The sequence below is a fragment of the Actinomyces sp. oral taxon 175 str. F0384 genome, from assembly GCF_000223355.1.
Lineage (GTDB): Bacteria > Actinomycetota > Actinomycetes > Actinomycetales > Actinomycetaceae > Actinomyces > Actinomyces oris.
The window spans coordinates 56,421-151,281 of record NZ_AFUR01000002.1 but is presented as its reverse complement, the minus strand read 5'-3'; the positions used below and the strand labels follow the sequence as shown (position 1 = coordinate 151,281).

Sequence of the window (94,861 nt, the reverse complement as noted above, 5' to 3'; positions counted from 1 at the left end):
GGGATCGCGGCCGTGCCCGTCACGCAGGCCACGCCCACCCAGCTGGTCACGCCCGTCATACCGGTCTCCTCTCCCCCGCCCCGGGCAGTCCGTCAAGGCCGGTGCGGGCCAGGGCCTGTGGGCCGATCCGCTCCCGCAACGCTGATACGGCCGGGCCGGGTCTGAGTCGGCCGTCGCCCGTCACGTGCAGGGCCTCCTCGCAGATGAGCACCGCTCCGGCCGGGCTCGTCCCGCGCCGCAGCACTCCGATGGAGGCGACGTACCGGCGTGCCCCGGTGGTGCCGGCCTGCCGGCGCAGGTGGACGACGGCGTCGAGGGCGCTGGCCGCCTGGGCGGCGACAGCCGCCTCGTCGAGTCCCGCGAGGGCCCCCAGGGCGGTCAGGCGGGCGGGGACGTCGGCGGGCGAGTTGGCGTGGAGGGTGGCCCAGCCGCCCTCGTGGCCGGTGTTGAGGGCGGTGAGGACGTCGCGCACCTCGGGGCCGCGGCACTCTCCCAGCACGATCCGGTCGGGCCGCATGCGCAGGGCGGTACGCACCAGGGAGGTCATGGCGACCGCCCCGACGCCCTGGACGTTGGCGCCGCGCTCCTGGAGGTGGACGACGTGGGGGTGATCGGGGCGCAGCTCACTGGCCTCCTCGATGCACACGATGCGCTCGGTGGCCGGGACGAGTGAGAGCAGGGCGGCCAGGAGGGTGGTCTTGCCGGTACCGGTGGCGCCGGTGACCAGACAGCTGGCGCGGCCGGCCACCAGGGCGGCCAGGACCTCGTCCAGGCCGGGGGCGATCGTGCCGGCGGCGGTGAGCTCGTCCAAGGTGAAGCCGCGGCGGCGCTTGGTGCGCAGACTGATGAGAGTGCCATCGGCGCTCAGGGGCGGCAGCACCGCGTTGAGTCGGGTGCCGTCGGGCAGGGTGGCGTCGACGACGGGGCAGGCGTCGTCGAGGCGCTTATGCGCGGAGGCGGCCATGCGCACGGCCAGGGCCCGCACCTCGGGCTCATCCATGGCGGCTGCGGGGACCGCTTCGAGGCCGCGCCCCCGGTCGATCCAGGTGCGCCCGTCGCTGACGAGGACGTCGGTGACGCCCTCGGTCTCGATGAGGGGCTGGAGGATCGGCCCGGCGCCGTCGACGTCGGCGCGCACCCTCTGGCCCAGGCGCGCCATCCCCACCTGTCCGGTGGCGGGGGCGGCGGCATCGTTGAGGGCCTCCTCCAGACCCACGCCGCGAGCCAGGGCGCTGCGGACACGGGCGAGCTCGGGGCCGTCTGCCCCACCCCCGCCGGAGGCACCTGGCTGACCGGGACTTACCGGGACCATGACTGCCTCCTGGACTGATCGCCTGACTGATTCACTGACTGGCTCGTTGGCCGGCTCGCCGACTGATTCGCCAACTGGTTCGTTGTGCGGGTCTCCGACGCTGCGGCGTCGGCGAGCCGGGGCAGCAGCTCGCGGGCCAGGGCGCTCGCGGCGCGCCGGAGGGCCGAGCGGGACCGCACCGGGTCCTCCCCGAGGGCCAGCCGCTTGGCCAGGACCCGGTCGGTGGGCACCTGCCCCAGGACCGGGCAGCCGGTGATGAGCTCGAGGTCCTCGGCGAGGACGTCCTCACCCACCTGGCGCGCCACGAGCCAGACCGGCACCCCAGCAGCGGCGTCGGCGGCCGCGGCGGCTTCAGCATCGGCGGCCACGACAGCGGCGGGCGCCGTGCCCCGCAGTCGCGAGGCGATGCTCTCGGCGGCGACGGCCGAGCGCAGGTCGAGCCCGGTGACGATAAGGACCCCGGCGCCCGGCGGCGGGGACGCCCCGCGGGGCAGGTCCACCAGCACGACGTCGTGCTCGGCCCGCATGGCCTCCAGGACCGCCGCCGCGCACGGCAGGGGGCCTCCGCGCACATCCCCGGTGAGGACCGGCATGGCGTGCCACACGGGCAGTGCCCCGACGAGGTGGCCGGGCCGGAAGGCCGACTCCTCTGCCGGCAGGTCCGCCCAGCGCAGCCCGGTCAGGACGCTCTGCCCGCACAGGAGGTCCAGGCCGCCGGTGGGGTCGAGGTCCATCATCGCCACCCGTCTGCCCGCGCGGCCCAGCGCCCACGCCAGGTGCAGCAACAGGACGCTGGCCCCCTGGCCCCCGCGGGCGCCGGTGACGGCCAGGACCTGGGCAGGGCGCCCCGAGCGCGCCGCCCCCGGGATCCTTCCCCTCTCCCCCGGCTGTGCCTCAGCACCGGACTGCGCAGGCTCACCGGCGGAGGGCCTCAGGGGAGGGAAGGAGACGTCTCGGCCGTCCCACACCGGCCTGCGCCCCGTCGCCGGTCTGACCCGCGCCACCTGCCTCGCCCTGGCTCCTTCCGTGGCCTCCGACGTCGGGTCCTTCTCCTCCGGCTCTGGAGCCGCCGCGCCCCCGGACGCCGCCACTGCCGGGATGGTCAGCGTCTCCTCCGGCTGCGCCGATGTCCCAGGCAGCTGTGGCTGCCCCGGCTGCCATGCGCCGTCCCCTGCGGGAACGGGCGTCTGCCTCACAGGCATCTCCACCGGCATCGCCCTCTCCTTTCGGTTCCCTCACTGTCTCCCCGGTCGTGCCCACGGCCGGCCGTTGCCACAGCCGCCTCCCGGCTCCCCGGCCGGTACCCCGCACGAGTGGTACGGCGATACTGCGGCGCCGCCGCCGGCGGCTCTCCACCAGGGTGCGGGCCCGTCCGCGGCTGCGCCCAGCGACGTCGTCGGCCCTGTGGAGGAGGGGCGCAAAGGCACGCCTGTGGCCCCGCGCCCACCGCGTCCCACCGCGCCTCACCGTGGCCCGGGGCCGCCCAGCGCGGCAGCCTCGGCGACGACGCAGGCAACCGAGGGGCTCACACGCCTGACACCGGAGCTCCCCTCGTGATGAGATGGGTCCATGAGCGCGCAGGACCGCGCAAGCGCCCCCTCCCGACTGCTGGCGACGTCACCAGTGACGGCACCGACCGCCCCACCGGCTGCGCCGGAGCTCCCGCCTGCCGGGCCGGCCCCCACCGGGCACCGTGCGGCGGCCTACTTCGACCTGGACAAGACGATCCTGGCGACGTCGTCGACCTGGGCGCTGGGGACCCCGATGCGGCGCAGCGGCCTCATCTCCTCCCGCACCCTGGCTTACGGGCTCATCGCCCAGATCCCCTACCTCCTGGTGGGAGCCGGCACCCAGCGCTCCAGCAGCCTCATGGAGCATCTGGCCCTCATGTCGGCTGGCATCAGCCGTCGGGACCTGGTGGAGGTCGTCGAGGGCGCCCTGGCCACGGCGATCGAGCCGGCCGTCTACGCCGAGGCCCTCGACCTCATTGAGGGCCACCGCCGGGCCGGGCACGACGTCGTGGTGGTCTCGGCCTCCATCTCTGAGATGGTCGCCCCCATCGCCCGCCTCGTCGGGGCCGACCGGGCGGTGGCCACCCACATGGAGGTCGGCGAGGACGGTCTGTTCACCGGGCGCATCTCCCGCTCCATGCTGCACTCGGAGAAGGTGGTGGCGCTGCACGAGGACGCCGCCGCCCACGGCATCGATCCGGCCCGGTGCTGGGCCTACTCCGACTCCATCTCCGATGAGCCGATGCTCAGCGCCGTCGGCCATCCGGTCGCCGTCAACCCCGACCGGGACCTGCGGCGCCTGGCGCAGGAGCGGGACTGGCCGGTGCGCGACTTCGCCCGCCCGGTGCGGCTGCGGCCGCGCTGGGAGCCGCCGAGCCTGTCGACCCGGGCCTCGGTCATCGCCCACGTGGCCGGCGTGCTGGCCGTCGGGGGCACCGCCGCCTGGCTCATGGCCCGACGCCGCCCGCGCGGCGCCCGCGGCCTCTGAGTCCTCCGGCCGGGCTCAAGCAGGGGTGAGCCTGGCTCACCTGGACGGCCCAACTCACCCGGCCCGCCAGGTGCCGGCCTGCACCGCCCGGCACAGGCGCTGGGCCTCCTGAACCCCCGCGAGCACCGCCTCGGCCTGCCACACCACCCAGGCCACCACCCCGTCCATGGTGCCCGAGACGTAGGCTCCGGCGGCCTCGGCGTAGGCCGCCGGCACCCGCCCGGGGTAGAGGTCGGTGACGGCCGTTCCGGTCGGCTCGAGCCCGTCACGCACCAGGAGGTGACGCACCAGCAGGCGCCCCACGGCGGCGTTCCCGGCGGTGAAGGGGCGGGCGGCCAGCATCTCGGCGTGCACGATGGCCGCCCGCACCAGCGCCGGCGCCTGCGGCGCCTCAATGAGATCGACCAGTCCCGCCAGCCTCGCCACCAGTCCCTCGCCCTGCGGCGCGGCCCCAGGACCGCCCTCGCGGGCATGCACCTGCCGGGCCCGCGGCACTCCGACCTCCCCCAGGCCCAACCGGCCGCCGGCCGCCAGGGGGCCGACGACGTCGCGGTGCAGCGCCGCCAGCAGCGAGCGCGCCGGGGGCACCACCGGCCGTCCCCGGCCCACCAGGTCCGGCATCCAGCCCACCAGGCGGGTCCCGGCGCGCCACAGCCCGGCCACGGCGTCCAGGCCCGGGTCCCCGGTGGCGGCCTGGGTGAGGGAGCCGGCGACCACCTGCTCGCGCAGGACCTCAGCGGAGACCACCGCTCCCTCGACGCCGCCCGAGGCGATGGCGCCCCGGATCGCGGCCTCAGCGCGGGCCTCGCGCCACCGGCGTCGCAGGGCCTCGTTCCAGCGCAGCTCGGAGCAGGCCTCACGCACCGCAGCCTCGGCGGCGCGCACCCGCTCATCGGCGGCCACGGCCCTGAGCGCCTCCAGCGCCGGATCCTCGGGCGAGGAGGCGCCGTCGGTGGCCGCCCCGGCCCGCGCACCTGCGCCGGCCCCACCGATAATCAACCCGTCGGTCGGCGTTCCGGGGAGGCCCGTCACGCCCCGCGCCACGGGCCTCCCGGGCCCCCTGGGTCCCCTGGGCTCCGACGAACCGATCCCCACAGACATTCGCACCACGCCCCCACTGTGGCACACCACGGTCATCGCCGGCCACAGACGCCCTCAGGCGCCCCCTGGCCCCGTATCCCGAGGAAACCAGCACGAGACGAGCGCACCCCCTAGACTCGATCAGGTGAGTGACTCCCCCTCCCATGACGCACCGGGCTCCGGCCCGCCGCCCGCGACCCCTGGCGCATCGGGTCGGCCACCGCGCAGTCGCCGCCCCGACTACGTGCTCACCGCCGTCGTCGGAGTCCTCTTCTCCCTGGGCGCCTCCGCCCTGCTGGGCCTGGCCGCCGACCAGACCTCGATCCTGCGCACCGGCCTGCTGCTCGGCGCCCTCCTCATGCTGTCCGCCGCCGCCGCCGTGCTGTTCGCCAGCCGCTCCTCGCTGGGCGCACTCGTCACCGGACTGACCGCACTGACCGCCCAGTCGATGGTCTTCCTGGCCCCCATTCACGCGGCCTCCTTGACTGAGCCCTGGCTGCAGCAGCTCGTCAGCACCGGTTTCATGCTCACCCTGGCGGGCCTGTGGCTGGGTGGCTCCTGGGGGATGCGCCAGGCCCGCCGCGCCGGCCAGGCCCAGGGGCACGCCGCCTTCCGCCTCACCGAGGCCGACCGGACCGTGGGCTCCACTCCGACGCCACCGCCCTCGCGCCGCCGCGACCACCTCCTGTCCCTGCCCTGGGTCATCGCCGGGCTGGCGCTGGCGGCCTTTCTGCTGCCCCGTACCTACCTGCGGGCAGTCGCCCCCGGTGTCCAGACCGGGCCGCTGCTGATCGCAGCCGTCCTCGTCTCCCTCCTGGCCCTGGCCGCGGCCGGCGCCTCGACGGCCCGCTCCACTCTCGGCGCGCGCGTCATCGGCCCGGTTCTTGTGCTTGCGGCAGTGCCCACGCTCAGTAACGGTATGATCCCTGGCGGCCACCTGGTCTCCAGGCTCCTGCCGCACGGCCCGAACGCCGTCGTGCTCGCCGCCATCGGCATCGAGCTCATGGCGATCGGCTGGGGAGCACATGTGGCTCGCCGGCAGGGCCGTGCCAACGCACTGGCCAGGCTGCGTTCCGGCGTCTGAGGGGCCCATGCCCGAATTCGTGTCCTGGAGATGACCGGCCCCATCCGGCATCCCCCTCCTACTACCGTGTGCATGCGTAAGGAGACCTCGTGAGCACCGACAACACAGACCGCACCGCGCCGCAGGCGCCCCTCGCCTCCGACGACGCCGCCCCGTCCTCCCCAACGACGTCGACGCCCACCGCGCGGACACAGGCCACGGACCAGCGTTCAGAAGAGGTGACGGCCAACCCGACCGATCAGCCCGCCGCCTCGCCCTCCCTCGCGAGCTTCATCGGCAAGGCCAACCGGGTCTCCCAGTCCTCCTCCCCCGCGCCTCAGGCAACGGCCGCCCAGGCCGGCAAGGCCGCTGCGGCCGGTGCGGGCACCGACACCAACGACGCCGATACCGTCGATACGGTCGATGATGCAGTCCACGACGGGGCCGGAGAGAAGGGGGCCGAGGCCACTGACGACGGGGGCGACACCCTCAACCTCCGCGAGCAGGCGTCCTTCCCTGCGGCCGGGAACCAGGCCGCTGCGGGCGCTGAATCCGCTGAGACCACCAAGACCGCTGCCGCGGGCGCTCAGGCAGCTCCAACGCCGTCCGAGACCGTGACGCGCAGCGACGAGGCCGTCGCGCCGGCGGTCAGGACCGCTGAGGCCGCCGGGATGCCGCCGTCGATTCCGCCGCCGTCGGAGCCCGGCGAGGTGGACGATGAACAGACACCGGTCGCCGTCGAGGCCACAACGACCACGGCTCCTGAACCTGCGGCAGTCCTCACCGGTTCCACGGTCTCCGCCGGCTCGGCTGTTACTGCCCCGGAGGCGTCGTCGCCCGCCCCGGTGGACGATGTGGATGACGAGGCCGAGGCGCCGGCCCCGACGGTCAGCGCCGAGCCCCTCAGTCGGTCGGCCGACCGACCGACCACGGCAGCCGCCACCGCGCCTGCAACCACCGAGGCCGCGGTCGCGCAGGGACCCGCCTCCGTGACTGAGACCGCCGAGGCCGCCGAGACCACCTCAGTGTCGGAGGGCCGCATCGAGGTTGAGGACTTCGAGGCGTTCGACGACGTCGAGGACGTCGAGGACTCAGCCGAGGGCGATGACCTCGTCGGCCAGGACGTGGACGACGACCGCACCCCCGAGACCCCGGCGATCCCCACCCCCGTGACCGGCTCCCCGGCCGTGAGGGCCGTACCCGTCTCGGTGGCCACCGGTGCGGCCCGAGCCTCGAATGGGATCGCGGACGCCACCCCGCCGATCCCCTCCACCGCAACCAGCACCGCGGATGCCGCCGTCAGCCTGGACGACACTGACAACACCGACGTCGACGACATCGATGGCTTCGACGGCGAGCACGACGAGGAGACCGGCGAGGCCGGTGAGGTCAGCGAGGCCGACGAGGCGTCCGAGGACAGTGCCGAGAAGCCTACTGAGAACGTTGCCAAGGAGGCTGCGCAGCCGGCCGCCACCTCGGAGCCCGCCTCGGCTCCCTTCCCGACAGCCCCCACCGCACAGCCCTGGAGGCCGGTCCCGCCGGCCTCCGCCTCCCAGACGCCCGACACGACCGCAGCAGCCGACGCAGCCGCCGTCGAGGACGTTGAGGACGTCGACAACACCGATGACGGCTTCGCGCCCATCGAGGCCCCCGCCGTCTCGGCGGCCTTCGCGGCTCCCGCCGCGCCGTCGGCGACCGTGACGACACCGGCCGCCCCGTCAGCGGACTCGCCGGAGCCCGCCTCACCGAGCCGGCCCGGGGCCGAGCCGCAGGAGCCGGCGTCAGCGCCGTCAGCGACCTCGGCGCCATCGGTGCCCGCATCGACGTCACCGGCCGAGCCGGAGGCGGCAGCGCCGGTGAACGCCGCGGCGGACAACCGCCCCTCGGCCCCGTCCTGGCCGGCGACCCCCGCGGCTCAGCTGGCCCGGACGGGCTCCGCCGCCAGCGCCCCCTCGGCGCGTTCCACCGGGGCGGCGCCCTCCGCTCGCCCCGCCTTCTCCTCCGGTACCCCGTCCCCCACCGCCTCAACGGAAGGGATGGGCACGGGGCTGGGAGCAGCCCCCCGGGCCGCCGCCTCCCCGTACATCGAGCACTCCAGTGACCGCCCCGAGGTGCCTGCCAGCACACCGGCCCCCGCCGCCACGAGCGCCCGGGACTACCGCCCGATCCCGGCAGCCTCGCCGTCGGCCCCCTCCCCGCAGCAGACGCCCGACTGGTTCGCAGCCGCCCCCGCCGCCCGGGGCCTGTCCGCGAGCGCCGACGCCGGTCAGAGTGACGACCCGGAGGAGCGCGGCCGTTCGCGTGCCCGGCAGGCCGCCATGGCCATGACCGGTGCCGACGAGGACGACGCGATCCTCCTCAAGGGCGCCAGCGCACTGAGCGCCCCGAGCTCGCGAGTCGAGACCCACTGGGCCGGGGTGCTCGTCGCCATCGTCCTGTTCCCTCTGGCCTGGTTCCTCGTGCACGACGGCGCCGCCACCCTGACCGGCGGCAACCCCTCGGCCTGGCCCTCGGCCGCCTCCCCGATGGGCGCGCTGGAGATCCTGGGCGGGACCGCGGCCTGCGCCGCCGCCCTGTTCATGATCTCTCGCTCCTCACTGGGGGCCTTCGTCGTCGGCGCCCTCAGCACAGTCATCGGCCTGCCCTTCATCCTCATGCCGGGGGTCACCAAGTCGATCCTGGGGCCCACGGTCAATCGGCTTCAGGCCCACTCCGACCTGGGCAAGGCCCTGTCCACCTACGTCATGGACGACGGCCTCTCGGGCCGCTTCATCCTCATGGGCGTGCTCACGATCATGGTCGCCGTCGTCGGCCACGTGGCTCGCCGGTCCGGGCAGCGCACGCAGGACGAGGGCCGCGGCCCGCGTGACTGATCCCGACACCACCCCGCCGCCTTCCGGGGCCGACGAGGCAGGAGCGCCGTCGGCTCGGCGGATGCAGACCCTCGCCGATGCGGCCCGGGACGCAGTGCCCATCGTCGTCGGATACGTGACGCTGGGGCTGGCGGCCGGGATGCTTCTGGTCGCCGAGGGCCTGGCCTGGTGGTGGGCGCCGGTGTGGAGCCTGGTCATCTACTCCGGGACCATGCAGATGTTGCTGGTGCCACTGGCCGGTGCCGGCGAGCCGCTGGCGGCCATTGCCCTGTCCACCGGTTTCGTCTCGGGCCGGCACGTCTTCTACGGGCTGGGCTTCCCCCTGGAGCGGGTGCGGGGCAGGGCGGTCACGCGCCTCTACGCCGTCCACGCGATCACCGACGAGGTCTACGCGCTGCTGGCGGCGCGCGACCGGCGGGCCATGAGTGGGCGCTACCTGGTGGGCGTGGAGGCGATCAGCCACGCCTCCTGGGTGTCGGGCACGACCGTCGGGGCACTGGCCGGCACGGCGCTGGCCTCCGTGGTGGGTGAGCGCATCGAGCTGCTCGGCTTCGTGCTCACGTCCCTGTTCGTGGTCCTGGCCATTGAGAACTGGCGCAATCACCCCGATATCGGGGTGCTGTGCGTGGGGCTGGTGGCCGGCGGGGTCGGCCTGGCCATCGGTGGTTCGGCGGCACTGCTGACCGCGCTGGTGATCCTTGCCGTCGGCCTGGTGGGTCTGTACGCCTGGCGCGGCCGCCGCCCCGGGGCGAGCGCGCCGGCGCCCGGACGGAGGGACAGCTGATGCTCACCAACTCGCAGATCGCAGTCGCCGTCGTGGTCGTCGCCGTCATCACCTTCGTGTGCCGGATCGTGCCCTTCGTGCTGCTGCGCGGGCGTCAGGACAGTGCGGTGCTGGCCTTCCTGTCCCGGGCGATGCCGCTGGGGGTCATGATCGTCCTGGTGGCCTACACGCTGGGTGGGGTGAGCCTGTCGCCGTCGAGCTGGCTGCCGGCCGCCGCCGGGATCGGGGCGACGGCGGGCCTGCACCTGTGGCGGCGCTCCATCGGGCTGTCACTCATCGGCGGCACCGGCGTGTACGTCACCCTCAGCCTCCTGCTGGGCTGACCCGCCGCGGCCGGTGGCCGACCATGTAGAAGACGATGAGGGCCACGTAGGTGACCACGCTCAGCCAGGCGCTGACCATCCCCAGCAGCGCGGCCAGTGAGTAGAGCCATGGCCCCATCGCGAAGCGCCGGGTCATGGAGCGCACCTCCGCCTCGGAGACCCCTGCTCGCAGGCGGCTCCGGTCCCGGATGGAGGCCCGCCACAGGGCGTTGAAGAACAACCCGCCGACCACCATGACCATCCCGTAGAAGACGGCGCCGGTGCGCTCGTCGTGGCCGGACTCCAGGGACCGGGTGAGGACCGAGGTGGCGAAGGGAAGGAAGGCGACGTCGAGCAGGAGGAAGAGGTTGCAGATGAGCATCCACTGGTCGACGCTGCGCACCCGCACGAAGATGGCGTGATGGTTGAGCCAGACCTGCCCCACCAGGAGGAAGCTGAGGACGAAGCCCAGGTAGCTGGGCCACAAGGAGGCCAGGGAGTGCAGGAGGCTCCCGCCACCGTCGGGCAGCTTGATCTCCAGGCTCAGCAGGGTGATCGCGATGGCGATGACCCCGTCGCTGAAGGCCTCCAGGCGTCCGGGTGAGATCGGTGCCGACTCCTCCTCCCCTTGTGCGCCGCCGCCCCCAGCGGCCGCTCCCTCCTTGGGAGCCGCGTCAGTAACCGGGTCTGAGGCCACGACATCCACGTGCGCACAGCCACAGGAGTCAGTGCGGACGCCCTCGGCGAGGTCAGCGGCAGAACCATCACCCGAGTCATGGTGGCGCTGGGCAGTCATGCCTTCTCCTTCCCTCCGCGATCAGGAGCGATGTGGAACCCAATCGTCATCTCCGGCCCTGCTCCGGGAGCCGGTTCGCCCCGGCGCATGTCCATATCGGTGACAAAGAGGATATCCAGGCGCTCATAACGTCACCTGAACCGCGGAATCATTGCGCCGCCGGGGACATTCCAGTACCGGCGGGGACATTCCTGTACCGACGGGGACAATCGACGCCGTCGGGGACCGAATTCCTGTCCCCCAACGCGCATCTTGTCCCCGCCCAAGACAACACGCACCCAGCCGCGCAGAATGTCCCCGGCCACTCGAGGACGCCCCCACCAGGAGACACCCCGCACCAGCGGGGACACTCCAGTACCGACGGGGACACTCCAGTACCGCCGGGGACTATCGACGCCGCCGGGGACCGAATACCTGTCCCCCAACGCGCGTCCTGTCCCCGCCCGGGACGACACGCACCCGGCCACGTGAAATGTCCCCGGCGGGCGCCCCTGAGGCGGTGCAGGACGACGTGGGCGGTGCCCGGCGGCCCCATCGCCGGTACGGGGCGCCGACCAGTAGGCTGCGGGCGTGCCTGTTGACGTCAATCGCCCCGGCCCCTGGACCCACCGCAACCTCACCGCCCGCGGCACTCGTTTCCATGTCGCGCTGGCGGGCCCCGAGGCCCCGGCCGGAGCCGGCCCCCTCACCCTCCTGGTGCACGGCTTCCCCGAGTGCTGGTGGACCTGGCGTCACGTCATCCCGGCCCTGGCGCAGGCCGGGCACCGCGTGGCGGCCCTCGACCTGCGCGGCTTCGGCGGCTCGGACCGGCCGCCGTCGGGCTACGACCTGGTGACGCTCGCCCAGGACCTGGCCGCCGTGGTCCGCTCCCTGGGCACGAGCGCGCCGTGGTCGTCGGCGCGGGGCTCGGCGGTCAGGTCGCCTGGGCGCTGCCGAGCCTGGCCCCGGACCTGACGACGGCGATCGTCCCGGTCGGCGCCCCCCACCGCTCGCGCTGCGCTCGCTGCGGACCCGGGCCCTGTCCGGGCCGGCGCTGCAGTACGCGAGCCTGCGGATCCCGGGCCTGGCCGAGCGCCGCCTGCGCAGCCGCAGCGCCCTGGAGGGCCTGCTGCGTTCCTGGGCCGGGCCGCACACGCGCGAGGCACTGGCCGAGGAGGCCCCCTACTACGCCGAGCTCCTGTCCCGACCCGGCGCCGCCCGCAGCGCCCTGGAGCCGCTGCGCAACCTCGTGCTGTCCTGGGCGGAGACGGCGGCCCTGGACAAGCCGGTGACGGTGCCCGTCCTGTCGGTGCAGGGCGAGCTCGACCCGGTCCAGCCCGCCCAGGCCTACGCGCGCGACACCCATCACGTGGCCGGCAACCTGCGTCAGGTAACAGTCCACCGCTCCGGCCACTTCCCCCAGGAGGAGACCCCTGCGGGGTTCGTCCGGGCCCTGCTGCCCTTCCTGGCCGACGTCGCCCCGCCCGCTTCCGCCTGAGGCCGCGAGCCGGGCCTTATCGCGCAGCCCCGTTGTTCTTCGGTAGGTCTGCAGATGAAGTGCCCAACTCGACGGGTGCAGCACGGTCAACCCGGCGCCGCCACCCAGCTCGACGGGTGCAGCGCGGTCAACCCGGCGCCGGCTCACACCGTCTCACACCGGCTGGCGCAGGTTGTCCATGAGGGAGCGCCGGTCGAGCTGGGCGGGCAGCCAGGTGGTTGCCACCGCGAGCGCCAGCGAGATCCCACTGACGAGGGCCAGCAGCCCCACCGGAACCGAGGCGACCAGAACCGCCGTCCCGCCCCCGGAGTACAGCGCGGCGTAGACGGCGCTGACGGCGGTGGCCGCCAGCCCGAAGAGGATGCCGGTGACGGCGTAGATGACACCCTCCAGCGCCGTGGAGGCCAGAACCGTGCGGGTGCGCGCCCCGATGACCCCCAGCAGCGCCCCCTCCTGGCGTCGGGCCCGCCCCACCATGGCGATATTAGCGATCCCGCCGACGCCGGAAATGAAGAAGGTTGGAACCCCGACAGAGAGGAACCCGCTGACCGAGCCCTGCGCGCCCATGGCCTGCCCAGCCCCGACGGCGGCGTAGACGGTGCCGGTCAGGGCCACGGCGATGGCGAAGGGGACGATCGTCGTCATCGACAGGGAGGCGCGGTGGCGGGCGTTGGCGCGGGCAGCGAACCAGGCGGGGCTGCGGCCCGGGATGAGGGCGGTCCACCAGGTCAGCAGTGGCCGCAGCGTCCAGTTCGGCACGCTCAGGGCAGCGATCGCGGCGAGGAGCCCCATGGAGGCGCCGGCCATCGCGCGGTCCCCCGGGTCGTTGAGATTCATACCGGACGTGGCCATCTCCGCCCTCTCCGCGTCACTCATGGGTAGAGAGCTCTCGAAGGGGGTCATGACCAGCCCCAGGAGCATGATGCCGACGACCACCCACTGCCACCACCGGGTCCGGGTCTGCGGAGCCGTGGCCTCCCGCAGCGCCTGCATCTCGGGGACCGACGCCGCCCGCCGGGCCGGCCCCATCGCGCCCAGGACGCAGAACAGCATCGTCACGGCGATGGTCAACGGCACCCCGAAGCCCGGCATGATGATGGGCAGATTCTGGGGAAACACGTCGAACTCCCGCCAGGTGAGCAGGTAGACGCGGACCAGCGGCAGGCTGGTCACCGCCCCCATGACGCCTCCGAGCAGCCCGATCACCCCGACCTGCGCCAGGATGATGCGGCGGATGCGGCTACCGGGGATGCCCAGGACCTTCCACAGCGCGTGGGAGCGCTGCTGGGCCGAGACGGTCAGACCCAGCGTCGTGGACAGGATGACGGCGGTGGCCAGCCCCGCGTAGGAGACAAGGCTGGAGCCGATGATGTGGGCGGCGTTGATGAGCTCGGCCGAGCCCTGGGCATGGGCCCAGTTCAGGGCGCTGTACCAGGCGGTGATGATGACGCCGATGATGGCGCCGCCGACGGTGGCGACGAGCAGTGACCACAGCCACTGGCGGGCGTGGTGGCGCAGGTCGTTCCAGATGAGTGTGACCATGATCTTCTCCGATCCTTTCCTGATCCGGCCCCGGTCAGGCGGCGCGCGTGGCTCGCGCCGAGTGGACGAGCTCGGCGATCTGGCGGGCGTCACGGCAGTCGGTCCACTGCACCAGGTGCCCCTGGCTCATGACGGCGACCGCGTCGGCACGGGCGGCGGCCTCGACGTCGTGGGTCACCATGACCACGGTGGTGCCCTGCTCGGTGAGCCGGCGCAGCCAGTCCAGGACGAGGGCGGCGGAGTCCAGGTCGAGGGCGCCGGTGGGCTCGTCGGCGAAGACGATCCGGGGGCGGCTGGCCATGACGCGGGCGATGGCCACGCGCTGGCGCTCCCCTCCGGAGAGCTGGTGGGGCTTGAGGCCGGCGCGGTGAGCGAGCCCGACGGCGTCAAGGGCCTCCTGGGTCTGGGCGCTGTTCAGGGGACGCCCGGCCAGCCGCGAGGGCATGGAGACGTTGTCGGCGGCGCTCAGGGAGGCGATGAGGTTATACTCCTGGAAGACGAAGCCGACGTGGCGGGCGCGGAACCGGGCCCGCTCGGCGGCCCGCATCCCGGAGGTGAGGGCGCCGAGCATGGTCACCTGTCCGCTGGTGGGCTCATCGAGGCCGGCCATGCAGTGCAGCAGCGTGGACTTGCCCGACCCGGAGGCCCCGACGACGGCGGTGAAGCTGCCCTCGGGCAGGTCGGCGTCGACGTGGTCCAGGGCGGTGACGCGGGCGTCCTGGCGTCCGGGGACCTCGTAGACGCGGGTCAGGCCGCGCAGCCGGATGGCGACCGGCGACGTCGGGCCCGGCCCGGCAGGCGGCGTGGTCGGCGGCAGGGATGAGGCGGGGGCGGCGGTCGGGTCGGAGGAGGCCAGGGGCGAGTGAGCAGTCATGCCTCCAGCCTGACGGCGCCGTCTCTCCCAGCCCATCCGGCCATCTGGCGAATTGGAGGTGGGGCTAGCCCGACACCGGTCCCGGACACCTCCACCTGACGTCCCCGAGAAGCGCATTCTTCGCGTATCCCTGCAGAAACGGTAGGACGACGCAGCGTCCGCCCGGCTCGGCGTCAGCTCGTCGTCAGCTCAGCGCCGGCCTGCACGGGCTCGGCCCTCAGACCCCCGCCTGCGGGCACAGCCCGGCCTCGAGCAGTGTGCACTGGCCGCAGCGGGGCGAGCGGGCCGAGCACACCCGGCGCCCGTGCTCGATGAGCCGGTGGCAGCCGTCGGTCCAGCGCCACGGCTCCCACAGGGCCGCGATGTCCTTCTCCACGCGCAGCGGGTCCTTCGACGTCGTCCACCCCAGGCGGCGCGAGAGCCTGCCCACGTGGGTGTCCACGGTGATGGCGGGCTGCCCGAAGGCGTTGCCGAGTACGACATTGGCGGTCTTGCGCCCCACTCCCGGCAGGGCCACGAGCTCCTCGCGGCTGCCCGGCACCCGCCCCTCGAAGCGCTCGGTGAGGGCCTGACCGATGCCGAGCAGGTGGCCGGCCTTGGCGCGCTGGAAGCCGAGCGGCCGCAGGATCGCCTCCAGGTCCTCGCGCCGGGCGGCCCCCAGGGCGGCGGGGTCGGGGTAGCGCTCGAAGAGCTCGGGGGTGACCGTGTTGACGCGCGCGTCAGTGGTCTGGGCCGACAGGACGGTGGCCACGAGCAGCTGGAAGGGGCCGTCGTGGTCCAGGGCGCAGGCGGCGTCGGGGTAGAGGGTCATGAGCTCGTCGTCGACGGCGCCCGCACGCCGGGCCGGCTCGGTCGTCAGCGCCGTCTCGGCAACCCCGGGCGCAGCCCCGACCGCCCCCGCCACCTCGGCCTCAGCAGTCTCGCTACTCACTGCCCTGCGCACTGTGTCCTCTCTCCGCGATCTCATCGGCGGCACCACCAGCACCACCCGCGCCGGAGGGTTCCTCCTGCGAGCCCCGGTCCGCCTCTGACCGGGTCGTCCTCCGCAAACCGCCATTGCAGTCGATCCCGCCGCCTGCCCGCAACCTCACGGATGGGACCGTGTCGCACGACGCACCCGATCTTGCTCACTTCCCTTTGACCTGCAACACACGGGGGCTACAATGCTCGACGGCGTGCCACAGGTCACAAGCCGTGGCAGGATAGACCCGAGGGCTCCCGCATGCGGGATGCCAGCCCCCTAACCACCAGGAGGATCTCCGTGGAAGACAGCATTATCTCCAGGATCCCGCTCTTCGAGGGCCTGAGCCCGGAGGAGCAGGAGGAACTGCGCGCCATGATGACGCAGACGACTCTGCGCCGTGGCGAGACCCTCTTCAACGAGGGCGACTCAGGCGACCGCCTCTACATTCTCCTCTCCGGGAAGGTGAAGCTCGGCCACGCCAGCGCCGACGGCCGCGAGAACCTGCTCGCGGTGCTCGGCCCCGGCGAGATCGTCGGCGAGCTGACCCTGTTCGACCCGGGCCCGCGCTCCACCACCGCCACCGCCGTGGCCCCCACCGAGCTCCTGACGCTGGACCACAACCAGCTCATGACCTTCGTGGAGTCCCACCCGCAGCTGGCCAAGGACATGCTGCGCGCCCTGGCCCAGCGCCTGCGCCGCACGAACACCGCGCTGGCGGACCTCGTCTTCTCCGACGTGCCCGGCCGCGTGGCCAAGGCCCTGCTGGACCTGGCCGACCGCTTCGGCTCACCCACCGACGACGGCGTCCACGTCCCCCACGACCTCACCCAGGAGGAGCTCGCCCAGCTGGTGGGCGCCTCGCGTGAGACGGTCAACAAGTCGCTGGCCGAGTTCGTCTCCCGCGGCTGGATCCGCCTCGAGGGCCGGGCCGTCACGCTGCTCGACGTCGACCGCCTGCGCCGTCGCGCCCGCTGAGGTCCCGTCTCGGGTCGCGAGCCCTCAGCGCAGCGCACCGGAGAAGCCGCCGGGCGCTGACACCCGCATCAACCGCAGAGACGACGCCGCGCCTGCAGCCGGAAGGTACCGGACCGCAGGCGCGGCGTCGTGCGCACCGGCCTCGCCGGGCGGCCCGTCAGGACCGGGGGCGCTTGAGGTAGGCGATGAGGTTGTCCGTGCCGGAGGGGCCGGGCACGACCTGGACGAGCTCCCAGCCGTCAGCACCCCACTGGTCGAGGATCTGCTTGGTGGCGTGAGTGATGAGGGGGACGGTGACGTACTCCCAGGTGGTGGGCGCGGCGGATACGGGCTCAGATGATGCAGTCATGGGCCTCAGCCTAGAGCCCGCCGCCAGGCGCCGGAAGCTGGCAACGCGGGGGCGGCCCTCAGGAGGCGCAGCGCACCCGGGCCAGGATGCGAGGGGCACGGCGGGCGTGGATCTCGGCGACGAGCTCGTCATCCTCGCGCTCAAGCCACAGGCCCCAGTCGTCGACCTCGGGGAAGCGCCGCAGCAGGGCCCGCCTCTCCCGCTCGGTCAGCCCACCCCAGACGCCGAAGCTGGACTCGGAGTTGAGCGCCTCGGCCAGGCACTCCATACGAACCGGACATGCGAAGCACAGGGATCGTGCGTCGCGCTGCTCAGCGCCCTTGCCGAAGAGCTGGTCAGGCTCGACGGTGGCGCAGGCCGCTTGGGCCGCCCAGGTCTGGTCGTCTTGAATCATGCTCACTCCCGATCCATTCAACGGCCGACGCCGTTGTCGGTCACGTCACAGTCGTTACCGTATGGCAATCGAGTGTCTCTCACCAAATCCTCCCCTCGAGACCTGGGCAATCCGATCGGCGCAGATCCCCGACAGTGCGCCGAAGATCAGTACCGACGAGGAGAGTTCTCTGATAGCGAGCCGATTGCCGGACATCGGGCCCGCTGCGCCCCGAGCCTTTCCCACGGCTGAGGATTCCGGTTCTCACGGACGACAGCCCACCTCCGAACCACACCTCTCCTCAAAAGATCGTGACGTCACCGTGACTCCTACCTGGTGAATTACTAAGAATTATCTGTGTGCCGGAGCCGTCTCGCTATGTGATCGAGCCGCCCCGTCGTCGGGCGCCCGCCACGCCGTCGAGTCGCCCCCAGTCCCGCCGAACAGAGGGCGCAGAGCCGGTCTCCAAGGGTCTTCCCAGCCCGAAGAGGGTCTACGCCACTGCATCCTCCAAGCGATTCCACGTAGGCTGACGCCATGGCGAAATCCTCTGCGCGCGGGCGCTCCCTGACACCACCCCAGGTCGTCTCGATGCTCGTGGTCTTCCTGACTCTCTCGTGCGTCGGCGGGGTCTTGTCCGCGGGCTTCGCCGCCCCCTTCGTGGGCGCCACGGCAGCGCTGACCAAGGCATCCGCCGAGCTCTTCGAGGAGCTCCCCAGCGACTTCAACGTTCAGCCGCCCAGCCAGATCTCCACCCTCCTGGCCTCCGATGGCTCCGAGATCACCAAGTTCTACGCGGAGAACCGCATCGTGGTGCCCCTGAGCTCGATCTCGGTCAACATGCAGAACGCGATCGTCGCCGTCGAGGACCAGCGCTTCTACCAGCACCAGGGCGTCGACCCCACCGGCATGGTGCGGGCCTTGGTGTCCAACAACGCCGGCGGCTCGCGTCAGGGCGCCTCCACGCTGACCCAGCAGTACGTGCGCAATACCCTCATCGAGACCGGTCTGAAGAACGACGACCACAAGCTCATCCGGGACGCCACGGAGAGCACCGTGGCCCGCAAGCTGCGGGAGATGAAGTTCGCCCTCAGCCTGGAGCAGAAGTACTCCAAGCAGCAGATCCTCGAGGGCTACCTCAACATCGCCGCCTTCAGTCCCTCCACCTACGGGGTCGAGGCCTCCTCGCTGCACTACTTCAATAAGCATGCCAAGGATCTGACGGTGGCCGAGGCCGCCCTGCTGGCCGGAACCACCAACGCACCCAGCGCCTACGACCCCAAGTCCCAGCCGGAACTGGCCAAGAATCGTCGGGACTGGGTGCTGGCCAAGATGCTGGAAGAGAAGTTCATTACCAAGCAGCAGTACGACGAGGCGGTCAACTCCGAGATCAAGCTCGACATTCAGGACTCGCCCGCGGGCTGTGGGGCCGCAGGCAGCTACGCCTACTTCTGCACCTATGTGGTCAATGAGATTCTCGGCTCGGAGAACTTCGGACCCAATGTCGCCGCCCGCCGTCAGCTCCTGACGCGCGGTGGCCTGAAGATCACCACCACCTTAAACCTCGAGCGTCAGAGTGCCGCCGACTCCGTCATTCAGGCCAGAACTCCGATCGGGGGCTCCGACGGAGCCAACTCCACCATCGTCTCGATCGAGCCCGGCACTGGACGAATCCAGGCGCTGGCTCAGAACACCAACTATGAGGACTCCCAGCTCGTCTTCGCAGCGGACGCCAAGCACGGTGGAATCGAGCTCCCCGATGGAAACGTCGGCTTCCAGCCGGGGTCGACCTTCAAGGCGATCATCCTGGCCGAGTGGCTCAAAACCGGCCACACGCCCTACCAGATGCTGAACGCGTCCGCGCCGAAGAACTACGGGCCCAATACGTTCACAGTTTCCTGCGATCCCGACCGTGCGGCCGGCTCCTGGCCCGTCAACAACGTCGCCGGAACCAACGCCGGCATGATGACCGTCAGAGAAGCCACGAAGCAGTCCATCAACACGGGCTTCACCGAGATGCTCAGGGACCTCGATGTCTGTGAGGTCACGAAGCTCGCCGCCTCCCTGGGCATCACCAAGGCGGACGGTAGCCAGCTGGATCCTGACCCCTCCATCGCCTTGGGAAGCACACCCGTCCCACCGCTCAGCATGGCCAACGCCTACGCAACCTTCGCCTCCGGCGGTAAGTACTGCAAGCCCATCGCCATCGACCAGATCCTGGACGCCAGCGGCACCTCGATGGCCGTACCCAGCGCTGACTGCACCCAAGCCATGGACCAGGGTGCCGCGGACGAGACCGCAAAAACGCTCCGCGCCACATCCGAACCAGGAGGTACCGCTAAGGACGCCGTCTTCGGTCGACCGATCGCGGGCAAGACCGGAACCACGGATGAGGCTGAGAACACCTGGTTCGTGGGATTCACCCCGCAGCTGTCCACCGCGGTCTGGATCGGTGACGCCACGGAGAGCGGCAGGAGCCTTGTCGGCAGGACGATCGGAGGGGTGTACTTCCCGACGATTTACGGTAGTGACCTGGCCGCGCCGATGTGGCGCGACTACATGTCCCAGGCCGTGGCGAACGACCCGGTCCTGCCCATTCCCTCCCACGGGTGAGCGACTCTCCCCGCGAGAACGACAACTGCACAGAACAGGACCCGACTCCCCATGACGCCCTGCCCTGCCGGCCGCGCCGCCCTGTCCGTCATCGGCACCACCGCTGCCCTGGGGGCGGCCACGCTGGCCTACAGCCTCATTGAGGCCAGGTGCCCCGTGCTGCGGCGCATCGACGTGCCGGTGCTCGCCGCCGACGAGGAGCCCCTCACGGTGCTGCACCTGGCCGATCTTCACCTGACGGGCCACACCGAGGCGCGGGTCGCCTGGGTGCGGCAGCTGGCGCAGCTGCAGCCCGACGTCGTCGTCAACACCGGCGACAACCTCTCCCTGGCATCCGGGCTGGAGCCGCTGCGGCGGGCACTCGAGCCGCTGACGGGTCTGCCCGGGGCCTTCGTCATGGGCGACCACGACTACCGCTCCACCGTCTTCCGCCTGCCGACGCGCTACCTGCACCGGGACCCGCGCAAGGCCGCCAGTCGCGTGCGCGACGAGGACATCGAGGCCCTGCCCTGGGAGGAGGTCCGTGACCTGCAGGCCGCAGGCGGCTGGGTGGACCTGACCAACCGGCGTGGCTCGCTGACCGTGCGCGGGCGGCGCATCGAGCTGGTCGGCGTCGACGACCCGCACGCCAACCGCGATGTCCTGCCCGTCCCCGAGGCCGCCGGCTCAGCGGAGTCGGCCACCTCCCTGCCGGCGATCCGTGACCATGAGGGTCGGGCTCTGCGGCTGGGGCTCACGCACGCCCCCTACCGGCGGGTCCTGGAGGCGATGTCGGCCGACGACGTCGACCTGGTCCTGGCCGGGCACACCCACGGCGGGCAGCTGTGCGTGCCCGGGGTGGGGGCACTGGTGACCAACTGCGACCTGGACCGGGGGCGCGCCTCGGGGCTGTCGCAGTGGCCGGGCCGGCTCGGGGACCCGCGGGCCGCCGACCACATGTACCTGCACGTCTCCGCCGGACTCGGCACGAGCCCCTACACGCCCGTGCGCCTGGCCTGCCGGCCCGAGGCCACGCTGCTGCGCCTGCTGCCGGCCTGAGGCGCCGCGCCCCTGCAACACTTCGTCCAGCACGCCCCCACACGTCGTCCAAGGCACTCCCCCACCACCACCCCACCAACACTTCGACCCGCGCCCCGCCAACACTTCGACCAAAACTTCATAGAAGACCCGGAGCCGTGTCGTTTTTGAAGTTTCGGTCGAAGTGTGTGGGGGTCGCGGGGTGCGCGCAGTAGGACGGGGCAGGCAGAGCGCACAGGTACGCCGGCGCCTGGGTGCGGCAGTCAGCGGCGCCAGCGGGCGAAGCCGCCCTCGGAGTTGATGACCTGCCCGGTGATCCAGCGGGCCTCGTCGGTGAGCAGCCAGGTGATGAGGCGGGCGGCGTCGTCGGGCTCGCCCCAGCGCCCCTGGGGGAACATGACGGCGGTCGCCTCACGGTCCGCCTCGGTGACGTAGCCGGTGTCGACGGGGCCGGGGTTGACCGTGTTGACGGTGATGCCGGCGTCGATGAGCTCCTCGGAGATCGTCGGGGTGAGGCCGGCGATGGCGGCCTTGGCGGCGGCGTAGGCGATCTCCCCGGGCAGTGGGCCCAGACCCTGGCCCGAGGTGAGGAAGACGATGGCGCCGCGGCGGTGCGCGGAACCGGACGGAGCGGGCGAGGCGAAGCCCTCCTGGGCGGCGAAGGCCTGCGCCAGGAGGATGGAGGCGCGGGCGTCGACGGCCCAGTGGGCGTCCAGCACGGTCTCGATCATCTCGCTGAGCGACCCGTCGGGGCTGCTCATGGCCTGGTTGCACACGAGGGCGTCGAGGTGGCCTGCGGCGGCTGCGGCCTGCTCGACGACGCGGGCCGGCTCCCCGGAGGCGGCCAGGTCGGCGGGGATGTCGACGAGCCGGGCCGGGCCGACCAGGTGGCTGCGGATGGAGGCCATGACGGCGTCGATGTCGTCGGCGCCCCAGGACTGGGAGACGTCGTGCGGGCGGTAGTGGTGGGCGACGATGCTCGCCCCGTAGTCGGCGGCGCGGCAGGCGATGGCGTGGCCGATGCCGATGCGGCGGCTGACTCCCGTCACCAGGACGGTGCGCCCCGCCAAGGGCAGGGGGTCGCGGCCGACGGGGCCGATAGGACCGGCGGCGGCGCAGGGACCAGTGGGGCCGCCCGGAGCGGTGGAGACGTGTCCGTGGTGAGCGTCGGTGGTCATAGGGCCAAGCGTAAAGAGGTCTGCCACACATGTACGGGGACTTTTTCTTCCGGCCGGGGACACTGCGCGCGGGCGGGTGCGTTCGCCTCCGGGCGGGGACAGTCTGCGCGTACAGGGACGGGATTCCAGTCCCCCGACGCGCGAGATGTCCCCGGCCGCACTGAAATGTCCCCGCCGGCGTCGGCTGTCCCCGTCGGTTCGGGGAGAGGGTGCAGAGAAGAGGACAGAGGGGAGACGCAGACGGGTCGGCGCCTCAGTCCTCGAGGTCCGCGAGCTCGCGGGCGAAGGCCTCGTGGTTGACTTGCGAGGACAGGACGAAGCGGATGAGCCCCAGGCGTCCGACGGCGCCGGGATCGGTGTGGGAGAGCCGCTCGACGGCGCGGGCCCGGGCCACGGCGATCTCGGCGACCCGGGTGATCGGCCAGCCGTAGACGCCGGCGGAGACGGCCGGCAGCGCGATGCCGGTGCAGCCGAGCTGGATGGCGAGCGCCAGAGAGCTGTCGAAGCAGGCGCGCAGCAGGGCGGGGTCGTCCTCGCCGGCATGGAGGTTGGGGCCCACGGTGTGGATGACCCAGGCGGCGGGCAGGTCGAAGCCGGGGGTGGCCACGGCACGGCCGACCGGCAGTCCGTCGGGCAGCTCGGTGTCGCGCACCTTCTGGCAGGCATCGAGCAGGCCGGGGCCTGCGGCGCGGTGGATGGCGCCGTCGACGCCCCCTCCGCCCAGGAGGGTGCTGTTGGCGGCGTTGACGATGGCGTCGACCTTCTCGGTGGTGATATCGCCGACGACGGCCTCAATGCGCATGGGAGCTCCTTGTCTGCGACGGGTGCTCGGGGGTGTCCTCACGTCTTGTCAGTCCTTGCGCCTTTCGGGCGGAATGGGGCCCGACGACGAGGGCACGGGCCACTCAGGGCGCTCCTGGGCGCGGACCAGCAGGTGGACCCGCTGTGAGCAGCCTGGCACGGTGGGCACCTCGAACCAACCGGGTTCCCACAGGGAGCGAACACCGACGTGACGGAGGACTCAGCCGATCCGATTTCCTCCCCACGGTGGGTGGAGGCTATGCTGTCGCCTGCTGCACACGGGGTGTGGCGCAGTTTGGTAGCGCGCTTCGTTCGGGACGAAGAGGTCGTGGGTTCAAATCCCGCCACCCCGACGATGAGGAGACCCATGAGCTTGCTCATGAGGTCTTCGACGAGGAGGGGGTAGTAGGCCGCCAGGCCGAATACCCCGAACACGAAGTGGTTGCCGTCATTGACGGCAACCACTTCGTGTTGGAACCCCTATACGTTGTGGGTCATGAGGTTGCAGCCATGGAGTACTGGGACGACGGAGGTCGGGCTGCCAGGATGGGGGCGCTGAACCAGCCTCCCGATACAGGAAAGCCCCGCTCTGACATGGACCTCAACATCTAGCGGCCCAGTACCGAAGCGCGGACACATGCACGGATTTAAAGAGTGACCTATTCACCCACATGGAGACCGCCACCAACTGCCGCAACACCAGGCCGACCATGGTCTACGTGACCACACCCGACGATGCCTCCAACCAGCGTTCCTTCCATATGCATAGGACGGACGGGAGACGTTGGCTCAGCGACTGAGCAACATGCCACCCGCCAGGGCAACACACTCTGCTTGAGTCTCGGTCAGGCAGCGGCCAGAACCTTCGCGAAGCGGTCACTGGGCAGGTACTGGAAACTCTGCGGAGGGTGGGCCACACCAAGGTCGAGGGTCAGAGACAGGGGCGTGCGCAGACGCGTCACCGCCCCGACCCTGATACCGGTCGCACGATCCCTGCCAGCGTAGTAGGTGAAGAAGTCGCTCTCATCAATGACTCCTCGATCGTGGAACTGCCCCCACAGGGACGCGGGGGTGGAGGTTTCCTGCCCTTCGACGGCGAAGTAACCGACGACCGCTCGGTCGGGGAGTGTGGAATAGATGACAACATGGGTGACGTCGTCGGCCAGCCGGCGCTTGCGGAACTCGACAGTCTTGCGACCTTCGAGGATCGCCCGGGCGTACCTAGGGTGGATAGACATGAGTGCTACCCGCCCAGTTGCTGCTGCTTGAGCCACTCCAGGCCCTCCTTCCGCACTGCCGCGATCGACTGAGGGGTTCGACTTACGAACTTATCGTAGCCGGGAAGTCCGGGATGCCAGGGGTGCGTCAGGGTCCTGTCGTGCCGGAACTTCATCACGTGAACCTCACCTTTGGAGCACATCGCATCAACCTCCTGAGGCGTGTAGACCGTGCGGCTCCCGGCGAATCGGAGCACCTCAATGGGGTCGGCTGACACAAGTACATCCTCAACGACGCCGAGGTTGGAGACTCGCCGCCCAGACTTGGTCTCGACGAAGACGAGGACGTCACCTCGTGCTGGCTGCCTGGATCGGGTACGTGAGATATAGACCTTGGTGATGGCGTTCCCACACGGTTCTGTGGACTCGTCTGATTCACCAAAAAGAGACAGTTGGACCGGCCAGGGCACTGGGAACAGACGGTCGTGCCATCCGGGCTTGATGGGAACGAGGAACGCTCTCTGGACACGCAGGGCGCCAGGCCCGTAGGTCTTATGGTAGGTCCATGGGTCCAGATTCTTACGGCGCCCTCCGGCGGTTAGGTGCTTGACCATGACCCTGTCACCGTTGACGGCATGTTTACCCTTCAGAGTCTGGAACCCAAACGGTTGGAGCCACTTTACGAGCTCATTGTCAGCGGCGACCTCAAGGAAGGTGGTGCTGGAGGGGATGGCACGGATATGCTGCAAGGTGGCTTTCAGAAGAAGTTCCCCGTAGCGTCGACCACGAGCACCGGCTGAAACCTTGAAGGTACAGATCTTGGTCGTGTCTTGCGGGAGCCCATAGTCGACATCGTGTTCCTTAATGACGGCGAGCGCCTGCGGGTCGCTAGGGTCTCCGACAATAAAGGTCGTCCGTTCCTGCGGAACAACCTTCTTCTGCCACCAGTTGTGGAAATCGGAGTATCTGCCGATCAATGAGACAAAGAATGATGAGTGAACGTTGATTTGGTTAGCAGGCACCACGTTGACTTGTGGAGGAGGCTCGCTCGGGTGCCGGGCCGGCTCGAGGAACTCGAGGAACTGCCGAGCATCCAAGACGTGGGTGAGCCCGGCTTGCTCAGCATGGCCGATCATCTTCTTATCATTGGTAATGATCCACGCGGCGAGATTCTGGTCGAGCGCCGCGAGAATGCGCAGGTCGCAGTCGTCGTTGGCTCCCAGAAAGTCACCATATCCAGCACGCTGCCTCAGATCCCCAGGCGGGCCAGGGTCAATCCGAGCGTAACGTTCAGCCCCACGGAGCCGGAAGTTCTTGAGTTCCCCACCACGGTGCAGATCGTCAAGGACTGCCTCTGCGATCACCGGCGTGTAACCGAGCTCCCCAAGTGCCCGGAGAACTTCAGCTGCGACCTTGCCGTCCGCACTGTCCTGTTGGGCATAGTCTTGCGCATAGATGAAGACGTTGGTGTCCAGGACAACCGTCTTCTTCGGATCACGAGCCAAACCTCACCACTCCACTCCACACAACCCAGACTTTGATCTGGCACGGCTCTCTAACCCGCCCACGCCGTTGTTCAAGCCGACACACCAAGACTACCTGTACGCACTTTCCGGGAGGTGCACACCTCGAGCAATCGCCCCCCCCCCAAAGGCAAATAGTTACATAACCGTTACCGTAGGAAGTCGCGGACAGAGCTGTCACCATCCGAGCGAACTAGGACCCCAATCGGCACTCAAACCCACGTCGCACCCCACCATGACGAGCGACTACTACTACCCAACGACAGCAGTAGTTTTACCGCACGACGGCCAGGCGATATTGGCCGATACCCAAGCGCTCTCCACAACAATTAGAAGTTCATGCAGCACGACAGTTTGTCAACCCAGAAAGCACAACCTGAGTTTAGTGGGATACATTCTCTCCAACCCTAAAGAACCCCAAGATTGCAACTTTCTCATTAATTCAACCAAGAACTGACTCGACACTAGACGCTAAACTCTATCCGATTTCCTGAGCAAATTAACTGGATCCACAAGGAGGACTTACAGCACTCATGAAAGCCCCGACCGAGCGACGCAAGGCCCTACCCACTCACCAGAATGGACAGGACCCACTACAACGTCATGCCACACGTGGCAACCCGGCCGAAGACCGCTACTTCTCCTGTTTCTTAGCCTTGATCGTAAAGGGCTTCTTGTTGGAGTCGATTCCCGTAAGAGTCAAGGTCTGGGCCTTCTTGTCCCACGACAACGGGATATCCATCTCGTCAGCACTCTCATACCGCCACTTGAATGACTTCGGAATCTCCTCGGTATTCACCTCTTCCGGAATACCCACACCAACCCCCTGAGATCCCTCATTGAAGAACCACTCAGCATCGCCGGTCTCTTTGAGCGTCAAGGACGTACCCGACAAGCTCCAGGTCCCCTCCGTCTGACGATCCTGGTCTCCACTCTTGGGGACGAAAGTCCATTTTCCGTCCGCCACCGTCACCGTGACGTCAGGGGCCTTCTCCAGGCCGTCCATGGTGACCTCCCAGGTCCCGGTGGCGAACTTCTTGAAGGCCAAGGTGGATCCGGAGCAGCCGGTCAGCGGGGCGACAGCCGCACCGACGGCCGCGATCGACAGGTACTTGAGGGTCTCGCGACGACCAAGGGCGTGAGCGAGGAACCGAATCTGCTGTCGCATGACATGCGTCCTTCGAGGTGAGTCGGGGGAACGGGCACTATGAGGCACCCAGGACTGACCGGCTCAATGTACCCATTTCCCACCTCCCTCGCAGGCGATTAAGGCCGACGCCGCCATTCACGTGCACGCGCACGTCACCGAATTCATCAGACAACACGCGAAGCTGACGGAAACATTCTCGCTCCGCTCACATCGCACCACCTCTGCTTACCAAAATCAGGAATCCATGACGCATCCGCAACCCCCTTTCTCGTCCCTCACTCCTCCTGCCGTCAACACACCCCCGCCGCAGCCCCCAGGGCGCGACCACTCCACGCACCCCGCACAGCCGGCCGTCGTCCGGCTCCGCCGTCGGAACCGCCCCCTCACCCTCCACCACCCCAGCCACTTCGCCACCCACAGCCGGGACATATGCCGCCCACAGGCGCACCGGCTAGGCTGACTCCCGGATATTCACCCCGGGGAAAGGACGAGCGAGCGTGACCGAGCCTCCATGCGACTCCGCCACCCCCACCGCCGCCTCCCCCTCCCCCCGAGCCCCCCGACGCCTGAAGTACGTCGAGGCCGTCCTGTGCATCGGCTTCGCCCTGGCCTTCCTCGTGTGGACCTACCTGAGCGCCCCGGGACCGCTCACCCCCGGCGCCACACATCGCTCCCCCGCCATCGACGCCCTCCTGCCGACCCCCGACGCCCAGCTGCGGTCAGCCGCCGGCCAGCTCGCCGAGGCCTTCGCGACCCTCACCCACCCCTTCCTCATCCTCGGGCTCATCGTGGCCGGGGTCGCCTACGCCTACACGGCCCGCATGCGCCGCCTGAGCGTCTCGCTGGCCATCGCCGCCGCCGGCATCCCCACGCAGTACCTCATCGCCCTGTACCTGGCCCGCCCCGCCCCGGGCTCCACCTTCTCCGACTCCATCGCCGCCTTCGAGTACTCCTACCCCAACGGGCACATCACGGCGATGACCCTGGCCTCCTGGGTCCTGGTGACCCTCGCGCGCGCCCACCACCGCAGCACCATGGTCGCCGCCGGCACCGTCCTGGGCTACGCGGCCGTCGCCGTGACCGCCGTCAGCCAGTGGTACATGGGCCTGGCTGCGCTCAGCGACCTCGTCGGCGGCTTCCTCCTGGGTGCCGCCTTCGCGAACCTGGCCCTGCGGGTCGGCGGCATCGACGCGATCCTCACCAGCTGGGTCAATCGCCGCCTGTCGCGCGCCAGCAGCGAGAAGCGTGCCGCCGTCATCTACAACCCCACCAAGTTCGACGATCTCTCGCTCCTGCGCCGTCGGGTCGCCGCCGAGGTGCGCGCCGCCGGCTGGCTGCCCACCGTCTGGCTGGAGACCACCCCCGACGACCCCGGCCGCTCCATGGCCCGTCGCGCCCTGGAGGCCGGCGTCGACCTGGTCATGGTGGCCGGCGGCGACGGCACCGTGCGCGCCGTCTCCTCCGAGCTGGCCGGCACCGAGATGCCCATGGCTCTCATCCCCGCCGGCACCGGCAACCTGCTGGCCCGCAACCTCTCCGTCCCCCTGGACACCGACGCCGCCATCCGCCTGGCCCTGCACGGCCGCCTCCAGGCCATCGACATGGTCACCTGCGCCTTCGACGACGGCCAGGAGCGCTTCGTCGTCATGGCCGGCATGGGCCTGGACGCCCAGATCATGGAGTCCACCGACTCGGGCCTGAAGAAGGTCATCCGCTCGGGCGCCTACGCGGTGGCCGCCGTCCAGAACGCGGTCCCCGACCCCTTCACCGCCACCATCACCCTCGACGACGCACCCCCGGTGCGTCGCCGGATGGTCATGGCCCTCATGGGCAACGTCGGCACCATCACCGGCGGCATGACGCTCTTCCCGCGGGCCACCCCCTCCGACGGCCTGGTCGACCTGCTCCTGGCCAGCCCCGGCAAGGTCGTGGACTGGGCCCGCCTGGGGGCGCAGATCCTCACCCGCCAGGAGATGGAGGGCTTCACCCTCACCCGCGCCCGGAAGGTCCTCATCGAGGCCGACCGCCCCGTCCCCTTCGAGCTCGACGGCGACACGGTCGGCTCCACCCGCACCCTGCGCGCCGAGGTCGAGGACGGCGCCCTGCACGTCGTCGTCCCCCAGTAAGTCGCCCCGGCGAGCACTTCCGTCCCCCGCGAACCCGGCCGACCACGTGAGCATCGTGACGCATCCGTGACCGGCCCCGCTGCCCTAGACTGACGCCCAGCTGGTGCCCAATTGGGCACCAACAGCCGCCCATATGGGCACCCGCGCCCCGATCGCATCGTCGGCGCGCCCCTCTTCAGCCAGCAGGAGTTCCATGCGTTCTCGTCTTACGGTCGCCCTCGGCCGCACAGCGCGCCTGGCCGCCCGCGTGCGCGGCGGCGGCAGCGGCGGCACCGCCTTCCCCGGCCTGGTCATGGAGCGCACCGACCCCGGTTTCCTGGAGCGCACCCTCGGCCGTCTGCCCCGCGGCGTCATCGTGGTCTCGGGCACCAACGGTAAGACCACGACCACCAAGATGGTCGTCCAGCTCCTGCGCGAGCAGGGCCTGAAGGTCTTCACCAACCGGACCGGCTCGAACTTCGTGCGCGGCGTGCTCGCCTCCCTGCTCACCGAGGTCGACGCCGCCGGCAACCTGGACGCCGACATCGCCGTCCTCGAGCTCGACGAGGCTCACGCCGTGCACTTCGTGGCCCGGGTCCGCCCGCGCGCCTGCCTCCTGCTCAACGTCATGCGCGACCAGCTCGACCGCTTCGGCGAGATCGACTACACCGCCTCCCTGCTGCACTCGATCGCCCAGGCCACCAGCGACGTCGTCGTCCTCAACGGCGACGACCCGCGCCTGGCCGCCCCCGCCTTCCTGGAAGGTGTCAGCGCCCGCGTCGTCTCCTTCGGCGCCGGGGAGGATCTGCGCTCCCTGTTCCTGTCCGACGACGACCTGCGCACCGGCACCGTCAGTCCCCGTCAGGCCGGCCAGGCCCCCGGCCCGCGCGTCACCCTGGAGTCCATCGACGGCCAGCGCGCCACCGTGCGCGTGGACGGGGTCTCCCACGAGGTCGACTTCGCCATCCCCGGCGTCCACAACCTGCTCAACGCCTGCGCCGCCCTCGGGGTGGTCCTGGAGGTGCTGGGCGAGGACGCCGACCTGCCCGGACTGCTGACCACCCTGGGGAACGTTCAGGCCGCCTTCGGCCGCGGCGAGGTGCTCACCCTGGATGGCCGGCCCGTCCAGCTCTCCCTGGTCAAGAACCCGGCCGGCTTCCGCATGGGGCTGCTCTCGGCGGCCTCCCAGGCGCAGGACGGCGAGGTGGTGGTCGTGGCCATCAACGACGAGTACGCCGACGGCCGCGACATGTCCTGGCTGTGGGACGTGGACTTCTCGGCCCTGCGCGCCGGCGGGGTCGCCGTCGTCACCGGGGTGCGGGCCTGGGACATGGCCCTGCGACTGCGCTACGACGAGGTCGAGGTCGCCAAGGTCGAGCCCGACCTGCGCCGGGCCGTGGCCCTCATGCGCCGGGTGGCCGCCGACGCCGACCGTCCCATGCGGATCTTCACCACCTATACCGCGATGCTGGCCCTGCGCTCGATCCTGGGCGAGATGACGGACGTTGAGGAGGTCATGTCATGACCACGCGCTACGAGCACACCACTGACGGCCCCGCCCGCGGACATCTGCGCCTGCTCCAGCTCTACCCGAGGGACATGAACATCTACGGCGACTGGGGCAATACGCTCGTGCTGGCGCGGCGCGCCCAGTGGCAGGGCTACGACGTCGAGCTGCTCTCCTACGACCCGGGCGACGAGCTGCCCGGCGACATCGACATCCTCGTGGGCGGCGGCGGCCAGGACTCCGGTCAGGACCGCATCAAGGAGGACCTGGTCAAGGTCGGCCCCACCCTCAAGGCCTGGGCGGCCGACGGCGTCCCGATGCTGGCGATCTGCGGCCTCTACCAGCTCTTCGGGCACGGCTTCACCACTGCCAAGGGCCAGGAGATCCCCGGCATCAGTCTCATGGACGCCCATACGGTGGCCGGAGACACCCGCCTCATCGGCAACATCACCCTGGACACCGAGGACTTCGGCGCGGTGGTCGGCTACGAGAACCACTCCGGCCTGACCACCCTGGGGTCGGGCGCACGCCCCTTCGGCACCGTGAAGATGGGCGACGGCAACAACGGCAAGGACTCCACCGAGGGCGGGCGCGTCCACCACGTCATCGGTACCTACCTGCACGGCTCCCTGCTGCCCAAGAACCCGGCCGTGGCCGACTGGCTGCTGGCCCGCGCCGCCGAGCACGCCGGCACCACCTGGGAGCCCGAGCCGCTCGACGACTCCTGGGCCGAGCGCGCCCGAGCCGTGGCCATGAACCGGCCCCGCTGAGCGCTCAGCACCAAGGTGTGACGACGGGCCTGTGCCCGGGAAGTAGAAGCTCCCCGGGCACAGGCCCGTCGTCACACCTCCCTTATTTTCACAAGAGATATCGGACCAAATAAGAGAGGCTCGTGGAGAGATTCACGTCACTCTTATTGGACATCAAGTATTTTCCAAGGTTCGTCCCATGGAAGTGGGAGGAAACCTGCCCACATCTTGCCCCCTCAGTGCGCGCAAGCCTCACACCAGATATATTCACCGCCCGGTCACCCCCTGTTGGACACTCATTTATTCAGGCCGTGATCCCGGCGTGACATCAGTGCATCAGGCATTGCAGAATATGCGCCATGACAGCACAGAATTCTACTGGTTTCGATTGGCCCGCCCGTTCCGCTGACAAGATCTGGCTCGGCGTCTGCGGAGGCCTGGCCAACAAATGGAACGTCAATGCCTGGCTGGTCCGCATCACCTTCTTCCTCTTCGTGGTGCCGCTCGGCTACGTCTACTACCTGGGCGCCCAGAACATGCCCGCCCCTTCCGCCCGCTGACCCGCCCTCACCTCACCGGAAACCTCGATCCCACTCAATGATTCCCGAGGCCGCAGAGCGCAGGGAAACAGCTCTCGACTTCAGGTAGAAATATCCCCAACCAACCATCCCGGCATCTTATCGACCAACCACTTCCTGCTTCCGCAAGAATATCTATCTTCGGAGGCAGGAAGTGGTCTCAGCATATTTTTTAAGGGACGACCCCGCCGTCGGGCCCCACTCAGCTCAGGGCAACCTTAGTTTCCACTCCCAGGTTTCACTAAGAAATCGGATCTCCTTGTCACCATCCCTCCGCGCAGATGCGTCTCAACACAGCAGAAGGCCTCCTGACCTGCTGCGAGGTTGAGAAGCATTGCCTTAGACTCATATCGACGAAGCCCTCTTCATGTCGATCTGAGGACACCATGGATTTTGCTGTTCCACGACACCGTGCCACCGAAGGCACCTCATACCTTCCCGAACCGGGTGCGACCACTTTCGCACTATCGGACCTGAGCCCCGGCACCAGCGGACGTATCACCGGCCTGGCCGACGACGGCGTCGGCGGCGTCCTGGTCAAGCGCCTGCGCAACCTGGGCTTCGTCCCCGGCCGGATCGCCACGCCGCTGCGCCGTGCCCCGATGGGGGACCCGGTGGTCTACCGCGTCTCCGACTACGAGCTGTGCCTGCGCCGTCAGGAGGCCAGGCTCATCCAGGTCACCACTGTGGAGGCCGAGAACCGCATCATCCTCCAACCCCGGCCTGCCGGACGGCACGCGGCCGACGACCCCGAAGCACCGAACACGGGAGAGACTCTGTGAGCACCCACAACACCACGCGGCACGCCACCGGGCAGTCGCAGCACTGCGAGCAGCCCTATGACGGCGCCGACTGCCACTGCGGCTCAGGAAGCTCCAAGACCCTGGTGGCCGGCGCTCCCCGCATTGCCCTGGCCGGCGCCCCCAACGCCGGCAAGACCTCCATCTACAACGCCCTGACCGGCCTGCACGCCAAGACCGGCAACTACCCCGGCGTCACCGTCCAGCGATCGATGGGAACCTGCAAGGTCGGCGGCAAGACCCTGACCATCGAGGACCTGCCGGGCGCCTACTCCCTGGACCCGATCAGCCCCGACGAGCAGATCGTCCACGACGTCCTCACCGGGACCTCGACCACGGTCAGCGCCCCGGACGCCCTGGTCATCGTCGTCGACGCCACGACCCTGCAGCGCGGCATGAACTTCATCGCCGAGGCCCTCGCCCTGGAGCTGCCCACCTGCCTGGTGGTCACCATGACCGACGAGCTCAGCCGCCGCACGGGCCGGCTCAACGTTGCAGCCCTCGGACAGGCCCTGGGGATCCCGGCCGTGCGAGTCATCGGGCACCGTGGCGTCGGCATGCCCGACCTGCGCGCCCAGCTCGCCCAGGTCGAGAACTGGCAGCGCACCCCGCTGCCGCCGCCCACCGACCCCGACGAGATCACCTCCTGGGCCGACTCGGTGCTGGCCGCGGCCGACTACCAGGCGCCCCAGAACGACCAGATCACCTCCGCGGTCGACAAGGTCCTGCTGCGCCCCATCCCCGGCACCATCGTGTTCTTCACGATCATGTTCCTCTTCTTCCAGGCGATCTTCACCTGGGCGGCCCCCTTCCAGGACGCCGTCGAAGGAGGCTTCGGGGCCCTGGGCGGACTGGTGCACAACTGGCTCGATGAGTCCCATCCGCTCATCGCCGGACTCCTGGGCGACGGCATCATCGGGGGTGTGGGCGCCGTGCTCACCTTCATCCCCCAGATCATCATCATGTTCCTCATCATCTCCGTCCTGGAGGGCGTGGGGTACATGTCCCGAGCCGCCTTCCTCATGGACAAGGTCATGAGTATCGCCGGCCTGGAGGGGCGGGCCTTCGTGGCGCTGCTGTCCTCGCTGGCCTGCGCGATCCCCGGGATCATGGCAACTCGCACGCTGCCCTCCACGAAGGACCGGGTGGCCACGATGCTGGCCGCCCCCCTCATGACCTGCTCGGCCCGCCTGCCCGTCTACGTCATCATGATCTCCTTGACGGTCGACGGCGACGCCAAGGTCGGCCCCTTCGGGACACGCGGCGTGGTCATGTTCGCCCTCTACCTGCTGGGCGCGGTCTCCGCGATGGCGGCCGCCTGGGTGGTCAAGCAGCTCACCGACCGCGGCGGGGTGCTGCTGCCCTTCTACATGGAGATGCCGCCCTACCGCATGCCCCGCCTGCGCACCGTCCTCATCATGGTGTGGGACGCCTGCAAGGGCTTCTTGAAGAAGGCCGGCACGATCATCACCCTGACCACCGTCATCCTGTGGGTGCTGCTCAACGTTCCGATGCGCTCGGACGCCCAGTTCGAGGCCTTCTGCGCCTCCGACAAGCAGTGCGCCGCCATCGCGGCGGCCGTGGACAAGCCGGAGTCCTCCACCGTCAAGGGCGATGACGGGCAGGTCATCACTGACGCCGAGGAGCTCGGCAAGCTGCTGGATGCCCAGAAGACCTCCTACACGATGGACAACTCCTGGGCGGCCAAGGGAGGCAAGGCGGTCCAGCCGGTCTTCGAGCCCCTGGGCTTCGACTGGCGCATCAACGTCGCCACCCTGTCCTCACTGGCGGCCCGCGAGACCTTCGTGGCCACCCTCGGCCAGATCGCCGCCGCCGAGGACCCCGAGGACCCCGGCGCCCACCTGGCCACGATGACCTACCAGAAGGACACCCTGACCAACAAGGCCGGCGACCAGCTGTTCAACCCGGCCACCGTCATCGCGATCCTGGTGTTCTTCGTCTACGCCCTGCAGTGCATGGCCACGGCCGGTGCGATGCGCCGCGAGACCGGCACCTGGAAGTGGCCGATCATCGCCTTCACCTACATGTTCGTCATGGCCTGGGTCATGGCGGCCCTCAGCCGCGCACTCGTGGCAGCGTTCATGTAGCTGGAGCACAACGAAGCAGTGACCAGGACGGTGCCCCCGCGACGGCGGGGGCACCCCGAACATCAGGAGGAGTGAGGCAGCCGTGCCCGTCGTTCCCACGCACCCGACAACCACGCCGGACCCGGACGTGCTGCGGTGGGTCATTCCCGACGGCCTGCTGGCCTTCACCGGGGAGGTCGCCCACGCCCCGGCGCTTCTCCAGCAGCTCCTGGATGATGGCACCCTGCGCTCGGTGAGGGTCGACGGCGGCGGAGTGCTCACCCTCCTGGGCACCGGCCACGACTGGCGCACGGAGGGGGCCCGGGTGCGATCCGCCCTGGTGGACGCCCTGGGCGCCCCGAAGTCGTGGAAGGGCGCCGCCACCGCCCACGCCTCCGGCCCCGACGACGCCCTGGAGGCCGCCGCCCGGCAGATCGCCGGTGGCTCCCTGGGGACCTTCGTCAACAGCCACGGGGGCGCGCTCGTGGTGCACTCGGTGCGCGACGGCGTCGTCGAGATCGCCATGGAGGGCGCCTGCGACCACTGCCCGGCCGCGGAGATCACGATGCACGCGCGCTTCGAGCACCTGCTGCGGCGCCGCTGCCCCTGGCTGGTCGAGGTCCGCCGGATCGACGAGTAGACCCTCCCCCAAGCAGCCCGCCACCGAGCCGGGCATTTTTCGCAAGCCCCTCCGTTTTCCGCCCGGCTGCGCGAGAAGTGCCCGGCTCGACGTGTTGCGGGACGTGGGCCCACCCCTGATCTGTGTCGGTGCCGTCCCAAAGTCGTGACGATAGTTAAGCCTCACCTTAGAATGTCATGGTCGATGTGTACTCCCGCATCATGACCAATCACAGACTTAGGATCCGAGGAGCTCTGAGAGCAACATGGCGACTGCAGTCTCACCTCACAGCACAACGACACCGGCCGGCGCAGGAGCCGCCCCGCCGTCGACGCACACGTGCCTGTCCGATCTGCGTCTGGGGACCAGCGCCCGGGTCATCGCCCTGCAGGAGGACACGGCCGAGGACCCCATCTCCCAGCGACTGAGCAACCTGGGCTTCGTGCCCGGCCGAACCGTGACGCCCCTGCGCCGCGCCCCGCTGGGCGACCCAGTGGTCTACCGCGTCGCCGACTACGAACTGTGCCTGCGCCGCCACGAGGCCCGCATGGTTCACGTCGAGGTCCTCACCGAGGCCGACGTCGTCGAGCCCCTCACCGGGCAGCGGGCCGACACTACCGACCGTGAGGAGCAGCGCCCATGAGTGACCACTGCGCAGCCTCCGAGGTCCCCGGCGCCCCCGACTGCCACTGCGGGTCCTCCAGCTCCAAGACCCTGGTGTCCGGCGCCCTGAGGGTCGCCCTGGCCGGCGCCCCCAACGCCGGCAAGACCTCCATCTACAACGCCCTGACCGGTCTGCACGCCAAGACCGGCAACTACCCCGGCGTCACCGTGGCGCGGTCGCTGGGGACCTGCCGGATCGGCGAGACCAGCCTGACCATCGAGGACCTGCCGGGCGCCTACTCCCTGAACCCGATCAGCCCCGACGAGCAGGTGGTGCGTGACGTCCTCACCGACGCCTCACAGAGCATCACCGTGCCCGACGCCCTCGTGGTCGTCGTCGACGCCACGACGCTACGGCGCGGGCTGAACTTCGTCGCCGAGGCCCTGTCCCTGGAGCTGCCCACCTGCCTGGTGGTCACCATGACCGACGAGCTCACGCGGCGCGCCGGGCGCCTGGACGTGGCGGCCCTCGGGCAGGCCCTGGGGATCCCGGCGGTGCGAGTGGTCGGCAACCGCAGCATCGGCATCCCCGAGCTGCGCGAGCAGCTCACCAACATCCCCTCCTGGCAGCCCCCGCCGCTACCCGCGCCGACGGAGCCCACCGAGGTGGCCTCCTGGGCCGACTCCATCCTGGAGGCCGCCGACTACCAGGCGCCCCAGCAGGACCGCATCACGACCGCCGTCGATAAGGTCCTGCTCAACCCCGTCCTGGGCTCCCTGGTGTTCTTCGCCATCATGTACATCTTCTTCCAGGCGATCTTCACCTGGGCGGCTCCTTTCCAGGACGCCGTCGAGGGCGGGTTCAGCGCCCTGGGGGAGCTGGTGCACGGCTGGCTCGACGAGTCCCACCCGCTGCTGGCCGGGCTCCTGGGGGACGGTCTCATCGGGGGCGTGGGCGCGGTGCTCACCTTCGTCCCCCAGATCATCATCATGTTCCTCATCATCGCCTTCCTCGAAGGCGTGGGGTACATGTCGCGTGCCGCCTTCCTCATGGACCGGATCATGAGCCGGGCCGGACTGGAGGGGCGGGCCTTCGTGGCGCTGCTGTCCTCCTTCGCCTGCGCGATCCCCGGGATCATGGCCACCCGCACGCTGCCCAGCGCCAAGGACCGGGTGGCCACAATGCTGGCCGCCCCGCTCATGACCTGCTCGGCACGGTTGCCCGTCTACGTCCTGCTCACCTCCATCATGGTGCCCGCCGACGCGAAGATCGGGCCGCTGAGCGCGCGCGGCACCGTCATGTTCGCCCTCTACCTGCTGGGGGCGGTCTCCGCGATGGTGGCCGCCTGGGTGGTCAAGCGCCTCACCGACCGCGGCGGGGTGCTGCTGCCCTTCTACATGGAGATGCCGCCCTACCGGCTGCCGCGGCCGCGCACGGTTCTCATCATGGTGTGGGACGCCTGCAAGGGCTTCGTGAAGAAGGCCGGGACCGTCATCGCCCTGACCACGCTCATCCTGTGGGTGCTGCTCAACGTGCCCATGCGCTCTGATGAGCAGTTCAGCGCCCACTGCTCCGCTAGCGCCGAGTGCGCGGCCGTGTCCGCGGCGGTGGAGGACCCGGCGTCGTCGACCATCAAGGGCGATGACGGGCAGGTCATCACCGACCCCGAGGAGCTCGGCAAGCTGCTGGATGCGCAGAAGACCTCCTACACGATGGACAACTCCTGGGCGGCCGCCATCGGCAGGACGGTCCAGCCGGTGTTCGAGCCACTGGGCTTCGAGTGGCGCATCAACGTATCGATCCTGTCCTCGCTGGCGGCGCGCGAGACCTTCGTGGCCACCCTCGGGCAGATCGCCGCCGCCGAGGACCCCGAGGACCCGGGCGCCCACCTGGCCACGATGACGTACCAGAGGGACACGCTCACCAACAAGGCCGGCGACCAGCTGTTCAACCCAGCCACAATCGCGGCGATCCTGGTGTTCTTCGTCTACGCCCTGCAGTGCATGGCCACGGCGGCTGCGATGCGCCGCGAGACCGGCACCTGGAAGTGGCCGGTCATCGCCTACACCTACATGTTCGTCACGGCGTGGGTCATGGCGGCCCTCACGAGGGTCGTCGTCGCCATGCTCATGTAGGCGGGGTGCGGGGCGCTGGGCCCCGCCCATCCCGCCACTCACCCCTGCACACACCGCCAACCCCCACACACTTCGACCGAATCTTCATAATCGACGCGGCTCCGGGTCTTTTTTGAAGATTCGGTCGAAGTGTTGGGCGAGTGCCAACGCCTGGCGGCCACCTCCGCCTCTACGACCGCTACCGCTTCCCACCTCAGGCACCCACGCCCACCTCCGCCCCGGCGGCAAGTGATCGTCTAGGCTCGCGTCATGGCGACTCCGGAGTTCATCGTCTCCCTGCGACAGAAGATCGGGCACGACATGCTGTGGCTGCCGGGGGTGAGCATCGTCGTCGTCGACGAGGCCGGCCGGCTCCTGCTGGGTCGGCGCGCCGACAACGGGCGCTGGGCGGTGGTCTCCGGCATCCCCGAGCCCGGCGAGCAGCCGGCGGTGGCAATCCGGCGCGAGTGCCTGGAGGAGACCGGCGTGGACGTGGAGGTGCTGGCGCTCACGGGCGTGACCGCGGGCGAGCCCTTCGCCTTTCCCAACGGGGACAACTGCGTGTTCATGGACATCAATTTCGTGGGGCGGGCGAGGCCCGGCAGCGCGGATCGCGCCCACGTGGCCGACGACGAGTCCACGCAGGTGGGCTGGTTCGCGCCGGACGCGCTGCCCGAGCCGCTGCTGAGCTCGACCCCCGGACGCATTGAGGCGGCCCTGGCCTGGCTGGCCGACCCAACGTCGGGCGCACGCTTCCACCCGGCGTCCTGAGACCAGCTGCCGCCTTCGCCCGGCCGGCGACATCCGGGGACATCGACGGGGACATTCCGCGCGGCGGGGTGCCGTCTCTTCCGGCCGGGGACAGTGTGCGCGTACGGGGACGGGATTCCTGTCCCCGACGGCGTCGAATGCCCCCGGCGCACGAGGGCGCACAGCGGCTGCAGTCAGGCCTTGGGAACCTCGATGCCGATGCGCCGGAGGCCATCGGCCTGCGCGCTGTTCGGATCCAGGGGCCTGGCGGCGGTGAGGATGACGCGCACGCCCTCAGGGGTGGCGACTTCGACCTCGCGGGAGTTCCACGGCGTGATGCGCGGGCCGGTGACGCTGCCCGGTCGGCGCTGCTCGCAGGCCGCGGCGATCTCGTCGATCTGGGACAGGACGCAGGAGAAGCTGACGCTCATCGAGGGGCCATCGGCCGGGGCGGGTGCCTGCTGCGCCGGCACCAGGAGGACATCCTGGAAGGCCCAGCGGCGCAGGTGCACCAGCTGGCCGGGAATGCTGAACAAAGTGAAGAAGCCCAGCGCCTCAGTCCAGAAATCGACCGAGGCGTCCAGGTCCGGTGTCGGGACGGTGACGAACATCGGCATGCCGTAGATGCCGTGGAAGGGCTCGGGCGGTTGGGCGTCCTCACTGGGCGCGGGCACGGGGCTCATCTCGAATGCGTTGAAGGTGCTCATGCGGGGCAGCCTCATCCCTCACGCCACGTGAGGGTCAAGGTGATCCGCGTTGCTGTTGGCCCCGCAGTTGGGGACATTCCGCGCGGCGGGGTGCGGTCTCGTCCGGACGGGGACAACCTGCGCATACGGGGACGGGATTCCTGTCCCCGTAGGCGTCGATGGCACCCGCCGGCGGCAAAGTGTCCCCAACGGCGTCGAATGCCCCCGGCCGTGACGATATGCCCCCGTCATGGTCAACAACGCCGCCGTCAGAACGGAGCCATCGCGGAGACGACGAGGTTGCTGCGAGGCAGCGGCTCACGGCGAGCCAGCGCCCGGCACCAGTCGTCGGCGGTGGTCACCGCCGCCCAGTTGGAGTGCAGCAACGCCATGAGCGTGGTGTGAACCGTACGAGCATCGGCCTTGCCGGCGCGGTTGCGCAGGTTGATGGCGCCGACGGCGTCAGAGAGCACCTCTGTGGCCAGGCCGATCGTCTCTCCCCAGGCCGCCGAGGCCAGGACGCAGTTATTCACCATGAAGCCGACGAGCGTGACGGTATTGACGCCCTGCTCGTGCAGCCATGCGGCGAGGTCGGTTCCCGCGTAGATCGACCCGTGGTGCTTGACGACGCTTTTCCACTGCGGGGTCCGTCGGCACTCGATACGCGGGCAGAGCTCGAAGCCCTTCCCGCCGGGGGCGAAGATCGCGCCGCCGGGCGGACCGGCGTGCTGCACGCAGGCCACGGGGAGTCCGGCGCTCTCGGCGGCGTCGAGCGCCCGCTCGATCTGCTCCAGGCAGTCGCGCAGGCGCGGGTAGCGAATGCGCAGCGGAAGGCGGGCGTACTCATTCTGTACGTCGACGAGAACCAGAGCCCTGCTCGGGACGGTTCGTCCCGGTTCATCTCGATCAGTCACGGTGTCTCCAAACGTGTGCGCCGTGGCGCGGCGGTTGCGTAGTGACACTCAGGATGTGCGATCGGACTGGTGTCCACCAGTGGCGCATATGCTACGTATCGATGGTTTCACGCCAGGTGTTGAGGGACACCGGTTCGGCGCCAGGCGGGACGTACTCAGGGAGGTCGCATGCATATCGCCGTCTACGCCTTCGACGGCATCACCATGTTCCACCTGTCGATCCCCCAGATGGTCTTCGGGACCGTGAGCCGGCTGGGTCTTGCGAACTGGCAGGTCTCACTGTTCACCACCACCTCCGAGTCGGTGACGCCCCCACAGGAGGCCGCGGCTCCCGCGGAAGGTGCGGGCCCACCGCCGTCCACCGCACTATCGCGCACCGCCGCCATCCGCACCTCCGAGGGCTACATCCTTGACGGCCTGGGAGGTCCAGAGCTGGCGAGTGAGGCCGACGTCGTCGTGGTCCCCGCGTGGTTCGTCGACGGACGCCCCACTGGGGAGGAGCTGCGCTCCCTCCTGAAGACCGCACATGCGCGGGGCGCTTGCGTTGTCGGCCTGTGCCTGGGGGCGATCCCCTTGGCCGAGGCCGGTCTCATCGGCGGGCGCCGAGCGGTGACGCACTGGCGGGCCTTCGAGCCGATGGCGCGCGAGCACCCTGAGATCGCGCTGGACGAGTCGGTCCTCTACGTGGACCATGGCGATGTTCTGACCTCGGCGGGTGCGGCGTCGGGCCTGGACACCTGCCTCCACCTGGTACGCACGCACCTGGGGGCACAGGCCGCCAACGAGGTCGCACGCCAGCTCGTCATCGCACCGCATCGCGAAGGCGGGCAGGCACAGTACATCGAGCGGCCGGTGCCGCCGCGCGCCGACGACGACCCGATCGGCAGCACGGTGGCCTGGGCGCTGGAGCACCTGGGCGAGCCGCTACCCGTGGAACGGCTGGCGAGGACGGCACAGATGAGCACCCGTTCCTTCATCCGTGCCTTCCGGGAGTCGACCGGCATCGCGCCTGCGGCATGGGTGCGCGCGCAGCGGGTGCGCGAAGCCCAGCGCCTTCTGGAGAGCACAGACCTGGCGGTCGAGCAGGTGGCCTCGAGCTGCGGCTTCGGCAGCGCCGTCACTATGCGCCAGGCCTTCGCCCGGATACTGAGCACGACACCGTCGGCCTACCGACGCCGGTTCCGCACCGTTTCTCCCGACCCCGCCACGACGTGAGGCCACACTGACATCCGAGGCCACACCACCGGCGACATCGATGGGGACATCGACAGGGACATTCCGCGCGGCGGGGTGCGGTCTCTTCCGGACGGGGACAACCTGCGCGTGCGGGGACAAGATTCCCGTCCCCGTACGCGTCGATGGCACCCGTCGGCGGCAAAGTGTCCCCGACGGCGTCGAATGTCCCCATCAGCGCGCGGGGCCGCCCGCGCCTCGATCGACCAGGACGCCGACGCCACCGATCTCCGGCCGCGCGCGAGCCCCTCACTCCGCGGGCGGCTCGACGACGAGCGACGCCTCGCCGGGGGCACACACCTCGGCGCGAGGCGCCTGCGCCACCCGCGGTATGATTCGGGTATGACTCAGAAGATCGCGGTGAGCCTCCCGGACGAGCAGGTCGTCTCAATTCGTCGCGCGGTCGAGCAGGGCCGGGCGCCGTCGGTGTCGGGCTTCATCAGCGCAGCGGTCGCTCGCGCACAACGGGAGGACGACCTCGCCCAGCTGCTGGACGACCTTGATCGCGAGCTCGGCCCCGTCGACGACGCCGACCTGGCCTGGGCGGACAAGGCACTGGGACTGGCGTGACCACCACCAGCAAGAAGAGCGTTAAGGGCCTGACTCTCGACACCGGCGCGCTGCTCGCACTCGAGCGCGGGGACTCGCGGGTCCGCGCACTCCTTCGCCGGGCACTAGAGAGGGGACTGCCCCTGAGCGTGCCAGCCGGCGTCGTGGCACAGGCCTGGCGGGGAGGCCCTCGGCAAGCCCGCGTCGCGCGACTACTGGCGGATCCCAGCGTGCACGTGGCGCCTCTGGATGACATGACGGCGCGAGCCGTCGGCCTGCTGTGCGGACGCAGCGGACACCGGGACATCGTTGACGTTCACGTCGCCCTGCTGGCGGAGGAGCAGGGGCACACCGCGGTGACCTCCGACCCTGAAGACCTGAGCGTGATCCACCCCGGTCTCCCACTCATCACGGTGTAGACGAACGCCGCAAACCCCGGCTGCAAACCCCTGCCGGCGACATCGACGGGGACATTCCGCGCGGCGGGGTGCGGCCTCTTCCGGGCAGGGACAGCCCACGCGTGCGGGGACGAGTTTCCTGTCCCCGTACGCGTCGATGGCACCCGCCGGCGGCAAAGTGTCCCCGACGGCGTCGAATGCCCCCGTCAGCGCACGGGCCCCAGTCCTCGACCATTGGAACGCAAGCGCGGCCGACGCACCCGCCCGCGCGAGCCCCCTCACTCCGCAGGCGGCTCGACGACGAGCGGCGCCTCGCCGGGGGCGTGCACCTCGGCGCGGGGTGCCGGTTCCAGGGCCAGGCTCACGTGCAGCCGCTGACCCTCCTCGCCCACGGCGTCGTAGGACAGTCGTGGGTTGTCCAGCTCGGTGACCTCGGTGCGGGCGCGCACGAGCCAGGGGTGGCGGCGTCGCAGCCCGATGAGGTCCTGGTGGAGGCGCAGCATCCAAGCCCCCTGCGGCGCGAGCCCGGACGGCGTGGCCGGAAGGGCGGGGCGGACCTCGTCGTCGCCGCCGAGAGTCTCGGTCTTCACCCCCCGGAAGGCCTGCTCGTCCCCGTAGTAGACGCTGGGCACGCCACCCACGGTCATGAGCAGGACGACGGCGAGCGCCGCCCCGCCGGCCCCGACCTTGCTGGCGATGCGGGTGACGTCGTGGTTGCCGACGAAGGTGGCCGGGACGAACCGGTCCAGCAGCTCGTTGTGGCGCTTGAGGCACCAGTCGAGCTCGTAGAAGTTGACGTCGGCCAGCGAGCTCCAGGTGGCCTTCCACAGCTCGTACTGGGTGACGGTGTCCACGGTGGAGGCCTCCACGAAGCCGGCGTAGTCGCCGTGGATGACCTCGCCCATGAACCAGGCGTCGGGGTGGCGCTCGCGCACGGCGGGCAGGACGCTCGCCCAGAAGGCGGGGTCGACGGCGTAGGCGGCGTCCAGGCGCCAGGCGCTCGCGCCGCGGTCGAGCCAGTGGGTGAGCACCCGCACGGCCAGGTCGCGCACCTCGGCGGAGTCGTGGTTGAGGGCGGCCAGGGACTCATGCCCCTCGAAGGTGGCGTAGCCGGGGCCGGTCGGTCCGGCATCGCTCCCGCCAGCACCGTCCCCGACGGCGGCGTCGTCGAAGCGGAAGAGGCCGCGCTCTTCTCCCCCGGCGCGGGCGGCCCGGAAGAGGGGGTGCTCGGTGCCGACGTGCCCGAGGACGCCGTCGAGCATGAGGGCCAGGCCCCGGGTGCGGCAGGCCTCGGCGAGGCGGTCGAAGGCGGCGTCGTCCCCCAGGCGGGGGTCGATGCGCAGGTGGTCGGTGGTGTCGTAGCCGTGGGTGGATGAGGCGAAGATGGGGCCGAGCGACAGGCCGTTGGCGCCGAGCTCGACGGCGTAGTCGAGCCAGGGCTCCAGACGGTCCAGGCGCGCGGGGGCGCCGGGCTCGGTCAGCGGCGTACCCGATTCGGGGCGAATGGGGGCGCCGGTGGCGCCGAGGGGGTAGACCTGCCACCAGATGGCGTGGTCGATCCAGGAGGGGGCGGCGGATCGGCTCATTCCAGTTGACTCACTCGTCATGTCTCAAGGGTGCCACTCCTGGGTCGTGCAGGCAGCGCTATGACCCGTCCGACGCGACACCGGGCTGCACCGGGCCGCCTGCGGGGCGCCGGGCGACTGGCGGCAATGAGATCTGGGACCGCCCCCGGCGAACAACCCCCGGAGCCGACAGTCCGGCCCACAGATGCGAACGTGGGGCCCACCTCGCCAGGAGGTGGGCCCCACGTGATGGAGTCAGCGCGTCGGCGCGAGCCTCAGGCTCAGCGGACAGGCTTGCGGACCTCGGCGGAGAGGAACCAGGCCTGCTGCTCGAGCTTGCCGATGAGGTCCTCGACGATGCCGGAGGAGGTGGGGTCCTCGGAGTCGACGTCCTCGTCCACGCCGCGCAGGGTGGCGACGACGGCCTCGATGGCGGAGACGATGTAGGCGACGCCCTCGCTGGTGAGGATCTCGCCCTCGGGGGCAGCCGGGAGGGTGGTGGCGGCGGAGACGGTGGCCGGGCGGCCGTCGGGGACGGCGCGACAACTTCGCCCCGTGGGGCTACCTCGGAATCCTCGACGACGCCTGCCTGCGTTGGGTGCACGCAGACTGCCCCCACTCCCAGCGCCACAGCCTCATCGACGCGACCCTGGGCTGCCTGGAAGGAGCCCTGGGCGACCGGAGGAAATGAAAGCGGGCGAGCCCAGAATCGGACTATCTGCCTCCATCTACTCCGGGAAGCCCCGGAGAACCATGCGGATCCGAGGTACGCCGTGAACGATCCGTTTAGGGGCGACATCTGCCTGGCTTGCAGTCGGGCGCTGCAAGCCAACCGGCCAGGGGGGCATTGCAAGTCCAGATCACCGTTCCAGCAGGACACCCAGCAGTCCAGAGACGGTGGTCAAGCTGCTGAAAGCTGGCGATATGCGACATCGAGGACAAACGAGCCCGAGAACGCAACAAGGAGAAAGGACTGCCACCCTCCACTCCGGTTCCTCAGTACGCCACCGAGGCTCGGGCGACCAGACGAATTAGCACCACTCCTTCCGGTTGAGCGGGACCTCCGCTCCTCACTGGAAGGAACTGGTCATGGCCACGTCAACGAATGCCCACAACCGCCGCAACCGCACCGGAGCGCGATCCTCCAGCACGAAGAAGCGTCAGCCGTACACCGAACAGGACGCGGCCGATGCCATGAGCCGATGCTACAGCCCGATGACAGGGATCGTGTACCACGTCAAGCGCTACGACACGTCTGGCCTCAGGGCCGCCAAGGTCATCGCCCTGAGCAACGAGGACTACTCCCAGGAGATCATCACCCCCCTGGCACAGATCGCCTACTCGTGCTCCGAGGTCAAGCGGACCTGCCAGCGCCACCACGACGCCAGTCGGCCGATGAGCAGGGCCCGCCTATTCGAGGACACCAACCGTCTGGGTGCGTGGACACCGAAGGGAGAGCGGTCGCCGAGCCACGACACCCCACCGAACCAGGCCGCGCGGACGACGGCGCAGCCGTGTCCTGAGTGCGTCTCGATCGTCTGGGAGGTCCTCTTCGGGTTCCAGGACGGCGACCGTTACGTCAAGGGAGTCATCCCCGTCCTCAACCGCCTTGGCGACAAGAGCTCCGGCACGCGCCAGTCCTTGGCGCAGCTGCGAACCACGATCAACAACGTCGTCATCGACCAGCACCGTGCTCGTCAGGTCTCTGCGGGGCGTCCCGCCAAGCCGGCAGCCTCTGTCGCCTGCCTCCACCTGGCTGACCCCGCCACAGAGAGGATCGTGACGGACTACTTCACCACCCGGTTGGCCACCGGCTGCTCCCACCGCGAGGGCGTCGAGAGCGCAGCGCTGGATCTCCTGGGCGGCCAGCCTGAGATGACGATCGAGGACGCACGGTCAACGGCAGACGCCGCAATCGCCCAGGCCCGGAGAGAGGTCGGCGAGGAGCGTTGGCAGAGCACCATCACGGCCGTCATTGTCACCCGGTCAGCGGCCGAACCCGTCAGCCTGGACCAGAGCTTCGACGCCGATGAGGACAGCACAAGGTCGGGCTACGCCCTCCTGGACTCCCTGGACACCCCGCTCCCGAGCACCGAGCCCGTCAAGAACCCGACCGTCGGCGCCAGGTCGCGGAACAGCTCCCACGCTGCCGACAAGGAGCTGCGGACCGTGTTCCTGAAGGCTCTCCGAAGCGCCCTGGGCGACCCGGCCAACAACGGTCGCAGCGACCTGGAGGTCGCTATCTGCGTCATGGAGACACTCGCCGAGGACTCCTCCACCGCCAACCTCATGTGTGGGCCGTTCCAGGAGCAGTACTCGGGAGAACGCGCCGGTGAGACCGTGCGCGAGCTACTTCGAACCAAACCGGAGGCGCGCGCCACCCTCCGGGCGCTGGTCGAGGAGAGCCGCCACGAGGTGGGGCGCCCGCAGGAGTCCCGGAGGGCCGAGAGATGAGCGGGCCGCCTTCGGGCGCACACGTCCTCTCGTTGACGGACGCGGTGACTGCACGCATCCGTCATCAAGGGCGTGGCTACAAGCACATCAACGTTCTGCACACCCCCCTCCGCCCAGCGGAGGGACGGCTCACCCCTGCCCCGACTCCTGCCGGAGTGGACCAAGGAGGTCCTGTCGCACCTGCTGGCCAAGGACCCGGTCCCGGTCTACGTGATCGCACCGTCCCAGGAGGCCGACGCCGTCTCAACTCCACTGACAGCAGCGTTACGCAGGTACACGCCCCGGTGGCGTCACGCACCCACCCGGGTGCGAGTGGTGCGGGAGACCTCCCGACTCAAGGAGATACTCCGCGACTCCGTCCGCTCACCGGAACAACCGCACAAGGAGGTCCTGGTCATCCTCGACCGTTACCCGGATCCTGGGCTGTCGGAGGTGCGAGAGCTGGCTCGGCGGGTCGCGGACTGTCTCCACACCCCCTTGGTGGTCGTGGTGCCGGCCCGTGCCTGGGAAGAGCTTGAGGAATATGACCGCGCGTCGGCACTGCTCCCGGGTGCGGTCCTAGTGGACGCGCGCCCCCGTCCGGGGAGTCCCGAGGTGGTGTCCGCGCTGCGGGAGGATGCCCGCCGCTTGTCGGCCTTCCACTCGGTCACCATCCCGGAGCCCACGGTCCTGGCTGCGGCCTTGGCGCCGTCGGAGAACGAGGGCTGCTCCCAGCCGCTGCTGGGCAGACGCCTGTTGGACCAGTGGGCCACGTGGACAGTTCTCGACGGCGGCGACTGCGTGCGTCCACGCGTGGGCCGCGAGCCGCAGTCCGGCTGTTCCGTGTGCGCCGTCGACGAGCTGACCCTGACGTGCCTGCTGCGTTCAGAGGTCGTCGGGCAGGATGAGTCCTGCGCCGCGCTCGCCCGGCACGTGGTGCTGGGGCGGTCGGGGATGCGGCTGGCCTCGCAGCGACCGCGGTCGGCGGTGATGCTGGCCGGCTCAACCGGTACCGGCAAGACGCTGCTGGCGCGGACGCTGGTCAATGCGCTGCGTGAGCACGGTCAGTACGAGACCAGCCTCATCCGGGTGGACATGGGGGCGCTGACGTCGGGTCACCTGTCTGCCTCGCTGCTCGGTTCTCCGCCGGGGTACGTGGGTTCGGAGAACCGGGAGCAGTGGCTGACGTCGCGCATCGCGCGTACGCCGTCGGCGGTGCTGCTGCTTGATGAGGTGGACAAGGCGGATCCCGAGCTGCGTGACGCCCTGCTGCTGGAGCTGCTTGGGAACGGGACGGTCACCGACTATGCGGGCAGGACGGTTGACGCCACGGGCTTGGACGTCATCCTGACCGCGAACACGGGCGCGGGGGCGCTGACACGCGTCAGTACGGGTTTCGGTGAAGGGGGCGACCGGATGGAGACGGCGGAGGCCGAGGTCCGTCGTCTGCTGCCCCCGGAGGTGTTCAACCGGCTCGACGAGGTCATCTTCATGCACCCCTTCGACCGGGGTCGGATGATGATGGTTCTGGATCGGGTGCTGGAGCGCTTCGAGGACGTGAGTCGGGCGGAGGGCTTTCGCGTGACCGTGGAGGACAGTGTGCGCGACTGCCTGGTGACCGAGGCCCTGGCACAGCCCGACGGCGTGCGCAGGCTCCACCGGGAGGTGGAGCGGTGGCTGGTGGCGCCGCTTTTGGGCCGGGAGCCGGGACGCTACCGCGCAGTGATGTCGGCGGCAGAGCCTCAGGTCATCCCCGAGTAGTGCGCCCCGGTTCCCCATGCTCAGCACGGCGGAATCGGTATCGTGATGGCCTGTATCCCGCAGCAGGCCGGGACCGGCTCTCTCCGGCCGTGCGGCCATCAGAGAGAGGATTCGGCGATGGCTGATGACGGCTCCCGCGTTCCCGACAGCACGTCACGCGCCATCGCGTCGACGCTGTTTCAGGAGGCCGGAAAGGCGTTCCAGCGAGGCGAGTACGCCGCGGCCGCCGAGCGCTACGACGCCGCACGAGCCCTCTACGCCACCCTCCCAGACACCCAACACGACCAAGCCCGCTGCTTGTTCGGTGCAGGCTTCGCACTGATCCCCCTGGGTGAGTACGCCGCGGCCGCTGAGCGCTTCGACGTCGCCTTCGCCCTCTACGCCCCCCTTCCAGACACCCAACACGACCAGGCCCGCTGTCTCCACGGTGCGGGCCTGGCACTCAAGGCCGTGGGCGAGTACGCCGCCGCCGTCGAGCGCTACGACGTCGCCTTCGCCCTCTACACCACCATCCCCGGGACCGAAAGCGACCAGGCCGACTGCCTGTTCAACGCAGGCGCCGCACTGGGCAGCCTGGGCGAGTACGCCACCGCCACAAACCGCTTCGACGCCGCCTTCGCTCTCTACGTCACCCTCCCAGACACCCAACACGACCAGGCCGACTGCCAGCTCAATGCAGGCTTCGCACTGGTCGCCCTGGGCGAGTACGCCACGGCCATTGGGCGTTACGACGCCGCACGAGCCCTCTACGCCACCCTCCCAGACACCCAATACGACCAAGCCCGCTGTCTCCACGGTGCGGGCCTGGCACTCAAGGCCGTGGGCGAGTACACCACCGCCGCAGACCGCTTCGACGCTGCCTTCGCCCTCTACACCACCATCCCCGGGACCGAAAGCGACCAGGCCGACTGCCTGTTCAACGCAGGCGCCGCGCTGGGCAACCTGGGCGAGCACGCCGCCGCCACGAACCGCCACTACGCCGCCTTCGCCCTCTACGTCACCCTCCCAGACACCCAACACGACCAGGCCAAATGCCTGAACAACGCAGGCATCGCACTGCACGCCATCGGCGAGCACGCCACCGCTGCAGACCGCTTCGACGCCGCACGAGCTCTCTACACCACCCTCCCAGACACCCAACAAGCCCAGGCCCGCTGCCTGCTCGGTGCAGGCGCCGCGCTGGTCGCCCTGGGCGAGTACGCCGCCGCCGCTGAGCGCTGCGACGCCGCCTTCGCGCTCTACGCCACCCTCCCAGACACCCAACAAGCCCAGGCCCGCTGCCTCCACGGTGCGGGCCTGGCACTCAAGGCCGTGGGCGAGTACGCCGCCGCCGCAGACCGCTTCGACGCCGCCTTCGCCCTCTACACCACCATCCCCGGGACCGAAAGCGACCAGGCCGACTGCCTGAACAACGCCGGCAACGCGCTGCACGCCATCGGCGAGCACGCCACCGCCACGAACCGCCACTACGCCGCCTTCGCTCTCTACGCCACCCTCCCAGACACCCAACACGACCAGGCCCGCTGCCTCCACGGTGCGGGCCTGGCACTCAAGGCCGTGGGCGAGTACGCCGCCGCCGCAGACCGCTTCGACGCCGCCTTCGCCCTCTACACCACCATCCCGGGAACCGAAAGCGACCAGGCCGACTGCCTGCTCAATGCAGGCGCCGCGCTGGGCAGCCTGGGTGAGTACGCCACGGCCGTCGACCGCTTCGACGCCGCACACGCCCTCTACGCCACCCTCCCAGACACCCAACAAGCCCAGGCCCGCTGCCTCCACGGTGCGGGCCTGGCACTCAAGGCCGTGGGCGAGCACGCCACCGCCGCAGACCGCTTCGACGCCGCACACGCCCTCTACACCACCATCCCAGACACCCAACACGACCAAGCCCGCTGCCTCCACGGTGCGGGCCTGGCACTCAAGGCCGTGGGCGAGCACGCCACCGCAGTCGAGCGCTACGACGCCGCCTTCGCCCTGTACGCCACCCTTCCAGATACCCAACACGACCAGGCCCGCTGCCTGAACAACGCAGGCATTGCACTGCACGCCATCGGCGAGCACGCCACGGCCGTCGAGCGCTACGACGCCGCCTTCGCCCTGTACGCCACCCTTCCAGACGCCCAACACGACCAGGCCCGCTGCCTGAACAACGCAGGCATTGCACTGCACGCCATCGGCGAGCACGCCACCGCCACGAACCGTCACTACGCCGCCTTCGCCCTGTACGCCACCCTCCCAGACACCCAACACGACCAGGCCAAATGCCTGAACAACGCAGGCAACGCACTGCGGCACATGGGCGAGCATGCCACCGCCGTCGAGCGCTACGACGCCGCCTTCGCCCTGTACGCCACCCTTCCAGATACCCAACACGACCAGGCCAGCTGCCTGAACAACGCAGGCATCGCACTGCACGCCATCGGCGAGCACGCCACCGCCACGAACCGTCACTACGCCGCCTTCGCCCTGTACGCCACCCTCCCAGACACCCAACACGACCAGGCCAAATGCCTGAACAACGCAGGCATTGCACTGCACGCCATCGGCGAGCACGCCACGGCCGTCGAGCGCTACGACGCCGCCTTCGCCCTCTACGCCACCCTCCCAGACACCCAACACGACCAGGCCAAATGCCTGAACAACGCAGGCATTGCACTGCACGCCATCGGTGAGCACGCCACGGCCGTCGAGCGCTACGACGCTGCCTTCGCCCTCTACGCCACCATCCCAGATACCCAACAAGCCCAGGCCCGTTGTCTCCGCAGTGCAGGCCTCGCACTGCGGCACATGGGCGAGCACGCCACGGCCGTCGAGCGCTTCGACGCCGCACGAGCCCTCTACGCCACCCTCCCGGGAACCGAAGGTGACCAGGCCGACTGCCTGTTCAACGCAGGCGCCGCACTGGGCAGCCTGGGCGAGTACGCCACCGCCACAAACCGCTTCGACGCCGCCTTCGCTCTCTACGCCACCCTCCCAGACACCCAACACGACCAGGCCGACTGCCAGCTCAATGCAGGCTTCGCACTGGTCGCCCTGGGCGAGTACGCCACGGCCATTGGGCGTTACGACGCCGCACGAGCCCTCTACGCCACCCTCCCAGACACCCAACAAGAACAGGCCGACTGCCTCGACGCCATCGCCACCGCGCATTCTGCAGCGGGTCGCAGCACGGAAGCGTCCGACACACGCGCACAAGCCTCTTCCCTGAGAAGGACGTCAGAACGCGATGAGATCACCCGGGCGAAGAATATGCTCATGGCAATGGACGGGGCGGAATATCCAGCATCAACTGACGATCTTCGATGGGCGTTAGACGTGTTCCGCAAGAAACGCGGAACTAAAGCCCAACAGACCCTCTGCTTGATGTACCTCGCCGCCACAGCCTATGCTAACAACTCACCAGAAGAGGCACTATCATGGGTAGATCAACTCAGGACGACAGTAATTGAAAGCGGCAACGAAGAACTCGTCACCAAGAGCATCTATCTCCACGCATCAATGCTAAGCACAGAAGCCCGTTTTCGTGAGAACGAGCAGGAAGCAGCGGAACTCCTGGAAGAGAGCCTGCCCATGGCCATGGAGGCGGCGCTGCGGATGGACCAAGCCAGGTTCCGCCTTGCCAAGCCCAGCCAGCGGGAGACTTGGATCCGCAACCGAGCAGAAGACGTCATGAACCTCGCCATCGAGCTGGCAGCAGAGCTCAACCGCGCTGAGCTGGTGTCGGACCTCATCGCCACCTGGCGCACCGTGGGCGTTCTCGATCTCCAGATCAGCACCAGCTCCCCCGGGCCCGGCGACCTTGACGCCCGCACGCTCCTTACTTCTCATCTCCCACTGCTACCCGACGCGGCCCCTACCCTGCTTGCAGACGCCGGCCTGCCAGTACCCGGCAACGCCCCGCAGGCTGATGCCCCCGACGATTCCTCAGCCCTGGCCGCGGCGCCGCCCGTCGGATCCCAGACCGCGCTCTCCGGCACCGACCTACCCCGCCGCCCTGGCCCGCACCTGGTCATGCCCCACCACCGCACCGCCCTCGACACCTACAGCACCGTCCCATTGACCACCCTCAGCCCCGACCCCGAGCCCGTCCGCGCCACCTACCGCTGACAACACCCTCGGGGTGCGGGGTGAAGGTCCCGCCCCCGAGGATGGCTCTCTACCAGCGCTGCAGGCGGCTGGGCACTGGCTGTCCTCACTCAGCTCTCACTCATCGCCTCCGGGGCCCCGGCGGCTGTCACCCCGACGCGCAGCAGGGCAGCAATCACCTCAACAGTCTCCTCGATCACCTCGGCCATCGTGTTGTCGACGACCTCCCGGTAGTTCGGGCAGTGCGCTTCCAGCCAGACGGCTGAGGCAATCTCCCCGCTCTCCGGTTCATCGACGATGTCCGCGAACTCCTCGATCTCTGCGTCGGACAGTGCGGCGCACAGGCGCTTGCCCACCCGCAGCTCCAGCTCGCTGTAGACCCGCGCCACCAAGCCACGCGCGTCCTCCTCACCGAGCCGCCCGATCTCCTCCGGTGTCAGCGTCTTCGCCATCTCGGCGAACAGGGTCTCATGGAGCTTAATCAACCTAGCCTTCATTATGTCTCCTCGTGTCTCGTTCTTTGTTCCGCTGCGTGCGGCGCTGCGACGGGCTCACCTGCTGTGGACGGACGGTGGTGTCACGCGGGCTCGTCAGAGGAGGTCTTCCCCGTCTCCTCCTGCATCCGGGCGCGCTTCTCCAACCACTCCTCGAGGAAGGACTTACCGGGGCTACCGGACGACGACGTCGACGTCGACCTCTGGCGGTTCTTCCGGATCATGGCTTCCAGGTCGTCACCGGTGAGGGGGTGCACTGTCCCTAGAGCGGCCAGGCGCCGACGGAAGTCTGCCTCCGCCTGCTGGGCCCGGGCCTCGCCCGCCCCGGGGTCGCTCTGCTCGGCAGCCATCACGCGCTCGTTGTGGTCGACCCGCAGGGTGAAGGCCTGGGTCTGCCCGGCAGGAGTCGCCAACGTCGTGGCGGCACGCATATTGGGCAGGCGACTCAGGGAGCCGCCGGCCCAGGTGCCGATCCGCTCGGCCACCCGGGGCGCGTCCTGCAAGGAGGCGCGCAACGCGACGACGCTTGAGGCGTTGGCCTCCAGGGCCTCCGCCAGAGTCGGGCTGAGCTGGCCCATGTGCTGGTGGGCCAGCAGCAGGCTCATGCCGAACTTGCGCCCCTCGGCGAGCATCTCGGGCAACCCGCCGGCGGAGAACAGCTGCACCTCGTCCACGGCCACCAGGTGCGGCAGCTCCCAGTCGCGCCGCTCCCCCATGGCCATCGTGTGCTCCATCAGCCAGGTCATCCCGATGAAACGGGCCTGCTCAGCCCCGACCCGAGGCGCCGCCAGGTCGATCAGCAGCACGTCACCGCGGCGCATGACCTCGGAGATGTCGATCATCTCCATCCCCGAGCCCATGACGTTACGCATGAGACGGGACCGGACGAGCCGGTCGAACTTGGAGGTCACCCACGCCAGCAGGTCGCTGAACTCGTCGGAGGTGTTCTCCACGAGTTCCGAACGCAGCGCCCGGGCCAGGATGGGGTCCTTGGCGGAGACCGCGCCGGCTACCAGACGCACCCGTTCGCGATCGAGCAGGACCTCCGGGACCAGGCTAATAGTGGCGCGGTCGCCCAGGAGCAGGTGGAGGGCATCCATGACCTGCCGGAAGCAGCGCTCGAAACGCGGCCCGATGATACCCTTGCGGTGCGGGTCGTAGATCTCGTAGAACATCTCGATGATCTCGGCAGTCACGAGGTCGTGGGCTCGGCCCGAGAAGGGGTTCATGGGAACCGGATGGTCCAGGTCCCCGACCCGGACCACGTGCAGCCGGCGCCCCTGCGGCAGGACCAGCTCGCGCAGCAGCCGGTCAACCTGAGGGCCATGCGGGTCGATCACCGTGACCCCCATGCCCTGACGGACGCACTCGCCGATGACGGCGGCGGTGAAGGTCGTCTTGCCGGATCCTGACGCCCCAATGATGTGCATGTGCTGGGTGGTCTGGATCACCCCCATCGCGACTTCGACCTCCCGCCCGGCGGAGTCCAGGCCCGTTCCGAGACGGATCCCGTCCTCGGGAAACGCCTCGGCCAGCGGGACGTCAGGAACCGTGGAGGTGGAGCAGCGCAGACCGATCACCTCGGTGACCTCACCGGCCACCGGTACCCGCACCAGCCCCTGAGCCATACCGCGCGGCACCGCGTGCCCCTCAAGGAAGCCTTCGCTGCCGTGCCAGAGCCGGTGGCGCTCCTGGGGCGTGTCCACCGTCCTGAGCGCGATGTCACTGGCCAACCATCCCAGAGTGGCGGCCAGTCGCGCGGGAATGGAGCTGCCGTCGTCGACGCCCACCAGCACCCGCATCCGTACCGGCACTCCCAGGTAGCGCATGGTGCTCTCCATCGAGGCGCGACCCTCGGTGCGCAGGAGCATGTCCTCCAGCATGAGACGCTCGACCTCGCTGGCCGACGCCAGGTGCACGCGCACGCTGCCGCCGGTCGAACGCAGCACCCGCACCAGCGGGATACCGGAGGTCGTGAGCTGGTTGGGCCAGGTGGACAGGGAACGGCCCGCCGTCGGGTCACTGCTGCCGACGGTGCCGTCAAGGACCAGCAGCGGCGAGCCACCCGTGCGACCGAGCTCGGGCGAGGCAGAAGGCATGAAGCGGGGCCGGACGGCGGCCTCCGCCACCACCTCGCACAAGACCGCCGGGGCCGGGCACGACGGCGTGGCTGCAACGTCCTCCTTCCAGGAGTGGACTCCCTCCGAGCACCACCGAAGGTCCTCATCGAAAGTCGACCCGGCGCCGACGGCGTCAACACGGACCACAACCTCACCGTCGCGCTCAGCACTCAGAGTCAGGGTGACCACAGCCTGCGGCGGCTGCTCGGCGACAACGGCCAGCAGTCGTGCCGTGGCAAGGTCGGCGACGCGTTCGGGCGCCGTCTGGCGGGTCAGCTCCTCAAGAATGAAGGTCCGTCTCCTCAGCGTCTCCGGGATGGATCTGGCAACCTCATGGGTGTTCATCGTCGTCTCCTTGGGAGTGAAATGGGTTCTGTCACCCCTCGGGAGCGGTGCTGATTCACCCCGGTCCCAGCAGCAGCCGCCCCACACCCAACAGGACAGGAGGGGAAGATCTCCGGTTTCGATCCGGACAGAACGGGGCTGCTACTCTCTGCCCAGCGCCTGTTACCCAGAGCACAAGGAGCGCTCGCAATGTCCACCTTGTCGTCGCTCACTGACGAGTACGCCGACGATTCGCTGGTCTTCACCCCGGAAGACCAGGAACCGGACCTCGACGACTACGGTGACGAGCCCGACACCTCTGTCGACCGCGATACCTCAGGCGAGGAAGAGGACGACCCGTGGGACGACGAGATGCGTCATCTTCCCTCCCGACGCGCGCCCCGGTTGGAAATGTTCCTGTCGACACCCGCCTCCGCGGTCGTCAAAGACGCCTGGGCCACGGTGTCGGAACTGGACCCCGCACTGTTCGGGAGGTGGACGGAAAGGCCCGGGCGGCGGGGGCGCCAGCCCTCCACCCGCATGACCGGCGTCCCGGAGCAACGCTTCCGTGCAGTGGTGCTGCGTTGCGTGCTCAAAGGTCATCTGAACAACGTCGGCGCCGTCGTTGACCTCAAGTCCCTGACCAGGGACCAGCCGGACCTCGACTACACCTACCTCAACCACGGGGACGCTCGGACCGTCCGCGATCTCATCGTCGGCAACGGTGAGCAATTCCGAAAGGCCCTGCTCTGGGTCGAGCTCCTGGAGAACCGCTTCACCGCCGCCCCGCCGCGATGTCCCGATCTGACGACCAAGCAGGTTCGACGTCGGCAGTTCCTGCGCGTCGTCTGGGCCGAGCTCGCCGCACTCCCTGACCCCACCGTCCTGAACGCTCACTCGCCGCACGTCACGGACCTGCTGGACACGATCGTCGCCCACCTCAACACCCAGGTCAGAGCCGCCGACGCCCGCACGCTCCTGCAGAGCCAGCCCGTTCACGACCACGTCCTCGCCTCATTGAGCACATGGACGCCGATCCCCGAGGCCATCGAGGCCACCTCAACCGACGCGCTACGCCGCTGGGCGCGGCAGCTCGTGTTCGCCTCCGAGGCCCAGGCCTCCGCGTCGCTGGGCGCACTCGGCAACGGACTCCCAGAGGACCTGAGCCAGGCGGAGCTTACCGCCCAGCTCGTCAGCCTTGCACGCGCCCATCTCGTCCACCCGGAGGAGACCTCGGCTCTCCGCCGTCAGCCCGTCATCGACTCCGCAGCTCGCGGGAGGCAGGACCACCTCAGCGCAGCCCCGCTCAACCAGGCCCTGTACCAGCGCCTTCAACCCGCCTTCCGCAACGGCGCCCCCTTAGGCGTGACCTACCGGTCCCTCCCTAGACAGCTTGAGGCCGAGGGCCAGCGATGCGCCACCTGGATCGGGGTGGAGTCGCCCCTTGCCCGTCTGACACTCCTGCTCGGCTTCGAAGTGGTCCTGGGAATCATGACGATGCTGGCGGCGTGGTCATCTCTTTCCAGGGGGGTGCCCAAGGACTCGCTGTACCGACGCGTGGCCAACAGCGCCCGGCGTTTCGGCAGCCTAAGAATGGAAACCGCCCCCTCGCACGCCATCACCAGCCGCACGTCCAGGACCTACCAGAGCATCATCGCTGTCATGGAGACCGAGTACATGCGGCGTCTGTGGCGTGCAGTCCACCGGCGTGAGTTCACCGGCATCGGGGCGGCCCTCGACCTGCCCACGATCACCACGACGCTGACAGGCACCATGCTCACCATCACCAGCTGGGTGAACGCGTCCTACGAGGCCGAGCAACGGCGCGGCGTCGACGAGGCCATGAGGCTCGGGTCCCGCACGGAGGAACGCACCCGGCCGGTCGCGCACCCGGCGCAACCACTGGTGAGCTATCTGTCCGGTTACCTGCACGACGCCTCGCGCACGCCAGATCCCGTTGCTACCGAAGCAGCCATGGCCTTCGAGGCGTATCTCCAGGCGAGGCCCCCCGCCCACCGTAATCGTCGCACCAGCACACCGTCACAGTCACGAAGGACGAGTCACGCCGACCTTGCCAGACTGGCCATCGAGACCGCCTCCACGATCCGCTCATGCTGCGACGCCTCCGCCGACCTCGACAAGCGTCGCGGGCAGGCCACGTACGACGACATCCTCGACCTCATCCAAGGGATGTGATCCGTCTTGAAGAGTATGCGCCCTCCTGTCCTGAGCGCCCCCACCGGCGATCCCCTGGACACGGTCCACCTCATCCTTGAACAGGACGAGCTCGTCATCGCCCCGGCCGCGCTCGTACCCGAGGAGGAACTGCTGCGGCCAGTCCTGCCCGTGGACGGGGGCTGGCTGTGCGTGGAGCTGCGCACTCGGTCCGGATCCCGCGTCCACCCCGGATACATGGGCGGGGCCTTCGACACCGACGACGTCCCGCTGTGGGTCGAACTCGTCTACGGGCACGACGTCGTGGAGGCCGCACGCGAGCTGCTCGCCTCGCGCGCAGCGGGCCGGTCGCAGGACCGCGCCGTCGTCGAGACCCGGTGGCACTCCGAGCCGACGGCAACCACTCGCTGCCTTGCGCGTCTCACCCTGGGCATGTGGATCCGCCGCTACTGGCCGAGCCCCGTCGCTGTGCCGCTGCCCCAACCCGATCCGGCCCTGCTGGACCTGGAGCTGGCCTCCCTGTCCTTGCGCGGGCAGGTGCCGGGCTGCTTCGGCCTGGGCAGCATCACCAGCGCGGTCCTGGGGGACTCGGCCGCCATCGTGCCGACTCTGGCGCAGCACGTCATCGACGGCAGTGCCGCCACACACCTTCACCGGCGCCTCCGGGTGGTGCTGCGCGACCTGCTTGGCTGGCTGCTCGATCTCGGTAACCCGGATCAGGAGCCCGAGACCGAGGACTCACCACAGGCCCGTCTGGCACAGCTCCATAACGAGCTGGCAGACCCACATGGCCTGTTGAGCGGTGACGACGATGACGAGGACATGTGGGGCCTCGCCGCAGGGGCACGGCCCCGTCCCGCAGCCGAGCACGCCGCCAACCAGAAGACGAGGCACGACTCGGTGGACTGGGGGGTCAACGAGCAGGGGCTGCTGGACACGGACTCGAGCTCGGTCACCTGGGAGCACGACAACGGCTCATTGCGCGTATCGGTCCGGCTGAGCCCGCACCGGCGGCCCGACGACGCCCTGCCGCAGGTCTACGCACGCGCCTACCGCAGGGGCACCACCCTCCCCCTGCTCATCGACCTGGCTGTCGACGACGACGGCCGCCACCTCGTGGGGGCACGCGGCTGCGACCAGGGGGACATCGACTGCGTGGACATCGTCTCGGTGGAGCGACCCGAGCCAGCGCTTCGCGGCGCGGAGCGCCACGGCATGGTACGCGAGCAGGAGGAGGCGACCGCGTGGGCGAGGGACAGGCGCTCGTTGCTGTTCGCAGCCAGGCGGCACGAGCCGGACGGGGAGCTTCCCGACAACCCGGTCCCCGCGGACCTGGAGCTGGTCACCGGTGAGGCGTGGCTGGCTGAGCGGACAACGGTCGACGCCCTGTGCGAGCCCGCGGAGTACCGGCACGATGACGGAGGTTACTGACGATGGAGACCCTTGAGTTCATTCTGCACGGTGTCGACGCCCCGTCGGGCACCTACCTCGCCTGGGAGTCAGCGCAGTGCCCGCCCGCCTTCGCGGTCCTGGAACGCTCCCGGCTCGTCGAGGTCACCCAGGCCCTGGCCAGGGCACTGCCCGACTACATCGACGACGACGGTGCCGCCACCCCGTCCGAGTCCTTCGACGACGTCTTCCCCCCACTCGCGGTTCCGTCGAGGCGCTCCAGCGCTCGCATCGACCACCGGCCCTTGGAGGCCGGGCTCAGCGGCGAGGACACCAACCGGTTCCTGCGTGTGGCCCGAGGCCCGCTTCTGTCACCTGAGGCCGAGCTCAGGCTCATGAGCGACGTCGCTGAGGCCGTTCTGCCCGAGGGCTTCGTCCGCTCGGTGCTCGAAGCAGCCGAGGACGGGTCACGGCGCGTGCTCGTCGTGCTCAACACCCCGCCGTCGTGCGGGCAGGTCCCCTGGGAGCTGCTGCCGACGGGACGGCAGACCGCCGACGGGCACGCCGAACGGCTCCTGGATGTGGTCGATGTGGTGACGATGGGCGCGATCCTCTCGCGCGACGCCGACCCCACCGTCGCGCACCCGTTCTGGGAGAATGTCAAGGACGCCCCTGCGCTCTACCTCATCCAGCCCTGGAACCCTGCAACCAGCGGCCCAGGCGTCCTGTCCAGATCCTCGCTCAGGCAGTGGGACCAGCGCGTGAGCAACCGCGGATCGCTCGGGCTGGCGCCCGATCGCAGGCGGGAGCGTGCTGACCGCATCTGGTTGTCCTCGGTGCTTCGTCGTGACGATAGCGTGGCCGCGCCGGACAACAACCGGCCCTTGTCCCACCTGCTCTACGTGGGGCATATGACCGGAGACGGCATGAGCTCTCGGCTCCAGCTCGCCGACGACGCCGAGGTCTTCGGCCGGACGCCCCTCGACGCTGCCGGCTGCCGCTGGTTCTCCGCCGACGACCTCGTCCACGGCACGTGGAAGTGGAGCGAGTACGCGGCGCATCAGCAGTACCAGCACCGCGAGACCGGAGCCCGTATCGATATCGGCACCCGCTGGCCCACTGGCGTCGACGTCGCCCAGGAGGCAGACAGTGTCACCCCCTTCGACGCCCCGGAGGAGAAGCACGGTCTCATCCTGTGGCCGATGCCTCCGCGCGTCGGCCTGGTGGCCTGTCAGTCGGGCACCGAGCCGCGCCAGCTTGAGCCATTCGGGATGGTGACCGCGATTCTCGAGGCCGGTGCCGAGCTCGTCATGGCCACGCGGTGGACGATGCTCACGGACCGCTTCTTCCAGCAGGTCAGTCAGGACCCGACCGTCCGGCCGTTCTTCGACCTGTCAGTCGTGGTGGATGAGTGTCTGCAGGCCGCGAACCCGGTGCGAGAGATGAACGAGTGGAAGCGTGCGAGCCTCCGCCGGTGGCGGGAGCAGCCGACCACGGCGGGCTCGCCGTTGACCTGGGCGGGGCTCACCGCCTTCCGCGCCCCCGACCGCTCGGTCTCACATGCCGGTGCGGTCGACGTCGACGAGCGGGCTCACTGATCCCTGAGAACCGGTGCCCCACCGGATCACTAGGGGCGGACGGCGGCCCGCTGCCGTCCGCCCGGTTCTCGCGGCACAACCACGTGGTTGGGGCCGGGCTCACCGCCCGGCCCCAACCACCTTTCCCTGTCAGTTGTACTTGATGCCGCACACGGGGCAGCGCACGAATCGCTGCGGGTAGGCGATCTCAGCGCCGCAGCCCCGGCAGATGTACATGGCGTAGGCCAGCAGCCTGCTCATCACGACCCTCCTTCCTCACTCACTTGGTCTTAGAACACGCGGGAATCTGCGAGCAGCTGTGAGTTGAGTACTGGTTTGCTCGCGCCTCCTTGCACCATGCGCACTGGCAGTTGCAGGTGGCCATCGTTGACACCCCCTTCCTTCAGCTGGAGTTCCTCTGACACCTGTACTGACGGATGGCGGCGGTCGCGGCGCGATCCGCCCCATGGCGGATGGAGCGCTACCGCGCTCCAGGAGGGTGAGACACTCGTTCCCGGCCCGCCGTCCTCGGCGAGCCGCCTGCAGACGCACGTGCCCGAAGGAAGCGGGGGAGGCCGTCATGACACGCTCATCGACTGCGCAGGAAGCGCTCGCCCGCGCAACGGAACTATACGAGCGGGGGAACGAGAGCGTTGACTCCTTGAGATACTTTGAGGCCGTCACCTTCTTCCGACTGGCCCGTGACGCCTTCATGGAGGTGGAGCGTCCTCATTCGTCCATCGAGTACGCTCACTGCCTCGCCAACCTGGCCCTGAGCCTCGACGCACTCAATGAGCACGACGAGGCCCGTGACCTCTACGAGGCGTCGCTCACGGCCATCGGCCGCTACGAGCGTCACCACCCCACTGATCGTCTGCGCTGCCTGCGAGACCGAGTGGGCATCATGACAAACCTGGCCGGCATCCTCTGCAAGGAGAATCGTCTGGCCGAGGCGGAGGCTCTCTTCCGACAGGCCCTTGAGCAGCTCGAGGAGGTCCCCGACAGCGATCTTGATCGTGCTCGGACGGCGCTGCGTCTGTCCGAGGCTCTCGCGGACCAGGAGAACCTCGTCGAAGCAGAGCGCTTCTGCCGGGAGAGCCTGGCTGTCTTCATTCACGCCGAGGGTTGCGAGATCGACCTCGGACGAGCGCTGTCGAACCTCGGCGTCATCGAGATGGAGCAAGGCGATCTCCCCGCCTCGGTGGAGTCGTTTCGTCGCGCGCTGCACTACCTGGAGGGCGCTGACGGGTCCGGCCCCGACCATGCGTGCGCGCTGGTCAACCTCGGCAACGCACATCGAAAGTCTGGCAGGCTCTCGGACTCGGAGCTCGCCTACCGCGACGCACTGAGGATCTTCGACCAGACCGAGGGCGCAGGGTTCAATCGGGCCTACACCGTGCAGAACCTCGCCCTGACGACGATGGAGCAAGGACGGTGGGAGACGTCCGAGGAACTGTTCACCCAAGCGCTCCACGACTACGCCAAGCTAGGCATTCCCGCCGCAGAGCGTGCCCGAACGATGATGAACCTCGCCATGGTCCAGCGCCAGCAGGATCGTTCCTCGCAGGCCGAGACCCAGTGCCGGGAGGCACTGGATCTGCTCGACAAAGACGAAGGACCGCAGTCTCTCGTCGGTACCACGTGGCTCAACCTGGCTAACACCTTGAAGGATCAGGACCGGCTTGCCGACGCCGAGGAAGGCTATCGTCGAGCCCTCCAGGAGTTCGCGGCCGGTGAGGCAGGCCTCGACAATCAGGCGCTGACCGTGCTGAACCTAGCCGTCGTCATCGCAGACCAGGGGAGGTACCCCGAGGCCGCCGCCCTGTTCGCCCAGGCCCGCGGATGGTTCCACGAGTTGGGGATGCGATTTGAGACCGGAGTCGTCGACTACGAGGAGGCGCAGGCCTGTCTGCGCTTGTCTCATGGTGCTGATAACGCCCGTGAGCGCTCTGACCTGCTCCGGCGAGCCCAGGCGCTGTCGGTTGAGGCGGCGAGGGACGCAGAGCGTCGGCGTTTCCAGTTTCCGGACGAAGAAGGCAGAGTCCTGTGGATCAACCGAGTGGCACAGCCGTCCATGGACTTCGCGCTGCTGGTTGCCTCCGAGGCCGGCGACGCGGCACTCATCGGTGAGCTGGTGGCGACCTGGCGCATGGCCGGTACCGTGTCTGCCTCGCAAGAATCGTCCGATCCGGCACCGGCGGGCCGACCGTGGACCTACGGCGTCGAGACCCTCCAGCTCTCCGAGGCCGGATCCTCACTCCTACCGGAGAGCCTGGCCGCGGGAACGCTGAGCCACGCCGATTTGTCAGCACGGATTCGGCGTTCGGCCGGGCCGCGGCTGTCGCTTCCCTTCCGCAGCCGCATCGCCCTGGGCGACTACTCCGCCTCCGACGACGATCCCGACACTCACCCGCACACCGTCCGCCCAGTCAGCCGCTACCGGTGAAGCGGACGAGGCGCGGCGGTGGGGTACGGTGAGTCGTCCCACCGGGCTCCACCGCGGCGTCCTGGTTCAGCTTGCCTCGATGATCACGACCCTGTTGGCACGGGCGGCCGCCTCGATCAGGGTACCGGTTTCGTCGACGTCGTTGACGCGCCCAGGGCACTGCGCCCCCTTGCCCTGCACGGTGACCGAGGCGGCGGGAACGCCGTTGGCGACGAGCAGGTCAGCCACCGCCTGAGCCCGGTCGGTACTCAGAGTCTGGCGCCCCTCAGGTGTACCCGCCATCGCCGTGCAACCGGTGACGACCGTACGGGTAAGCCTGGAGGCCGCGATCTGGCCTGCCACGGATGCCACCGTGGTCTGCGCCGCCGCAGGGTCCAGGAACGTTGCCGCGTCGGCGACGAAGGGGAGCACTGACTCAGGCAGGCTCACCGTCAGACCGCCGAGCGACGTCGGGGATGGGTCCACGGGGGTGACATCCGGCAGGTCGGCGGGAGCATTCGTCGTCGCCATTCCCCGGGGCACGATGTCCAGGGTCCCACCGGCGCTTTCGACCACCGTCTGCCAAATGCCTTCCAGACGGGACTGGGCGGCCTCATCCAGCCTCCCCTGGAGCGAGGCGGTCTCGCCCATTCCGTACCAGCGCAGGGTCACCCCCGTGAGGTCGGGCAGCATCCGCGCGCTCGCCATGGCGCTGACACTGGCCGCGACGTCGGCGTCGGTGGACAGCAGGCCCGTCTGGGGAAAGGAGGCTGAGCCGACCGTCGGCAGTCCGTTATCGATGACGATAATGGTCGGGTGGTCGCTGCCTCGGACCTCGTCGGCGGCGTCAGCGATCCCGGCAAGCACGTCCGCCTCCGGGGACTCGGCCACCGAGGACGCCAGGTGCTCGCGGATACTCTTGGCGAGGGCCACACGGTCCTGCTTGGTCACCTGAGGGTTCGAGGTGCGCACCTTCAGCGAGAGCTGCCCGACGGTGGTGGGCTCGCCGTCGGTGGAGTGGAAGGTCACCACGCCGTTCGTCCCGACGGCATCGAGAATCTCGCCATCCAGCGGCGAGGGCTTCCAGACGTCCAAGGCGGGTTGGTTCGCCCGGGTGGAGTAGACGAACGCGATGCGCTCCCGGGGGTTGGAGGCCATCGAGGAACCGCCGACGTCGCAGGCGGTCAGCGTGGTGCCGCCCAGAACGAGGGCAAGGACGATGGAACAGTACGTGATCAGGCGCCGTGCGCCACGATGGTGTCTCATGCCACTTCTGACGGACGAGGGTCTGTGGGGACCCGCGAGGGGCGGTGACGCGAGTCCACTCGAGAGATCCACCTCATGACCGTGCCTACAGCGAAGCCACGCGCTCACTCAGGCCTGTCATACGCCACTCAGCTGGCCCTACCGCGCACGACACTCCCCCATCCGTCCGAAAGACCATGGACAGCACGCATTCCCCCTCTGTCACTCCCCAGCACCGCACCCGGCTCGGCCTGAGCACACCGAGTGACCGTCCTGGACATGCACCGGACCCCAAGCAGGCAGAGCGCCAGGGCCGGCGTGACCACCGGACGGTCGTCCGCGACGACGGAACCACCCCCTGGATCTCAGCAGAGGTCAACCGTACCAACGCGGCCATCCAGCTCGTCTCGGAGGAGCTGCACGACAGCGTCGCCGATGTCGACGCATCTATCGCCGTTGACGTCGAGCGCATCCGCTCCCTGGGGCACCCGACGTCGTCCATCCCACCCCCACCCACGACGGCAGGCACTCCGTTGGAGACCTACCGCATCCTGCAGGCCCAGCGGGCAGCGGCGGCCCGCGCCCAGGCCGACGCCGCCGATCTACGGGCCGCACGAGAGCGCCTGTCCTCATCCCTGGAGACCCGCCGCTTTCTCCATGACCAGGCCCGAGACCTCGTCCGAGAGCTGGCCGCCATCAGCTCCAGCCGTATCGCGGCATACCGCCGGGGCCTGGAGCGCGGCCCCTGGTGGACCCGGTTCGTCGGGGCGCGACGGGTTATCGGCGCGCCGATCCCCGTCTGCCAGCCCACGGTCCACTGGTACGAGAACGACCTGCCCTTCCTGCACACCCACATCACCGACGACGTCGATGTCATCGCCTGGCGGTGGTCCCCGTTCCGAGACCCCACTCTGGACCCGGCGACCGGGCACTGACCATCAGCCTACGTGATCCACTGAGGAGACAACGATGAAGTACTTCTTCCCTGCACTGACGGGTATGAACCGCCGAACGCTCGTTGAGAGCGACCTGACTGCACACTCCGATGACGCCAGTGCTCTGACGGCACAGGTACCGACCACGCCGGCCAACCACGCCACCTTCCTGGCCATCGCCGAACAGCAGGCCATCGCCGACGCCAACAGCCCGATCCATGACGCCGACTCCCTGAGTACTGGCACACGACAGCTGGAGTACCTCAAGCGGCTCGCGAGCTGGGGGCAGGTCAAGGTCTCCGAAGCCAGGATTCGCGCGAATGAGGACTGCCTCAACCAACTGAGCATGATCGGAGCCCTCAAGGCTACCTTGCGCCAGCAGCAGGAGGCCGAGAAGCGCACCGCCCGAGCGAAGGCTGAGGCTGATGAGGCAAGAGCCGCCTGCATCGCCAGCATCGGCTCTTCCGCCACCGCCAGGGTCGAGAAGAAAAGTTACGTCTTGCGGCACTTCGGGCTGCTGAGCGCCGTCGTCGTCGCCTTCGGCGGCGAGATCCTGTTCAACTACATGGGCCTGAGCTTCTTGGGGCTCGGGGTCGTGGAAACCTACATCATCGCCGGCGCCCTGGCCATCATCCTGTTCGCCGCCGCGCGGCAGGTCGCCTGCTCGTTCCAGGACCGGCACCCGGCGAAGTGGCTGGCGCTGGGAAGCTTCCTCGTCGTGCTGGTGTGCGTCTCGGTCATGCTCACCGCGCTACGGGATGCCGCCATCACCCAAGCGGCTTCAGACCTTTCAGGGCTCGGGCCTTCGGACGCAGGCGCTGCGACGACGGGCAAATTTCTCAAAGTAGCGACCACCGCAGGGCTCACGACCATGCAGATCGCCTTTCCTCTGACCATCGCCTTCATCGAGCTCCTCGACACACCCGAGGCCAAGGTGTACCACCAAGCCCTGCGAAAGGTCGAGACGCTGACGACAAAGGAGAACCGCCTCAAGCAGAAGTATCCTGACCTCCCCGAGAGGATCGAGGCCGCCGAGATACGCTCCAAAGCGGTGGATGAGCGAATCCAGAACGAGATCGAGCTCATCGGACATGCCGTGGCAGACGCCCAGAACGTCTACATCACGACCTTCATCCACACAGTAGGAAGTCCCGAGGTCACGACCGCCATGGACATCCGTCTGGACGCCATCGAGCAGCAAGTCTCCCCCGACCAGGAGGGCTGAGCGATGCGGTGGACCACGTGGACTTGGATCCCCAGAAGGAACAGGTCGTCCGAGCGGTGCCCGTACTGTGAGAACAAGCTCGTGCCGTGTCCGTCATGCCAGGGCAGCTGGCGCACCGGCTGCCACCAGTGCGGTGCTGGCGTCGTGTGCCCTGAGCACCGAGCCTTCTGGCTGGTGTAGAGCCGAGACAGCGACCACCCGGGCAAACCGCCCGACGAGTCGCCCACTTGGACTGCTGGGTGTTTTTCGGACACTGCTTGAGGCTTATTCACAGCATCCGTTGAAGGTGCTGTGACCCGCGAAGATGCTGGCGTCGGCTGACTCTGTGAATAAGTCTCACTCAGCCCAGCGGCATACTCCACGACGATGGCTCGTTTTCTTATAGAGCTTTTGTCTGGCGAAAAGAATTCGCCCACAAGAACGAGCCATCACCCCTGCGTAACACACCCACCCAAACCCCAACACCCTCCCCTGAATAACCTTCTGGGTCTGCACGAACTGAGGTGAGGCCTGAATAAACGACGGTGGGCGACCCCGAAGTGCTCGGGATCGCCCACCGTCATCAGCTGTGGTTGCGGCTGCGCCGCTCCTCAGTCCGACTCAGCGCACGGGCTTGCGGACCTCGGCGGAGAGGAACCAGGCCTGCTGCTCGAGCTTGCCGATGAGGTCCTCCACGATGCCGGAGGAGGTGGGGTCCTCGGAGTCGACGTCCTCGTCCACGCCGCGCAGGGTGGCGACGACGGCCTCGATGGCGGAGACGATGTAGGCGACGCCCTCGCTCGTGAGGATCTCGCCCTCGGGGGCAGCCGGGAGGGTGGTGGCGGCGGAGACGGTGGCCGGGCGGCCGTCGGGGACGGCGTTGATGGCGCGCATGCGCTCGGCGACCTCGTCGGAGCCGGCGCGAGCGATGTCGACGACCTCGTCAAGGTTGAGGTGGACGTCGCGGAAGTTCGGGCCAACGATGTTCCAGTGGATCTGCTTGCCGACCAGCTCGAGGGCGATGAGGTCGGTCAGGACGCGCTGGAGGTTGTCGCTCAGGGCGGCGGAGGCGGTGAAGGAGAGGTTGATGGACGGTGTTGTCATGGTGTCTGCGTTCATGGCCATCACTTTACTACGTCGCGAGTCTCCGTGGGTGTTACTTATGATTCACAGGCAAGCCATACCTCACCCGAAACCAAGGCTCACCTGCCCCGACGGGCTTCTCTGGCGATCCACTCAGCCGACCTTGCAGGTGTTCGGCTCGCCGGTCTCCTCCTCCTCGGAGGCGAGCCAGTGCCCGCCGCTGCCGGGCACCATGGTGTTCTTCGCCGGGATTCGCGCCTTGTTGGAAGGGTCGGTGACATCCGCGCCCTGTGCGTCGACGTACGTCACCTGCGTCAGGTCCACGCAGTAGGTGACGGTGGCGCTCTGGCCGTCCGCGCTCATGGCGACCTCGGAGATCGCGACCTTGACGGGGGTCTTGGCCTTCTGCCCCGTATTCTGCAAGGTGGAGGCGTCGTTGATGAGCTGCTGCTGGAGGTTGCCGGTGGTAACGGTGGGGACCTTGCTGGTGTCCTGTCCGCCGCCGACCCACAGCTTCCAGGACATTTGGTCGTAGGCCACGAAGTCCTGGAGGATCACGACCCGCTTGGCGTCGAGGCCGGCGGGGATCGCGGTGACGGTGTACCCGAGCTGGGTATCGGACAGGGAGGCCGCGGTGACGGTGCCGGCGGTGCTCGACGCCGTGACGGCGGCTGAGGAGGCCGACGTCGGCTTCCCCGCGGAGACGGCTCTGCTGGCAGGCGCCTTAGCATCGGGCTTGGAGTCCTTAGAGGAGCAGCCGGTCAGGGCCAGTGAGCCGGCGAGCAGCAGGCAGCCCAGTGCGGCGGCTCGACGACGGCCCACGGCTCGACTCGCGGGGCGGTTCTCGGCATGTGCCACGGGGGCTCCTGACTGTCGGCCGGAATCAACCCGGCGGAAACCAACCCGTTGACACTACCGCGAAGGTCACGAACATGTCTCGACCTTCGTCGCCCTCCTTGCTACACCCCTGTTCTGGCGAGGGTACGTGATGCCAACAGTCCTCAGAAGGAGGAACCAGGCCTGCTGCGCAGGCTTGCCGGTCAGGCCATCCAGGATGATGGCCGATGTCAAGGGCTCGTCATCGACAGGGACACCCTGCGCACTGGGGGACAGGTTTTCCGTCCCCCGACGCACAAACAGCCCCTGCCTGGAACGGAGTGCCCCCAGCCACGGTGAAGTGTCCCAGACAGCGTCGAAGATCCCCGTGAGGAAGCGAGCCGCCCGAGGTCTCCCCGCCCACCGCGACGAGACCGGACCAACCTGACCAACAGCCCGGGACACCAGGCCCGGGCAGTCACGGTCACCTTCGCGGTCACCTTGGCAACAGCTGGAGTCTCACCAATGGCCCACACCCCGCCACCCGCACCCCAACACAGGTCGCCAACGTCATGACCTCATACATCTAGGCAACGACCACTCACCACAGGATCGTCACACCGGACAGTTCCTCGAAGGCCGGATCGCGCGTCACCAACGCAAGCGACTCGTACATCGCTTGCGCCGCCAGCATCCGATCAAAGGGATCGCGATGCGACCACTCAAGCTGCCCGCTCAAGCGCGCGTGCGACCACTCGATGGGCAAGAACTCCGCTCCGAGCCGTCGCACGTGCCCCTCGAGAGCATCCAGCCACGGCCCCGCTCCAGGCAGTTTCCCAATGCGGTTCTTGGTATGCAGCTCCCATGCACTGGCGGCGGAGACCACCACGAGATTCCCTCGGTCTCGCAGCACCTCGACAGCCCTCCCGCCCAGACGCGAGGGCTCATTGATCGCCCACATGAGCGCGTGCGTATCGAGTAGGTAGCCCTTCATGCACCCTCCCAGGCACTCAGCTCCTCCTCCGGCAGCTCGTCGAAGAACGTGTCCGGCAGCTGGTATCCGCCGAAGCCCAGCTCCCGCTCGCCCTCGACTGGAACCAAGCGCGCCACTGTCTGACGCCCTCGGGCGATGTTGATGGTCGTCCCCTGCTCGACCTCCACCAACAGCGCCGACAAATGCGTCTTCGCCTCCTGAACCTTCACCGTCTTCATGCATTGATGGTCCCAGGAGAAAGCGACCTGGTCAACCAGGTTGGTCAGGTTGCGCCGCCGCCCACCCTCATGGTCGGGGACATTCCCCTCCGGCCAGAGACCAGTCACGCGTTGGGGGACAGGAATCCTGTCCCCCAACGCGCAGGATGTCCCCGTCAGTACGCGGGCGTGCTGACGGGGAATGACTGCTTTAGATGCCGTGGCCAGCTCAGTTCTGGCGGGGGTTCTTTCCGTTGGTGGTCAGGGTCTGGACCTCGGCGACGGGGAGGTTGACGGTACTGGTGGTGGTGATGGCCGGCAGGGTGCCGCTACTCCCATCACTACCGGAGTAGGAGGCCGAGTAGGCGACCTTGATCGTCAACGGCGTGGCACCACCCAGGTGGGCCGAGCTGCGGTTGAAGGAGATCGTGCAGGGACTCGACCCCTCAGGCATGCCGGAGTGCCAGGCGATACCGAAGCCGGTGCAGGAGGCCTTCCCATCGGGGGCCGACAGCTGCAGACCAGAAGACCCAGCAGTGACAGTCACAGAGGTACTCCCCGCCGTCGCGGTCGCCTTGACACTCGTTGGAGTCTCACCAGTAGCCCACACCCAGGTATCCATCCCCACCAGCGTCGCACCCTGGGAGCCGACCTTCGGATTCGTCTGAACCGTCGGAGCAGGAATCTTCACCACCTTCCACGCGGCCCGGGCGAGTCGACCTGCCGAGATACGAGGAGCCGGTGGGCCGGCGCCGGGCTCGACCCAGATGAACTCGTCAGGATTACTCGCGTAGAACTCACGGATCTCCTGGGCGTGCTCGGCCTTCTCCTCCTGGGAGACAGAGGAGCCGCCAAGAGAGGGGGCCAGGTACAACATCTTGCACGAGCGCACGTACCAACTCCCCCCCGCTGTCGTTCTTGTGCTTCTCATAGTCCGGAAGACCCCGACCGGTATAGGGAGTCATTGCTAAGTCTCCGGTGAAGCCGTGGGCATTGGCCCCACCCTTAGCCGCAAGCTCGGCCGGGCTCATGAAGTGAACATACTTGCAGACAGGGTCCACCGTCACCGCCTCCGAGGACGAGGTCGTGACACCCCCACCATCACCTCCCGACCCCGCAGTCACATACTCCACGCTCACAGACGCAGTGATCTCACCACCACCATCACCCGACGCCGACGCACCCCCTCCGACAGTAGCTTCATCAGCCCTTACACCAGGAACACACAGAACGCCGAAAAGCATTCCCAGACCAACAAGCAGTACAGGTAACTTCACTCGAGTCAATCGCATTGTTTCACCGACCTCGCCTACTCAACGGAACACTCTCCATCCTGTCCGCGCTGCCCCTCAGTGGCCAGCCAGGTCTTACCGTCAGGATTGGTCATCCTGGTACTTGACGGCACTTGAATTTTATGCTCAGGCTTAGTCACGTCATTTCCATTGCTGTCGATCATCTTCATTTGTTTCTGATCGACACACATTGTCACTTGTGCTACAGTCTTGTTGTCATACACGACAACTTCAGATATAGACACTCTTACTGGCGGTTGGGCATGCTGACCCTCCCCCGCCATTTTAGATGCATTATTGATGACACGTTGCAACGTCAGCCCTGTAGCAACTTTGTCGATTCCTGTTGTGTCTTTTCCTCCGCCGAACCAGATTCGCCAGGTTACTTTGTCGTAGGCGATGAAGTCCTGAAGGACCTTGGTCTGGGTGGCGTCCAGGTCTTTGGGGATGGAGACCACGGTGTAGCCCAGGTCGGGGTCGGACAGGGACTCAGCAGTCACCGCACCGGCACTGGCACTGGCAGCGCCGCTCGCACCAGCCGACGCCCCACCCGAGGCAGACGCAGGCGCCGTCGAACCATTGCTGGCGCCCGCAGTGTTGAGGGGCGGGATCGTGCCTCCGCCTTTCGGGCTACTTGACGAGCAGCCAGCCAGGGCCAGCGAGGCAGCCAGCGCGCCGACTCCCAGCGCGCTGGCTATACGACAGCGACCAGACAGGCGAGCAAGGGAACGAGCCATGAGGGAACACCTCCAGGATCGGGCCGAGCACAATCTCCCGGCACAGCAGCAACCCCATGACTCTACCCGCCACATCACAACAACGTCACGGACTACGGCGCCTCCGGCAGCCTCCACCAGCACGAGCAGACTCACCCGATCACGTCGCTGCAAGATTCCGCAGCGACGCCCCGCAGCGGTGCGAGCACAGAGCTCACACGCCCGAGAGTGCACCACAGTATGGCCCCCACGTCACTGGGTAGGCCTGTCACCCTCACCCGCAGATCCAGGCAGTCCGGGTTAGTGGGCTGCCGCTCCTACAGCTGGGCCGACGGTGTCCAGAGGTCGTCCAGGTACATGACAGCGCGCCGCCCCTGCGGTGGGGCGGCGGGCGGATAGTCGGAGGGAGACTGGGTTCAGCTCGCGGCGGCCATGTCGATGGTCAGGCGCAGGTTCAGTGCGTGGGCGATACGCCAGAGAGTCGAGACGGAAGGAACCCGCCCACCGTTCTCGACGGCGGAGATGACTGACTGCTGGGTTCCCATGCGCCTAGCCAACTCGGCCTGGGTCAGCCCTGCACGTGTACGTGCGGCGTAGACGAGCTCAGCGAGCTGCAAGCGGGCCTCTTCCTCAGCCTCAGCGACATCGAATCGGGCACGCTCATCCGGGGTCATAGCAGCCAGAGCCTCGGCCTCAGCCTGCCGGAACGGTGTGGTCCTCATGATTACTTCCTCCTCTTTCGGACGTCCTTGGTCGCTGCCTGAGCGAATTGATAGGCCGCCTGGGCCCGCCGGGCTCGCAGGATCTCCCGCCGCTCGCTCTGGCGCTGCTTGCGGAAGGTGGTCAGCGTGATGGCCTTCCGTTCGGGTTCGAGAACGTACGTGATCCGTCTCGCCACCCCCTCGCAGGTGAACCGCAGTTCGCGCAGGCCTCCGCCCAGCTGTTTCGACAACGGCATTCCGAGCATGTACCCGGCATCCTCCAGCCGAGCCAGCACGCGACGGGTCGCCGCCTTCCCCTCGGGGGTCAGGCCCTGATACCAGGTCAGAACCTCGTCGGAGAATTCAACCGTCCATCGCACAGACCCAGTATGTCATTCACGTGATATCGCGACAAGACGATACTCTCGTTCTTACTGTGCCTGTGGCACGGTCAAGTCGTTTGTCCCACCTCAGTTTTGGCGGGGGTTGGTGTGGTTGGTGGTCAAGGTCTGGACCTCGGCGACGGGGAGGTTGACGGTACTGGTGGTGGTGATGGCCGGCAGGGTACCGCTACTCCCATCACTACCGGAGTAGGAGGCCGAGTAGGCGACCTTGATCGTCAGCGGCGTGCTGCCACCCAGGTGAGCGCTGGACCGGTTGAAGGAAATGGTGCAGGGGCTGGAGCCCTCAGGCATGCCGGAGTGCCAGGCGATACCGAAGCCGGTGCAGGACGCCTTCCCATCGGGGGCCGACAGCTGCAGACCAGAAGACCCAGCAGTGACAGTCACCGACGTCGCCCCGGCCGTCGCGGTCGCCTTGACACTCGTTGGAGTCTCACCAGTAGCCCACACCCAGGTATCCATCCCCACCAGCGTCGCACCCTGGGAACCAACCTTCGGATTCGTCTGAACCGTCGGAGCAGGAATCTTCACCACTTTCCATGCGGCCCGGGCGAGTCGACCTGCCGAGATACGAGGAGCCGGCGGGCTCGCACCGGGATCAACCCAGATGATCTCATCAGGATTATTCGCGTAGAACTCACTGATCTCCCGGGCATCCTCAGCCCTCTCCTCCTCAGACACACGAGAACCACCAAGAGCAGGGGCCAGGTACAACATCTTGCAAGACCACACGTACCAGCTCCCCCCACTGTCGTTCTTGTGCTCCTCATAACCGGGATATAGTTTACTCATGTCACTATCGCTTGGCTCTTGCTTATTGGACCCCTTCATCATTCCTTTCAATTCCGCGGGACTCACGAAAGGAACGTAACGACAGATGGGATTTACAGAAACCGACTCAGATGACGAGGACGTAACACCTCCACCATCACCACCCGACCCCGCAGTCACATACTCCACGGTCACAGACGCAGTGATTTCACCACCACCATCACCCGACGCCGAGACATCCCCACCAGCAGTAGTAGTCTCTTTTGCTTCGGCACCAACGGGCTGCAGGACGCCAGCAGCAATACCCAATGCGGCGAACGTGACGAGCAAATTCCTTCTTAATGCTCGCGTCTTCCCCATCTCGCCCACCTCCTAATCGACTGAGCACTCCCCGTCCTGCCCCTGCTGCTCTTCAGTGGCTAGCCAGCCGTTATTGCCGGGATGCACCATCCTTGTCGCTAACGGCACCTGGCCTCTGTCTGCTTGAGTTGTCACATCATTACCCTTATCATCAAGCATTGACATTTTTCTTTGATCAACGCATATCGTCACCTGCGCCGACACCCCACCGCCATCCACATAAACATCTGACACGGAGACTCGCACGGGTGGCTGCGCGCGCCGACCATCGGCCTTCATCTTGGCCGCATTGTTGATAACGTGCTGCAACGTTGACCCAGTGGCAACTTTGTCGATTCCTGTTGTGTCTTTTCCTCCGCCGAACCAGATTCGCCAGGTGGCCTTGTCGTAGGCGATGAAGTCCTGAAGGACCTTGGTCTGGGTGGCGTCCAGGCCGTCGGGGATGGACACCACGGTGTAGCCCAGCTCGGGGTCGGACAGGGACTCAGCAGTCACCGCACCGGTGCTGGCAGCACCGCTCGCACCAGCCGACGCAGCAGACGTCGCCGCCGGTGACGCCGTCGAACTACCACTGGTTCCCCCAGTGTTGAGAGGCGGGATCGTGCCTCCGCTTCTCGGGCTGCTCGACGAGCAACCAGCCAGAGCGAGTGAGCCTGCGAGCAGGCCCACTCCCAGGACGCTGGCAACACGACAGCGACCGGACAGGCCGACAAGGGAACGAGCCATGAGGGAACACCTCCACGATCGGGCCGAGCACTGTCTCCCGGCGCAGCAGGAACTCCTTGACTCTACCCGCCAGATCACAACAATGTCACAGCTCCGGGAGAAGTCGCGGCATCATCTATGGCACCCCTAAAGCGAAGGTGGTGCATCGGCAGTCAGTACAAGTCCTCGTCCGAAACGACGCCAGCGAAGACCTTTTGTCGCCGTTGAGGAATGTCCCCGCCAGTGCGTGGGTGCACTGACGGGGACTGGCTGCTTTCGATGCCGTTGCCGGTTCAGTTCTGGCGGGGGTTCTTTCCGTTGGTGGTCAGGGTCTGGACCTCGGCGACGGGGAGGTTGACGGTGCTGGTGGTGGTGATGGCGGGCAGGGTGCCGGTGTTGCCGTCGGTGGCGGTGTAGGAGGCTGAGTAGGCGACCTTGATGGTCAGTGGTGTGGTACCACCCAGGTGGGCTGAGCTGCGGTTGAAGGAAATGGTGCAGGGGCTGGATCCCTCGGGCATGCCGGAGTGCCAGGCGATACCGAAGCCGGTGCAGGAGGCCTTCCCATCGGGTGCTGACAGCTGCAGACCAGACGACCCGGCGGTGATGGTGGCGGTGGTGCTGCCGGCGGTGGCCTTGGCGGTCACGCTGGTCGGCGTGTTGCCGGTGGCCCACACCCAGGTGTCCATCCCCACCAGGGTCGCCCCCTGGGGGCCGACCTTCGGGTTGGTCTCCACCGTCGGGGCGGGGATCTTCACAGCCTCCCAGGCGACCTTCGCCAGGCGGGTCCCCGAGATATACGGCCTGGGGGCCTGCTGACCGGCCGGGACCCAGATGTTCTGATCAGGGTTGGCCTCATAGAAGGCCTTACGCTCTTTCTCGAGGTCCTCCTTGAAGGTCGGGTTGGTCCCAGGACTCAACCGAGACGCGTCACAGTAGCGCCCGTACCAGCGGCCCTGGGTGTCGTCCTTGTGGGACTCATAGTCAGGGTAGTTCTTGTCGATCCGCTGTGTGGCCTCGTCATGATCCTTTTGAACCCTTTTCTTATATTGCCCGGGAGCCTTCTTCACGTCGGAGTCGAGCTGCTCCTTCACCCTCCCAATACCTTGGGCGGCCTCAGCTCCCGTGTCGCCGGGCTTGTAGAAGCACACCGGCGCCACAGTCACCTCCGTGCTGGACGACGACGAGGACGTCACCCCACCACCGTCACCCCCACCAGAACCGGCCGTCGTCACACTCGACTCCACCGAGATAGTCACCACACCACCACCATCCGCAGTCCCCTCAGCAGAACCAGACACATCAGAAGAGGCATTATTATTCCCGCTTGTAAATGCACTCGGGCTAGGTGCACTGAAAGCCACGAGAAGCAAGCCAACAAACGTGACTCCCATAGATTTTCTGCGCAACATACGAACCCTCTTCGTCACTTCCCAGTTTCGGCGGTGCACTCATTCATGGACAACACCGTCTCGCTTTGCGTAATCCACACGCCATCATCGCGTGGAACCATGCGCACCAATAACGCCACCCGATTCTGCGTCGACTTCTGGGTTACGTCATTTCCTTGGAAGTCTGTAGCCTTCATCTGCGTCCGATCGGAACATACTGTTACGTCAGCGCTCTTCGCGTCCTCCGAGAGATCAATGCCTCCGACGCCAATAATCACGGGAGGGACATCATAGGCAGTCATTATTTCGTAGCTTTTCTGAATGTCTTCATGGGTTGATCCGGTTGACCGGTTCAGGGCTTCGCCCAGTCCTTCCCGTGTGAACCAGACTCGCCAGGTGGCTTTGTCGTAGGCGATGTAGTCCTGGAGGACCTTGGTCTTGGTGGCGTCGAGGCCTTGGGGGATGGACACGACGGTGTAGCCCAGGTCGGGATCGGACAGGGACTCAGCACTCACCGCACCAGCATTGGCCGCACCACTTGCACCAGTTGACGCCCCGCCCGAGGCAGACGCAGGCGCCGTCGAACCGCTGCTGGCGCCCGCGGTGTTGAGGGGTGGGATCGTGCCTCCGCCTTTCGGGCTGCTCGATGAGCACCCCGCCAGCGCCAGCGAGGCAGCCAGCGCGCCAGCACCCAGTGCGCTTGCGACACGGCAGCGACCAGACAAACGAGCAAGCGAACGAGTCATGAGGGAGCACCTCCACGATCGGGCCGCGCACTGTCTCCCGGCGCAGCAGCAACCCCATGACTCTACCCGCAAGATCACAGCCAAGTCACGGCAGCCCGACGAAGGCCACACCGGCAACATACATGTGACAGCCCCAACCAGCGCAAGCACACCGCCTGCGCCAACCGGAGACAGACGGTCGCGGGCAGATACTACCGTCATCGCTATAGAGACGTCATCCAGCAGCCTAACGGCATTCCGGTTACAAGGCCGAGGGCGCAAGTCGCTTGTATGGATCTTGGGTTGCGCAATTGGCATCCCGTGCGCTTCATACGCGCTAGTGCGGTCGCCTCACGGCACCACAATCTGCGGTAGTCAAAACCTCTTTCCGAATCAACAAGCATCGCCAGACAGCCAGGCTGGTCGTCTCCCTCCCCAAAACACCATCCATCCCTGGCTGTGGATGAAAATGCGTCCTGATCGCAGTCCGTCATGGCCGGCAATACACGAGCACCGATAACAAATTATGAGATATCGGCCGCTCCGTCTGCCGAGGGAGAGGGAGTCTTTAGGAACTGAGGTCGATATTCTTCCATAGTCTTCCCCAATCCTGGAATAGGCGATGAACCACAAAGCCAAGGAAGAGTGGACTGAGTTAAATTGACTAAGTTAGCCTTCAAGCCCCCTCTCATGGCACTTCCATCACTAACAGTGAGTATGAGCTGCTTGTCGCCGCACGTATACACAGTCGTACCCACGTCCGGCCTACTTCCCGCATCAACCTTAGCTTCGCCCTCCCCATCTGCACCACCAAAAGAGAACGTTGACGTGACATCACCCGGAATAGCGTACGAAGAAGCCCATCCATCATACTCCCCCGAAACATACCTGAACTTGGAAGTGAAGACACCATGCCCGTTCACACTGACGAGACACACTGCATTGGTAATATCAGGCGAGGCTGCCACGACCTCGACACTATCACCGAACATTGCTTTCAAAGAACTGTTAGGAATTCCTGCGCACACGTAGTCCGCCGCCTCCGAGGGCGCTACCGTAGGCACCACGCTCACTGCAGAGGTTTCTTTGACTTTGTGTGTTGTTCCCCCTTCTCTAGCACCGTCACTAAGTCTCGAGCACGATGCGATCAAGACAAGAGATGCTATCGTCATAAACAACACGATAGGCATAGCGACACATCGACCACCTCCGCACAACCTTGCAGAATATGCACTGGAACGTAAATTTACAAGCGCTCCCACTTTGGACTCCCATCTACCACTGGACTGCTAGGTGTTTTTCGGACACTGCTTATTTGGGGTTTCAGGCTGCCTTCGTTAAGTTCAGGAGCTCGCGTTCGACTTCGTTCGGGGTGCGGTATCCCAGGGCTGAGTGAAGGCGTATGTGATTGTATCTCAGCTCGATCCACGAGGCAATATCGTTGATCGCCTTGTCCTTCGTGGGATACACCATTCTATGCACCCTTTCGTTCTTGAGCGTGGCATTGAATGACTCCGCCCAGGCATTGTCCCAGCACACTCCGGTACGCCCCACGGACGGACGGATACCATAGGTCTTCAGTTGGTCCAGGAACTTCTGAGACGTGCACTGACTGCCCCGGTCGGAGTGAAAGACTGTCACACCTTTCTCAACCGGGCAGCGCCTGGCTGCCATGTCGATGGCCTGGCACACCAGTGAGGTGCGCATATGATCGGCCATCGCGTACCCCACGACCTTCTTGGTGCAGCAGTCCAGAACGGTTGCAAGATAGACGAATCCGGCCCATGTGTTGATGTAAGTGATGTCCCCGCACCACTTACGCCCAGGCTCGTCGGCGGTGAAGTCCTGCCCCACCAGGTCGGGGCGCTCATCGAGGTCCTCGGCCGGCACGGTAGTACGGACCTTCGCCCGCGGCTGCGCGGCCTCAAGGCCCAGCGCCCTCATGATGACGCGGATCGTGGCGCCATCCACCCTCACCCCACGCCTCTCCAGATAGGCCTGGATCCTTCGGTACCCGTAAGTGCCCTCACGAGTCCTTAAAAACGTCCTTGATGATGATACTGAGCTCTTTTCTTTTCGCTCTGGTGATGGACTCAGGTCGGTCGCGCCAGGAGTAGTAGACGGAACGTGAGACACCGGCCCAGCGGCACATCGAGGAGGTGGGGTAATGGCCTTCTTCGCGATTGATGAGCTCATAGCGCTCGGTCACGGTCGTTCCTTCGCGAAGAAGGCGGCTGCTTTTTTCAGGAACTCGTTCTCCTGACGCAGCTCCCTGTTTTCCGCTCTCAGCTTCGCGATCTCGGCTGACTCGGAGGCCTTCTTGCGGTCCTGGCCGGTGGCATGATCTTTTCTGTACCTGGCGACCCAGTTATCCACCGTCTGGGCCACAAGATCGTACTAGGCGGCTACCGAGGCTATCGTGCGGTCCTTCTCAATGACCTCACGCACGACCTGGGCCTTGAACTCCTCGGAATATTTCGCTGCTGGCCTGGGATCTATCCTATCGACTCACGGGAAGAAAAACTCCCCCTGTCCGAGAAACACCACGCACTCCACCCCAACACCGCAATACCAACGAAAACTCACGACGAGTCACCGAAAACCCACCAAGGTGTCACGAGTCAGGGCAAAAGACGTCAGCCCAGCAAGAGCTATCCGACAGCATCATGACCTGGTTAATGTCAGTATAGTCGCAGTCCTAATAACCCACGATTTACTTAGTCACCCCCATGGCGGCGTTGAAGTATAGTGAATCGATCCTGCACTTCTACTATACTCCGGAATATCGTCAACCAATTCTTGAAACGTCCGAACAAGACCATCTTTAAAAGCGTCATTGATGACATGTTCTCCGCCACCCAAGTCAAACACAAACATTTCTAAGTAGTGATCATCGGGGTAAATCCATATCATTGTTGCGTAGTCTTTTTTAACCCATCCTTGACTTCCTCCTTTTCCTTCAAAAGACAGCTGCGAGTAACCCGAGTACTCGTCGGTTATCTCCGACAATTTTTTCGCTTTAGTTGGCATATACTCTATCGTCATAGAGTGCCGTACTCCAGCACCGGAGCTGGACCATAAAATACAAGAGTACATTCCCGACTGCGAGGAGTTTTCATATCCATATCTAACAACATTAAGAGACAAGTTGTCCTTCAATGTCCTATTAGAAACAATGCCGCACATTTTATCTTCGGTGAGGGGGGATAGTGTAGTGCGCGAACTAGCGTCATTCTTCCCAAAAGAACAACCAGCTAGTATAACTGCCACAACTAGCGAAGATAGTGATAGCGCCAGCACTTTGCCGACTCTCACTCTGTCTCTGTGCATACATACCCCTTGGACTACTGGATGTTCTTCGGACAGTGCTTGTTTGTGTTTCAGGATGCCTTTGTTAAGTCCAGAAGCTCGCATTCAACCTCGTTCGGGGTGCGATAACCTAGTGCTGAATGAAGGCGGACATGATTGTATATCAACTCGATCCATGAGGCAATATCCTTGATCGCCTTGTCCTTCGTGGGGTACACCATTCGGTGGACTCTCTCATTCTTGAGCGTGGCATTGAATGACTCCGCCCACGCATTGTCCCAGCACATCCCCGTACGCCCCACCGAGGGACGAATCCCATAACCCTTGAGGTGATCCAGGAATCTTTGAGACGTGTACTGACTTCCTTTGTCCGAGTGAAAGATCGTCACACCCTCCTCGACAGGGCATCTCCTGACCGCCATGTCAATGGCCTGGCACACCAGGGACGTGTGCATGTGGTCGGCCAACGCGTAACCCGCGACCTTCTTAGTGCAGCGGTCCAGAACGGTCGCAAGATAGACGAATCCGGTCCATGTCCTGACGTAGGTGATGTCCCCGCACCACTCAAGTCCAGGTTCGCCAGCGGTGAAGTCCCGCCGGAGCAGGTCTGGGCGCTCGTCCAGGTCCTGGGCTGGCACCGTGGTTCGGACTTTTGCCCGTGGCCCGGAGGCCTTCAGCCCCAGGCCCCTCATGATGTCGCGAATCGTGGAACCGTCGGCCCGCACACCACGCCGCTCCAGGACCACCTGGATGCACCGGTACCCGTAGGTGCCATCGGAGTGCTCGAAAACGTCCTTAATCAGGATAGCCAGCTCCTCCCTCCTGACAGCTGCCTGTGACTGGGGTCGGTCGCGCCAGGAGTAGTACCCTGATTTTGACACCCTGGACCACCGGCACATTGAGGAGATGGGATAATGGCCTTCTTCGCGGTTGATCAGCTCGTAGCGGTCGGTCACGGTCGTTCCTTGGCGAAGAAGGCAGCTGCTTTTTTCGCCGAGCTCGTTCTCCTGACGCAGCTCCCTGTTCTCCGCTCTCAGTTTCGCTATCTCGGCCGACTCGGAGGCTTTCTCGCGGTCCTAGTCGGTGGCGTGCGCCTTTTTGTATCTCGCGACCCAGTTACCTACTGTTTGGGCAACAAGGTCGTATGAGGCGGCCACTGACGCTATCGTGCGTTCCTTCTCGACGACTTCACGCACGGCCTGCTCCTTGAACTCCTCCGAGTATTTCACTGCTGACATGGTCTCCATCCTATCGACTCAAGGGAAGAAAAACTCCCCCAGTCCGAGAAACACCACGCACCCCAAGCTGTCACGAGTCAGGTTCGACGGTGCACCGGGCCACGTGACCGGCACCGTGACGCTCGGCGCTCTCAGGGCGGTTGAGTATCACGTGCATCTTGCGGGTCCCCAGCACCGAGTAGCTGGTTCTTGTGGACCTTGGATATCTCCGCCTTGAGGGTCTCGTCGCGCAGGCTCCTGGCGCTAGGAGGCCGGCTACGGCGGGCGTGAGTCAAGTGCTCGGGGCGATCTTGACTCCGGCGCCAGTGAGCACCTTGCAGACCGGCCAGGCCCCAAGCTCCTCCTTATTGGTCTCGATGTACTGGCAGATCAACGGGATGGGCGCTCACACTCCGCCGCGATAGACAAGCTGACGCGCTCTTTGGGATCGCGTTGGCTCTTCGCAGCTCTCGGACCTCTTTCTCAAGCTCCTTGATCCGCTGCGCCTGGTCAGTGGTGGTGCCGGGCCGGGTGCCCTGGTCGACCTGGGCCTTCTTGACCCAGGTGCGCAGAGCCTCGGGGTGGACACCCAGCTCCTCGCCGATCCTGCGGATCGCGCCCTTGGCCCGCGCCGGGTCAGCCAACGCGTCCAACGCCATCCTCGTGGCTCGCTCGCGCAGCTCATCGGGGTACTTCTTCTGTCCCATGACAGTGATCATTCCGTGTCGTCACTGCCTCCATCAAACCCGGGACGATTCACTTGGCTGTGAGGTAGCTGGCCCACCGCGGTTAGTCCCAAAACCTCCAGGCCCAGCAAGGTCGTCAGGTGGGGCAGGTGGAGGTAGCCTCAGGCACGTCGAGACCTCTCAGCTGAGTTGCGTAGCAATTCCCTTCATCGGGAGACCTCGACCCCCACCCACCGCAACGACGCACCCACCGCCTACGCACCTCAATAGGCCCCGCCTACTACACCCTCAAACACGAAAAGACGGCAAAGAACACCATCAGCAACCGCCAGAGAGCCAGACTCACCCAAACCCACCAGGCACCCAAGATCTTCATCCAGACAAACAAGCCTCTACCGAACCACAAAATAACCCCATTTAAAATCTATGCCGCCGATTGAGGCGCATTCGAAACGGCCGTAGAGGCGCCGTCGTTAGGCCGGGAGTGACTTAACGTCGTCCCAATACCTGGGATCGCTTCACCCTTACAAGCCCAGGGAGTCATCGAAAGAGAAATATTCTTGACATTTTCCTTGAGGTCCCCCTTAAGTGGCGCGCGGTTGGAGTAGATTCGCACGAACACAAACGCATCGCCACAAATAATCAGGCTACTTGCTCCAACCCCTTCGGGCATCGTGCGATAATCTCCTGAAGCTCCCTCAATTTCCGGTACTGAATACTTTTCTGAACCTGGACCTCGATAGTCATGACTGTGATCCGAGTAAGGCGTCACCCTTCCAGACTCGGAGTAGAACACGGTAGAACCATGACTCTCCCCCCAACACTCCAAATGCTCAATAGAACCAGAGGGGTCTCTAATTTCGCTTCCGTTTAACTTCACGTCTTCAAACATTGCCTCCACCGAGGTGTCGGATACTCCCGGACAAGTGAAACTTCCTCTCGAAGGGTCGACACTTCTGGCGACCGTTCCGACAGTATTAGAGTCATGGCTATTTTTCCCCTTCTCCAACGAGCGGCCACATGCAGTCAATCCGAGAGAAACGATTAGCCAGAGCCAGACAAATCGCCTAAAAGGAAACACCATTGCCCCACATCCATTCAAGATAACTCAAATCATCCCACTTAACGCAGTCTGTCACCCTAAAACCTATTTCCTTTTCTGCCCGTGGGCAGTTTCGTACCCTTGGCCGTACGACTGTTTTGTATTCTGACCAAAGCCAGCCATCCCGGGATGGTTACCGACAGGAAGAGTGTCCCCCAAATGAGTGAGAGCATTTTTTTGATCGTCGGACAAGGTCGGGTTATCGGGGTTCACTTTGTTTGCATCAACCAAGAGATTGCCCTCGTCATCAATGACGGTCGAAATGTCCACACCTTTTATTGTGAGCCTTGATTTCCGCCAACTCCTGCTGGGAATAGACCCCAGAATTCAATAACGTAAGAACCTCTGCTTCAGTGTTAGCCCTTGATCCCGCAGTTTTAATTTTTTCATTCTCTTCTTTCTTCTTGTCTTCCTTACCCACAAACAAAGATTTAACTCCACTCTCAGCGCCATCAGAAGCAACGCTTTTGCCAGCATTGAGGGCAAATTTATTGCCAACGCTAAGGGCGACTCCAGCGCCTTTGGTTTGAGGCAAGGGAATGGCATTTGCTGCAGTCGATACTGCATTCGCCCATGCGCCTACCCTCTCGTCAGATGCAGCACCGTCGATTTCACTCTGCCGCGCAATAGCTCCGGCCGCGAAACCACGCAAATTGCTTTGATCCTTGAGAACGGAAGTAATGTCTGCTTCATCGTTGCCTCGCGCACCCTCAACCTGTTGTTTATTGAATGCTTCCTGGGCTCCGGCAAATCGCGTAATTGCATGATTATCCATTCCAACTTGACCTAAAATATTAGTCAGGGCTTTCTGGTCTATGACAGGTTGTCTCGGCATTCCTTGCGCCCAATCGCCTCCAGCAACTGGAAGGGTCCAGCCGGATTGACCATCCGGCTTGGCCGACTGCTGCGCACCATACACGTAGTTCGATAGAGTGATGGAAGCAGAATTTCTTGCCGCCGTAGACAATTTAATTTTGTCTCCTCCCGCGCCAATAGTATTCAAAGCTCCGGAAGCAATAGCCGCTTGCGCCATTCCGCCACCAGGATCTTTGACGCCTCGAATAGACTCTTGAGCAGATAACATCATCCAGTCATCTTTCCATTGGGTGCTATTGCTGTATTTATTCTCGTCTAGACTTGCTCGGCCGATCAACTTCTTTGTTCGTTCTGCAGTTGCTCGATCATCTAAGGTGCCGTCAGCCCTTTTTACCGTCAACCAGCTTGTTGCCACATCGGGATTCCCTGTCATAGCGTGAACGACCCCTGATAGGGAGTTAGAACGGTCCCCATAAGTGACTCGAGAGTCGCTGCCTCCTTTTGATTTGTAATTTTCAAGCCTGTTGGCAAGCGTTAGCAAAAATGCGTCATTATAATCCAGTCCAACGGTTTCGTTGTTGCGATCACCATCGATATCTACGCCCCTTGAAGCAGAGAGAATCTCGTTGAGGGACCCCAACCTTTGACCTTTGTTTTTTTCTTCCGCATATTGAACTAGAGAGTTTGCATAATTAGATGCCTCTTCATCTGTCCAACTTTGCGAACGCGCCGCAAGAAGGTGACCAAGCACGTTGGCGAGGTCTTTCTCAGCATTGGGACGTAGATTCTTAGTACTTCTAGCGGGACCGGAGCCCGTCGTTTTGATGAAGTTGTCCCCAATATCGATAGGGAGGTCGAGTAGGCGACCCGGGCCTATCTCGTCAAACACAGCGGCCGCATACGACGGATCACTTTGGTAACGCTCCATCCTCGCCAAAAGTGCATCATACTGTTCTGGGGTACATCCCTCTTCGGAATACTTCACAAGCGTTTGCGAGTCCAGTACACCCTGGCTCCATGCATCAAACCCTGAGATACCCTTTTTGTCAACGGACTCGGGTACATCAATTGAGATAGTCCCTGCGGAATCGTCCCGTTTGCCGATTCCACTTTCGTTAATCTGAATGATGCGATTCATGCGGTCGGTAATCCAGCGGGCTCTATCTTCAACCCTTTTTAACTCGGGGGCCACATCGTAATAGAAAGTATCCGCATCCCGGGAAGGGTTTCCGTACTCATCGCTCTTGACGTCGATATCGTCTCTTGAGAGATCACAGTCAATGACAATCTGCTTGATTTTTTTATTTGATCATTTAGTTTTTTCTTGTTCAATTTTATTGTCACTTTTTTCTCTGCCATAATAATACTTCCTTATCTAAGCTAACAACTTGTATCTATTTAACTTAGGGCACTGCTTCTGTTCGGTCCACTGAAACTATTTTGTGTCACCTTCTGCAGCCGATGCTTGACTGTTTAATGCGTCGTATAGTGCGATGAATTTGTTTTTTAGAGCGCCGATATTCTGTCTTGCCGCTTCAGCCTGTTCCTCGGCCATATGCCCCGTCCACGTCTCTTTGTCACATATCGCTTTCGCAATGTCTTGCTCTGGAGAGAGGGTGTGACCTCCGTCAGTGAACTTCAGGTCTTTGTTTTCTGCTGCGACGTAATCGCGCATTTTTTTTAACTTCTCATGCTTTTCCATCTATATCTCCAATTTTGAAACACAATCTGCCAGAGAGAGTCACTTTTATTAAAGGTGCGATTTCTGCCTTTCTGCACTTCACGGTATTCGAAAAGCAGAACGTCTCACTCCTTTCTAAAGCGGAGATTTCAAGTCTCTTTATCTGTCACCAATCTTTCGGCACCTGCACCCACGTCCAGCCGGTGGTGCTGATCTGGACAGCTCTGCCTTTGGGGACGGGTCCTCCGATGGATCTCGGAAGCCTCGCTGAGAAGTGGGAGCCGTCGTCGGATCCTCGCGGAGCGAGGATGAGTCCGGTTCTTGTCTTCCTGGCGGTGGCGACAACGCCGCGGTACATACCTCCAACCTCGTCGATGCCGCAGGCCACGAGGACGCCCCCGTGGTGGTCGCGGCAGGTCTTGATGTGTTCCTCAATCCTCGGATTGATGTTGTGGTCGTTTGTCAGTGTATCGAAATCATCCACCACAATGACGGTGTTCTCCGGATCCTCCTCCAACAGCTCACTCAAATCACTTGGCCCCGCATCCATGCCCAGGACCCCCAGCACGCTCGGGTTGTTGGCGAGCTCCATGAGCGGGGACTTGCGCGGCAGCACCAGCACGATCTTCTGCCCGTTCTCCAGCAGCCGGTTAGTGGCGAAGTGCAGCGCCGTCGACCGCCCCGAACGCCTCGGACCCGTCACGAGGAAGGCGTTACCGATGTCCTCCAAGGACACCGGCAACAGGCGCAGATCATCGCCGCCCACGGCGAAGGCGATCTCATTCGGCTCCAGAGCGGGCTCGAGCTTGAGCGCCTCCTCAGCCGAGATCGCCACAGGCAACTCATCCACGTGCCCCGGACGCTGGGCGCGATCAATGACGCCCCACCTTGTGTTGGCCTGCTCGGCCGCCTGGTGAACCGCCGCCACCTGCGCCGTTCCCGCAGAGTCATCAGTCAGCATGACCAGCTGGACCTCCCGGGGCCGCTCCCCCGAACGGAAGGCCCGCCCCTGCGGCATGGACAGAGGAACATCCTTAGCGCGCATGGCGATCAGGTCGAAGTCGTCCGGGCTCGGCATGCGCAGGACCAGGCGGTCCTCCAGCATCATCCCGAACCGCCCCCGGAACACGGTCCGGTCCCCGGCGATCACCACACGCAACCCCACCGCCGGGCCCTCACGCATGAGCGTCTCCACCATCCCGGGGATCGCTCCGGCGTCGGTGTTCTCAAAGGTCGCCATGAAGTTGTCCCACCGGTCAATGAGCAGGACCAGGTACGGCAACCGCTCAGACGGTGGGGTGGCGGCCCGCTGCTCGGCCACGGAAGCGTAGCCATGCGTGGCCAAGTACTGCTGACGGTAGGCCACCTGCCCACCCAGCAGCGCCAGCATGCGACGGATCCGGTCCGCCTGGTCACGCGTGACCACCGCCCCGAAGTTCGGCAGGTTCACACACGGGGCCAGGGCCCCATTACCCGCGTCAATGCCGTAGACGTGCACCTCAGCGGCCGACGCCGTCTGCGCCAGGGCCACCGCGATCCCCCGCAGCACGCTGGAACGCCCCGAACGCGGGGCACCGGCGATCCCCAGGTGACCGGCGCGCGTATAGTCCCACGTCATGGGCCGCTGATCCTGCTCGCCGGGCAGGTCCTCCAAGCCCAGCGGCAGCGCCGGCAGGAAGCCGGCCGCCCGCGGATCAGGCCCACCCAGACCGCCCGCACCCCCGGTGGCCTGGGCCGCCTCCATGCGCTCCTGAACCTGCGCCAGGGTGATGAGCTCCGGCAGCGGCGGCAGCCACGGGCTGTGCGGGTCCGGCCGGCCCGTCGCCGTGTGCGCCGCCCCCATTGCGGAGACCAGGGTGGCCAGGTCGGTGGGGATCGTCGCGTCCTCCTCCATGTCCGGCGGTTTCATCTCCGGGCGGGAGAGCTCATCCAGGGTCAGTGTCGCCGCCCGCACCGCCGCCTGCGGCATCGCCCCGCGGGGCCGTCCCCCCACCCGGGAGGACTGGAACTGGCGCAGGCTCGCATGCCCCAGCCGCGCATAGGCGCGCCCCGGGATCGAGGGCGGGATGTAGGCCGAGTTGGAGGCCTCGATGACGTCCTGGGAGTCGTTCTCATCGGTGACGCGCAGGGCGATGCGCAGGTTCGTGTTCGACTTGATCTCAGCCGAGACCACGCCCGCGGGCCGCTGGGTCGCCAGCACCAGGTGCACCCCGAGCGAGCGCCCACGCCGGGCGATGTCCACCAGCCCCGTCACGAAGTCCGGCAGCTCGGACACCAGGGCCGCGAACTCGTCAATAATGATCATGAGCCGCGGCATCGGCTCATCGCCGGGCTGCATAGCGGCCACGTAGTCCTCGATATCCTTCGCGTCCGCCCCCGCCAGCTGGTGCTCGCGGCGGCGCAGCTCGGCCCCCAGGGACTCCAGAGCGCGGGAGGTGAGGTGCCCGTCCAAGTCCGTCACCATACCCACCGTGTGCGGCAGGCGCGCACAGTCCTTGAAGGCCGCGCCACCCTTGTAGTCCACCAGCACGAAGGTCATCGAATCCGGCGTGTTGCCCACGCACAGGGAGGCGATGAGCGTCTGCAGCAGCTCGGACTTACCCGAACCAGTGGTCCCGGCCACCAGGGCGTGCGGCCCGTCAGCGCGTACATCCAGCCAGAAGTGCCCCTCGGCGTCCTCACCGACGACCGCCTTCGTCGTCCGGCTGCACCGATCCCAGGCCGCCAGCACCGCCTCCGCATTCGGATCCGGCATCGGCAGGACGTCCAAGAGCCGGGAGGAGGTCGGGATCGTCGAGTCCGCGCCCGAGGCGGAGACGTCGTGGATCGGCGCCAGCGCCCGGGCCACCCGCTCGCACCAGCCGCTCGGGAGCAGGTCCAGGGTCACACGCTCGACCTCGTCCACATCCGTCTGCGACACGCTCGCCGCCCCCACCTCGGCGGTGACCACGGCGCGGCACTCCTCGGGCAGGGCCGTGCGATCCCGGTCGATGCACACCAGGAACACCCCCGCGGCCGGTCCCCGGCGCAGCACGGAGATGAGGCCCGGGCGCAGACGCAGGCCCCGGGCGCCGTCGAGCACCACGAGGATCTGCTCGACCGGCCCCGTGGAGGGCCCCCGCCTCTCCGGGTCCAGCCTGCGCTCCACCAGCTCGGAGATCTCGTTGATGCGCCGGGCGATCGTCTCATCGTCCAGTCCCACGCGCGCCCGAGCGCCCATGCCCTCCAGGTTGCGCAGGTGGGGCAGCCACCTCGTCCAGGCCCAGCGCCCCGCGCGATTCTCGCCACGCGCCGGCTCCACCAGGAGCACCATCTGCAGCTCGGCCGGTGAGTGCAGCACCGCCGCCTGGGCGGCCAGCCAGTCGGCAACGTCGTGACGCCGCGTGCCGCACACGCCCACCACGCCCAGCTCACCCAGCGGCACCCGCACCGGCACGTCCGGTGCCGTCCACCGCAGCGGCTCCTCGTGCTTGGCGCGCTGAGAGTCCTCGATCTCCACGTCACTGGGCAGGTCCGCCACCCCCACCCGCAGATCCAGCCAGTCCGGGTCGGTGGGCCGCCGCTCCCACAGCTGGGCCCGCGGCCCCGTGGCGCGCAGCAGCAGCTCAGCCGCATCCGGATGGTCCCCGCGGCGCACCCCCCGCTCAGCGGTCAGAGCCTTGAAGGCCGCCTCCTCGGTGGCCTCACGCTGCTCCTCGTACTTGCGCAGCTTGTCCCGGAAGTCCTTCTTCTGGTTCGAGCGCCCCTGGATCATGTTGGCGATCATCATGATCGGGGAGAACACCATGAACATGAGCGAGTAGACGCGCCCCGTCATGAAGTACATGCCCGCCCCCATGACCAGCGGGGAGATGAGCATCGCAAAGGGGAACGGCGGTTTGCGCTGCTCGGTCGGCTTCGTCGGCAGCGCGAACTTCGTCTCCCGCACCGGCCGGGCCAGACGCGGCGGCCGGTTGAAGTTCAGGGTCGGGGCGCCCGCCGTCGGCGAGACGACCGCATTGGCCGCCGGCACCGGCCCGATCGACAGGAGCATCTCCCCCACCGTCACCAGCGCGTCCGGGGACCAGGAGGAGGCGCCGGCACCCAGGGGCCGGCGATCCAGCTCGAGGTAGTGGCGCACCCCGTCCGGCTCCAGCGTCTCGCGGCTGGAGAGGATCGCCTCGGAGTCCAGGCCCTTCTTCTTGGCGCGGCGGCGCTTGCGCGCCTCCTTGCGTCGACGGCGCCGGGCCGCCCGACCCTTGGCCTCCTGCTCCTCACCGCGCTCCGGGGCGGCCAGGACGAGGGGACCCGGCAGCGGACGGCGCCTCGGCAGCGGCATCGGCAGCTCGCGCTGGGCGACCTCCGGCACCGGGGTGATCGTCACATGCCCCCCGACGGCGACGGCGAGGTCGGCGATCCGTCCCTCCAAGCCCTCCAGAACCAGGTCACAGCCGGGTCCGCCCAGGGTGTAGCCGCCCAGGCTCAGGCGGTGGACGGCGCCGGCCCCCTGGCCGGCCACCACGCGCAGCTCAATGACGCCCACCGGTTCGACGTCGTCGCGCACCGGCCCGCCCAGGCCCAGGAGCATGCCGTTGCGGACCACGTCGACCAGGTTGTCCGCGGCGGCCAGGCGCCGTGGACCGTCCCACACGCCGATGGGGGGCGCGGCCACCTGCTCGCCGGCGTTGACGACGAGCCGCAGGGCCGCCCCGGGGGCGCTGCCCTCGACGGCGGGCTCCAGGCCCGCCACCATGTCCCCGACCGTGGCGTCCTCGGGCGCCACGACCAGGAGGTCGCGGGCGGCCGCATCGGCCTCACCGGGCCGCAGGACACTGATGAACAGCTGCACGCCTGCGCCTCCTTACGCGGGGCGTCGGGCCACGGACAGCCCCGGCGCCAGATCCTCCACGAGGGCGGCCGTGGCCGGGTCGACCTGGGCCAGGTCGTCGGCACCGGCGGCCGACAGGAGCCCGTGAACCTCCCGCTCCAGCTCACCGCGGCCGCGCCGGGCCGCCAGGCGCAGGCGGTCACGCCACAGCCCCTGGTCCAGGTCCACGACCGCCAGGCCGGTGGCGATGGCCATCCCCGCGCCGTCGGGGTCGGTGTCCCCGGTGAGCTCGACGACGCGGTGGGCGGCGTCCACGACGAGCGCGTTGTACTGGTGGGCGGCGCGCACACGCGCCATCCAGGTGTAGCGTCCCTCCTCGGCGCCGGCCACCATGGGGCCGCGCACCAGGCGCAGGGCCTCGATGAGCAGCTCGACCTCGCGCTGAGGCGGGCAGCCGCGGGACGAGGCCAGCAGCGAGCGCAGCACGTCCCAGTCGACGACGACCCCCGGCCCCATGACGAGGCGCCCCTCGGCGTCCTCACGCAGGTGGGGCAGACCCTGGGCGTCGTGGCCCAGCCAGGCGCGCAGCCGCTCCACGGTGCCGGCCACCACGTCCGCGGTGGCTCCCAGCGGCCAGAGCATGGTGCCCAGCACTGCCGGGCGGATGCCCTCGGGGTGGAGGGCCACGCAGATGGCGGCCTCGGTGAGGATCGAGCGGCGCTCGGGCTCGACCGCGCCGGCGGCCTCCACGAGCGTCTGCCCCAGCACCTGGATGCGCACGTCGGCGGTGCGCAGGGCCGCCGTCATCATCGGCGGCATGGGCGGGTCGGGGATCGGCGGGCGCGTGCCGTCGTCGGTCACCTGGGTCGGGCCGAAGAGGTGTGCCAGTCCCAGGACCTCGTTCTCGGTGGCGCGCGTGGCCCGCACCGCGATGCCCAGCTGGTCGATGCGGGCGGTGCCGGAGGCGTCGACGTCAATGGTCCAGCGTGCCCGGCCGTCACCGCCGGCGCGCACGACGGCGTAGTCGCCGCCGGGCGGCAGGCTCGGCGTGGCCTCACCGTTGCCCACGAGGACGAAGGTCGTGGCCGCCCCGGGGCGACGGCCGGTGATGACGTCGACCCGGCCCGGCAACGGGCTACTGGCCAGGAGGGCCTCCGGCGTCTGGATGCGACCGCCGGCCACCTCGCGCAACGCGGTCGGCAGGCCGGCGCCCACGACGACGGCATCCTGGGACCAGGAGTTGGTGCACAGCTCCAGGGCGAAGGCGGTGACGACCTCCGCGGCCATGGCGGGGTCACCGGTGACGGCGACCTCGCCGTCGGCGAAGGCCAGGTCGATGAGGATGTCGGCGCCACTGGCGATGCGGCCCACGGTCACCAGGCCCGGCAGGAGGGAGCCGTTCGGGGTGGGGGCCGGCTCCCGGCCGGCGCGCATCACCCAGGTCAGGCCCTCCTCCTGGACGCGCCAGGGGGCCGGGGCCTCGGGGACGGCCTGGGCCAGGCGCAGGTAGCAGGCGTCGTCGTCGATGGCGACGGCGTAGGGGCGGGGGCTGCCGGGGATCGAGTCCAGGGAGCGCAGGATGGCGTTGAGGCGCTGGGCGCGGCGCTCGTCGGCGCCCACGCGCAGGAGCCGCTCGAGCTCGCCGGAGCCCTCGTCGAAGGCCCCGCCGGAGAGCTGGCGCCGGCGGCGCACGAGCACCGAGACGAGGGAGGCGGCCAGGAGCGCGCCGACCGCCGGCATCTGGACGGGCGGGACGTCGCGCAGGGTGGAGGCCAGGCCCTGGTCAATGCCGGCGCCGCCGGAGCGCGCCTCCTCCGGGTTGGGAGTGGCCGGGGCGGGGGTGGCCGGCGCCGGAGCCACCGGGACGGCCTCGACCCGGGGCACGGAGGAGGCCTCCTCGGGCATGACCATGAGCCAGCCGGGCTGGATGAGCCGGGCCAGTTCCAGGGAGCCGCCGTCGGGCTGGACGCGGCCGGCGTTGAGGTCGTAGATCCGCGTGTAGGCGCGCCCGTCGCCAAGGTTGCGCTCGGCGATGTCCCAGAGGTTGTCGTGATAGCGGCCCTCGGGCGGCTGGACCACGTAGACGCGCTGGCCCACGAGCTGGGAGCCGAGGGCGGGGTCGATCTCGACGCCGCCGACCATGTAGCGCATCTGCTGGCTGCCGTCGGGGTTCTGGGCCACGGTCCCAGAGGTGATCGAGGCGCCCGAGGCGTCGGTGGTCCGGGTGGCGGCGCGGGCGGAGTCCTGGGCGGCGGCGACGGCGGGGGTGGGCTCCTCGACCACCGGGGCGGCCGCGGCGGCCAGCGGGCCGCTGACGGCGCCCAGCAGCAGCACGGAGGCCACGAGCCGACGGGCCACGGCCTGCACCCCGCCGGAGAAGGGGACGTGCCCGGGGACGCTGCGGCCGCGAATGGCGGAGACGGTCTCCACCAGGGTGCAGAAGGTGAACTGCATCCAGGCCAGCCAGATCACCCAGGTGAGGACGCCCAGGAGGGCGTCCACGGAGATCGCCTGGGTGAGAGTGTCCAGCCCCAGCTCGGTGGGGATGGGGGGAAGGCCGACGGTGGCCAGCAGCAGGACCGGCAGGCCGATGATGACCAGTATGAGGAGGAGGGCGGCCAGGAGTGACTTCCACACCGGGGGGCGCGTGCTGCGCACCGGGGAACGGAAGCGTTCGGGTCCGGCGGCCTGGGCTCGTTGAGCGGCGCGGCTCACTGATCCTCCTTGAAGATACCGACGGCGTTGCGGGCCTCGCCGGTGACGGTGACATGAATGGACGTGACTCCGACGAGTCGCAGCATCGTGGTGGGCACGTCACGCTCGACGGTGACGGCGACCCCTCGCGCGGTGACATCGACGCTGGAGCTCTGGGCCAGGCCGCCCTGAGCCAGGTAGGTGCGGGCGGCGGAGGTGGCGGCGGCGCTGTCCACCGAGACGGTGGCGCCTCCGCGCACGTCGTCGGTGGACAGGTGCTGGGCTCCGGCGCGGGCGGCCTGCTCGGCCTGGTCGGCCAGGGTGGCGCGGGCGTTGAGGACGCGGCCGCCCTCGATGCACAGTCCGGCCATGAGCATGAGGACCGCGGCGATGATGACGGCGTAGACGGAGACGGCCCCGCGCTCGCCGTCGTGGCGGAGCCGGTGGCGCACGGAGGTGACGATCCGGTTCATCGGGTTCCCCTCCAGGTGTCGACAGGTGCGGTGGAGCTCGCCGTGACCGTGGTGGCGCCCGGCAGGAAGACCAGGCCCAGGTCGGACAGCTCGACGCGGCAGCTGACGGTGGCGGTGACGGTACCGCCCCGGCCGAAGCCGCCGACGTCGACTCCCCCCGAGCATCGAGCGTTGGCGGTGTCCGCGGCGGCCAGGCTGCGGCGGGCGGCGGCGTCGGCATCCCCGGCGGAGCGCTCGATGGAGGCGGCCCGGGCGGCGTCACGGGCGGCGGCCTGGACCATGCCCTCGGCGGAGACCAGGCGGCCCCCGGCGACGGCGATCATGACGATGAGCAGGAGCACCGGGACCAGGACGATCATCTCGACGGACATGCTGCCCCGCTCGCCGGCATCGGCGCCGCCGGCGACTGGGCGCAGGCGATCGCGGAGTGCCTTGGCAGCGAGCCAGGCTCGGCCGCCGGTGACGGCCCGGGTGGTGGTCGGGGTGGGGGTCACGTGTCCTCCCGGAAGGTCTCGCGCTCGGAGGTGACCGAGGCCCGCACCTTGGGGGCGAAGCCGGCGATGATGTCCATGGACTTGCCCGTCACCTCGACATTGACCTGGTTACCGATCACGACGACGTCCACCGACACGTCGGTGAGCGCCTTGCCGCCGACCCGGTGGGCGTAGGCCTCTCCGTCGGTCTTGGCGGCAGCGATGGCGGAGGAGTCGGCCGAGCCGTTGCGGACCTCGCGGGCAACCTCTCGGGCGGTGGAGGTCGCCACCTCGTTGCCGTACCAGCTCAGTGCGACCTGCACGGTGAGCAGCACGATGAGCAGGAGCAGCGGGAAGAAGACGAGCAGCTCGACGCTGGAGGCCCCGGCCTCCGAGCGCAAGCGCCTCGTCATTCCTCTCCGCAGCGACTGCATGATCGTCATCCTCTTATCACGGGGCCCCGTTGCCGCCGCCTCCGTTGCCGATGTCCGGCACCTGGAGGTTGGAGGAGGCGTTGTTGACCATGCTGTAAATGGCCTTGCCGACAACAGCCGCCAGGACGATGAGGAAGCCGGTGATGATGACCCACTCGACGGTCGAGGCTCCCTTCTCCTCCGACAGGCGGTTGCCGACCCGCTCGCGCAGGTCGCCGGCGAGCATCTGGAGTGTGCACAGCATCTTGAGCATGCTTTGTCCTTTCCTTGAGAGAAACTGGGTGGTGAAGGTGTGGACGGTGAATCGTCGCAGGCTCTCAGTCAAGCGACCGGTCGAAAGGCAGTCAACTGGTTCGTGGAGGTTCTCCGTTCACGGGGCGGTCGGGCGGATCTGAGGGGTTCACACGGATCCGATGATTCCGGTCAGGGCCGGGTAGACGAGGAAGACGATGAAGCCCATGGCGACGATGAGCTGGGCCACGAGCATGGACTCGGAGTTCTCTCCGGCCTTGCCCTCGGCATCGGACAGGTCGCGGCGGCGCATGCTGGAGGCCCGGGCGCCCAGGGACTCGCGGATCTTGGCGCCGTCCTCGGCCACGAGCGCCAGGGCGGCGGACAGGTCTCGCAGTTCGTCGATGCGCAGCTGGGTTCCCAGCCGGCCCAGGGCCGCCCAGGGCGTGTCCCCGCGCAGCCGGGCCACGTCGAGGGCGTCGCGGATGCGGAGCATGGCGGGGTCGTCGGAGAGGCTCGAGGCGGCGTCGAGGGCCTCGGGGACGCCGCGCCCCGCGGACAGGGACATGGCCACGAGGTCCAGGTAGGAGCCGACGACGTG

Annotated in this window: 80 protein-coding genes, 1 tRNA gene and 3 pseudogenes (1 of these 84 running past the window's edge); 33 read left to right on the top strand and 51 right to left on the bottom strand. The window is 67.5% G+C overall.

Annotated elements, in window-relative coordinates; translation table 11 throughout:
• Positions 1-55 precede the first annotated feature (55 nt).
• Positions 56-1,312 (bottom strand): TadA family conjugal transfer-associated ATPase, encoded by a 1,257-nt coding sequence (locus HMPREF9058_RS07465; protein ID WP_009406634.1) that lies wholly within the window; start codon positions 1,310-1,312, stop codon positions 56-58.
• On the bottom strand, positions 1,300-2,514 hold the full coding sequence (locus HMPREF9058_RS07460; RefSeq protein WP_139018994.1) for a cellulose synthase operon protein YhjQ/BcsQ: 1,215 nt from the start codon (positions 2,512-2,514) through the stop codon (positions 1,300-1,302). The genes HMPREF9058_RS07465 and HMPREF9058_RS07460 overlap by 13 nt, the downstream gene beginning before the upstream one ends.
• Before the next feature lie 367 nt (positions 2,515-2,881).
• Here HMPREF9058_RS07460 and HMPREF9058_RS07455 point away from each other — a divergent pair, with 367 nt between their 5' ends.
• A complete protein-coding gene (locus HMPREF9058_RS07455; RefSeq protein WP_009747697.1) occupies positions 2,882-3,811 on the top strand; it encodes an HAD family phosphatase in 930 nt (309 codons plus the stop codon).
• A gap of 54 nt (positions 3,812-3,865) precedes the next feature.
• Here the strand turns inward: HMPREF9058_RS07455 and HMPREF9058_RS07450 are convergent, their stop codons facing one another.
• On the bottom strand, positions 3,866-4,843 hold the full coding sequence (locus HMPREF9058_RS07450; RefSeq protein ID WP_254654092.1) for a Fic family protein: 978 nt from the start codon (positions 4,841-4,843) through the stop codon (positions 3,866-3,868).
• A 193-nt stretch (positions 4,844-5,036) separates the two neighbouring features.
• Here HMPREF9058_RS07450 and HMPREF9058_RS07445 point away from each other — a divergent pair, with 193 nt between their 5' ends.
• The 4 genes from HMPREF9058_RS07445 (at position 5,037) to HMPREF9058_RS07430 (ending at position 9,934) form a co-directional block, all read left to right on the top strand.
• Positions 5,037-5,975, top strand: a complete 939-nt coding sequence (locus HMPREF9058_RS07445) for a hypothetical protein (RefSeq protein WP_254654091.1) — start codon at positions 5,037-5,039, stop codon at positions 5,973-5,975.
• 89 nt (positions 5,976-6,064) lie between these two features.
• Positions 6,065-8,827: a hypothetical protein gene (locus HMPREF9058_RS13810; protein ID WP_009406607.1), complete on the top strand. Its 2,763-nt coding sequence runs from the start codon at positions 6,065-6,067 to the stop codon at positions 8,825-8,827.
• A gap of 61 nt (positions 8,828-8,888) precedes the next feature.
• A complete protein-coding gene (locus HMPREF9058_RS07435) occupies positions 8,889-9,611 on the top strand; it encodes an AzlC family ABC transporter permease (RefSeq protein ID WP_043537902.1) in 723 nt (240 codons plus the stop codon).
• Complete coding sequence (locus HMPREF9058_RS07430) at positions 9,611-9,934, top strand: branched-chain amino acid transporter permease (protein ID WP_009747668.1); 324 nt, start codon at positions 9,611-9,613, stop codon at positions 9,932-9,934. The genes HMPREF9058_RS07435 and HMPREF9058_RS07430 overlap by 1 nt, the downstream gene beginning before the upstream one ends.
• On the opposite strand, the gene HMPREF9058_RS07425 is transcribed toward HMPREF9058_RS07430, so the two are convergent.
• Entirely contained in the window at positions 9,915-10,709 is a 795-nt protein-coding gene (locus tag HMPREF9058_RS07425; RefSeq protein WP_009747702.1) for a TMEM175 family protein, read from the bottom strand. The genes HMPREF9058_RS07430 and HMPREF9058_RS07425 overlap by 20 nt on opposite strands.
• A gap of 570 nt (positions 10,710-11,279) precedes the next feature.
• Between HMPREF9058_RS07425 and HMPREF9058_RS13805 the strand changes: the two genes are divergently transcribed.
• Positions 11,280-11,663, top strand: coding sequence for an alpha/beta fold hydrolase (locus HMPREF9058_RS13805; protein ID WP_009747713.1), 384 nt, complete (start codon positions 11,280-11,282; stop codon positions 11,661-11,663).
• Positions 11,664-11,937: 274 nt separating this feature from the next.
• Positions 11,938-12,186 (top strand): alpha/beta fold hydrolase, encoded by a 249-nt coding sequence (locus HMPREF9058_RS13800; RefSeq protein WP_009747681.1) that lies wholly within the window; start codon positions 11,938-11,940, stop codon positions 12,184-12,186.
• Between the two features lie 153 nt (positions 12,187-12,339).
• Here HMPREF9058_RS13800 and HMPREF9058_RS07415 read toward each other — a convergent pair whose 3' ends face one another.
• The 3 genes from HMPREF9058_RS07415 to nth all read right to left on the bottom strand — a co-directional run bounded on the left by HMPREF9058_RS07415 (position 12,340) and on the right by nth (position 15,569).
• Positions 12,340-13,728 carry an FtsX-like permease family protein gene (locus HMPREF9058_RS07415; protein WP_009747716.1) on the bottom strand — a complete coding sequence of 463 codons (1,389 nt, stop codon included), beginning with the start codon at positions 13,726-13,728 and terminating at the stop codon, positions 12,340-12,342.
• Positions 13,729-13,762: 34 nt separating this feature from the next.
• Positions 13,763-14,602, bottom strand: a complete 840-nt coding sequence (locus tag HMPREF9058_RS07410; protein ID WP_009406628.1) for an ABC transporter ATP-binding protein — start codon at positions 14,600-14,602, stop codon at positions 13,763-13,765.
• A 217-nt stretch (positions 14,603-14,819) separates the two neighbouring features.
• On the bottom strand, positions 14,820-15,569 hold the full coding sequence (gene nth / locus HMPREF9058_RS07405) for an endonuclease III (RefSeq protein ID WP_175284705.1): 750 nt from the start codon (positions 15,567-15,569) through the stop codon (positions 14,820-14,822).
• 294 nt (positions 15,570-15,863) lie between these two features.
• Here nth and HMPREF9058_RS07400 point away from each other — a divergent pair, with 294 nt between their 5' ends.
• Positions 15,864-16,541, top strand: a complete 678-nt coding sequence (locus HMPREF9058_RS07400) for a Crp/Fnr family transcriptional regulator (protein WP_003787943.1) — start codon at positions 15,864-15,866, stop codon at positions 16,539-16,541.
• A 157-nt stretch (positions 16,542-16,698) separates the two neighbouring features.
• Here the strand turns inward: HMPREF9058_RS07400 and HMPREF9058_RS07395 are convergent, their stop codons facing one another.
• Both HMPREF9058_RS07395 and HMPREF9058_RS07390 read right to left on the bottom strand, forming a co-directional pair.
• Positions 16,699-16,890 carry a DUF4177 domain-containing protein gene (locus HMPREF9058_RS07395; protein WP_003787945.1) on the bottom strand — a complete coding sequence of 64 codons (192 nt, stop codon included), beginning with the start codon at positions 16,888-16,890 and terminating at the stop codon, positions 16,699-16,701.
• A gap of 58 nt (positions 16,891-16,948) precedes the next feature.
• Positions 16,949-17,284: a WhiB family transcriptional regulator gene (locus HMPREF9058_RS07390; RefSeq protein WP_020991983.1), complete on the bottom strand. Its 336-nt coding sequence runs from the start codon at positions 17,282-17,284 to the stop codon at positions 16,949-16,951.
• Positions 17,285-17,800: 516 nt separating this feature from the next.
• On the opposite strand from HMPREF9058_RS07390, the gene HMPREF9058_RS07385 reads away from it, so the two are divergent.
• Positions 17,801-19,876, top strand: a complete 2,076-nt coding sequence (locus HMPREF9058_RS07385) for a transglycosylase domain-containing protein (RefSeq protein WP_009747707.1) — start codon at positions 17,801-17,803, stop codon at positions 19,874-19,876.
• Positions 19,877-19,927: 51 nt separating this feature from the next.
• A complete protein-coding gene (locus HMPREF9058_RS07380; RefSeq protein WP_009747678.1) occupies positions 19,928-20,914 on the top strand; it encodes a metallophosphoesterase in 987 nt (328 codons plus the stop codon).
• A 242-nt stretch (positions 20,915-21,156) separates the two neighbouring features.
• Here HMPREF9058_RS07380 and HMPREF9058_RS07375 read toward each other — a convergent pair whose 3' ends face one another.
• Both HMPREF9058_RS07375 and HMPREF9058_RS07370 read right to left on the bottom strand, forming a co-directional pair.
• Positions 21,157-22,071: an SDR family oxidoreductase gene (locus HMPREF9058_RS07375; RefSeq protein ID WP_009406601.1), complete on the bottom strand. Its 915-nt coding sequence runs from the start codon at positions 22,069-22,071 to the stop codon at positions 21,157-21,159.
• A gap of 253 nt (positions 22,072-22,324) precedes the next feature.
• Positions 22,325-22,873, bottom strand: a complete 549-nt coding sequence (locus tag HMPREF9058_RS07370) for an O-acetyl-ADP-ribose deacetylase (protein WP_009406631.1) — start codon at positions 22,871-22,873, stop codon at positions 22,325-22,327.
• A gap of 278 nt (positions 22,874-23,151) precedes the next feature.
• Between HMPREF9058_RS07370 and HMPREF9058_RS07365 the strand changes: the two genes are divergently transcribed.
• Positions 23,152-23,225: transfer RNA gene (locus tag HMPREF9058_RS07365), tRNA-Pro, on the top strand.
• 492 nt (positions 23,226-23,717) lie between these two features.
• Here HMPREF9058_RS07365 and HMPREF9058_RS07355 read toward each other — a convergent pair.
• From HMPREF9058_RS07355 to HMPREF9058_RS07345, 3 genes are all read right to left on the bottom strand, one after another.
• Entirely contained in the window at positions 23,718-24,110 is a 393-nt protein-coding gene (locus HMPREF9058_RS07355) for an ASCH domain-containing protein (RefSeq protein ID WP_254654090.1), read from the bottom strand.
• Between the two features lie 5 nt (positions 24,111-24,115).
• A complete protein-coding gene (locus tag HMPREF9058_RS07350; RefSeq protein WP_009406600.1) occupies positions 24,116-25,594 on the bottom strand; it encodes a type II toxin-antitoxin system VapC family toxin in 1,479 nt (492 codons plus the stop codon).
• A gap of 652 nt (positions 25,595-26,246) precedes the next feature.
• Positions 26,247-26,780, bottom strand: coding sequence for a hypothetical protein (locus HMPREF9058_RS07345; protein ID WP_009747677.1), 534 nt, complete (start codon positions 26,778-26,780; stop codon positions 26,247-26,249).
• Between the two features lie 479 nt (positions 26,781-27,259).
• On the opposite strand from HMPREF9058_RS07345, the gene HMPREF9058_RS07340 reads away from it, so the two are divergent.
• The 10 genes from HMPREF9058_RS07340 to HMPREF9058_RS07295 all read left to right on the top strand — a co-directional run bounded on the left by HMPREF9058_RS07340 (position 27,260) and on the right by HMPREF9058_RS07295 (position 38,696).
• Complete coding sequence (locus HMPREF9058_RS07340; protein ID WP_009406592.1) at positions 27,260-28,888, top strand: diacylglycerol kinase family protein; 1,629 nt, start codon at positions 27,260-27,262, stop codon at positions 28,886-28,888.
• Positions 28,889-29,081: 193 nt separating this feature from the next.
• Positions 29,082-30,392 carry a Mur ligase family protein gene (locus HMPREF9058_RS07335; RefSeq protein WP_009747675.1) on the top strand — a complete coding sequence of 437 codons (1,311 nt, stop codon included), beginning with the start codon at positions 29,082-29,084 and terminating at the stop codon, positions 30,390-30,392.
• The gene (locus tag HMPREF9058_RS07330; RefSeq protein WP_009747693.1) at positions 30,389-31,144 is read left to right on the top strand and encodes a type 1 glutamine amidotransferase; all 756 of its coding nucleotides are present in this window, start codon (positions 30,389-30,391) and stop codon (positions 31,142-31,144) included. Before HMPREF9058_RS07335 ends, HMPREF9058_RS07330 begins: the two co-directional genes overlap by 4 nt.
• A 338-nt stretch (positions 31,145-31,482) precedes the next feature.
• Entirely contained in the window at positions 31,483-31,683 is a 201-nt protein-coding gene (locus HMPREF9058_RS07325) for a PspC domain-containing protein (protein WP_009747687.1), read from the top strand.
• A 404-nt stretch (positions 31,684-32,087) separates the two neighbouring features.
• Positions 32,088-32,483 (top strand): FeoA family protein, encoded by a 396-nt coding sequence (locus HMPREF9058_RS07320; RefSeq protein ID WP_003788016.1) that lies wholly within the window; start codon positions 32,088-32,090, stop codon positions 32,481-32,483.
• Positions 32,480-34,609 carry a ferrous iron transporter B gene (locus HMPREF9058_RS07315; RefSeq protein WP_009406612.1) on the top strand — a complete coding sequence of 710 codons (2,130 nt, stop codon included), beginning with the start codon at positions 32,480-32,482 and terminating at the stop codon, positions 34,607-34,609. The genes HMPREF9058_RS07320 and HMPREF9058_RS07315 overlap by 4 nt, the downstream gene beginning before the upstream one ends.
• An 82-nt stretch (positions 34,610-34,691) precedes the next feature.
• Entirely contained in the window at positions 34,692-35,228 is a 537-nt protein-coding gene (locus HMPREF9058_RS07310) for a NifU family protein (protein WP_009406624.1), read from the top strand.
• 244 nt (positions 35,229-35,472) lie between these two features.
• The gene (locus tag HMPREF9058_RS07305) at positions 35,473-35,850 is read left to right on the top strand and encodes a FeoA family protein (RefSeq protein ID WP_009747671.1); all 378 of its coding nucleotides are present in this window, start codon (positions 35,473-35,475) and stop codon (positions 35,848-35,850) included.
• Complete coding sequence (locus HMPREF9058_RS07300; protein ID WP_009406649.1) at positions 35,847-37,946, top strand: ferrous iron transporter B; 2,100 nt, start codon at positions 35,847-35,849, stop codon at positions 37,944-37,946. The genes HMPREF9058_RS07305 and HMPREF9058_RS07300 overlap by 4 nt, the downstream gene beginning before the upstream one ends.
• Positions 37,947-38,195: 249 nt before the next feature.
• The gene (locus HMPREF9058_RS07295) at positions 38,196-38,696 is read left to right on the top strand and encodes an NUDIX domain-containing protein (protein WP_009406603.1); all 501 of its coding nucleotides are present in this window, start codon (positions 38,196-38,198) and stop codon (positions 38,694-38,696) included.
• 173 nt (positions 38,697-38,869) lie between these two features.
• Here HMPREF9058_RS07295 and HMPREF9058_RS07290 read toward each other — a convergent pair whose 3' ends face one another.
• Positions 38,870-39,382, bottom strand: a complete 513-nt coding sequence (locus tag HMPREF9058_RS07290) for a VOC family protein (protein ID WP_009747689.1) — start codon at positions 39,380-39,382, stop codon at positions 38,870-38,872.
• A gap of 248 nt (positions 39,383-39,630) precedes the next feature.
• Positions 39,631-40,275 carry an isochorismatase family protein gene (locus tag HMPREF9058_RS07285; protein ID WP_009406635.1) on the bottom strand — a complete coding sequence of 215 codons (645 nt, stop codon included), beginning with the start codon at positions 40,273-40,275 and terminating at the stop codon, positions 39,631-39,633.
• A 168-nt stretch (positions 40,276-40,443) separates the two neighbouring features.
• Between HMPREF9058_RS07285 and HMPREF9058_RS07280 the strand changes: the two genes are divergently transcribed.
• From HMPREF9058_RS07280 to HMPREF9058_RS07270, 3 genes are all read left to right on the top strand, one after another.
• Positions 40,444-41,490 (top strand): GlxA family transcriptional regulator, encoded by a 1,047-nt coding sequence (locus HMPREF9058_RS07280; RefSeq protein ID WP_009747657.1) that lies wholly within the window; start codon positions 40,444-40,446, stop codon positions 41,488-41,490.
• A 360-nt stretch (positions 41,491-41,850) separates the two neighbouring features.
• A complete protein-coding gene (locus tag HMPREF9058_RS07275) occupies positions 41,851-42,078 on the top strand; it encodes a toxin-antitoxin system antitoxin subunit (RefSeq protein ID WP_009406615.1) in 228 nt (75 codons plus the stop codon).
• Positions 42,075-42,476 carry a PIN domain-containing protein gene (locus HMPREF9058_RS07270; protein ID WP_043537897.1) on the top strand — a complete coding sequence of 134 codons (402 nt, stop codon included), beginning with the start codon at positions 42,075-42,077 and terminating at the stop codon, positions 42,474-42,476. Before HMPREF9058_RS07275 ends, HMPREF9058_RS07270 begins: the two co-directional genes overlap by 4 nt.
• Positions 42,477-42,733: 257 nt before the next feature.
• Here HMPREF9058_RS07270 and HMPREF9058_RS07265 read toward each other — a convergent pair whose 3' ends face one another.
• On the bottom strand, positions 42,734-44,062 hold the full coding sequence (locus HMPREF9058_RS07265) for an alpha-amylase family protein (RefSeq protein ID WP_043537896.1): 1,329 nt from the start codon (positions 44,060-44,062) through the stop codon (positions 42,734-42,736).
• A 239-nt stretch (positions 44,063-44,301) separates the two neighbouring features.
• Positions 44,302-44,559, bottom strand: a pseudogene (locus HMPREF9058_RS14010) (DNA starvation/stationary phase protection protein); the annotation flags it as partial.
• 550 nt (positions 44,560-45,109) lie between these two features.
• Here HMPREF9058_RS14010 and HMPREF9058_RS07255 point away from each other — a divergent pair.
• From HMPREF9058_RS07255 to HMPREF9058_RS07245, 3 genes are all read left to right on the top strand, one after another.
• Complete coding sequence (locus tag HMPREF9058_RS07255) at positions 45,110-46,474, top strand: hypothetical protein (RefSeq protein ID WP_009406651.1); 1,365 nt, start codon at positions 45,110-45,112, stop codon at positions 46,472-46,474.
• Between the two features lie 72 nt (positions 46,475-46,546).
• Complete coding sequence (locus HMPREF9058_RS07250; protein ID WP_009747701.1) at positions 46,547-48,214, top strand: AAA family ATPase; 1,668 nt, start codon at positions 46,547-46,549, stop codon at positions 48,212-48,214.
• Between the two features lie 117 nt (positions 48,215-48,331).
• Positions 48,332-52,321 carry a tetratricopeptide repeat protein gene (locus tag HMPREF9058_RS07245; protein ID WP_009747655.1) on the top strand — a complete coding sequence of 1,330 codons (3,990 nt, stop codon included), beginning with the start codon at positions 48,332-48,334 and terminating at the stop codon, positions 52,319-52,321.
• A gap of 89 nt (positions 52,322-52,410) precedes the next feature.
• On the opposite strand, the gene HMPREF9058_RS12810 is transcribed toward HMPREF9058_RS07245, so the two are convergent.
• Together HMPREF9058_RS12810 and HMPREF9058_RS07235 are read right to left on the bottom strand one after the other, a co-directional pair.
• Positions 52,411-52,797 carry a DUF5663 domain-containing protein gene (locus HMPREF9058_RS12810; RefSeq protein ID WP_050798026.1) on the bottom strand — a complete coding sequence of 129 codons (387 nt, stop codon included), beginning with the start codon at positions 52,795-52,797 and terminating at the stop codon, positions 52,411-52,413.
• Between the two features lie 80 nt (positions 52,798-52,877).
• Entirely contained in the window at positions 52,878-55,259 is a 2,382-nt protein-coding gene (locus HMPREF9058_RS07235; protein WP_009406639.1) for a type IV secretory system conjugative DNA transfer family protein, read from the bottom strand.
• Between the two features lie 189 nt (positions 55,260-55,448).
• Between HMPREF9058_RS07235 and HMPREF9058_RS07230 the strand changes: the two genes are divergently transcribed.
• The 4 genes from HMPREF9058_RS07230 (at position 55,449) to HMPREF9058_RS07215 (ending at position 62,825) form a co-directional block, all read left to right on the top strand.
• On the top strand, positions 55,449-57,434 hold the full coding sequence (locus tag HMPREF9058_RS07230) for a hypothetical protein (protein WP_009747682.1): 1,986 nt from the start codon (positions 55,449-55,451) through the stop codon (positions 57,432-57,434).
• A 15-nt stretch (positions 57,435-57,449) separates the two neighbouring features.
• Positions 57,450-58,844 (top strand): hypothetical protein, encoded by a 1,395-nt coding sequence (locus HMPREF9058_RS07225; protein ID WP_009406647.1) that lies wholly within the window; start codon positions 57,450-57,452, stop codon positions 58,842-58,844.
• Between the two features lie 2 nt (positions 58,845-58,846).
• Positions 58,847-60,400 carry a hypothetical protein gene (locus HMPREF9058_RS07220; RefSeq protein WP_009406619.1) on the top strand — a complete coding sequence of 518 codons (1,554 nt, stop codon included), beginning with the start codon at positions 58,847-58,849 and terminating at the stop codon, positions 60,398-60,400.
• 640 nt (positions 60,401-61,040) lie between these two features.
• Positions 61,041-62,825 carry a tetratricopeptide repeat protein gene (locus HMPREF9058_RS07215; RefSeq protein WP_043537894.1) on the top strand — a complete coding sequence of 595 codons (1,785 nt, stop codon included), beginning with the start codon at positions 61,041-61,043 and terminating at the stop codon, positions 62,823-62,825.
• A 66-nt stretch (positions 62,826-62,891) separates the two neighbouring features.
• Here the strand turns inward: HMPREF9058_RS07215 and HMPREF9058_RS13435 are convergent, their stop codons facing one another.
• Positions 62,892-64,070 (bottom strand): OmpA family protein, encoded by a 1,179-nt coding sequence (locus HMPREF9058_RS13435; RefSeq protein WP_009406626.1) that lies wholly within the window; start codon positions 64,068-64,070, stop codon positions 62,892-62,894.
• A gap of 176 nt (positions 64,071-64,246) precedes the next feature.
• Between HMPREF9058_RS13435 and HMPREF9058_RS12805 the strand changes: the two genes are divergently transcribed.
• Positions 64,247-64,984, top strand: a complete 738-nt coding sequence (locus HMPREF9058_RS12805) for a hypothetical protein (RefSeq protein ID WP_009406617.1) — start codon at positions 64,247-64,249, stop codon at positions 64,982-64,984.
• Between the two features lie 34 nt (positions 64,985-65,018).
• Positions 65,019-66,209, top strand: coding sequence for a hypothetical protein (locus HMPREF9058_RS07195; RefSeq protein ID WP_009406648.1), 1,191 nt, complete (start codon positions 65,019-65,021; stop codon positions 66,207-66,209).
• A 600-nt stretch (positions 66,210-66,809) separates the two neighbouring features.
• Here the strand turns inward: HMPREF9058_RS07195 and HMPREF9058_RS07190 are convergent.
• From HMPREF9058_RS07190 to HMPREF9058_RS07085, 30 genes and pseudogenes are all read right to left on the bottom strand, one after another.
• Entirely contained in the window at positions 66,810-67,307 is a 498-nt protein-coding gene (locus tag HMPREF9058_RS07190) for a Dps family protein (RefSeq protein WP_175284704.1), read from the bottom strand.
• Positions 67,308-67,424: 117 nt separating this feature from the next.
• Positions 67,425-68,129 (bottom strand): hypothetical protein, encoded by a 705-nt coding sequence (locus HMPREF9058_RS07185; RefSeq protein WP_009747695.1) that lies wholly within the window; start codon positions 68,127-68,129, stop codon positions 67,425-67,427.
• Positions 68,130-68,688: 559 nt separating this feature from the next.
• Positions 68,689-69,081 carry a type II toxin-antitoxin system VapC family toxin gene (locus HMPREF9058_RS07180; protein ID WP_003788050.1) on the bottom strand — a complete coding sequence of 131 codons (393 nt, stop codon included), beginning with the start codon at positions 69,079-69,081 and terminating at the stop codon, positions 68,689-68,691.
• Entirely contained in the window at positions 69,078-69,299 is a 222-nt protein-coding gene (locus HMPREF9058_RS07175) for a type II toxin-antitoxin system Phd/YefM family antitoxin (RefSeq protein ID WP_009747670.1), read from the bottom strand. The genes HMPREF9058_RS07180 and HMPREF9058_RS07175 overlap by 4 nt, the downstream gene beginning before the upstream one ends.
• Positions 69,300-69,507: 208 nt before the next feature.
• Positions 69,508-70,570, bottom strand: a pseudogene (locus HMPREF9058_RS13795) (hypothetical protein).
• Positions 70,571-70,587: 17 nt separating this feature from the next.
• On the bottom strand, positions 70,588-71,307 hold the full coding sequence (locus HMPREF9058_RS13080; protein ID WP_009747674.1) for a hypothetical protein: 720 nt from the start codon (positions 71,305-71,307) through the stop codon (positions 70,588-70,590).
• A 395-nt stretch (positions 71,308-71,702) separates the two neighbouring features.
• A complete protein-coding gene (locus tag HMPREF9058_RS07165) occupies positions 71,703-72,008 on the bottom strand; it encodes a helix-turn-helix transcriptional regulator (protein ID WP_009747710.1) in 306 nt (101 codons plus the stop codon).
• A gap of 2 nt (positions 72,009-72,010) precedes the next feature.
• A complete protein-coding gene (locus HMPREF9058_RS07160) occupies positions 72,011-72,367 on the bottom strand; it encodes a type II toxin-antitoxin system RelE/ParE family toxin (RefSeq protein ID WP_009406632.1) in 357 nt (118 codons plus the stop codon).
• A 90-nt stretch (positions 72,368-72,457) separates the two neighbouring features.
• Positions 72,458-73,069 carry a hypothetical protein gene (locus HMPREF9058_RS13430; protein WP_254654089.1) on the bottom strand — a complete coding sequence of 204 codons (612 nt, stop codon included), beginning with the start codon at positions 73,067-73,069 and terminating at the stop codon, positions 72,458-72,460.
• Between the two features lie 462 nt (positions 73,070-73,531).
• Positions 73,532-74,014 carry a hypothetical protein gene (locus HMPREF9058_RS13075; RefSeq protein ID WP_254654088.1) on the bottom strand — a complete coding sequence of 161 codons (483 nt, stop codon included), beginning with the start codon at positions 74,012-74,014 and terminating at the stop codon, positions 73,532-73,534.
• 503 nt (positions 74,015-74,517) lie between these two features.
• The gene (locus tag HMPREF9058_RS07150; protein WP_254654087.1) at positions 74,518-75,456 is read right to left on the bottom strand and encodes a hypothetical protein; all 939 of its coding nucleotides are present in this window, start codon (positions 75,454-75,456) and stop codon (positions 74,518-74,520) included.
• 191 nt (positions 75,457-75,647) lie between these two features.
• The gene (locus HMPREF9058_RS12800; protein ID WP_009406637.1) at positions 75,648-76,358 is read right to left on the bottom strand and encodes a hypothetical protein; all 711 of its coding nucleotides are present in this window, start codon (positions 76,356-76,358) and stop codon (positions 75,648-75,650) included.
• Between the two features lie 1,302 nt (positions 76,359-77,660).
• Complete coding sequence (locus HMPREF9058_RS07140; RefSeq protein WP_254654095.1) at positions 77,661-78,329, bottom strand: IS3 family transposase; 669 nt, start codon at positions 78,327-78,329, stop codon at positions 77,661-77,663.
• A 34-nt stretch (positions 78,330-78,363) separates the two neighbouring features.
• Entirely contained in the window at positions 78,364-78,546 is a 183-nt protein-coding gene (locus tag HMPREF9058_RS13790) for a hypothetical protein (RefSeq protein WP_009747659.1), read from the bottom strand.
• Positions 78,543-78,725, bottom strand: coding sequence for a transposase (locus HMPREF9058_RS07135; RefSeq protein WP_009406591.1), 183 nt, complete (start codon positions 78,723-78,725; stop codon positions 78,543-78,545). Before HMPREF9058_RS07135 ends, HMPREF9058_RS13790 begins: the two co-directional genes overlap by 4 nt.
• 9 nt (positions 78,726-78,734) lie before the next feature.
• Positions 78,735-78,836: a transposase gene (locus HMPREF9058_RS14005; RefSeq protein WP_139018989.1), complete on the bottom strand. Its 102-nt coding sequence runs from the start codon at positions 78,834-78,836 to the stop codon at positions 78,735-78,737.
• Between the two features lie 222 nt (positions 78,837-79,058).
• Entirely contained in the window at positions 79,059-79,367 is a 309-nt protein-coding gene (locus HMPREF9058_RS13420; protein ID WP_009747680.1) for a hypothetical protein, read from the bottom strand.
• A 350-nt stretch (positions 79,368-79,717) separates the two neighbouring features.
• Positions 79,718-80,701 (bottom strand): annotated as a pseudogene (locus HMPREF9058_RS07130) (IS3 family transposase); the annotation flags it as partial.
• Positions 80,702-80,722: 21 nt separating this feature from the next.
• Complete coding sequence (locus HMPREF9058_RS07125) at positions 80,723-80,884, bottom strand: transposase (RefSeq protein WP_009406641.1); 162 nt, start codon at positions 80,882-80,884, stop codon at positions 80,723-80,725.
• A 344-nt stretch (positions 80,885-81,228) separates the two neighbouring features.
• Positions 81,229-81,570: a transposase gene (locus HMPREF9058_RS07120; protein ID WP_175284702.1), complete on the bottom strand. Its 342-nt coding sequence runs from the start codon at positions 81,568-81,570 to the stop codon at positions 81,229-81,231.
• Between the two features lie 1,126 nt (positions 81,571-82,696).
• A complete protein-coding gene (locus tag HMPREF9058_RS13415) occupies positions 82,697-82,921 on the bottom strand; it encodes a hypothetical protein (protein ID WP_139018982.1) in 225 nt (74 codons plus the stop codon).
• Positions 82,899-84,755, bottom strand: a complete 1,857-nt coding sequence (locus tag HMPREF9058_RS13410) for a DUF6571 family protein (RefSeq protein WP_368072134.1) — start codon at positions 84,753-84,755, stop codon at positions 82,899-82,901. The genes HMPREF9058_RS13415 and HMPREF9058_RS13410 overlap by 23 nt, the downstream gene beginning before the upstream one ends.
• A gap of 147 nt (positions 84,756-84,902) precedes the next feature.
• Positions 84,903-85,169 carry a hypothetical protein gene (locus tag HMPREF9058_RS13405; RefSeq protein WP_009406616.1) on the bottom strand — a complete coding sequence of 89 codons (267 nt, stop codon included), beginning with the start codon at positions 85,167-85,169 and terminating at the stop codon, positions 84,903-84,905.
• A 145-nt stretch (positions 85,170-85,314) separates the two neighbouring features.
• On the bottom strand, positions 85,315-89,976 hold the full coding sequence (locus tag HMPREF9058_RS07115) for an FtsK/SpoIIIE domain-containing protein (protein WP_009406657.1): 4,662 nt from the start codon (positions 89,974-89,976) through the stop codon (positions 85,315-85,317).
• 12 nt (positions 89,977-89,988) lie between these two features.
• Complete coding sequence (locus tag HMPREF9058_RS07110) at positions 89,989-92,670, bottom strand: hypothetical protein (protein WP_009747686.1); 2,682 nt, start codon at positions 92,668-92,670, stop codon at positions 89,989-89,991.
• Complete coding sequence (locus HMPREF9058_RS07105; protein ID WP_009406620.1) at positions 92,667-93,122, bottom strand: TadE/TadG family type IV pilus assembly protein; 456 nt, start codon at positions 93,120-93,122, stop codon at positions 92,667-92,669. Before HMPREF9058_RS07105 ends, HMPREF9058_RS07110 begins: the two co-directional genes overlap by 4 nt.
• Positions 93,119-93,616: a TadE/TadG family type IV pilus assembly protein gene (locus HMPREF9058_RS07100; protein ID WP_009747684.1), complete on the bottom strand. Its 498-nt coding sequence runs from the start codon at positions 93,614-93,616 to the stop codon at positions 93,119-93,121. Before HMPREF9058_RS07100 ends, HMPREF9058_RS07105 begins: the two co-directional genes overlap by 4 nt.
• Positions 93,613-94,008, bottom strand: a complete 396-nt coding sequence (locus HMPREF9058_RS07095; protein ID WP_139018981.1) for a TadE/TadG family type IV pilus assembly protein — start codon at positions 94,006-94,008, stop codon at positions 93,613-93,615. The genes HMPREF9058_RS07100 and HMPREF9058_RS07095 overlap by 4 nt, the downstream gene beginning before the upstream one ends.
• Positions 94,009-94,045: 37 nt before the next feature.
• Positions 94,046-94,282 carry a hypothetical protein gene (locus tag HMPREF9058_RS07090; RefSeq protein WP_009406646.1) on the bottom strand — a complete coding sequence of 79 codons (237 nt, stop codon included), beginning with the start codon at positions 94,280-94,282 and terminating at the stop codon, positions 94,046-94,048.
• A gap of 147 nt (positions 94,283-94,429) precedes the next feature.
• A protein-coding gene (locus HMPREF9058_RS07085) for a type II secretion system F family protein (protein WP_009406594.1) crosses the window boundary here: on the bottom strand, positions 94,430-94,861 show its end. 492 nt of this gene lie beyond the right edge of the window; 432 of the gene's 924 nt are visible here — the last part of the coding sequence; its start codon lies off the right edge, out of view; its stop codon occupies positions 94,430-94,432.

Excerpts from the sequence above, each read along its gene's own strand:
- HMPREF9058_RS07465 (WP_009406634.1), bottom strand. The coding sequence starts at position 1,312 with ATGGTCCCGGTAAGTCCCGGTCAGCCAGGTGCCTCCGGCGGGGGTGGG.
- HMPREF9058_RS07410 (WP_009406628.1), bottom strand. The coding sequence starts at position 14,602 with ATGACTGCTCACTCGCCCCTGGCCTCCTCCGACCCGACCGCCGCCCCC.
- HMPREF9058_RS13435 (WP_009406626.1), bottom strand. The coding sequence starts at position 64,070 with ATGAGACACCATCGTGGCGCACGGCGCCTGATCACGTACTGTTCCATC.
- HMPREF9058_RS07335 (WP_009747675.1), top strand. The coding sequence starts at position 29,082 with ATGCGTTCTCGTCTTACGGTCGCCCTCGGCCGCACAGCGCGCCTGGCC.
- HMPREF9058_RS07180 (WP_003788050.1), bottom strand. The coding sequence starts at position 69,081 with ATGAAGGGCTACCTACTCGATACGCACGCGCTCATGTGGGCGATCAAT.
- HMPREF9058_RS07090 (WP_009406646.1), bottom strand. The coding sequence starts at position 94,282 with ATGCTCAAGATGCTGTGCACACTCCAGATGCTCGCCGGCGACCTGCGC.
- HMPREF9058_RS07415 (WP_009747716.1), bottom strand. The coding sequence starts at position 13,728 with ATGGTCACACTCATCTGGAACGACCTGCGCCACCACGCCCGCCAGTGG.
- HMPREF9058_RS07425 (WP_009747702.1), bottom strand. The coding sequence starts at position 10,709 with ATGACTGCCCAGCGCCACCATGACTCGGGTGATGGTTCTGCCGCTGAC.
- HMPREF9058_RS07435 (WP_043537902.1), top strand. The coding sequence starts at position 8,889 with ATGCAGACCCTCGCCGATGCGGCCCGGGACGCAGTGCCCATCGTCGTC.
- HMPREF9058_RS07385 (WP_009747707.1), top strand. The coding sequence starts at position 17,801 with ATGGCGAAATCCTCTGCGCGCGGGCGCTCCCTGACACCACCCCAGGTC.
- HMPREF9058_RS12800 (WP_009406637.1), bottom strand. The coding sequence starts at position 76,358 with ATGACTCGTTCGCTTGCTCGTTTGTCTGGTCGCTGCCGTGTCGCAAGC.
- HMPREF9058_RS07275 (WP_009406615.1), top strand. The coding sequence starts at position 41,851 with ATGACTCAGAAGATCGCGGTGAGCCTCCCGGACGAGCAGGTCGTCTCA.
- HMPREF9058_RS07325 (WP_009747687.1), top strand. The coding sequence starts at position 31,483 with ATGACAGCACAGAATTCTACTGGTTTCGATTGGCCCGCCCGTTCCGCT.
- HMPREF9058_RS07355 (WP_254654090.1), bottom strand. The coding sequence starts at position 24,110 with ATGTCTATCCACCCTAGGTACGCCCGGGCGATCCTCGAAGGTCGCAAG.
- HMPREF9058_RS07190 (WP_175284704.1), bottom strand. The coding sequence starts at position 67,307 with ATGAACGCAGACACCATGACAACACCGTCCATCAACCTCTCCTTCACC.
- HMPREF9058_RS13420 (WP_009747680.1), bottom strand. The coding sequence starts at position 79,367 with ATGCCAACTAAAGCGAAAAAATTGTCGGAGATAACCGACGAGTACTCG.
- HMPREF9058_RS07280 (WP_009747657.1), top strand. The coding sequence starts at position 40,444 with ATGCATATCGCCGTCTACGCCTTCGACGGCATCACCATGTTCCACCTG.
- HMPREF9058_RS07230 (WP_009747682.1), top strand. The coding sequence starts at position 55,449 with ATGTCCACCTTGTCGTCGCTCACTGACGAGTACGCCGACGATTCGCTG.
- HMPREF9058_RS07300 (WP_009406649.1), top strand. The coding sequence starts at position 35,847 with ATGAGTGACCACTGCGCAGCCTCCGAGGTCCCCGGCGCCCCCGACTGC.
- HMPREF9058_RS07175 (WP_009747670.1), bottom strand. The coding sequence starts at position 69,299 with ATGAAGACGGTGAAGGTTCAGGAGGCGAAGACGCATTTGTCGGCGCTG.
- HMPREF9058_RS13080 (WP_009747674.1), bottom strand. The coding sequence starts at position 71,307 with ATGGCTCGTTCCCTTGCTCGCCTGTCTGGTCGCTGTCGTATAGCCAGC.
- HMPREF9058_RS07330 (WP_009747693.1), top strand. The coding sequence starts at position 30,389 with ATGACCACGCGCTACGAGCACACCACTGACGGCCCCGCCCGCGGACAT.
- HMPREF9058_RS07165 (WP_009747710.1), bottom strand. The coding sequence starts at position 72,008 with ATGAGGACCACACCGTTCCGGCAGGCTGAGGCCGAGGCTCTGGCTGCT.
- HMPREF9058_RS07295 (WP_009406603.1), top strand. The coding sequence starts at position 38,196 with ATGGCGACTCCGGAGTTCATCGTCTCCCTGCGACAGAAGATCGGGCAC.
- HMPREF9058_RS07430 (WP_009747668.1), top strand. The coding sequence starts at position 9,611 with ATGCTCACCAACTCGCAGATCGCAGTCGCCGTCGTGGTCGTCGCCGTC.
- HMPREF9058_RS07245 (WP_009747655.1), top strand. The coding sequence starts at position 48,332 with ATGGCTGATGACGGCTCCCGCGTTCCCGACAGCACGTCACGCGCCATC.
- HMPREF9058_RS07235 (WP_009406639.1), bottom strand. The coding sequence starts at position 55,259 with ATGAACACCCATGAGGTTGCCAGATCCATCCCGGAGACGCTGAGGAGA.
- HMPREF9058_RS07220 (WP_009406619.1), top strand. The coding sequence starts at position 58,847 with ATGGAGACCCTTGAGTTCATTCTGCACGGTGTCGACGCCCCGTCGGGC.
- HMPREF9058_RS07225 (WP_009406647.1), top strand. The coding sequence starts at position 57,450 with ATGCGCCCTCCTGTCCTGAGCGCCCCCACCGGCGATCCCCTGGACACG.
- HMPREF9058_RS07460 (WP_139018994.1), bottom strand. The coding sequence starts at position 2,514 with ATGCCTGTGAGGCAGACGCCCGTTCCCGCAGGGGACGGCGCATGGCAG.
- HMPREF9058_RS07125 (WP_009406641.1), bottom strand. The coding sequence starts at position 80,884 with ATGTCAGCAGTGAAATACTCGGAGGAGTTCAAGGAGCAGGCCGTGCGT.
- HMPREF9058_RS12805 (WP_009406617.1), top strand. The coding sequence starts at position 64,247 with ATGGACAGCACGCATTCCCCCTCTGTCACTCCCCAGCACCGCACCCGG.
- HMPREF9058_RS07095 (WP_139018981.1), bottom strand. The coding sequence starts at position 94,008 with ATGACGAGGCGCTTGCGCTCGGAGGCCGGGGCCTCCAGCGTCGAGCTG.
- HMPREF9058_RS07255 (WP_009406651.1), top strand. The coding sequence starts at position 45,110 with ATGGCCACGTCAACGAATGCCCACAACCGCCGCAACCGCACCGGAGCG.
- HMPREF9058_RS07290 (WP_009747689.1), bottom strand. The coding sequence starts at position 39,382 with ATGAGCACCTTCAACGCATTCGAGATGAGCCCCGTGCCCGCGCCCAGT.
- HMPREF9058_RS07380 (WP_009747678.1), top strand. The coding sequence starts at position 19,928 with ATGACGCCCTGCCCTGCCGGCCGCGCCGCCCTGTCCGTCATCGGCACC.
- HMPREF9058_RS07305 (WP_009747671.1), top strand. The coding sequence starts at position 35,473 with ATGGCGACTGCAGTCTCACCTCACAGCACAACGACACCGGCCGGCGCA.
- HMPREF9058_RS07320 (WP_003788016.1), top strand. The coding sequence starts at position 32,088 with ATGGATTTTGCTGTTCCACGACACCGTGCCACCGAAGGCACCTCATAC.
- nth (WP_175284705.1), bottom strand. The coding sequence starts at position 15,569 with ATGAGATCGCGGAGAGAGGACACAGTGCGCAGGGCAGTGAGTAGCGAG.
- HMPREF9058_RS12810 (WP_050798026.1), bottom strand. The coding sequence starts at position 52,797 with ATGAAGGCTAGGTTGATTAAGCTCCATGAGACCCTGTTCGCCGAGATG.
- HMPREF9058_RS07375 (WP_009406601.1), bottom strand. The coding sequence starts at position 22,071 with ATGACCACCGACGCTCACCACGGACACGTCTCCACCGCTCCGGGCGGC.
- HMPREF9058_RS07395 (WP_003787945.1), bottom strand. The coding sequence starts at position 16,890 with ATGACTGCATCATCTGAGCCCGTATCCGCCGCGCCCACCACCTGGGAG.
- HMPREF9058_RS07370 (WP_009406631.1), bottom strand. The coding sequence starts at position 22,873 with ATGCGCATTGAGGCCGTCGTCGGCGATATCACCACCGAGAAGGTCGAC.
- HMPREF9058_RS07265 (WP_043537896.1), bottom strand. The coding sequence starts at position 44,062 with ATGACGAGTGAGTCAACTGGAATGAGCCGATCCGCCGCCCCCTCCTGG.
- HMPREF9058_RS07195 (WP_009406648.1), top strand. The coding sequence starts at position 65,019 with ATGAAGTACTTCTTCCCTGCACTGACGGGTATGAACCGCCGAACGCTC.
- HMPREF9058_RS07120 (WP_175284702.1), bottom strand. The coding sequence starts at position 81,570 with ATGGGACAGAAGAAGTACCCCGATGAGCTGCGCGAGCGAGCCACGAGG.
- HMPREF9058_RS07105 (WP_009406620.1), bottom strand. The coding sequence starts at position 93,122 with ATGAACCGGATCGTCACCTCCGTGCGCCACCGGCTCCGCCACGACGGC.
- HMPREF9058_RS07455 (WP_009747697.1), top strand. The coding sequence starts at position 2,882 with ATGAGCGCGCAGGACCGCGCAAGCGCCCCCTCCCGACTGCTGGCGACG.
- HMPREF9058_RS07345 (WP_009747677.1), bottom strand. The coding sequence starts at position 26,780 with ATGCGACAGCAGATTCGGTTCCTCGCTCACGCCCTTGGTCGTCGCGAG.
- HMPREF9058_RS07390 (WP_020991983.1), bottom strand. The coding sequence starts at position 17,284 with ATGATTCAAGACGACCAGACCTGGGCGGCCCAAGCGGCCTGCGCCACC.
- HMPREF9058_RS13405 (WP_009406616.1), bottom strand. The coding sequence starts at position 85,169 with ATGGAAAAGCATGAGAAGTTAAAAAAAATGCGCGATTACGTCGCAGCA.